We start from the raw sequence: 113,607 nt of genomic DNA on the forward strand, positions 1-113,607 counted from the left end.
GCGGGGGCGCGGCGGCGCGGCGCAGCTCGGCGCGCTGCTCGGGGCCGTGCCGTTCGGGGCGGGCGGGGAGGGAGCCGGGCGGGCAGGGCTCTATCTCGCTGCCGTCGACCGGATTGACGGTCAGGAGATAGTCACCGGAGACGAGCCGGACGACGCGCACCGGGCCCTGGCCGCCGGGCGCGGCATCGGCCTGCGCCGGCTCCCGGGGTGGGCGGCGCTTGCGCGGGACGCCCGCGGAAGACTGCTCGTCGTCGTGGAATGCCTCGGATCCCCGGTTCGTCGGGTCCATGGTTCTGAAGCCCCCAAGATGCGTGGCGTGCCGTCGTGCTCTCCGGCCTGTCCGCACTCCTTCGACCTTCGGCCCGGTGCCCGCCGAAGCCGGCGGGAAACCGAACAGACCTCGCCACAGTATCTATGACGCGGATGGTGCCGCGTCGTCGTGGGACGTCACAGTCTCATGAGGATCGGGGTACTCACACCCCAGGGGGGCTCGTCCGGCTCGTCCGGCGCCCCTGTCACCCGCCGCGCTGCGGGTGCTGACGGGTCACCGGGCGGGTCACCGGACGGGGCGTCGAGTGGGGCGCGGGGTGGGCGGCGCCGGCCGGGGCCGGCGCGTCGTCCTCGATGGCGAGGATGCGGTGGAGCCTCGTTGCGACCAGGACGCGCTGCATCCGGTCGGGCACCCCGCGCAGGACCAGCCGCCGGCCGGTGCGCCCGGCCCGGCGGTGGGCGCCCATGATGACGCCGAGCCCGGTCGCGTCCCAGGAGTCGAGCTCGGTGAGGTCCAGGACCAGGTCGCCACGCCCGGCGTCGAGGGCGGAGTGCAGGACCGTACGGGCGTCCGCCGCGCTGCGGACGTCGAGGCGTCCCCCGACGACCAGTTCGGCGTGGTCGCCCCTGATGTGCATATGCGCTCCCCGAGTGGTGCGTGGTGTGGGTGGGTCCTGGCTCTAAAGAACTGACTGCCTCTCACACGACAAAGTTGCCGTCTGTAAGCGAACCGATACTTATTTCACCCCACAGGGTGAAGAGAGCTGGCCGTACGGGCTCAGTACTGGTAGAAGCCCTGGCCGCTCTTACGGCCGAGGTCGCCGGCGTCGACCATGCGGCGCATCAGCTCGGGCGAGGCGAACTTCTCGTCCCGGCACTCGGTGTAGATGTTCTCGGTCGCGTGCATCAGGATGTCCACGCCCGTCAGGTCCGCCGTGGCCAGCGGGCCCATGGCGTGGCCGAAGCCCAGCTTGCAGGCGATGTCGATGTCCTCGGCGCTGGCCACACCCGACTCGTAGAGCTTCGTCGCCTCGACGACGAGGGCGGCGATGAGGCGGGTGGTGACGAAGCCGGCGACGTCGCGGTTGACGACGATGCAGGTCTTGCCGATGCCCTCGGCGAACTCCCGGGTCTTCGCCAGCGTCTCGTCGCTGGTCTTGTGACCGCGTACCAGCTCGCACAGCTGCATCATCGGCACCGGGGAGAAGAAGTGGGCTCCGACGACGCGCTCGGGGCGCTTCGTGGCGGCCGCGATCTTGGTGATCGGGATGGCGGAGGTGTTGGAGGCCAGCACGGTCTCGTCCCGCACCAGACCGTCCAGGGTGCGGAAGATGCCCTGCTTGGTCTCGATGTCCTCGAACACCGCCTCCACGACGATGTCGGCGTCGGCGGCCGCGTCCAGATCGGTGGTGGTGGTGATCCGGGCCAGCGCCTGCTCGGCGGCCGAGGCCTCCAGCTTGCCCTTGGAGACGAACTTGTCGTACGAGGCCTTGATGCCGTCCGTCCCGCGCTTCAGGGCCTCGTCGGTGACGTCCCGCAGCACGACGTCCCACCCCGCCTGGGCGGAGACCTGGGCGATTCCCGAGCCCATCAGTCCGGCACCGATGACGGCGAGCTTCTTGGCCACGGCTGTCCCCTTACTCCCTGTGCATGAATCTGTTCATTTACGGCTCTCCGCCCGGACCTTAGCGTTCATGGGCGCGCCGTTGGGCGGTAAGAGATGCGCGTCACGTCCCGGATGACGGACATCACACTGAGACGGCCACCGGCCGGGCCACACCCCGCAGTTGGGCCACTCGGGCCCCGGGAGCCCCTGGAGTCACAGGGCGAGGGCGAGTCAGACGGCGGGGCGGACGCCGTACTCCAGGAGACGGTCGCTCAGCATCCCCTCGATCTCGTCCAGCAGGACGAGCGCCGAGCGGGAGGTCTCGACGGCGGTGCGCCCCGCCACGAGCTCGCGCTGGATGTACTCGACGACATGCGCCTGGATCCAGCCCAGCTGACCGGCCACCAGCGCGGGCACCAGTCCTCCGGCGCCCTCGGCCTCCGCCGCCGCCTCCTCGGTGAGCACGTCGGTCAGCAGGTCGGTGGCGCGGCGCCGCATGTCGAAGACCCGGGAGCGGAGGGCCTGCGACTCCTCGATGACGCGCATGAACCGCTCGTACCCGTCGATGAGCCCCACCCTCGGCGAGACGGCCACCACCTCCGCGCGCAGGGCGCGGAGCACGGCCGTGGCCGGGGACTCCCCCGCCCGGCGGCCCCGGACGACGGAGGCGAGCCACTCGACGGCGTCGTCCTCGCGGTCGAGGAAGAGGTCTTCTTTCGACCCGAAGTAGTTGTAAACGGTGTTGACGGACACCTCGGCCGCCGAGGCGATGTCCGCGATCGTCACCGTGACGAAGCCGTGCTCCAGGAACAGACCGGTCGCAATGTCCGAGATGTGCTGCCTGGTCTGGCGCTTCTTCCGCTCCCTGAGCCCTTCTCCGGTCATGCCTTCATCGTAGCTTCGCTGCGTCCACTGAAAACTTGGATCCACAGAAAACTTGGAGGCATTGCAAACTTTCAGCGGCTCTGCTTTTCTTGGGGCATGGACAGCTCCGACAGCATCCGCACGTCCGGGCTCGCCCGGACCTACCCGAGCCCGCGCGGCCCCGTGGAGGCCGTGCGCGGCATCGACCTGACCGTCCGGCGCGGCGAGATCCTCGGCCTCCTCGGCCCCAACGGCGCGGGAAAGACCACGACCCTGCGCATGCTCACCACGCTCCTCGCCCCCACCGGCGGCACCGCGACCGTCGCCGGTCACGACCTCGCCCGCGACCCCGCTGGCGTGCGCCGCCGCATCGGCCACGTCGCCCAGTCCGGCGGCGTCGACCCTGCCGTCTCCGTCCACGAGGAGCTGGTCACCCAGGGCCGGCTCTACGGGCTGCGCAGGGCCCGGGCCGAGGAGCGCGCCGAGGAGCTGGCGTGGGAGCTCGGCCTGACCGAGCTCCTGGAGCGGCCGTGCGCCGCCCTCTCCGGCGGGCAGCGGCGCCGGCTCGACATCGCCATGGCCCTCACCCACCGGCCCGAGGTGCTCTTCCTCGACGAGCCCACCACCGGCCTCGACCCCGGCAGCCGCGCGGACCTCTGGGGCCTCGTGCGCCGCATCCGCGCCGAGTGGGGCACCACGGTCGTCCTCACCACCCACTACCTCGACGAGGCCGACGCGCTCGCCGACCGGCTGGTCGTCATCGACAAGGGCACGGTCGTCGCCGAGGGCACCCCCGCCGAGCTGAAGGCCCGCCACGCGGGCTCCCCCGACGCCACGCTGGAGGACGCCTTCCACGCCATCACCGGGCGCGGCCCGGCCGCCCGGGACACCACCCCCGTAGCCGTCTGACCCACGCCCAGCCCACCAGGAGCCAGACCCCGTGCGCACCCGTACCCGCACCCTCCTCTCCGACACCGCCCTGGTCTTCGGCCGGTACGCCCGCCAGACCCTGCGCTCGAAGGCCGCCATGACCTTCGGCGCGTTGATGCCCGCGCTCTACCTCGTCCTCTACGGCCCGCTGCTCACCGACATGCCGCTCGGCGGCGCGGGCTCCTCCTGGCAGGTGCTGGTCCCCGGCCTGCTGCTGCAACTCGCCCTGTTCGGCGCGTCCTTCGCCGGCATGGGCCTGATCATCGAAAAACAGCACGGCATCGTCGACCGGATGCGGGTGACGCCGGTCAGCCGGCTCGCCCTGCTGCTGGGGCGCGTCCTGCGGGACGCCGCGCTGCTCACCGCGCAGGCCGTCGTGATCGTCCTCGTCGCCGTGGCCATGGGGCTGCGGGCGCCACTGCCCGGCATCCTGCTGGGCTTCGCCTTCACGGCGGCGCTGGCCCTCTCGCTGGCGGCCCTGTCCTACACCCTGGCCATGAAGGCCGCGGCGCCCATGTCCTTCGCCCCGCTCGTCAACACGGCCACCATGCCGACGATGCTGCTCTCCGGCCTGCTGCTGCCCATGTCCCTCGCGCCCGGCTGGCTCGACGCCCTCTCCCATGTGATGCCGTTGCGCTATCTGGTCGACGCGGTCCGCGCTGCCTTCGTCGGCCACTACACCGACCCGGCGCTGGTCCGCGGCGCCCTGGCGGCCCTGATACTGATGGCCGTCTCGGTGACGGCCGGCACACGGTACTTCCGCAGGGCGGGGGCGTAGCTAGGCTCGTACCCATGGTCCATCTGACGCGCATCTACACCCGCACCGGCGACGACGGCACCACCGCCCTGGGCGATATGAGCCGCACCGTCAAGACCGACACCCGCATCGCGGCCTACGCCGACGCCAACGAGGCGAACGCCGCGATCGGGGTGGCCATCGCGCTCGGGCAGCTGCCCGAGGAGATCGTGAAGGTCCTCGTCCGGGTGCAGAACGACCTCTTCGACGTGGGCGCGGATCTGGCGACCCCCGTGGTGGAGAACCCCAAGTACCCGCCGCTGCGGGTCGAGCAGTCCTACATCGACCACCTGGAGGCGGACTGCGACCACTTCCTGGAGCCGCTGGAGAAGCTGCGCAGCTTCATCCTGCCCGGAGGCACCCCGGGCGCGGCGCTGCTGCACCAGGCGTGCACGGTGGCACGGCGGGCGGAGCGGTCGACGTGGGCGGCGCTGGAGATGCACGGCGACACGATGAACCACCTGACGGCGACCTATCTGAACCGCCTGTCGGACCTGCTCTTCATCCTGGCGCGATCGGCGAACCAGGAGGTCGGCGACATCCTGTGGGTGCCGGGCGAGAACCGTTGACGACCAGGGGGTTCCAGGGGGCGAAGCCCCCTGGAACCCCCGCCGCAGGCGCCGCTCAGCCCACTACCTCAGCCCACTACCTCAGCCCGCTATCCACGGCATTCATCAGCGTCCCGCTGTCCCCCGACATCTCCCAGATCATCACCCCACCCAGCTTCTTCCCCTTCAGCCACGCCGTCTTCTTCCCTATCGACCACGCGTCATCGAACGTCCACCACTGCCCACCGTCCCCGGTGTACCCGTACGTCGCCACCGACGCCTCGTCGTGGTAGACGGTCAGATTCGGCACGGACGCCAGCAGATTGTCGTAGCCGCGCGTCCCGGACTCCTCCGGGAACTGGCCCGGGGCCGCGCCGCCCGCCGCCTGCCACACACCGTGCGCGCCGCCGTCCGCGACCTGCTGCCAGCCACGGCCGTAGAAGGCCAGCCCCACGACGACCTTGCGGGGGTCGACGCCCGCGTCGAGATAGGTCTGGACGGTCTTGTCCACACTGAACTTAGTGCTGTACGGGTCCTTCGCGTCCACGTACAGATTCCCCTGGTGGCCCGTCCGGTTGGGCTCCCAGCTGTTGTCGCTGCCGGAGCCGTGGAAGTCGTAGCCCTGGACGTTGGCGAAGTCCATGTAGTCGAAGACGCTGGGCGTGCCGTCCTTGGTGGTGATGTCCCAGCCCGCGTCGATCTTCGCCGGGTCGGCCGGGGTGAAGGCGGTCAGCAGGTACTTCTTTCCCGTCGTCGTGCTCAGCGCGTCCAGCTGCTTGCGGAACTCCGCGAACAGCAGCAGGTTGTTGGCCTTGTCGTCCTTGGAGACGTGGTTGCCGGCGTGGCCGTCCGAGCCCGGCCACTCCCAGTCGATGTCGAAGCCGTCGAAGATCCCGGCCGCCGTGCCGGGGCCGCCACGGCCGTTCGACACGGGCAGATCGCCCTTGATGTACATGTCGACGCAGGACTTGACGAACTTCTGCCGCGACGCGTCCGTCTTCGCGACGTCCGAGAAGTACTTGCTGTACGTCCAGCCGCCGATCGAGATATTGATCTTCAGCTTGGGGTACTTGGCCTTGAGTTTCTTCAGCTGGTTGTAGTTGCCGGCCAGCTTCTGGTCCCAGGTGTCGCCCACGCCGTCGACGGACTCGCCCGCGCCGAAGCCCTTCTCGTAGTCGGCCCAGGAGTCACCCGCGCCGTCCCCCTGGTTGGGGTCCTGGGGGCCCGGGGTGGTGGCCTTGGTGACGCCGTTGAGACAGGTCAGATTGGTGGGGTCGATATTGGAGAAGGCGTAGTTGAGGTGGGTGAGCTTCGCGGCGGCGCCCGTGGCGTCCAGGGACTTCACCGTGTAGCCGCGCCCGTAGATCCCCCACTGCACGAAGTAGCCGACCTTGGCGTAGTCGCCGCCCGGCTGGGGGTCGCCGCCGCCTCCGCCCGTGGTCCGTACGGTCAGCGGGGCGCTGGCAGGGCCGGTCCGGTCGGCGGTGTCGCGGGCGACGACCGTATAGGTGTACTCGGTGCCCGCGCTCAGCCCGGAGTCGGTGTAGGCGAGTTTGGCGACCGTCGCGACCTTCGCCCCGGAGCGGTAGACGTCGTAGTTCTTGATGCCCTTGCCGCTCGTCGCGGCCGTCCACTTCAGCGCGACGCTGTTCGCGGTGACGGACGAGGCCGTCGGGGTGCCCGGCGCGCCCGGTGGTTCGTCGCCGGGTGAGGAGCCGTCGCAGCCGCCGCCGTTGACCTTGCAGCCGGTGGGGCTGCCGTCACCTGCGGCGACGAAGCCGAAGGTGACGCTCGCGCCGGGCGCGATCGTGCCGTTGTACTCGCGGTTCTTGCCGGTGAAGTGCGTTCCGGAGCTGCTGACCAGGGCGTCCCAGTAGGAGCCGACCGCCGTCGTGGCGGGGAAGTCCCACTCGACGGTCCAGGAGTCGATGGCGGTCGTGCCGGTGTTCTTGATGGTCCAGGCGCCCTGGAAGCCCGTCCCCCAGTCGGAGGTCTTGACGAATGTCGCCGTCGCGGAGGCGGCGGCGGCATGGGCGGGGGCGGCCAGGCCGACGATCAGGCCGATGGGCAGCAGCAGAGCGGTGAAGGCCGCCATGACGGCCCGTAAGCGGGTACATCTGAGAAGGGGGTGAAGGTTTGCGTGTCCCGGGATTCCTGTGTGCACGGCGTGCTCCTCGGGTGAGGGCCAGAAACAGGGTGGGGGTGCGCGTTGTGAGGGGAGCGTAAGAAGGTCCGTACCAATGGTCAAGAGGTCTGGACCAGACCCCATTCCCGGGCCAGCACCGCCGCCTGCACCCGGCTGCGCAGCTCCAGCTTCGCCAGCAGCCTGCTCACATGCGTCTTCACCGTCGCCTCGGCCATCCCCAGCCGCCCCGCGACCTCCGCGTTCGACAGCCCCTCCCCCAGGCACACCAGCACCTCCCGTTCCCGCCGGGTGAGGGTCTCCAGCACCGCCGGGCCCTCCCCGCCCCCGGGGCGTACGGGCGTGGAGTGCGCGAACTCGGCGATGAGGCGCCGGGTGACGGCCGGTGAGATCAGCCCCTCGCCCCGGGCCACCGTCCGTACGGCCGTCACCAGGTCCGCCGCCTCGCTGTCCTTCAGCAGGAAGCCGGCCGCGCCCGCCCGCAGCGCGCCGAAGACGTATTCGTCGAGGTCGAAGGTGGTCAGCACCAGCACATCGGCGATCCCCTCGGCCGTGAGCAGCCGGGTGGCGGACACCCCGTCCAGCCGGGGCATCTGAATGTCCATCAGCACCACATCGGGCCGCAGCTCCCGGGCCAGCCGCACGGCCTCCTCGCCGTCGGCCGCCTCCCCGACGACCTCGACGCCGGGCGCCGAGCGCAGGATGAGCACCAGCCCGGACCGCACCGCGGCCTGGTCCTCCGCGACGACGACCCGTACCGGCCGTACCGACCCCGTCATGACTTCTCCGCCCTCTCCTCGTCCACGGGCAGCACCGCCCGGATCGTCCATGTCCCGTCCACCGGCCCCGCCTCGAACTCCCCGTTCAGCAGCGCGACGCGCTCCCGCATGCCGACGAGCCCGGCGCCCGCCCCCGGCGCCCTCGGCCCCGGGCGGGCCACGCCCAGGGGGCTCGTCACCCGGACGGTCAGCGGACCGCCGCCGGCCACCCGCTCCAGCTCCACGCTCACCTCGCCGGACGCGGCGTGCTTCACCGCGTTCGTCAGCGACTCCTGGACGATCCGGTACGCCGCGAGCTCCACCGGCACGGGCAGCGCGCCCTTGCCCCGCCCGTCGCGCAGCACGAAGGAGAAACGGTCGTCCCGGACGCTGGTGCGGGCCCGCTCCAGCAGGGCGTCGAGGCCGTCGAGCCGGGGGGTGGGGGCGGGCTCGTCCGCGCCGGCCGTCTCCCTCAGCAGGCCGATCAGCCGGCGCATCTCCGCCAGGCCCTGGACGCTGTTCTCCCGGATCACCCCGAGCGCCTCCCGGGAAGCGCCCGGCTCGTCGATCGACAGCGCGGCCGAGGAGTGGATGGCGATGGCCGACAGATGGCCCGCGACCATGTCGTGCAGCTCCCGTGCCATCCGGGCCCGTTCGGCGGCCACGGCCTCGCGCCGGTCCAGCTCCACCAGGAGCGCGGTCCGCTCCGCCGTCAGCCGGGCGGCCTCGGCGGCGTCGCGGTGCACCCGTACGCCCACCCCGGTCCAGGCGGGGGCGACGGTCAGGACGGCCAGCGCGATGCCGACCAGCAGCGCGGCGGGCTCCCGCATCAGCGCGACGGCCAGCAGCGTGCCGAGCACGGTGAGCACCTCGGTGGCCCGGGGGATGAACCGGTAGGCGGCGGCCGGGCCGTAGAGCACGGCCGCGTAGACGAGGTCGGTGAACATCCCGACATTGGCGATGAGGCTGCCCGCGCACACGTCCAGCGCCAGGGCGGCCGTCCCGATGCCCAGCCCCACCAGCGGCGCCCTGCGCCGCAGCAGCTCCGCGCCGGCCATCACGACGAGGGCGAGCAGCGCGAACCGCTGCGGCACCCCCGGCAGGGCGGGGTGGCTGATCAGCCCCAGCGAGTACAGCAGAAGCCCGCCGAGCAGCCCGGCGACGGCGACGGCCGCGTCGACACGGTCGGGCGGACGGAACGGAAGGCTGCGGGGCATGGGTCCATCTCAGCACGTCGCCGACGGTGCGTCCGTCGGCTCCGGCGCCGGGCCGAGGGACGTGGAGTACATCGAAGGATGCAGTGCCATCTCCTCACACCGGGCGAAGAAACCGCAGGTGGCGACGGTCAGTCTGGAGGTGAGGGAAGGGAGAGAACCGTGATCGTCACGCTGATCGTCGCCTGTGAGATCGGCTTCTGGATCCTGCTGGCGGGCGGGCTCAGCCTCCGCTATCTGGCCCGCATGCCGCGCGCGGGGGTCGCGGTACTGCTGCTGGAGCCGGTGCTGGAGCTGGTACTGCTGATCGCCACCGCGATCGATCTGAAGAACGGCGCGACCGCCGACTGGAAGCACGGGCTGGCCGCCGTCTATCTGGGCTTCTCGGTGGGGCTCGGCCACTCCACCATCAAATGGGCCGACCAGCGCTTCGCCCACCGTTTCGCGGGCGGGCCGCCGCCGGTCAAGCCGCCGAAGTACGGCAAGGAACGCACCGCGCACGAGTGGAGGACCGCAGGCCGCTGGACCTTCGCGGCGAGCGTGGCGCTCGGCCTGCTGCAGTGCGCCATCTGGTACGTGGGCTCGGGCGACATCAGTTCGCTGCGCGACTGGCAGACCAAGATGCTGCTGGTGATCGGCATCAACCTGGCGATCGCGGCCAGCTACACGATCTGGCCCAAGCAGCCGGAGAAGTCGCAGAGCTAGGCGACATTGACTCTCTGCCCCGGAGGCGCCGCCTCCAGCCAGGCCAGGAAGCCCGTCAGCGCGTCCTCGCTCATGGCCAGTTCCAGCCGCGTCCCCCGGTGGAGACAGACGAGCACCACGGCATCCGAAAGGAGCGCCAGCTCCTCCTCGCCCTGGGGGGTGCGGCGCTCGACGACCTCGATGGAGTCCCGCTCCAGCATCCGGCGCGGCCGGGGGGCGTAGGAGAAGACGCGGAACCATTCGATGCGGTCGCCGTTGTAGCGCGCGACCCCGTAGACCCAGCCCTTGCCGGCGGGCTCGGGGTCCTGCTCCGGAACGTTCCAGCGCAGACTGCAGTCGAAGGTACCGCCGGAACGCTGGATCAGCCGTCTCCGCAGCCCGAAGACGAAGAGACCCAACAGCACCAGCAGGACGACGACGCCGCTCACGAGCAGAGCGAGGACCATCTCCACCGACCTCCTCGCATCATCTAGAGCAACCGCACCTGCGTTATTGCCTCAGCCGCGGACCGCCCTGGAGTTATTCCAGGCCGGCCCGCGGCTGAGGGTCGTACTCGAAGCGGATCGGGGCTAGTGAACGCCCGCGACCGCCTTCAGCCGGACATCGGCACGCCGCTCGGCGGCCGCGTCGGCCTCTGCCTTCGCCCGCTCGAGCGCCCGCTCGGCGCGCTCGATGTCGATCTCGTCGGCGAGCTCCGCGATCTCGGCGAGCAGCGAGAGCTTGTCGTCGGCGAAGGAGATGAAGCCACCGTGGACCGCGGCGACGACGACGCCGTCCTTGGTCTTGATGGTGACCGGGCCGGACTGCAGCACACCGAGCAGCGGCTGGTGGCCGGGCATGACGCCGATGTCACCCGACGGTGTACGCGCGATGACCAGAGTGGCCTCGCCGGACCAGACGCTTCGGTCCGCCGCGACCAGCTCGACGTGCAACTCAGCAGCCAACGTGGCTCCTCGGGTCTCCACCCGCCGGGTACGACGGGTGTTGGGTCAAAGAATAGGGGACGTACGGTCCGGGGGCGGGAGTGCCCCGCCCCCGGGCCGTCGATCGCAGGGCTCCCAAGGAGCCCCGGGATCAGGAGACGCCCAGCTCCTTGGCGTTCTTCTTGAGGTCCTCGAGACCACCGCACATGAAGAAGGCCTGCTCCGGGAAGTGGTCGAACTCACCGTCGCAGATCGCGTTGAACGCGGCGATGGACTCGTCCAGCGGAACGTCCGAACCGTCGACACCGGTGAACTGCTTCGCCGCGTGGGTGTTCTGCGACAGGAAGCGCTCGACGCGACGGGCGCGGTGGACGACCAGCTTGTCCTCTTCGCCCAGCTCGTCGATACCGAGGATCGCGATGATGTCCTGGAGGTCCTTGTACTTCTGGAGGATCCCCTTGACGCGGGAGGCCGCGGCGTAGTGGTCCGCCGAGATGTAGCGCGGGTCCAGGATGCGGGACGTCGAGTCCAGCGGGTCGACCGCCGGGTAGATGCCCTTCTCCGAGATCGGACGCGACAGAACGGTCGTGGCGTCCAGGTGGGCGAAGGTCGTCGCCGGGGCCGGGTCGGTCAGGTCGTCCGCGGGGACGTAGATCGCCTGCATGGAGGTGATCGAGTGACCACGGGTCGAGGTGATGCGCTCCTGGAGGAGGCCCATCTCGTCGGCGAGGTTCGGCTGGTAACCCACGGCGGACGGCATACGGCCGAGCAGCGTGGAGACCTCGGAACCGGCCTGGGTGAAGCGGAAGATGTTGTCGATGAAGAACAGCACGTCCTGCTTCTGCACATCGCGGAAGTACTCCGCCATGGTCAGACCGGCCAGGGCGACGCGCAGACGGGTGCCCGGGGGCTCGTCCATCTGGCCGAAGACCAGCGCGGTCTTGTCCAGAACGCCGGAGTCCGCCATCTCGTGGATGAGGTCGTTGCCCTCACGGGTGCGCTCACCCACGCCGGCGAAGACGGAAACACCCTCGTGCAGCTTCGCCACACGCATGATCATTTCCTGGATCAGAACGGTCTTGCCGACACCGGCACCACCGAACAGACCGATCTTGCCGCCCTTGACGTACGGGGTCAGCAGGTCGACGACCTTCAGGCCGGTCTCGAACATCTCGGTCTTCGACTCGAGCTGGTCGAACGCCGGGGCCTTGCGGTGGATGGACCAGCGCTCGGTGACCTCGGACTCGGCCTCGGGCTCGTTCAGGATCTTGCCGAGGGTGTTGAACACCCGGCCCTTGGTGACATCGCCGACGGGCACGGTGATGCCGTCGCCGGTGTCGGTCACCGGGGCCTGGCGGACCAGGCCGTCGGTGGGCTCCATGGCGATGGCGCGCACGACGCCCTCGCCCAGGTGCTGCGCGACCTCGAGCGTCAGGGTCTTCTTCTTGCCGGCCTCGGCCGGGTCGGAGACCTCGACGGTCAGGGCGTTGTAGATCTCCGGCATCGCGTCGACGGGGAACTCCACGTCGACGACCGGGCCGATGACCCGGGCGACGCGGCCCGTCGCGGCGGCCGTCTCAACAGTGGTGGTCATTTATCGGTCACTCCCCGCGGTCGCGTCGGCCAGAGCACTGGCGCCACCGACGATCTCGCTGATTTCCTGGGTGATTTCGGCCTGTCGGGCCGCGTTGGCAAGCCGCGAGAGCGACTTGATGAGCTCTTCGGCGTTGTCGGTCGCCGACTTCATCGCCCGGCGGCGGGCCGCGTGCTCGGAGGCGGCGGCCTGCAGCAGGGCGTTGAAGATCCGGGACTCGACGTACCGCGGCAGCAGTGCGTCGAGCACGGCCTCGTCCGAGGGCTCGAAGTCGAACAGCGGCAGGATCTTGTCCTTGGCCGTCTCCGACTCCTCCTCCGTGGCCTCGAGGCTCAGCGGCAGCAGCCGCTTGTCGACCGGCGTCTGCGTCATCATCGACACGAATTCCGTGAAGACGATGTGCAGCTCGTCCACGCCGCCCTCGGCCGTCTCGCGCTGGACCGCCTCGATCAGCGGACCGGCGACGCGCTTGGCGTCGGCGTAGGTCGGGCTGTCGGTGAAGCCCGTCCACGACTCGACGACCGGAAGCTCGCGGAAGCCGTAGTACGCGACGCCCTTGCGGCCGACGATGTACGTGACGACGTCCTTGCCCTCGGCCTTGAGGCGGTCGGTCAGCTGACCGGCAGCCTTGATCGCGTTGGACGAGTAGCCACCGGCCAGACCGCGGTCGCTCGTGACGAGCAGGACCGCGACCCGGACCGGGTTCTCGACCTCGGTGGTCAGGGCGTGCTTGGTGTTGGAGCCGGTGGCAACCGCGGTCACTGCCCGGGTGAGCTCACTGGCGTACGGAGTGGACGCGGCCACCTGGCGCTGTGCCTTGACGATGCGCGAGGCGGCGATCATCTCCATCGCCTTGGTGATCTTCTTGGTCGCAGTGACGGACTTGATCCGTCGCTTGTAGACCCGGAGCTGGGCACCCATGCTCAGCCCTCGCCCAGCAGCTTGCCGTCCGAGGTCTCGAACTGCTGCTTGAAGGACGCGATCGCGTCACCCACGGCCTGGAGGGTGTCGTCGGACATCTTGCCGCCCTCGCGGATCGAGGTCATCAGACCCTTGTTCTCGCGGTGGAGGAAGTCCAGCAGCTCACGCTCGAAGCGACGGATGTCCTCGACCGGGACGTCGTCCATCTTGCCGGTGGTGCCGGCCCAGATGGAGACGACCTGGTCCTCGGTGGCGTACGGGGCGTACTGGCCCTGCTTCAGCAGCTCGACCATGCGCTTGCCGCGCTCCAGGGCGGCCTTGGAGGCCGCGTCCAGGTCGGAACCGAAGGCGGCGAAGGCCTCCAGCTCACGGAACTGGGCGAGGTCCACACGGAGGCGGCCGGAGACCTGCTTCATGGCCTTGTGCTGGGCGGAGCCACCGACACGGGAGACCGAGATACCGACGTTCAGCGCGGGGCGCTGACCGGCGTTGAAGAGGTCCGACTCCAGGAAGCACTGGCCGTCGGTGATGGAGATGACGTTGGTCGGGATGAACGCCGACACGTCGTTCGCCTTGGTCTCGACGATCGGCAGACCGGTCATCGAACCGGCGCCCATGTCGTCGGAGAGCTTGGCGCAGCGCTCCAGCAGACGCGAGTGCAGGTAGAAGACGTCACCCGGGTAGGCCTCACGGCCCGGCGGGCGGCGCAGCAGCAGGGAGACGGCACGGTAGGCGTCGGCCTGCTTCGACAGGTCGTCGAAGACGATCAGGACGTGCTTGCCCTGGTACATCCAGTGCTGGCCGATGGCCGAGCCGGTGTACGGCGCGAGGTACTTGAAGCCGGCCGGGTCGGACGCCGGAGCCGCGACGATCGTCGTGTACTCCAGGGCGCCGGCCTCCTCCAGGGCGCCACGCACGGACGCGATGGTGGAGCCCTTCTGGCCGATGGCGACGTAGATGCAGCGGACCTGCTTCTTCGGGTCGCCCGAGCGCCAGTTGTCGCGCTGGTTGATGATCGTGTCGATGGCCAGCGCGGTCTTGCCGGTCTGGCGGTCACCGATGATCAGCTGACGCTGACCGCGGCCGACCGGGGTCATCGCGTCGACGGCCTTGTAGCCGGTCTCCATCGGCTCGTGGACCGACTTGCGGACCATGACGCCGGGGGCCTGCAGCTCGAGGGCGCGGCGGCCCTCGATGCCGGTGATCTCGCCGAGGCCGTCGATCGGGTTGCCCAGCGGGTCGACGACGCGGCCGAGGTATCCCTCGCCGACCGCGACGGAGAGCACCTCACCGGTGCGCTGCACCGGCTGGCCCTCCTCGATGCCGCTGAACTCGCCGAGGACGACCGCACCGATCTCGCGCTCCTCGAGGTTGAGGGCGAGACCGAGGGTGCCGTCCTCGAACCGCAGCAGCTCGTTCGCCATGGCCGAGGGAAGACCCTCGACCTTCGCGATGCCGTCGCCGGCAAGGCTGACCGTACCGACCTCCTCGCGCGAGGCCGCGTCCGGCTTGTACGCCTGGACAAAGTTCTCCAGTGCGTCCCGGATCTCCTCCGGCCGGATCGTGAGCTCCGCCATTTGGGTTCCCTGCTCTCCTTGTTGGGCCCGAAGTAATTCTGGGGGTCTGGGGACGTTCTCCCACAGCAGCCGCGCTGCTCTGGGCCCCCAGAGGACACCGTCGACCCAACTCGGGCCGTCAGTTTGCTCTTGAGTTGGTGGCTGGTCAGCCGGCCATACGGCGGCTCGCGTCGGCGAGCCGGTCCGCGATGGTGCCGTTGATGACCTCGTCGCCGATCCGCACCTGGACACCACCGAGGACCTCGGGGTCGATGTCCAGGTTGAGGTGGACGCGTCGCCCGTACAGCTTGGCGAGCGCGTCACCGAGGCGCTGCTTCTGCTGATCGCTCAGCGGCACCGCGGAGACGACCTCCGCGACCATCCGGTCACGGCGCTCGGCGGCCAGCTTGGAGAGGGCGTTGAGCCCGCCTTCCAGGCTACGGCCACGGGGCGCGGTCACCAGTCGGGCGACGAGGCGCTCGGTGACCGGGTTGGCCCGGCCGCCCAGCAGCTCGCCCACCAGGGTCGCCTTGGCGCCCTTGGCCGCGACCTTGTCGGTCAGCGCGGCGCGCAGCTCCGGGTTCGACGTGACGATCCGGCCGAAGCGGAACAGCTCGTCCTCGACGTCGTCCAGGTCGTCGGCGCGCTCGGCGGCGATGAGCTCGGCACCGCTGGCCAGCTCCTCGATCGCGTCCACCAGGTCGCGCGAACGCGACCAGCGGGAGCGGACCATGCCGGCAACCAGGTCGGCGCACTCGCCGCCCACCTGGCCGCCCAGCAGACGCCGGGCCAGCTCGGCCTTGGCCTCGCCGGTCTGCGCCGGGTCGGTGAGGACACGACGCAGCGAGACCTCGCGGTCGAGCAGCGCGGTGACGGCCGCGAGCTCATCGGCGAGCTTGGCGGCGTCCACGGCGGTGTTGTCCGCCAGCGCGTCGAGGCGTTCCCGTGCGGAGGCCAGGGCCTCCCGGCTCGCAAGGCTCATCGGCTCGCCTCGGCCTTCGTCTCGTCGGCCGCCTTGGTCTCGAGCGAGTCGAGGAAGCGGTCGATGGTCCGGCTCTGGCGCTCGGCCTCGGTGAGGGACTCGCCGACGATCTTTCCGGCCAGGTCGATGGCCAGCTGACCGACGTCCTGGCGCAGCGCGGCCGCGGCGGACTTGCGGTCGGCCTCGACCTGGGCGTGACCGGCGGCGATGATCTCCTCACGCTGCCGCTGACCCTCGGAGCGCATCTCGGCGATCAGCGCGACGCCCTGCTCCTGCGCCTCCTGGCGCAGACGCGCGGCCTCGTGGCGGGCGTCGGCGAGCTGGGCCCGGTAGTCCTCGAGAACCTGCTGAGCCTCGGCCTGTGCGGCCTCGGCCTTCTCCATGCCGCCCTCGATGGCCGCCCGGCGCTCCTCCAGAACCTTGTTGATGTTCGGGAGGAGCTTCTTGCCGAGGAACCCGAAGACGATGAGGAAGGCGATCAGGCCGATGATGAGCTCTGGCATCGGCGGGAGGAGAGGGTTCTCCATCTCCTCGGACGCCAGCTGCGTCAGGGCGTACACATCAGTGCCTTTCGTCGAAAAGGGGTTGTCGCGGGTCGGTTTACTTGAACACGAAGCCCATGACGATGCCGATCAGGGCGAGCGCCTCACAGAAGGCGAAACCCATGATCTGGTTGGTGCGGATCAGGCCGGCCGCCTCGGGCTGACGGGCCAGGGCCTGGGTGCCGTTACCGAAGATGATGCCGACGCCGACGCCCGGGCCGATGGCGGCCAGGCCGTAGCCGATCGCGCTGGCGCTGCCGGTGAAGGCGTCGGCGGAGGCGAGGGTCTGGAGAGCGGACATGCCGGTTCTTCCTTCTCTTTCACGGACCGGTGGGGGTTGGCCACCGGACGTCTGTGTGGATGGGGGGGCGGGAGCGGGCTGGCTCAGTGGTGCTCGGAGAGCGCGCCCTGGATGTAGCTGGTGGCCAGGAGGACGAAGATGTACGCCTGGACTGCCTGGATGAAGACCTCGAAGGCGGTCATCGCGACCGTCATCAGGAACGACGCGCCCGCGTAGGCGATGCCGATGCCGTTCAGCAGGTACCAGCTGGCGATCGTGAACATCACGATCAGCAGGTGCCCGGCGAACATGTTGGCGAAGAGCCGGACCGCGTGGGTGAAGGGCCGGATGATCAGGTTCGACAGGCCCTCGATCACCACGATCAGCGGGAGGACCCAGCCCAGCTCCTTGTTGTAGCCGGTGATGTTCTTCCAGCCGCCCGTGAAGCCGTGCTTCTTGAAGGTCAGGAAGACCCACATCACGTAGACGACCGCGGCCAGGCCGGCGGGGTAGGCAATGATCGACGTCACCGGGAACGAGGCCACCGGGATGATCGACCAGAGGTTCATGATCCAGACGAAGAAGAACAGCGAGACCATGAAGGGGACGTACTTGTCGCCCTGCTTCTTTCCGAGCGCCTCGTAGACGATTCCACGGCGAACGAAGTCGTAGCCCGTCTCACCGATCATCTGGAGCTTGCCCGGGACCACCTTGGCCTTGCCGAACGCCGCCCAGAAGAACCCCACGACGACGAGCGAGCCGAGGATGGCCAGCAGCATCGGCTTGTTGAACTCGATACCGCCGATCTTGAAAAGCGGCTCGAAGACGAACGAGTGGAGGCCCGGGGCCGGGAAGCCGCACCCTTCGAAGATGTGGCAATCGGTCTCGAAGGCGAGCAGCGTCTGGTCAGCACTCACCGCGAGCTCCTTCAGCGTGGCGCATAGGTACGGCAACCTCGTTGTGTCGGCGCGGCGCGCAGCCACGGAACGGCACTGGACTGGACTTACGGATAGGGGTGCGGCGGGCCGGCCGCAGGCCGGCGGTCATCGCAGGCGCCAGCTGCACCGGAAGCCGATTCGAACCCGTGAGACCCGGGGATTCGGCTGCCTGCGTCCGCTGCACCTCAGATGGCACCGGACGATAGCAGGTGAGCACACGAGCGTTTATCCCGGCCCTACCGGTCATGACGTGGACCCGGCCGGAGCGGACTTCTTGGCGTCTCCGGACTCGGGATCGACGTAAAGGATCTTCGCCTTCATGTAGGCGCGCGCCTGGGCCCCGATCCACACGAGGGTCGCGGCGAGCAGCGAGAAGGCAAAACTCTTGGTGTTGAAGAGCGTCGTGTCCTTGAACACCAGAAGGAAAATGGCCACGAGCAGGATCTGTGTCGTGTAGAGCAGCAGACCCATGGCCTGGAACAGGTGGGGCAGAAGTCGCGCGGTGCGATTCAGGATGATCAGCCCCGTCCCCATGACGGCACCGGTGAGGAGCACGCCGATGACAGCGCCGAGCCCACCCTTGCCGCCGGCGACCGCGGCGCTGACGGCGACGGCGACCACGCCGACAACGGCGGTGGGGACGGCGCACTGAAGAAGCGTTCGGGCGTCGTTGGACTGCATGAAGGGTTTCTCCGGCGAAGGGTTGGAAGCAACGATTCGTCGTGAACGAGCGTATCCCCGGGAATGAGACGCGCAGCGCGACTGAAGGGCCGTCGCACTACGGTCCTTCGGCTCTACCAAGGGTTTCGTGAACGGTATCACAAACTATTTGATGAGGTCTTTACCTACATCGTGTGCCGCATGTCACACGCAGGGGTCAAGCACCTGGTCATGGGGCTGACGAAGCCAATGGATCTCTGCTAATGCGACGGCTTCGGCGGTTCTTCAGTGGTTGCTGCCGATCTTCCGGGCGTGGGCGAAACGCGACCGGTCGCCGATCGCCGTCGCCCCGTGCAGCCCGGCGGGCACGGGCTCCTCCTCGTCCCGGTCCTCCGCCGTCGCGACGGGCGCGGGAACGGTGACCTTACGACGCCGGTAGCGCGGCGGAACGAACCGCTCCGCCCACCTCGGCGCCCGTGGCGTGAAGCGCGGCATCAGCAGCAGCACCAGGCCCATCGCGCTCAGGGCGACGATCAGCAGCAGGACCCAGACGCTCGCCGAGTTCACCGAGTAGGCCACCGTGCCGAAGCCGATCAGCGCCGACCAGAAGTACATGATGAACACGGCCCGGCTGTGCGAGTGGCCGAGCTCCAGCAGCCGGTGGTGGAGGTGCCCCCGGTCGGCGGCGAAGGGCGACTGCCCCTTCCAGGTGCGCCGCACGATCGCCAGCAGCAGGTCGGCCACCGGCACCGCGATCACCGTCAGCGGCAGCAGCAGGGGGATGTAGACCGGCACCATCGCCTGGATGGCGGCCCGCTCGGAGCCCGCCCACAGCTTGAGGGCGTCGGGGTCGACCTGGCCGGTGATGGAGATGGCCCCGGCGGCCATGACCAGGCCGATGAGCATCGAGCCGGAGTCGCCCATGAAGATCCGCGCGGGGTGCATGTTGTGCGGCAGGAAGCCCAGGCACATGCCCATCAGCACCGCGGCGAAGAGCGTCGCGGGGGCGGCGGCCTCCAAGCCGTGCCCGAACCACAGCCGGTAGGCGTACATGAAGAACGCGGCCGCGGCGATGCACACCATGCCCGAGGCCAGGCCGTCGAGGCCGTCGACGAAGTTCACGGCGTTGATGGTGATCACCACCAGCGCGACCGTCAGCAGCGTGCCCTGCATCGGGGTCAGCGAGACGGAGCCCACGCCGGGCACGGGGATCCACAGGATCGTCAGGCCCTGGAGCACCATCACGCCCGCGGCGATCATCTGACCGCCCAGCTTCACCAGGGCGTCCACGCCCCACTTGTCGTCCAGGACCCCGAGGATCCAGATCAGCCCGGCGCCCGAGAGCAGGGCCCGCGGCTCGTTGGAGAGCTCGAAGACGGACTTCAGATTGGACAGGTGGGCGGCCATCAGCAGGCCCGCGCACAGTCCGCCGAACATGGCGATACCGCCGAGGCGGGGCGTCGGTTCCCGGTGGACGTCGCGGGCGCGGATCTCCGGCATGGCGCCGGCCACGATCGCGAACTTCCGCACCGGTCCCGTCAGCAGGTAGGTGACCGCCGCGGTGACGCACAACGTCAGCAGGTATTCACGCACGGGCTGCCCCAGGGATAGCGCTGGACATCACAGCCTCACACCATATTCGGGTCCACCCCCGAACCGTGAACGGAGGGGAAGACGTAGGGTCCCCGGCCCCGGTTGCAAATGATCACAAGTGGGCACGTTGTGGATCACCTCCGGCGGGCCGGCGGCCTCACCCTCCCGTGCGATACGGCGGGAAACCCGCGACCAGCTCGGTCACCTCGACCCGCAGCCGGCCCTCGGGGCGGTCGCCGCGCAGGGCGGCCCCCAGGAGGGCCGCGACACGGCGCATCCCGTCCTCGCCCATGCCCTGGGTGGTGACGGCCGCCGTGCCCATCCGAAGGCCGCGTGCGGGCCCCGGAGGCAGTCCGCAGACGTCCAGGACCATCCCGGCCGCCGCGAGCCTCCTGCGGGCCGTGGCGGCCTCCAGGGCCAGCGGGGAGACGTCGGCGACGACCAGGTGGGTGTCGGTGCCCCCGGTGACCACGCGCGGGCCCTCGGCGGCCAGCGCCTCGGCCAGCACCCGGGCGTTGCCGACGACCCGGTGGGCGTAGTCGGTGAAGGCCGGCGTCATGGCCTCGCCGAAGGCGACGGCCTTCGCGGCGACGGTGTTCATCTGGGCCCCGCCCTGGCTGAAGGGGAAGACCGCCCGGTCCACCCGCTCCGCGAGCCGGGAGCCGCACAGGAGCAGCCCGCCGCGCGGTCCGCGCAGCACCTTGTGGGTGGTGCCGCAGACGATGTCGGCGTACGGGACGGGGCTGGGCGCCGCTCCCCCGGCGATCAGCCCCATGGGGTGCGCGGCGTCGACGATCAGATAGGCGCCCACCTCGTCGGCGATCTCGCGGAAGGCCGCGTAGTCGGGGTGGCGGGGGTAGGAGGTGGAGCCGCAGACGATGGCCCGGGGCCGCTTCTCGCGGGCCAGGGCGCGCACCTCCGCGTAGTCGATGAGACCGGTGTCCGGGTCGGTGCCGTAGCCGGTGAAGTCGAACCAGCGGCCGGAGAAGTTGGCGGGCGAGCCGTGGGTGAGGTGGCCGCCCTGCCGCAGCGCCATGGCCAGGACCGTGTCGCCGGGGCGCAACAGGGCCGCGTAGGCGGCCAGGACGGCGGCGGTGCCGGAGTGCGGCTGGACGTTGGCGTGCTCGGCGCCGAAGAGGGCCTTGGCGCGCTCGACGGCGGTGCGCTCGGCGAGGTCGACCAGTTCGCAGCCGCCGTGGTGGCGGGCGCCGGGGTAGCCCTCGGCGTACTTGTTGGTCAGCGGGGAGCCGAGGGCGGCGAGGACGGCCGGCGAGGTGAAGTTCTCGGCGGCGATGAGCTGGAGCCCGGTCGCCTGGCGCTCGGCCTCGGCGAGGAGGAGGCCGGCGAGCTCGGGATCGGTGCGGGTGAGCGCGTCGAAGCCGCGTCCCCAGGCGGGAAGGGCCGGGGGGCGTGCCCCGGTCGGGGTGGCACGGGGTGTGCCGATGTCCCTGGTGGGCGTGGGGCTGATGGGCATCGCTGGCTCCGGGCTGTGCGGCGCGACGGTCTCAGCACCAACTGTAGGCCCGCGATCGGCCGATTTGTCCGATTGCGAGCCGTCAGGCCCGGGTGGAGACTCCCGTGAGCGCGGTGACGACCGGGTCGAGCGCCTGGTTGATCTCGTCGCCGATGGAGCGGAAGAAGGTGATCGGGGCGCCGTAGGGGTCGTGGACCTCGTCGGCCTCCGCGTTGGGCGCCAGCAGCCAGCCGCGCAGGGCGGCGGCGGCCTGCACCAGGGCGCGGGCGCGCTCGACCACCCCGCCGGCCCGCTCGGGGTCCGGGAGGGTCGTGGGGTCTATGGCCCGGACCAGCCGGGTGAACTCCTTCAGGGTGAAGGTGCGCAGGCCCGCCGAGTGCCCCATGGAGATGACCTGGGCGCGGTGGTCGCGGGTGGCGGTGAGGACCAGGTCGGCGCGGATGACGTGCTCGTCGAGGAGCTCACGGCCGATGAAGCCGTGGGGGTCGGCGCCGAGGTCGGCCAGGACGGTGGCCGCGTGGGCCTCCATGGGCGCGCCCTCGTGGCCCCAGGTGCCCGCGCTCTCCACCACCAGGCCGCCCGCGTAGGGGTCGCCGAGCCGGCGGATGAGGGCATGGCGGGTCAGCCGCTCGGTGATGGGCGAGCGGCAGACGTTGCCGGTGCTGACGTGGAGGATGCGGAAGGTGTCGGTGGAGGTGTCCGGTCCCGCTATGCCACGCCCCTGCGGGGCGATCAATTGGCCACCTCGAGGTCGGGTACCACCTCGCGGAGCTGCTCGGCGCTGATGGCGCCGGCGCGCAGCAGGACGGGCACCTTGCCGGTGACGTCCACGATGGAGGACGGCACGTCGGCGGGGGTGGGGCCGCCGTCGAGGTAGACGGAGACGGAGTCGCCCAGCATCTCCTGCGCGGCGTCGCAGTTCTGCGGCGCGGGGTGGCCGGTGAGGTTGGCGCTGGAGACGGCCATGGGGCCGAACTCGGTGAGCAGCTCGATGGCCACGGGGTGCAGCGGCATCCGGACCGCGACGGTGCCGCGGGTCTCGCCGAGGTCCCAGGTCAGCGACGGCTGGTGCTTGGCGACGAGGGTGAGGGCGCCGGGCCAGAAGGCGTCGACGAGCTCCCACGCCTGCTCGGAGAAGTCGGTGACCAGGCCGTGGAGGGTGTTCGGGGAGCCGACGAGGACGGGCGAGGGCATGCCCCGGCCCCGGCCCTTGGCGTGCAGGAGGTCACCGACGGCCTCGCTGCTGAAGGCGTCCGCACCGATGCCGTAGACGGTGTCGGTGGGCAGCACGACCAGCTCGCCGCGGCGGACCGCGGCGGCCGCTTCGCGCAGACCGGTCTTGCGGTCGGTCGCGTCGCTGCAGTCGTATCGCCGTGCCATCTAACGGACCTCCTCGTACGGATTCTCTGTCTGGTGTCGTTCGCCGGTGACGGCCGCCGGGACCATCAGGGCATCGCTTTGCGGGCGGTCGCGAAACGCGGCCGGTTGTTGAGGTCGGGGTGATCGGCCGCGTCGGCCCAGCCCCGCTCCTCGGTGAAGATCCACGGCACCTGGCCGCCCTGGGTGTCGGCGTGCTCGATGACGACGACGCCGCCGGGGCGCAGTAGCCGGTGGGCGGTGCGCTCCAGGCCGCGGATGGTGTCCAGGCCGTCCTCGCCGGAGAACAGGGCGAGCTCGGGATCGTGGTCGCGGGCCTCCGGGGCGACGTACTCCCACTCGGTGAGCGGGATGTACGGCGGGTTGGAGATCACCAGGTCGACCTGGCCGTCCAGCTCGGGCAGGGCGCTCAGGGCGTCCCCGTGGTGGAGCTGGACGCGCGAGCCCTCGGTGTTCTTGCGGGCCCAGGAGTGGGCGGTCTCGTCCAGCTCCACGGCGTGGACGCGCGAGCGCGGCACCTCCTGGGCGAGGGCGAGCGCGATGGCGCCGGAGCCCGTGCACAGGTCGACGATCAGGGGCTCGACGACGTCCATGGCCCGTACGGCGTCTATGGCCCAGCCGACGACCGACTCGGTCTCCGGGCGGGGCACGAAGACGCCGGGGCCGACCTGGAGCTCCAGATAGCGGAAGAAGGCCCGCCCGGTGATGTGCTGGAGCGGCTCACGGGCCTCACGGCGCGCGATGGCCTCCCAGTAGCGGGCGTCGAAGTCGGCGTCCTTGACGTTGTGGAGCTCACCCCGCTTCACGCCGTGCACGAACGCGGCGAGTTCCTCCGCGTCGAAGCGGGGGGAAGGTACGCCGGCGTCGGCCAGCCGCTGGGTGGCCTGGGCCACCTCGGCGAGCAGCAGGTTCACTGGGCCTTCCTCACTTCTTGTCGGGCGCCGGGTCGGCGGGGGCGTGCGGTTCGGGGCGGAGGTTACTGGGCCTCGGCGAGCTTGGCCGCCGAGTCGGCGTCGACGCACGCCTGGATCACCGGATCCAGCTCGCCGTCGAGCACCTGGTCCAAGTTGTACGCCTTGAAACCGACGCGGTGATCCGAAATGCGGTTTTCCGGGAAGTTGTAGGTGCGGATCTTCTCGGAACGGTCGACGGTGCGCACCTGGCTGCGGCGCGCGTCCGCGGCCTCGGCCTCGGCCTTCTCCTGGGCGGCGGCCAGCAGCCGGGAGCGCAGGATGCGCAGGGCCTGCTCCTTGTTCTGGAGCTGGCTCTTCTCGTTCTGGCAGGAGGCGACCACACCGGTGGGCAGGTGGGTGATGCGCACGGCGGAGTCCGTGGTGTTCACGGACTGGCCGCCGGGGCCGGAGGAGCGGTAGACGTCGATACGGAGATCGTTCATGTTGATCTCGACGTCGACCTCCTCGGCCTCGGGCGTGACGAGCACACCGGCCGCGGAGGTGTGGATCCGGCCCTGGGACTCGGTGGCGGGCACGCGCTGGACGCGGTGGACGCCGCCCTCGTACTTCAGCCGGGCCCAGACGCCCTGGCCGGGCTCGGTGGCGCCGTTGCCGCCCTTGGTCTTGATCGCGACCTGGACGTCCTTGTAGCCGCCCAGCTCGGACTCGGTGGAGTCGATGATCTCGGTCTTCCAGCCGACGCGCTCGGCGTAGCGCAGGTACATCCGCAGCAGGTCGCCGGCGAAGAGCGCGGACTCGTCGCCGCCGGCGCCCGCCTTGACCTCGAGGATGACGTCCTTGTCGTCGCTGGGGTCGCGCGGGACGAGCAGCAGGCGCAGCTTCTCGGTGAGCTCCTCGCGGCCGCGCTCCAGCACCTTCACCTCGGCGGCGAAGTCCGGGTCCTCGGCGGCGAGCTCGCGGGCCGTCTCGATGTCCTCGCCGGCCTGCTTCCAGGCGCGGTAGGTCCCGACGATCGGGGTCAGCTCGGCGTAGCGCTTGTTGAGCTTGCGGGCGTTGGCCTGGTCCGCGAACACGGCGGGGTCGGCGAGCCGCTTCTCGAGGTCGGCGTGCTCGCCGATCAGTTCCTCGACTGCCTCGAACATCAAGTTTCCCTAGCTGCTGGAAGTGACGGGCCTGCTGGACGACAAAGCGCCGGTCCGGGCGCCCAGCGTGAACTGGGCGGCCGAAGACCGGCGCCTGCGGGTCGCTACTTCTTGGCCGCGGCCTGCTTGCCGAAGCGGGCCTCGAACCGCGCCACACGGCCACCGGTGTCGAGGATCTTCTGCTTGCCCGTGTAGAACGGGTGGCACTCGGAGCAGACCTCGGCGCGGATGTTGCCGGCGCCGATGGTGCTACGGGTGGTGAAGGAGGCGCCACAGGTGCAGCTGACCTGGGTCTCCACGTACTCCGGGTGGATGTCGCGCTTCAAGGGGTTCTCCTAGGTTCGGGAGGGCTCCGGGTCGCACAGGCGGGATTGCCGTACGTGAACCGGGGCCGACGTACCAGTCTGCCAGTACTGGCCGTATCCCCCAAAACGGGGGGTGGCCGCCGGATATTCCCGCAGCTCGGACGGGGGGCGCCGGGGCTACTTGACCACGCCGTCGGCCTGGGTCTTCGCTCCGTCGCCGTCCTTGGTCGCGGCCTCGGGGATGTCCTGGTCGTTCTTCAGCGCCTGCCAGAGCAGCTTCGACTGCTCCGTGAGCGGGACCACACGGTCCTGGTCACGGGGGTCGGGGCCCACGGGGAGGGTCACCATGTGCATGTTGTCGGAGCTGATGCCCTTGAGGCTGTTGGCGAAGCCGTAGAGCTTGTCGACGGAGGCCAGGTCCTTGTCGGTGGTGAGCGACTTGGTGGCGGCGTCGGCGATTCCGTAGAGCTTGGTGGGGCTGGTGAACAGGCCGACGGACTTGACCTGGTTGATCAGCGCCTTGATGAACGCCTGCTGGAGCTTGATCCGGCCGAGGTCGCTGCCGTCGCCCACGCCGTGGCGGGTGCGGACGAGACCGAGGGACTGCTCGCCGTTGAGCTTGTGGGTGCCCGCGTCGAGCTTGAGGTGGCTCCACTTGTCGTTGATGGGCTTGGTGGTGGTGACCTCCACGCCGCCCAGGTTGTCGATCAGCTTCTGGAAGCCGGCGAAGTCGACCTCCATGTAGTGATCCATCCGGACGTCGGTCATCGCCTCGACGGTCTTGACCGCGCAGACCGCGCCGCCGATCGAGTACGCCTCGTTGAACTGCTCGCGCTTGACCGCCGGGGCCGTCTTGCCGTTCGGGGTGACGCACTCGGGGCGGGAGACGATGGTGTCGCGCGGGATGGAGACGACGCTGGCCTTCTGGTGACCCGCGTAGACGTGGACGATCATCGCCGTGTCGGAACGGGAGCTGCCCTCGTCCCGGCCGTACTTGTTGTTGGCGCCGGCCCGGGAGTCGGAGCCGAGGACCAGGATGTCCATCGAGCCGTTGTCGATGTTCTGGGGCCGGTTCTTGCCCAGCGCGCCGTTGATGTCGACGCTGCTGAGGTTGCCGTTGAGCTTGAAGTAGAGGAACCCCGCTCCGGTGCCGCCGAGCAGCACCAGGGCGCCGGCGCTCCACGCGGCTATTCGGCGGCCCTTGCGGCGCACGGGAGGCTTGCGGCGGCGGCCACGCTTGCCCCCGGCACGGCGGCGGTGCGAACCCGCCCGCGTACCACTGCTGTCGTCGGCCATGCGCTCCTCAGTCCTTCGCTGTACGTTGCCCCCTGCTGGTTGACGGGGAAGTCTGCGACAGGGTTGCACAGCGGATTCTGAGGACCGTCTTAGAAAAGCCGTGGCGAAAGTGGACTGTGTGATCCCGTTCCGCCCACTGCCACCTGGGATTTCGGCCATTGCGGGGGCGGTGGTTCCGGCCATTTCGACGGCGGCCGGCTGTGGTGCATCTCTCAAAAGGTCACGGGAAGATCACAAAAAGGGAAACCTCCCCCGTCACCGAGGTGACGGGGGAGGTTTCGCGGGCCCCGGGGCCCTGCCGGCGCTCGCCGTGGATCAGTCGTTGCCGTTGCCCGCGGAGGGCGTGGTCTTCGCGATCTGCATCAGGAACTCGGCGTTGGACTTCGTCTGCTTCATCTTGTCGAGGAGCAGCTCGATGGCCTGCTGCGAGTCCAGCGCGTGGAGCACCCGGCGGAGCTTCCAGACGATGGCCAGCTCCTCGCCGCCCAGCAGGATCTCCTCCTTGCGGGTGCTGGAGGCGTCCACGTCCACGGCCGGGAAGATGCGCTTGTCCGAGAGCTTCCGGTCGAGCTTGAGCTCCATGTTGCCGGTGCCCTTGAACTCCTCGAAGATCACCTCGTCCATGCGCGAGCCGGTCTCGACCAGCGCGGTGGCCAGGATGGTCAGCGAGCCGCCGTCCTCGATGTTGCGCGCGGCACCGAAGAACTTCTTCGGCGGGTAGAGCGCGGTCGAGTCGACACCACCGGACAGGATGCGGCCCGAGGCCGGGGCGGCGAGGTTGTACGCGCGGCCCAGACGGGTGATCGAGTCCAGCAGGACCACCACGTCGTGACCCAGCTCCACGAGGCGCTTGGCGCGCTCGATGGCCAGCTCGGCGACCGTGGTGTGGTCCTCGGCGGGACGGTCGAAGGTCGAGGAGATGACCTCGCCCTTGACCGACCGCTGCATGTCGGTGACCTCTTCCGGACGCTCGTCGACCAGGACGACCATCAGGTGGCACTCGGGGTTGTTGGTGGTGATCGCGTTGGCGATCGCCTGCATGATCATGGTCTTGCCGGTCTTCGGCGGGGCCACGATCAGACCGCGCTGGCCCTTGCCGATGGGCGCGACCAGGTCGATGATGCGGGTCGTCAGCACGCCCGGGTCCGTCTCCAGCCGCATGCGGTCCTGCGGGTAGAGCGGGGTGAGCTTGCCGAACTCGGGACGGCCGCGGCCGGTCTCGGGCGCCATGCCGTTGACCGAGTCCAGACGGACGAGCGCGTTGAACTTCTCGCGCCGCTCGCCGTCCTTCGGCTGGCGGACCGCGCCGGTGACGTGGTCGCCCTTGCGCAGGCCGTTCTTACGGACCTGGGCCAGGGAGACGTAGACGTCGTTCGGGCCCGGCAGGTAGCCGGAGGTCCGGATGAAGGCGTAGTTGTCGAGGATGTCGAGGATGCCCGCGACGGGGATCAGCACATCGTCGTCGGCGAGCTGCGGCTCACCGGCGCCGAACTCCTCACGGCCACGACGGCCGCGACGGTCGCGGTAGCGGCCGCGACGGCCACGGCGGCCGCCCTCGAAGTCGTCCTCGTCCTGCGGGCCGCCCTGGGGGCCGCGGTCGCCGCGCTGCTGCTGACGGCCCGCGCCCTGCTGGCCGGCGTCGCCGTCGCGGTTGCCGCGGCGGTCGCGCTCACGGCGCTCGCCACGCTCACCGCGCTCGCCACGCTCCCGGCGCTCGCCCTTCTGGCCGCGCTCGGCGCGGTCCTGGCGCTCGCCCTTGGCGGCCTTGCCCTCGGCGGTGTCGACGGCGGCCTCGGCCTTGACCTCGGCGCGCTCCTCGACCCGGACCTCGGCCTTGACCTCGGTACGGGCCTCGGCGGCGGGCTGCTCGGGGCTGCCCGCGGGGGCGGTGGCACGCCGGCGGCGGCGCTCACCGGCCGGGGCCTCGTCCCCAGCCGGCTGGCCCGGGATCTCGATCTGCTGCTGGGCAGCCTTCTCGGCGGGCTTCTCGGCCGCGGCCTCGCCCGTACGGGCCCGGGAGGTCGCACGGCGCTTGGGCTTGGCCTCGGCGGCAGCGGCGGGCTCGGTCTTGGCCGGCGCGGCGGCGCCGCCACCGGCCTGCTTCTCCTTGATGACCTCGATCAGCTGGCCTTTGCGCATCCGCGCGGTGCCCTTGATGCCGAGGCCGGAAGCGAGCTGCTGGAGCTCGGCCAGGACCATGGCGTCGAGGCCGGTGCCCGAGCGGCGCCGCTTGGGGGCGGTGGCAGCACCGGTGGCGGACGCGGCGGGAGCGTCCGTGGCGGGCGCGGAGGCATTGCCGACGGAGCTGTCGGCGTTCACGCCCATCAGATCGGTGGTGTCGCTCACGAAGGGGTCCTTCCCTGGAGCGGGCGTCGGCCTGTCTGGCTCGGCGACCGGTTGTGCTGTCCGGCTGCGGTCCTTCGTCACGGACCGGGCCGGGGCGGTGGTCCGCCGGTTGTCACGGCGGAAGAATTCAGTGCATTGCGACCGGCGTGAAGAATGAGGGAAGGGCACGACATAACGCTTCACTCATGTCGCCCACGCCGATTCCGGAGCGTGCTCGAAACTGCTCAGGCAGGCTGCTCAGGCAGTTGGGGAGGCTCCCGGAAGAAAAGCGGTCCCTGATCGGGACACAGAGCACCGAGCCGATGTGGCTTCGGGTGCAGACTTGAGGTTAACACTACCGGATCCCACAAACATTCCCCCTCTCCAAGACCGGCAATCGTGTTTTTTTCCTGGCCCGGGGCACCCCTGGACACCCCGGGCGCCGCTGGTCAGGCGAGCGGCAGCACGCTCGTCCCCCCGGAGTCGAGGGCCAGGCGGTTCGCCGCCCATCCCTCGCCCGCCAGCCGTGCGACCTTGTCGGCCGCACCGTCCTCGACCAGCGCGAGCACCGTCGGGCCCGCGCCGGAGATGACCGCGGGGACGCCGTCCGCCCGCAGTCGGTTGACCAGGGCCACGCTCTCCGGCATCGCCGGAGCGCGGTAGTCCTGGTGGAGCCGGTCCTCGGTGGCCGGCAGCAGCAGCTCGGGACGCCTGGTCAGGGCCTCGACGAGGAGAGCGGCACGCCCGGCGTTGGCGGCCGCGTCCACATGGGGGACGCTGCGCGGCAGCAGGCCGCGCGCGGTCTCGGTGAGCACTGCGGCCGACGGCACGAAGACCACCGGAACGATGGAATCCGCCGGGTCCATCCGAATGGCCCGCGCCACCCCCGACTCCATCCAGGCGAGGGTGAACCCGCCCAGCAGACAGGCCGCGACGTTGTCGGGGTGGCCCTCGATCTCGGTGGCCAGCTCCAGCATGGCCGCGTCGTCGAGCTTCTCGGCCCCGCCTATGGTCACCGCGCGGGCGGCGACGATGCCCGCGCAGATGGCGGCGGAGGAGGAGCCGAGACCCCGGCCGTGCGGAATGCGGTTGGCGCAGACGACCTCCAGGCCGCGCGGCTGGCCGCCGAGCAGGTCGAAGGTGGTGCGCAAGGACCGTACGAGCAGGTGGCTCTCATCGCGCGGGAGGGTGTCGGCACCCTCGCCGGCGATGTCGATGTGCAGCCCCGATTCCGCCACCCGGACCACGACATCGTCGTAGAGACCCAGGGACAGGCCGAGGGCGTCGAAGCCGGGACCGAGATTGGCGCTGGTGGCGGGGGTGCGCACTCGGACGGCGGCGGCGCGGAAGGCGGGACCGGCCATCGCTCGATGACTCTCCTTGGTGTGGCCGTGGTTGATGACATGCGACATCCGCAAGGGCCGCGACGGCGATACCGCGTGGGGACGGCACGGTCAGCGACGGGGCGGAGTGAACACAGCCTATCGAAGGAAGGTTCAGTGGCGACATAGGGCGCACAGGAGGCGCACGATGCGTGTCGCACTGCTACCTGTGCATCTGTCGGCTTTGCACAGGGTGTGGGCAATCGTTCCGCACCCTGTTGTGGGCAATCGTCCCGCAGGGCGGGACGGGTGGGCACAACCGGACCACCGGCCCGCACCCACACCACCCGCCCCCACCGGGCAGCACCCGGAACGTCAGGCTCAGAGAAGCCCGAGCTCCCGCGCAGCGACCCCGGCATCCACCGGAACGGTAAGCGGCTGCGGAGCCCCCGCCACCGCCCAGTCGGGATCCTTGAGCCCGTTGCCCGTGACCGTACAGACAATCTTCTGCCCGGGGTCGACGAGCCCGAGCTCGGCGGCCTTCAGCAGCCCGGCCACGCTCGCCGCCGACGCAGGCTCGACGAAAACCCCTTCCTGCGAGGCCAACAGCCGGTACGCGGCGAGAATCTGTCGGTCGGTCACCTCGTCGATGAGGCCACCGGACTCGTCCCGCGCGGCCTCCGCGTACGCCCAGGACGCCGGGTTGCCGATCCGGATCGCGGTGGCGATGGTGTGGGGCTCCCGCACCGGCTCCCCCCGCACGATCGGCGCGGAACCGGAAGCCTGGAATCCCCACATCCGGGGATTGCGCGTGGACACCTTGTCGGCCGCGTACTCGCGGTACCCGCGCCAGTAGGCGGTGATGTTCCCCGCGTTGCCCACGGGAAGCACGTGAATGTCAGGCGCGTCGCCCAGCGCGTCCACGATCTCGAACGCCGCCGTCTTCTGCCCCTCGATACGCACCGGGTTGACCGAATTCACCAGCGCCACGGGGTAGTTCTCGGAGAGCCCGCGCGCGAGCGTCAGGCAGTCGTCGAAGTTGCCGTCGACCTGGAGGATGCGGGCGCCGTGCACGAGCGCCTGTCCCATCTTGCCCAGGGCGATCTTGCCCTGGGGCACCAGGACGGCGCAGACCATACCGGCGCGTACGGCGTAGGCGGCGGCCGAGGCGGAGGTGTTGCCCGTGGAGGCGCAGATGACCGCGCGCGCTCCCTCTTCCTTCGCCCGGGTGATGGCCATGGTCATGCCCCGGTCCTTGAAGGACCCGGTGGGGTTGGCGCCCTCGACCTTGAGGTGGACCTCGCAACCCGTGCGCTCGGAGAGCACCTGGGCGGGGACGAGCGGCGTACCGCCCTCGCGCAGGGTGACGACCGGGGTGTCGGCGGTGACCGGAAGACGGTCGCGGTATTCCTCGATGATGCCGCGCCACTGGTGGGTGCCGGAGGCGGCGGGACGGCTGATGTTGGCAGACATTGCTCTTGTTATCCCTTGTTCCTGCTTCGCCTGACGCCTTGCTCGCCCTACTCGCCCTCGACCCGCATGATGCTGGCCACGTCACGGACCGTGTCCAGCCTGCGGAGGGCTTCGACCGTGGCCGACAGGGCCGCGTCGGGGGCCCGGTGGGTGACGACGACGAGGGAGGCCTCGCCGTCCTTGCCCTGCTGGCGGACCGTGTCGATGGAGACGCCGTGCTCGGCGAAGACCGTGGCGACCTGGGCCAGCACACCCGGCTTGTCGGCCACGTCGAGGCTGATGTGGTAGCGGGTGACCACCTCGCCCATGGCGGACACCGGCAGACGGGTGTAGGCGGACTCGCCGGGGCCGGTGGCCTCGGCGACCTTGTTGCGGCAGACGGCGACGAGGTCGCCGAGGACGGCGGAGGCGGTCGGCGCGCCGCCCGCGCCCGGGCCGTAGAACATCAGCTGGCCGGCCGCGTCCGCCTCGATGAAGACGGCGTTGTAGGCCTCGCGCACCGACGCCAGCGGGTGGGTCAGCGGGATCATCGCCGGGTGGACGCGGGCGCTGACGGAGCGGCCGTCGGCGGCCCGCTCGCAGATGGCGAGGAGCTTGATGGTGCAGCCCATCCGCTTCGCGGAGGCGAAGTCCGCGGCGGTGACCTCCGTCATTCCCTCGCGATGGACGTCGTCCAGCCGCACCCGGGTGTGGAAGGCGATGCCGGCGAGGATCGCGGCCTTCGCGGCGGCGTCGAAGCCCTCGACGTCGGCGGTCGGATCGGCCTCGGCGTAGCCGAGCGCGGTGGCCTCGTCGAGCGCCTCGGAGTAGCCCGCGCCGCTCGAGTCCATCTTGTCGAGGATGAAGTTGGTGGTGCCGTTGACGATGCCGAGCACCCGGTTGACCCGGTCGCCGGCGAGGGACTCGCGCAGCGGCCGGACCAGCGGAATGGCGCCGGCCACGGCGGCCTCGTAGTAGAGGTCCACGCCGTGCTGCTCGGCGGCGGCGTGGAGGGCGGCGCCGTCCTGCGCGAGCAGCGCCTTGTTGGCGGAGACGACGCTGGCGCCGTGCTCGAAGGCGGTGGTGATCAGGGTCCGCGCGGGCTCGATGCCGCCGATGACCTCGATGACGACGTCGATGTCACCCCGTTTGACGAGGGCGGTGGCGTCGGTGGTGATCAGCTCCTGAGGTACGCCCTCGCGCACCCGGTCGGGGCGCCGCACGGCGATTCCGACGAGCTCGACGGGCGCCCCGATGCGCTGCGTGAGGTCGTCCGCGTGCGTCGTCATGATGCGCGTCACCTCAGAGCCGACGACTCCACAGCCCAGCAGCGCCACCTTCAGCGGACGCGTACGCATCATCCGACCTCGTTTCTCAGTACACCTTCGGTTGACTCACAGTCTCACCCACTGGACGGGGAATTCCTCCCCGTCCAGCATCCGAGACCGATCTCACCAAGGATTTTTTCTTCTGTTTCTGTTTTTTCCGTCAGCCGACGTCGAGACGGAGGAGGTCCTCCTCCGTCTCCCGCCGGACGATCACTCGCGCCGCGCCGTCCCGTACGGCGACGACCGGGGGGCGCAGCGCGTGGTTGTAGTTGCTCGCCATGGAGCGGCAGTAGGCGCCGGTGGCGGGCACGGCGAGCAGGTCACCGGGGGCCACGTCGGCGGGGAGGAAGGCGTCCCGTACGACGATGTCGCCGCTCTCGCAGTGCTTGCCGACGACGCGCGTGAGCATCGGTTCGGCGGTGGAGGCGCGGGAGACCAGGGCGACGGAGTAGTCGGCGTCGTAGAGCGCGGTGCGGATGTTGTCGGACATCCCGCCGTCGACGCTGACGTACGTCCGCAGTCCGGGCAGCTCCTTGGTGGTGCCCACCTCGTAGAGCGTGAAGGCGGTGGGGCCGACGATGGCGCGCCCGGGCTCGACGGAGATCCGCGGCACGGCGAGCCCGGCGGCGGCGCACTCGCGGGTGACGATCTCGCGCAGGGCGGTGGCGATCTGGTGGGGCTCGCTCGGGTCGTCGTCGGAGGTGTAGGCGATGCCGAGGCCGCCGCCGAGGTCGATCTCGGGCAGCTCGACGCCGTGCTCGTCGCGGATCTCCCGCAGCAGCCCGACGACCCGGTGGGCCGCGACCTCGAAGCCGGAGGTGTCGAAGATCTGCGAGCCGATGTGGGAGTGGATGCCGAGGAGCTCGAGCCCGTCGAGCTTGAGCGCCCTGCGCACGGCCTCGGCGGCCTGCCCGCCCGCCAGCGGGAGCCCGAACTTCTGGTCCTCGTGGGCGGTGGCGATGAACTCGTGGGTGTGCGCCTCGACGCCGACCGTCACCCGGATCAGTACGCGCTGGCGCTTGCCGAGCCGCTCGGCGATGTGCGCGACGCGCGCGATCTCCTGGAAGGAGTCGACGACGATCCGCCCCACGCCGGCCTCGACGGCGCGGGTGATCTCGTCGGTGGACTTGTTGTTGCCGTGGAGGGCGATGCGCTCGGCGGGCATTCCGGCGTCGAGGGCGGTGACGAGCTCGCCGGCGGAGCAGACGTCGAGGTTCAGGTCCTCCTCGTGCAGCCAGCGGACGACGGCGCGGGAGAGGAATGCCTTCCCCGCGTAGAAGACGTCGGCGTCGGTCCCGAAGGCGTCCCGCCAGGCGCGGCACCGCGCCCGGAAGTCGTCCTCGTCGAGGACGTAGGCGGGCGTGCCGAACTCCTCGGCGAGCCGCTTGACGTCCATCCCGCCGACGGCGACGACGCCGTCGTCGCCGCGGGCGACGGTCCGGGACCAGACGCGGGGGTCGAGCTCGTTGAGATCGGCGGGCGGGGCGACGTAGTGCCCCTCGGGAAGGACGTCGGCGTAGCGGGGCCCGGCGGGGTGGGCGGAACGACTCATGACTGGCGATCCCCTTGTTACAGGTGTGCGGGTGCGGTGATGCCGAGCTGGGTCAGGCCGTTGGCCAGCACCTTGCCCGTGGCCTCGGCGAGGGCCAGGCGGGCGCGGTGAACGGCCAAGGGTTTCTCGTCACTGCGGGGCAGGACGGAGCAGCCGGCCTGCCATCTCAGGAAGGCGTCGGCGGTCCGCTCCAGGTGCCGGGCGAGCCGTTCGGGGGCGCGGGCGGCGGTGATGCGCGCGTGGTCGGCGAGGGCGCCGAGGAGGGTGTCGGCGGTGCGGTCGAGGGGACCGACGGACGGTCCGAACCCGAGGTCGTGCGCATTGCGCTGCAAGGCCCGGCTCCGGGAGTGGGCGTAGCGGACCCGGAACAGCGGATTGCTGTCCTTCTGCACGAGCAGCAGCGACCGGTCGAGGCCGGGGGGAGAGAGCAGACTCCACCGAGCGGCGTCGGAACCGAGCCGCGCGACCTCTTCTGCGCCCAGGGGCCTCAACGCCAACGCCTCCCCCGAGAACTCGGTCTCCAGCACCTCCCGGACGATCTCCTCACCGGAGGCCGCGTCGAGGGTGATGTTGAGGAAGCCGGGCCCGGCGATGTCGACGCGGGCGATGCCGGGCCGGGCGACAAGCCGGCGCCGCAACACCTCAGCGATCTCCAGTGCGGGACGGTCACCGCCCTTGGCGAGCTGCAGGGCCACGTTGGTGGCGTAGTCCCCGCAGCCGGGGCGGGGGGGCACCCGCACGCTGACCCGCTCCGGCACGGGCGCGCGCAGCTCGTCGTCCTCGACGGCGCGGCGCACGGTGTGCAACACGGTGCGGGAGAGATCGGCGGGGGTCACAAGGCAAGCCTAGGGGAGAAGGTGCGGCACTCCGCGAACCGGTTTCACCCTGCGGGACGGACGACGGGCTCGGCGTCCCCCGCCGCCCCCTCCCCCTCCGGCCGTCCCACCAGCCTCCGCACCAGCCGGACCATCTCCGCCGGCTCGAACGGCTTGGGCAGGAACGCGTCCGCCCCGGCGGACCAGCCGCTCTCGATCTCATAGGGGGTGCAGGCGCTGATGATCGCGATCGGGATGTCCCGCGTCCGCGCGTCGGCACGCAGCCGGGCGGCCGTGTTCAGCCCGTCGAGCCGGGGCATCACGACATCCAGGGTCACCGCATCGGGACGCACCCGGTGCACGATCTCCAGACACTCGGCACCATCGGCCGCGGTCACGACCTCAAAGCCCTCCAGCTCGAGGTTGACCCTGATCAACTGCCGGATGACCTTGTTGTCGTCCACAACAAGGACCCGGCCGGACAAGCCAGGCACACCCCGAGAGTAGGCGCGCCCCCGACCCCGCGTCCGGCTTTTCCCCACTTCCACCCCTCCCGAGCGACCCCCGGCCCCCTCTCCCCACCTCTTTTCGATCAAGGTTGCAGGGCACCCTCCCGGAGCTGGTAGTGTTCTACCCGTCGCCGCGAGCGAGACCGCGAACCGGCCGACACGCCCCCGTAGCTCAGGGGATAGAGCAACGGCCTCCGGAGCCGTGTGCGCAGGTTCGAATCCTGCCGGGGGCACTGGCCTGTCACATCCAAAAAGTCGATGCGAGACCAGGCGAGTGCCTTGATCGAAAGCCCGATACACTGTCTTAGTGTGTCGGGCTTTCGAGTTTTTGACGCCGATAGCGAGAGAGCTTCCCGTAGTCAGCCCTAGTTGTTCAGGTCTCTCTCGGGGCTTCCAGACGGCCCACGCATCGGCGATAGCGCCTGTGGACCACTTCGGGCGAGTTATCGACACGCCGGACGACCCCTGCTACGGGCATCCTGGCGTTCAACCAGCGAGCACCTGACGTCGCGCCGAAACATGTGGGGCTATGACCGCTCTCGCACAACTTGGACCGTGGGGCTCCGACGCGTGCGGCGTCACAGCGCATGAACCAAGCATCGAATCAGCGATCAAGCCCCCCCGGTCGGCACATACAATGTGAGGCAAGACACACGATCGGGAGGGGGCCCTGGTGCCAGCGGACGAGAAGCAGCAGGAAGAGTCCGAGTTCGAGGCCGAGGTCTTGCGCATATCCCGCGCGCTCTTCGCTCCGGAGAACGAGTTTCAGGGCTCCACCTACATCGGCACCGCCGAACGCGACGGCGTCTTCGTAGGGCCGGACTCGGTCACCATAGTCGAGTGCACGGTCTCCCGTCGCAAGGACAAGGCAGAGAAAGACGGCAAGAAGCTCCGTGAGGCGTGTATGGCTATGGCACGCCAGCACCCGTTCAAGTCCATCAAGGGTTTCTTTGTCACGCGCGACGAACCCACCGCTGACCAACGCACAGTCATCAAGAGTTTCGGGCCTCCACTCATCGCGTGCAGCTTCGCCCAGCTTCGAGGCCAGCTCGTCGACTCTTTGCGATACCTGGAGCTGCGTGCGTCCTACCCCTTCGGCAGCGCGCGCGAGCCGAGCAGTGGCGACTACAGCGACCTTAAGCCTTACGTAGCGGTCGACCCTGTAGAAAGCGGAACCAGTGAACCGTTCACGGTCGATCGTGTGGCTCAGCAGCTCAAAGACGGCAGATCCATCCTCCTGTATGGAGACTACGGTGCCGGCAAGAGCATGTTCCTCCGCGAGCTATATCAGCGCTTGGCCAAGGCTCATAGCAAGAACCTGATCCGGCCCTTCCCCATCCTGCTCAACCTGCGCGATCACCAGGGCCAAATCCTGCCCGTCGAGGCCCTGGAGCGCCACGCCCGCGCCATCGGGTTCCCCACGCCCTCCCAGCTGGTCCGCGCATGGCGCTCGGGCGAGGTGACCCTCATCCTGGACGGCTTCGACGAGATCGCGACGCCTGGATGGATCGGAAAAACATCGGCGATGCGCGACATTCGCCGCCGGTCTGTAGAACTTGTGCGCCGGTTCTGCGACGAGTCCCGCTCCTCAACCTCCATCGTTCTAGCCGGACGAGCTCATTTCTTCGACAGCGAGCAGGAGATGCGCAGCGCGCTCGGCGCCCGCAAGAACTCTCTCTTTCTGATGGCGGGCGAGCCTACGGAAGAGCAGGCGAAGGAGATCCTCAATGCCTACGGATGGCACGACGCCCTACCGGACTGGCTGCCCTCGCGCCCTCTCCTCCTGAGCTACCTGGGCTCGTCGAGCGCGCTCCACGGATCCATCGAGGGGACGTTCGGCCGCTCCGCAGGTGAAGGCTGGCACATGATGCTGGACCGCATCGCCGAACGGGAAGCCAGCATGGAGATGGGGGTTGATGGGTTCACTGTCCGGAAGGTGCTGGAGCGGCTCGCTACACAGGCTCGACGCTCCACCGACGGCCTGGGGCCCATATCGCAAAACGAGCTAACGTCCGTCTTCCAGTCGGTGTGCGGCTACGCCCCAGACGAGGGGTCCTACCAACTCTTGCAACGGCTTCCCGGGCTCGGCGCCATGGACAGCGTCGACGGTTCACGGCGCTTCGTCGACATCTCGCTCGCCGACGCCGCCCGGGCCGGCGATGTCGTGGCATGCATCCTCGATCCAAACACGGCAAACCCGCTATTGGAGCTAACGAGCAGCGTCGCCTGCTTGGACGAGGTCGGCCTTGATGTCGCCGCAGTACGGCTTGGAGAGGAGGGAGCCGTGAGTTCGGGGGGTTCGTACTCATCCGCCACTGCTTTCCAACGCCAGGGAGTCTCGGACGCCGTCATCGCGGATATCGTCCGAGTTGCCGCGCGGCTCTGGCCCGAGGATGAGCCCCGCACGTCCATCTCCCTGCACGAGATCGAGCTTCGCAGCTTCTCACTGACCGCCGATGCCAAGAGCTACGACTGGCTGAGCTTCCAGGATTGTGTGATCCAGGAGTTGGACCTCACTGACTACAGCGGATACACACTCCCGCACTTTCAGAACTGTCTCATTGGGCAAATGACAGGAGTAGCCGGATGGTCGGCACTCCAGGCAGATCGCTTCATCGACTGCGAAGTGGCCCAGTTCGATGCCCAGATGTCGACGGCCAAGGGCATCCTCGCCCTGAAGACGACACCAATGAACAAGGTCCTGCTCACGATATTGAAGAAGATATATGCCCAGCGCGGCACGGGGCGGAAAGAGTCTGCGCTCTTCCGTGGCTTGGACGCCAAGCACCGGGAACTCGTCCCGGAGGCTGTTCAAAGGCTGACCGGGGCGGGACTCATCGCCACCGCCCGGTCCAGCGGCACCCGTATTTACCTCCCGGTTCGGGGCATGGCAAGCCGGGTACGGCGGATCCTCCAGGCCCCTCAGTCGAGCACCGACAGCATCCTCGACTAGGCGAGCGGAGACGCTCCTCCGCTGAGGGGCTGTAACACTCAGGTGTTACAGCCCCGGCCAAAGCGTCAAGGGATGTTCGCGCTGCCTGCTCCAGCAAGGTGACTGGAGCTCCTACAGCCGCGAGCAGTGGCAAGGCGCCGAGCACGCGCCCGAACATCGCTCGGCGAACACCAGGCATGGCTCATTGCCGCACAACCCACAGAGGATTTACGCTGGCTTCCTGCCTGCTCGGAGGCAGCGCTCTTGACCCCCGTGGGATTCCGGCATCTCCCCGGGCGAGCCAGAGGACTCTCACGAGGCCGCCGTGCCACCTACAGTCATTTGCAGGACGTAGCGACCTGCCTCTGATCGCTGAGCCGGACAGCGCGGAGGACGTCATATGTCCAACACCAGCAACAGGGAACGGGCTGCCAAGGCGTGCGCCGGAGCCACTGGGGTGCCGCTCGGTCGTTGCAGGAAGTGGGCTCGTGAAGGTCTCATCTCCCCACATCAGCCTGTGCCCGATGCCTCGTCGGCGCCTCAGCGCCAACTCGAGGCGTTCGCGGCCAACACACTCGCCAACACTTTCCGTGACCATCAGCTCGATGGCTCCGTTCTCGGAGTCGTAAAGGCCGAGCCCTCATCGGATTCACTCGACCTTCAACTGCATCCGGTCATGGCCAACCACGTCATCGCTGCTCTACTGCCCCGTGTGGACTGGGAATACGGTGGTCTCGAGGGGGTGCCCGGCCTCCGGCCCCGGGACCGGGCAGGACAGCTGGTTCTCGAAGACGTCTCCGGAAGGGCGGCTCTGCGCATCACACAGCCTGCGGGCGAGCGCCTCCGCTTGCCCCAAGGTCGGCGCGGCGAACTGGCCATGTGGCGCAAGTCCCCACGTCGGCTCCATGGCTCGGAAGAGCCCGATCTTTCCTCGTGGCAGAGCGGATCACGACAGCGCGAGAGGAGTTTCGCTCGCGACTACCTGCTCAGCAGAATGCTGCGGCGCCCGCGGCTTCTCAACCGGGCCGCCAAGGCTCACGGCTTCGCGAACTCCTACACCCACGGCTACAGCGACCTGGTCGTCGAATGGTGCTGTGCCGCGAGTGTCGAGGAGATGGCATCGCTCCTCCGGCGCAGTGGCCTCACCGCTCAGCCAGCCAGCTTGGTGTGCGCTACGACGGAAAGCTTCCTCGGCAATCTGGACCTGGGGCCGAGCAGGGTGGTGATCCGCAGGCTCCCACGATGCACCATCCCTTACGACGTAATCAGCGAGGAGCAGCTCACAGCCACGCACCGCGAGGAGTACCTCCGATGAGCGCCGAAGCAGCGTTCGCGCTGGTCGCGGCCTCGTATGCGCTTCTCGGTCTGGCGAGGGCAGTACGGGACATCGTCGTTATACGGCATCTACGGGCGCTCATGACCGATTGCGACGCCGAACAGCGCTCTCGGGTGTGTGGTCAGCTCACCGCTGCTCTTCGCAACGCCTCCCCGCCCGTGTCACCACCTGATACCGGGACAGCCCGTTGACGATGACCCGAACCTGGCCAGCCGTACGTCCGGGTCCGCATCGTCCGTTTAGAGGCCGCACAGATAGGTGCGGCCTCTGAGCCGGCGTGGACCTGGCGTGCCGCTCTCACACCTTCGGGAACCCGAACCCGTAGCCCTCGCCCTTCAGCCAGTCGATGCAGCGGGCCAGGGCCTCGACGCTCTGGCTGCGGTCTCCGCCGCCGTCGTGGAAGAGGATGATGGGGCCGTTGGGGAGTTCGCGTTTGATGTTTTCCATGATGCGGTCCACGCCCGGGCGTTGCCAGTCGCGGGTGTCGACGTCCCAGCCGAGGGGGCGCATGCCGCTGTCGGCGGCCAGGTGGCGGCTGTACGGGGTGAAGGCGCCGCCGGGGGCGCGGTAGTAGCGGATCGTTCCGGCAGGGCCGCCGCCGGCCGCGTCCTCGATCATCTTCTTGGCGTCGAGGATCTGCTGCTTCTGGTAGTCCTCGGAGCGTTTGTCCATGGCGGTGTTGTGGTCGACGGAGTGGTCGCAGAGGCGGTGGCCGTCGGCGAGGACCTGTTTGACGAGGTCGGGGCGGGCCTTGGCCTGGGGGCCGATCATGCAGAAGGTGGCCTTGATGCCGGACCTCTTCAGCAGTTCCAGGGTCTTCGGGGTCCACTTGGGGTCGGGGCCGTCGTCGATGGTGAGGGCCACGGTCTTTCCGCCGGTCTCCGTCTCGTGGACGATCTCCGGGGAGACCGGGCCGGTCGGGGACGCGTTCGGGGTGGACGTGGCGGGTGTGGCCGGCGTGCCCGGTGTGGTCGGCGGGGGCGGGGTGGCGCCCTTGCCGTCCGGGGTCGGCGTCGGGCCCTGGGCGATCGTTTCCTCACCCCGGGAGTTCCCCGAGCCCTCGGTGGCCACGGCCACGGTGCCCGATATCACCCCCGCGAGGGCGATCAGCCCTCCCGCCACAATCACCAGATGCCGCCTACGGGCCGTCAATCGCGTCATGACTTCCCACACCCCCTCGCGCAGCTGAGTCCATTCCTGCCCGCGTAGGACGGCGATGTACCGCAAAACGTTCCGTAACACGGCATCGCTCACAGAATTCAGACAGGACAGGCACGACTCCTCTGTAAAGTTCCCGGTAGCCCCACTACCGTTACCCTTCCGCGATCGTCCGGGTGACCTCTTCCGTGCGGGCCGCTTCCTCCGCCGCGAAACGGCGGGCGTCGAGTTGTTCGGCGATCTCCTCGTCCTGGGACATGAGTTGGTCGAGGCTGGCGTCGCCCATCTCGAACACCCCCATGTCCGCGTAGGCACGCTGGAGCCTCTCGCCCCACAGGCCGATGTCCTTCACACACGGCACAATGCGGCTGAACAGCAACTTCCGGAAGATCTGGAGGAATTCGGAGCGCTCGCTCAGCTCCACCGCGTCCGCCGCCGGCACACCGAAGTCGGCGAGGACCTCCTCGCCGCGCAGCCGGTCGCGCATCAGATAGCAGCCCTCGATGACGAATTCCTCGCGATCGCGCAATTCGGCATCGGACAACTGTTTGTAGTACTCGCGCAGCGCCATACGACCGAAGGCCACATGCCGGGCCTCGTCCTGCATGACGTAGGCGAGGATCTGTTTCGGCAGCGGTTTCTCCGTCGAGTCGCGCAGCATTCCGAAGGCCGCGAGGGCGAGTCCTTCGATCAGTACCTGCATCCCCAGCGAGGGCATGTCCCAGCGGGAGTCCCGCAGGGTGTCCTCCAGCAGCGAGCGGAGGCTGGGGTTGACCGGGTAGACCATGCCGATCTTCTCCTGGAGGAACCGGCCGTAGACCTCCACGTGCCGGGCCTCGTCCATCGCCTGGGTGGCGGCGTAGAACTTCGCGTCCAGGTCGGGGACGGCCTCCACGATGCGGGTCGCGCACACCAGCGCCCCCTGTTCGCCGTGGAGGAACTGGCTGAAGTTCCAGGATGCGTAATGGCGGCGCAGATCACGCCTGTTGTGCTCGCTCATCTTGTCCCAGTAGGGCGTGCCGAAGACGACGAGGTTCTCGTCGGGCACGCCGAGCGGGTCGTACGGGTCGACCTCCAGGTCCCAGTCGATGCGCTTGGTGCCGTCCCACTGTTTGTCCTTGCCCTTCTGGTAGAGGGCCAGGAGCCGTTCACGGCCCTCGTCGTAGTCCCAGCTGAAGCGTGCCGCCCCCGTCGCGGGGACCTCCCAGACGGACGGGCCGGGGTCGTGGCGGTAGAGGTCGCGCGTCATCGTGGACGCCTCCTGTCCCTCGCTCATCGGCTTCATCAGCACTGTGTCATCAGCACTGTCGGGCAGGTCATATGACTCTTTTGATGACTCCTCTGAAGGCTCACACGGGGTTACCGCCGGGTCAATGAGCCGTTCGAGGGGTCCCTTCGAAGGGGCGGCGGGAGCGTTTCCGCAACCCTTGACGGGCTTGCTGACAAGTAGTCTCATAAGGGCGTACCGCCGGTAGTCCGAAGAATCAAGAGACCTTCAGAGACGTTCAGAGACCTGAGGTGGCTTCCGTCATGGCGACCGTCCCCGATACCAGCGGTGTCCCCGGCGCCCGCGACGCGCTCGGCCCGCTCAAGGACCGTGAGCTGGTCGCCCAGCGGCTGCTCGAGTCCTCCGCCCGGCACTCCTTCGACCCCGACACCGACCTCGACTGGGCCGCTCCCCTGGAGCCCGGCAAGTGGTACTGCCCGCCGGAGCTGGTCTCCCTCTACGGCACCCCGCTGTGGCGGCGGATGCCGGAGGAGCAGCGGATGGACCTCTCCCGGCACGAGATAGCCTCGCTCGCCTCCCTCGGCATCTGGTTCGAGGTCATCCTGATGCAGCTGCTGGTCCGGCACATCTACGACAAGCCCGTGACCAGCTCCCACGTCAACTACGCGCTGACCGAGATCGCCGATGAGTGCCGGCACTCGAAGATGTTCGCCCGGATGATCGACAAGGTCGGCGCCCCCGCCTACCCCGTCGCCCGCCGCCACCACAACCTCGCCCGGGTCCTCAAGACCGTCTCCACCACACCGGGTTCCTTCGCCTGCACCCTGCTGGGCGAGGAGATCCTCGACCACATGCAGCGGCTGACCTTCCCCGACGAGCGCGTCCAGACGCTCGTCCGCGGCGTCACCCGCATCCACGTCGTCGAGGAGGCCCGCCACGTCCGCTACGCGCGGGAGGAGCTGCGGCGGCAGATGACCTCGTGCCCGCGCTGGGAGGCGGAGCTGACGCGCGTGAGCACGGGCGAGGCGGCCCGCGTCTTCACGGCCGCGTTCATCAACCCGCTGGTCTATACGAACGTGGGGCTGGACCGCCGCGAGGCCGTGGCCCAGGTCCGGGCCAGCGGCCACCGCCGCGAGGTGATGCGGGCCGGCGCCGAGCGCCTGACGGGCTTCCTGGACGAGATCGGCCTGCTGCGCGGGGCGGGGCGGCGGCTGTGGCGCAGCTCCGGGCTGCTGGCCTGACTCCCGACTCCCCCGACGCCCCCTACGCCCCTCGGCGCCCCCCCGGCCCCGACGCCCTCTGCCGCCGGAGTCCGGCCCGTTACGCTGCGATCCATGACCGGCAGCGGAACCACCTCCTACCGCAGGCTCGGCGTCGCCGAGCGCCGCGCCCAGCTGATCGCCACCGCTCTCCGCCTGTTCGCCCACCGCGTGCCCGAGGACGTCTCGCTCGACGACGTCGCGGCCGCCGCCAAGGTCTCCCGCCCGCTGGTCTACCGCTACTTCCCCGGCGGCAAGCAGCAGTTGTACGAGGCGGCCCTGCGCAGCGCGGCCGACGAGCTCGAACAGTGCTTCGCCGAGCCCGAGACCGGCCCGCTCACGGGCCGGCTCTCCGCGGCCCTCGACCGCTACCTCGCCTTCGTCGACGAGCACGACGCGGGCTTCGCCGCCCTGCTCCAGGGCGGCAGCGTCGCGGAGACCTCGCGGACGGGCGCCATCGTCGACGAGGTGCGCCGGGCCGCCGTCGCGCAGATCCTCAAGCACCTGTCCGTGCCCGAGCCGGGGGTGCGGCTGCGCACCATGGTGCGGACATGGATCACGGCGGTCGAGGCCGCCTCGCTGATCTGGCTGGACGAGGGGAAGCGGCCCCCGCTGGGCGAGCTGCGCGACTGGCTGGTCGACCATTTCGTGGCCCTGCTCGTGACGACGGGCGCGAGCGACCCCCAGGCCGCCTCGGTGGCGCGCTCGGCGCTGTCCCGGGAGCCGGCCGACGGGCCGGCGGGGGATCTGGCCCGCCGGGTGCTCCCGCTGCTGGAGGACGCCGGTCACCTGCTCTGACCTGCGCCGACGTCCGGGATCCGGCCGTTGTCAGACCCCGCCCCTACGCTCGTACGCATGCTCGTGAACCGCGCTTACGTACCGCCCGAGCTCGTCGGTGACGACGAGGCGGACGCCTGGCCCTGGTCGGTGCCCTGTGTGAAGGAGCTGCTGGCCGGCGGGATCGTCTTCGACGCGCCCGTCACCTTCCTCGTCGGGGAGAACGGCTCCGGGAAGTCGACGATCGTCGAGGCGATAGCCGAGGGGTTCGGGCTGGACGCGCGCGGCGGCCGGGCCGGGCGGAAGTACGGCAACGACCGCCCGAAGACGGTCCTCGGCGAGCGTGTCCACCTCGACCTCACCGCGCGCGGCGCCCGCATGATGAGCGGCCCGCGCACGAGGAAGAAGGGGTACTTCCTCCGGTCGGAGACGGCGTTCGGCCTGATGGAGACCGTGTGGGGCCTGCCCGGGTACTGGGAGGAGAACACCTCCGAGATGAGCCACGGCGAGGGCTTCCTCGCGGTCTTCGAGGCGATGTTCCGGCAGCCGGGCCTGTATGTGATGGACGAGCCGGAGGCCGCGCTGTCCTTCGCGTCCTGTCTGCGGCTGGTCTCCCTGATGCACCGGCTGGGGCGCTCCGGCGCCCAGGTCGTCTGCGCCACCCACTCGCCCGTCCTCGCGTCCACTCCCGGCGCCAGGATCCTGGAGGTGGGCGAGCACGGCGTCCAGCCCGTGGAGTGGCGGGATCTGCTGCTGGTCGACCACTGGCGGCGCTATCTGAGCGACCCGGAGGCCTATCTGCGGCACCTCATACCGGCCGACGAGCGCGGCTGACGGGGACTGACGGAGACTGGGGGCGTGAGAAGCGAGAAGACGCCCTTCGAGGGCGGGCCGCTGGACGGCCGCGTGCTGGACGTCCTGCTCGGGCTCAACGGGCTGCCGCCCAAGAAGTACGAGGTGCCGGTCCCGGCCGAGGAGCCCGGCGCGGCCCCCACCGTGTACGTCTACCGGCGGGAGCCGGCGGCCGTGACGCGGCGCCTCGGGCTCCCCAAGGGCTGGAAGTACGCGTACGACCCGGAGGGCAGGCCGGGCATGGAGCTGAAGTGGCCCTGGTCCCGGCCGTCCCAGATGCCCAGGCCGCCCCAGACACCCCCGGGGGACTCAGAAACCTCATAAGGCCTGCCCACCCCACCCGCCCCGCATGGACCGATCGCCGCGCCGGATCAACGTACGGGTGACCCCGATGACGCCCATTGGGCGGTTTCGTCCACGTCGTTCCTACTAGTCATATCGTCCATGGCAGGATCACTTTCCGGGCGTGATCACGCCCCTCCCCGGAGGTGAGCCTGTGTCAGGACGGTTCGTGGGCGTCGTCCGTGTCGTGCGCGTCATCCGTGTCGTCCGCGCGTCGTCGGCGCTGGCCGTGAGCACCGCGACGGCCGTGCTCGCCCTGACCGCCGCCCCCGCGCCCAAGGCGTTCGCGACCCCCGCCGATCCGCCCGGACAGCCGGTCAGCGCCCTGCTCACCCGGCTCCGGGCGCTCTACCGGCAGGCCGAGGAGGCCACCGAGGCCTATGACGCGACCGACGACAAGCTGAAGAAGCAGCGCGCCCGGACCGACAGGCTCAACGAGGAACTGGCCGACGCCCGGATCGCGCTCACCGCCGGCCGCGACGAGGCGGGCCGGATCGCCCGCGAGCAGTACCGGGGCAGCCGGGGCCTCTCCCCCTATGTCCAGTTCCTGCTCAGCGACGACCCCCGGCAGGCCATGGCCCGCGGCCATGAGATCAGACGCGCCGCCGGCCGCCGGGCCGACGCCGTGGAACGCCTCACGGACGGCGAACGGCGCGCCGCCGCCCTCGCCCGCGAGGCCCGCGAGGCGCTCAACGCACAGCAGACCCTGGCCGCCGAGCAGAAGCGGCAGCGCGACGCGGTCCAGGAACGGCTGGGCGAGGTGGAGCGGCTGCTGGCCTCGCTCGACGGCGAGGAGCTGGCCGCGCTGCGCCGCGCGGAGGCCGACGGCGTCGGCGACGCCCAGCGCGCGCTGCTCGCCTCCGGCGCGCTCAGCGGCGCCCAGGCGCCGTCGGAGGACGGCATCAGGGCCCTCGACTTCGCCTTCCGGCAGGTCGGCAAGCCCTATGTCTGGGGCGCGGAGGGCCCGGACGCCTTCGACTGCTCCGGGCTCACCTCCCAGGCCTGGGCCCACGCCGGGGACGTCATCCCCCGCACCAGCCAGGAGCAGTGGAAGACGCTGCCCAAGGTGCCGCTGAACCAGCTGCGCCCCGGTGACCTCGTCCTCTACTTCGAGGGCGCCACGCACGTCGCCCTCTACCTCGGCCACGGCCAGGTCGTGCAGGCCCCGCGCCCCGGCGACGTCGTCAAGGTCTCCCCCATCGCCGCGAACCCGCTGCTGGGGGCCGTGCGCCCGGACGCCGGCAAGCCGCCCATGCCCGGCTACGCCCCGCCCGCCGCCAGCGCCCTCGTCTCCGCCACATAGGTCTCCGCCGACGCCGCGTCGTAGAAGTAGTCGTCGAAGTCCGAGGGGTCGTCGAAGCCGTTGGCGATGCGGTCGGCGACGGGCTGGAGCCCCGCCGCCGCGTCGATGAGGGCGCGGATGTGCGGGGACCGGGGGCCGAGCATGGTGTTGGTCCAGCGGGTGACATGACGTGCCGAGGCCCAGTACCGCTCGAACGCCGTCCGCATCCACTCCGCGTCGAAGGGCTCGTCGCCCCGCTCCACGATCGAGGCGAGGTAGGAGGCGGCGCACTTGGCGGCCGAGTTGGCGCCCTGCCCGGTGAGCGGGTCGTTGACGACGACCGCGTCGCCGACGCCCAGCACCAGCCCGCCGGACGGCAGCCGGCCGACCGGGTCGCGGACGGCGGGGACGTAGCGCCCGGCCAGCGTGGCGCCCCGGTCGGTCAGCTCCACGGCGGTGGCCCGCCCGTACTCCCACGGAACGAACCACTCCAGCAGCTCCAGCGTCCGCGTCAGGTGCTCGCCCGGGCCCTCGACGTCCTGGAAGACGTCGAGGGGCCCGCCCGGCAGGCCCTCCCAGAAGAGGATGTCGGCCCGGCCGGAGGTGGTGAGCGTGGGGATGACCCACAGCTCACCGACGCCGGGGACGACGCTGCAGCGCGCCGCGTCGTACTCCGGGTGCTCGGCGCGCGGGCCCAGACCGTGGACGTAGGCGAGCGCGAGGCAGCGCTGCGGCGTGGTGTACGGGGAGCGCGCGGGGTCGCGGCGGAAGAGCGAGACCAGCTCGCCCTTGCCCGCGGCGACCAGCACCAGGTCGTGGCGGGAGGCAAGGAAGTCCAGGTCGGAGACGGCCGCCGCGTGGACGACGAGCCGGCCGCCGCGCTCGGCGAAGGCGTCCAGCCAGCCGGCCATCTTCACCCGCTGGTCGACGGACTGGGCGTAGCCGTCCAGCCGGCCGATCCAGTCGACGGACCGCTGGACGCCCGGCACGCCGGGGACCGTCCCGGCGACCGAGAAGCCCACGCCCAGGGCGCGCGGGGCCAGGCCCTCCCAGAAGTTGAGGCCGAGCTCGCGCTCGTAGCGCAGCGCGGTGCGGAACATCATCTGGGTGGACATGACCCGGCCGGAGCGGATCTCCTCCGGGGTGCGGTTCGACATGACGGTCACGTCGTACCCCTTGGCCTGGAGTCCCAGGGCCAGCTGGAGCCCGGACTGGCCGGCTCCGACTATGAGGATCCGTCGCAACGCCCGCCTCGGCTCGGCTCGGGTGCGGCGCTCGGCGCGGCACGGTGAACGGCCCGGGAGACGGCTCCCGGGGTGGTCTCCAGGGCCCGGCCCACCAGCGTCAGCAGCGTCTCCACGACGGTGATCCGGCGCCGGGCGTCCATGGCGATCACGGGGACGTCCGGCTCCAGCGACAGGGCCTCGCGCACCGCCTCGGGAGAGTGACGCGCGGTGCCCTCGAAGTGGTTGACGGCGACGACATAGGGCAGCCGGCAGCTCTCGAAGTAGTCGAGCGCCGCGAAGGAGTCGGCCAGCCGCCGGGTGTCGACGAGCACGACCGCGCCGATGGCGCCGCGCACCACGTCGTCCCACATGAACCAGAAGCGCTGCTGGCCGGGGGTGCCGAACAGGTACAGCACGAGGTCCGCGTCGAGGGTGATGCGGCCGAAGTCCATGGCGACGGTGGTCGTCGTCTTGGCGGGGACGGCGGTGTGGTCGTCCACGTCCTCCCCGGCGGTCGTCATGACCGCCTCCGTACGCAGTGGGGTGATCTCGGAGACGGAGCCGACGAAGGTGGTCTTCCCGACCCCGAAGCCCCCCGCGATCACGATCTTGGTGGCGGCGGGGGCGCGGGACAGGTCGGTCTGCCAGCCCGGGGCCGGTCCCGAGCCCGGTCCCGGGGCCGCCCCAGGGGCCGGTCCCGGGTCGTGGGGGGCCGTCGCGTCAGAGCCTGCGTAGTCCACTCAGCACCCTTTCGAGCAGCGCGCGGTCGGGTCGTCCGGTGAGGTGGCCGGTGCCGTAGACGCGGATCCTTCCCTGGTCGGCCAGGTCGCCGAGGAGGACGCGGACCACGCCCAGCGGCATCCTCAGCAGGGCGGAGACCTCGGCGACGGAGCGCAGCCGCCGGCACAGCCCGAGGACGGCGCGCACTTCCGGCAGCAGCCAGGAGGCGAGCGCCCCGCCGGGCCCGGCGAGGGCGCCGGGGCCGCAGGCGTCGCCCCGGCCGTCCTCGGCACCGGCCCGGCCGTCGTCGGTGTCGGCCAGGGCCGCGACGAAGGTCTCCATGAGCAGCACATGGCCGCAGCGGCCACGCCCGCCGGTGAGCGAGTACGGGCGTACGCGCGCGGTGCGCCGGTCCGGTACGGGCCCGGCGGGGGCGCGCAGCACGGGGGCGGCGGTGCTCATCCGGCGGCCTCCACCGACTGCCGCAGCTCCCTGCGGAGTTCGGGGGTCAGGACGTGTCCGGCCCGGCCCACGAAGAGGGCCATGTGGTAGGCGACCACGCCCATGTCGCAGTCGGGCGCGGTGTGGACGCCCAGCAGCGAGCCGTCGCTGATGGTCATGACGAACAGGCCGCCCCCGGCCATCGCGACCATCGTCTGCTTGACGGGCCCGCCGTCCATCAGCGACGCGGCGCCCGAGGTCAGGCTGCCGAGCCCGGCGACGATGGTGGCGAGGTCGGCGGTGGAGCCGCGCGGCCCCTCCGCCGCCCCGCCCGCCCCGCCCGCGCCGCGCACGCCCGGCCGGCCGGGGGCGGAGTCGGGGGCGGAGTCGGGGGCGGAAGAGAGCAGCAGCAGTCCGTCGGAGGAGACGACCGCGACGGAGCGCACGCCCGGCACCTCCTCCACCAGATCGGTGAGCAGCCAGTGGAGGCTCCGGGCCTCCTCGCTCAGTCCGTAGGCGGTGACGCCCGTGGTGCGGGTGGGGGTTACGGGCGTCGCCCCCTGGGAAAATGCAGTCAACCGCGTGCCTCCTCGACAGTGCCGCCCTCGTCCGGCGCCCCCGTTCGGTTCCGATCTGTACCACGATCACGCGCGCCGTGATCACGTCCCGTCAACCCCGTCGTATGCGTCAACTCCGCTTCCACGTCCCGGCGTCCGTCGCGCGCGCCCTGCTGGAAGCCGGCCAGCTTGCGGCGGAGCGCCTCCGCGTCGACGCCCTGGCGGACGCTGAGCGGCACGGGCTTGCGGGCCACGACCCGGGGGGTGCGCTTGGGCAGGCCGTTGCCGGTCATGCCGGGTACGTCCGTGGCGCCGTAGCCCGGTGGGGGCGGTGCCATCGCCGGGCCGGCCGGTGCCGCGCCGGCCGCCGTCGAGGGCCCCGAGGGCCCCGCCTCCGGCCCCACGGCCCCGTGGGCGGGCGCGGGTCGGGCGGACCACTGCCAGCGGGGCTCCGGGACGGGGGCCGGAGCCGGGGCCGGGGCCGGGGCCGCAGGCGAAGCCGGGGCGGCGGGCGGGGGCGTGGCGCTCCGGGAGTGCCGTCCGGCCGAGTGGGGTGACGCCGAGTGGGGTGACGCCGGGTACGGAGCCGCCGGATACGGCGTGGCGGAGTGGGGTGGCGCCGGATGCGACGTGGGCGAGTGTGGTGGCGCCGGGCGTGGTTCGTCCGGTGCGGGTGCGGGCCTGCGCACGGTGGTGAGCTGGATGGTGTGCTCGTCCTGCTGGGCCCAGGGGCCCGAGCGCCGGGGTCCGGGCACCACGGGCGGGGGCGGGCCCTGGGGGTGGGAGCGGCCGTGCAGCGTATGGGAGTTGACCTCGGCGACCACGCCGGGCAGGTCGGTGTGGGGCGCTGTCCGTACGGCGCCCGGGAGCCGGTTCCCGGCGGGGTCGGTCGCGGCGGCCGGTGGCTCGGCGGGCAGCAGGTGGCCGGGCAGGACGACGACGGCGGTGATGCCGCCGGGGCGCTGTTCGCGCAGCTTGACGCGGACGCCGTGGCGGGCGGCGAGCCGGGCGACGACGTACAGGCCGAGGCCCATGACGGGGTCGCCCTGTTCCCCGAATCCGGTGCCGCGCGGGTCCGGATCGGCTTCGGCGAGGAGGGCATTGAGCTCGTCGAGCCGCTCGGGCGGCATGCCGATGCCCTCGTCCTGGATGGAGAGCATGACCTCGCCGTTCTCCAGGAGCCAGCCGGAGACCTGGACCTGGACGTCCGGGGGCGAGAACGTCGTGGCGTTCTCCAGCAGTTCGGCGACGAGGTGGCTGACGTCGTCGGCGGCGAACCCGGCGAGCTGGGCGCGGGCGGGCAGGGAGTGGATCCGGACGCGCTCGTACCGCTCGATCTCGCTGACGGCCGCCCGCAGGATGTCCAGCAGGGGCACGGGGCCGGAGTGGGTGCTGTGGTGGTCGGCGCCGGCGAGGGTGAGGAGGTTCTCGTTGTGGCGGCGCATCCGGGTGGCGAGGTGGTCGAGCTTGAAGAGCACCTCCAGCCGGTCCGGGTCGGCCTCGTGGGCCTCCATGGACTCGATGACGGTCAGCTGCCGCTCGACCAGGCCGAGGGTGCGGCGGGAGAGGCTGACGAAGGTGGCGTGGACCCGGCCGGAGAGCCCGCTCATCCGGTCGTCGATCTCCTGGCAGCGGGCGCGCAGCGCGTCGCGCTCGTCGGCGAGGTCCTGGCGGGCCACGTCGAGGCGGTTGCGCTCGCCCTCCAGCAGGGCGACGCGCTCGCGCAGCCGGACGATCGTGCCGTGCAGGACGTTGACGGAGCGGGCGACCTCGGCGAACTCGTCGTCGCGGCCCCGGAAGGCGACCGGTTCCTTGTCCACCGGGTCGGCGCAGACGCGGCGCGCCCCGAGGCGGAGCGCGGCGAGCGGCCGGGTCACCGAGCGGGCGGACTGCACTCCGGTGCCGAGGATGACGAGGAAGGCGAGCGCGGCGAGCGCGCCGCGCACCTCCAGCGCGGTGGTGTCGTGTTCCCGCAGGCCGGCGAGGCGGGCCATCTCCTCGGTGCCGAGGCCGGATTCGAGCTCCCGCATCTGGTCGACGCGGGCGGTGAGCTGCCCCCGTACCGTCCCGGGCCGCTCCGGCTCGGCGGCGACGGCCTGGGGCCGGGCGGCCAGCCGGGTCAGCCGGGCCTCGGCGGCGGTGGTCTGGGGGCCGGCGACGGTACGGGCGTATTCGGCGCGCAGCCCGGCGGGGGCCAGCTGGCGGAAGTCGTCGAGGGCGGCCTCCTCCTTCAGGCGCCGCTGCTGGGCGGCGGCCAGGAGCGGCGTCTGGGCGGCGCCGCGGGCCGCCAGGGCGGCGAGGAACAGCCCGCGGGTGGCGGAGGCCTCCTCGACGGCCCGGCCGAGGGCGGGCAGCGCGACGGCCTCACCGGGCCGGGCCCGGCCGGGCAGCCGCTGGACGAGCCCGGTCTCCACGGCGTGGAGGGCCTGGACGGTGGCGGTGTAGGCGGTGAAGACGGCGAGGGCGTCGTCGGGCCCGGCCAGGGCGCGGCGGCGCAGCTCGGGCAGGGCGGCGAGGCGGCGGCGCAGGGATTCGGGGGCGCTCGCGCGGAACTCGTCGATCTGCCGGTCCACTCCGGCCCGTTGCTCCTCCGAGGCCGCGCCCGCCCCGCCCGCGTCGGTACGGCCGCCGGCCACGTACTCGGTCATGGTGTCGCGCTCGTCGGCGAGGGCGTGGGCGAGGGCGACGGCGCCGCTCGCGGTGGTGGCCTGCCCGGCCAGGCGGCGGGAGTCGGTGAGGTCCCGTATGGCGTCGGCGATGCCGAAGGCGCCCGCGCCGAGGGCTCCGAGCGAGACGACGGCGACGGAGGCGATGAGCCTGTTGCGTACGCGGGCGGTGCGCTCCGGCACTCCTGTGGTCTGCTGTTCGCGCGTGCCGCCGCGAAGCCGCTTCTTGCGCACCGGTGCTCGCATTCTGCTCTGGTCTTCCGCTCCACCCGCCGGCGACATCCCGCTGGTGGCCCCTTCCGGGTGTCACCCGCCGCGTTTCCCCCCGGCAAGTGCCCCACCACATCAACCGCCGAGCACGCCGGAAGGATGCGCGTCAACGGGCAAGGAAATTCGGGCATCCGGCACACTGGTCGCATGCGCATCGAACTCTCCACCCAGCCAGGGGATCCGGGCCGTCCGAACGAGGATTTCGCGTCCGTCGCCCTGCCCGCCGGCGGGCAGGGCGGGGCCCTGGTGCTGCTGGACGGGGTGACGCCGCCGCCGGCCGGGGAGTCGGGGTGCGCGCACGGGGTGCCGTGGTTCACGGCGCGGCTGGGCGGGGCGCTGCTGGAACTCGCCGCCTCGCGGCGCGAGATGACCCTGGCGGACTGCCTGTCGGCCGCCATCTCCCGTACGGCGGACGCCCATCGGGAGACCTGCGACCTGACGCGCCGGCTCACTCCGCAGGCGACGGTGGTGGTGGCGCGCTGGGACGCGGAGTCGGTGGAGCACCTGGTGCTGTCCGACTCGGCGCTGCTGATCGAGGGGGCGGACGGCACGGTGTCGGCCGTCCTGGACGACCGCATCGCCCGGCTGGCCGCCGCCGGGCGGGTGACGGACGCCCAGCGCAATACGGAGGGCGGTTTCTTCACGGCCGCGGCCGATCCGGCGGTGAGCGCCCGCGCGGTCACGGGCACGACGGCGCGCGGGGACGTCCGCGCGCTGGCTGCGCTCACGGACGGCGCGGCGCGCTGGGTTGAGGTCTTCCGGCAGGGGCGCTGGGCGGACTGTTTCGCGCTCCTGGCGAAGGAGGGCCCGCAGGCGCTGATCGACCGCGTCCGGGAGGCGGAGCTGGCCGACCCGGACGGCCGCGCGTTCCGCCGGGGCAAGCCGCATGACGACGCGGCGGCGCTCTACGCGGAGCTGTGAGGCGGGGCGGGCCCTGTAAGGAGCGCGCCCCGAAGGGGCGCGGGGCCGTGTCGATATGCGGCTACCGCCGCGTGGGCGCGACCAGCCCCCACCGGCCCGCAGCGGCCGGACCACGCTCCCGGCCCAGCCGCCACTGGGAGGTGCCCCCACAGTCGTTACGACTCCGCGCGCTCGTTCAGCTGGTGGAGCAGGCGGGCCAGCTCGGCGATCTCGACGCGGTTCCAGTCCGCGAACTTGCGGATGTACTGCGCACGACGGGCGTCCCGCACACGGGTGAATCGTTCCCGCCCCTCCCCCGTGATCCGGATCAGCGCGGCACGGCCGTCGGCGGGGTCCGGGTCCCGGGCGATGAGCCCCAGGTCGCCGAGGGCGCGCAACTGACGGCTCATCGTCGCCTTGCCGACACCGAAGTACGCGGCGAGGTCCGTGGCGCGCTGCGGGCCGCCCTCCTCCAGCCGTACGAGCAGCCCGTACGCGGCGGGCTCCAGGTCGGGGTGGACCTCGCGGGCCATCTCGCCGGAGGACGCGCGGGCGCGGCGCAGGAAGACCGCGAGCTCACGCTCCAGGGCGAGGTAGGCCGGGTCGACGGCGGGACCCTCACACGGGTCCGCGCCGGCGTCGGCGCCCCGGCCCGGGAGGTCTTCCTCCGGGAGCGGGGCAGTGGTCTCGTGGGTCTCCTGCACGTGAGGCCCTTTCCTGCTTTCAGCCGCTGAAAAATCATTTCGGCCGCGTCGTGTCGCCGCAGCTCCGTCAGTATTTCGCAGGATTAGTCCAACGGCAGCACCCCGGGTCCCCATCGCGGTGTGCGACACCGCCCCCCACCCGATTAATGACATGGTCATACCAATTCGATAGCCGTTGAATTCTCCCCCGCTCTCCCCCCACCCTGGCTTTCGGAGGCACCATATGCCCGCACATCGCTCAGGGCCGGGCCGCCCGGTCCCCTACAGACCCGCGGCCCGACCCGCCCCCTTGGCCCCCCTCGTCCCCCTGCTCTCCCTGCTGGCCCTGCTCCTCACCCTGATCGCCCTGCCCGGCACCGCCACCGCGGCCACGGCCGGCTCCCGGCAACGCCCCTTCCACCCCGAGCGCGACTGGATGGGCTCGACCGTCCCCGCCCACGAGGCGGGCAGGCCCCCGACCGGGGGCGCCGAGGCGATCGCCACGGTGGAGGGCGTGGACGTCAGCAGCCACAACGGCAACGTCCCCTGGTCGACGCTCTGGAACAAGGGCGCCCGCTTCGCCTACGTCAAGGCCACCGAAGGCACCAGCTACCGCAATCCGTCCTTCTCCCAGCAGTACAACGGCTCCTACGACACCGGCATGATCCGCGGCGCGTACCACTTCGCCCTGCCGAGCAATTCCGGTGGCGCCGACCAGGCCGACTACTTCGTCGACCACGGCGGCGGCTGGTCGGACGACGGCAGAACCCTGCCCGGCGTGCTCGACATGGAGTACAACCCCTACGGCAGCACCTGCTACGGCATGAGCGCCGACGCGCTGCTCGACTGGGTCGCCGACTTCCTCTCCGTCTACCGCCACCGCACCGGGCGCGACGCGGTCATCTACACGACCACCGCCTGGTGGAAGAAGTGCACCGGCAACTACGGCCGCTTCGGCTCGGACCACCCGCTGTGGGTGCCGCGCTACGGCTCCTCGGCCGGGGAGCTGCCGAACGGGTGGGACTTCCACACCTTCTGGCAGTACACCGAGACCGGCTCGACGGTCGGTGACCACAACCTCTTCAACGGCTCGCTGAGCAGGCTCAAGGCGCTGGCGTACGGGTGACGACAGTCCGTCGTCCCCACCGTGTCCCCCGGAAGCACGAGGACCGGGCCCCGGCGTGTCGGCGCCGGGGCCCGGTCGTGAAAGGGGTCGTAAAAGCCGTACGAGGGGTGGACCGGCGGCTCCACGAGCCGCCGGTCCCGGGGGTCAGCCGCAGTTGCCCGCCGGGCGGGTGCGGGTGACCAGGTCGGTGTAGCCGGTGGTGCCGTCGATCCACACCACCTGCTTGCCGCCGGCGGCCGCCGCGGAGAGCTGCTCACCGCGGTTGCAGGAGACGCGGGCGCGGTCGGTGCCGTTCGCCCCGCCGAACTGCCACAGCTTGGACATGGTCTCGTTGTGGTACTTGGGGTCGGGCAGCGACGCGGTCACGGTCAGCGCCTCGTCGGAGGCGGTGAGGCCCTGGGCGAACAGGGCGCCCTCGCCCTTCTCCTTGCTGAGGTCCACGGTCCCGGTGCCGTCGAGGTTCGACCGGCGCACGGCCACCTGGCCGTCGTCGACGACCTCGTCCGCCAGCCAGAAGACGTACTTGCCGTTGATCGCGGTCTCGCCGATGCTCTCGGGCCGGCCGAGCTGGTTCATCAGCTTCCGCTCACCGCTCTTGAGGTCCAGCACCTCGACACCCATGCGGTAGTCGGCACCGTCGGCGTAGGCCTTGGCGTACGCGAGCCGGCCGCCGGCGAGCGAGGGGAACGCCGAGCCGGTGTCGGCCTTGCCGCCGTCGGCCCAGGTCGCCTCCTTGTCACCCGTACGCATGAAACCCACGTGCCGGGCGCCGAAGGCGTCCATCTTCTCGAAGGCCACCACACCGCCCTCGACCCGGACGTCCTGGATGCTGTCGGAGGTGCTGTACAGCTTCCTGATCGGTCCGCCCGCGAGCGGCCGCGACAGCACCTCCATGCCGGCCGCGCTGTACGCCGCCCACGCCACGGTCTTGCCGTCGGTCGCCGGGTTGACGTGGAAACGCCCGTCATTGGGGCTGATCAGCTTGGGCTCGCCCTTGCCGTCCGTGCGCCCGGCCCACACCGAGAAGGCCTCGGTGCCGTCGTCGTTCGACTTGGACGTGGCCCACCAGCCGCCGCCGGCCCCGACCTTGGTGGCGGCGACGTTGAGCTTGCCGAGCAGCAGGTCGGAGTCCACGCCCATGGCCTGCTCCCAGTTGGGGACGATGCCGTGGGCGTTGAAGGAGCGCTTGACGACGTTCAGGTCCTTGGTGGAGACCTTGAGCGCCTTGGCGGCGGCGATCACCGCGTCACGGCCCTCGGTGAACCCGTCGAGCGGGGTCATGTACTCGGTGAGCGCCTTGTAGGCGATCTTGTCGGCGAGGGTGCGGCCCAGGTCCTCGCGGATGTCCCAGAGGGCGCCCGAGAAGATGGTGGAGTTGAGGTGCACCCCGCCGTTGTCGGTGGCGAAGGAGACGCCCAGGAAGTTCTTGGACGTCGTCGCCCCGTCGTTGAGGTCGCGGAAGGCGCACTGGCGGGGGGTCTTGGTGCGGCAGAGGTTGCCGCCCAGCAGGCCCGCGTCCGGGTCGTCCATGGACATGCCGGCCGCGTCCACGGCGATGGCGTTGCCGAAGTAGTCGGCGATCGCCTCGTTGAGCGCGCCGGACTGGCCCGCGTAGACGAGGTTGGCGCTGTTCTCGACGACGCCGTGGGTCATCTCGTGACCGACCACGTCGAGGTCGGCGGAGAGCGTCTTGAACTCCTCGTCGCCCCCGCCGTACACCATCTTGGTGCCGTCCCAGAAGGCGTTGACGTACGGCATCCCGAAGTTCGTCACGCCCACGAGGGAGTTGATCGCCATGCCCCGGCCGTCGAGGCTGTCCCGGCCGTGCACCTTCTTGTAGTAGTCGTACACCTTGCCCGCGGCCCAGTGCGCGTCGACCGCGCCCGCTTCCGTGGCGTCCTTGCCGAACTGCGGGGACTTCGAGCCGAACTCCTTGACCCCGTCGGGCCAGCGGCCGCTCACCTCCGAGACGTCCTTGCCGCGCGCGTCCCAGGTGGAGATCACGTTCTTGCTCGTGTCCCACATGCGGGAGTGGTCGTTCATGACGTACTCGCCGCGGGCCGTGTCGAAGAACAGGCCGAGCTCGACGGTGGTGCCGTCGTACTTCACGCCCGAACCGGCGACGCCCGGGTGCTTGGCCGGTCCCCCGGCGCCCTCGCCCTCGCCGCCGCCCGCCTTCGCCTCACCTGTGGTGGCGGCCTTCGGCGCCCCGAAGGTCTTGATCCCGCTGTACTGGAGGACGGGGTAGCCGGACTTGGCGTCGACGTACACCTCGTGCAGCACGGGCTGACCGGTGGCGGGGTCGGTGCCCCGGACGGTGACGTGCTGGGTCAGCACACCGGCGCCCTTGGGCAGGACGACGAGGCCGCGCGCGGTGCCCTTGAGCGAGGCGGCCGCCTTGGGCTTGGCCGTGAGCTTCTTCCCGCCGACCTGCGCGAGCGTCGCCCCGACCGCGCGCCGGACGGCCAGCTCCTCGCCGACCTCGGGCGTGATGCCGGTGGTGAGGCCCGTGAAGTACTTGCCGGAGGTGCCGGTGACGACGCGCTTGCCGTCCTTCTTCTCCATCCGGACGACGTACTGGCCGCCGAGGACATCGACGCCCTTGTGCTTCTGCTGAAGCCTTACGGTCTCGTTCGACCCGGTGGCGACCGACTGGACGGCCTTCAGGTCCCGCGCCGGATCGGCGATGCGATAGCGGCTCTTCTTGTCGGCGAGGTGCCCACGGGCGGCGTCGGCCGCGCTCCCGGTCGCCTTAACGCCCTCCCGGATGCCGTCGACCAGGGAGGGGGTGGAGGTTCCCTTCCCCGGAATGACATCCGCCGGGTCGCCGGCGGCCGGCGCGGCGAACGCCTGCGCGGGCATGGCGGAGACGACAAGGGCGGCAGCGCCCATCAGCGCCGCCGCCCCTGCTATGCCGCTCTTCGCGACCTGTCTTCCTGAACGTGCTCTGGACTTACGCAAGGTTCCCCCTCCGTACGTACGGAACGCCGGAACATCTGTGGTCGGGGCATATGCAACAGGCGGGGCGGGGGCTGATCAATGGTTCGCGCGTGGAGGGGGGTTACTTTCGGCCTAGGTGGGTTGGGTGGGGCGGGGAGGCAACCGATGGGCCCCCTTTCACCTCCGCTTTCACCTCCGCGCCGGCCCCACCGGGCCCTTGCGGTTCCGGGCTTCCCGACCCAGGACCTCGACGAGGCGGGAGATCCCGTCGGCGCCGTACCCCTCCTCGACGGCCCGCCGGGCGACCGCGTGGGCGGCGGCCATCACCCCGGTGTCGAGGCCATGCGCCCCGGCGGCGTGGATGACATGCGCCATGCCGGCGGCCGCCGTGGTGAGACCGGCCTCGTCGCCGGGGTGGCGGCCCTCGTCCGCCGCCTCGGCGAAGCGCGGAATGATCCGGGACATCAGACCGGTGATCCCCAGGGCGTACGGGGCGAGTTCCTTCCCACTGACGTTCTCCGCCCGCGCCAGGGCGAGGGCGTGCACGTAACCGCTGACGGTGGTCCAGAACAGGTCGAGCAGCGCCACGTCGTACGCCGAAGCCCGCCCGGGATCGGCGCCGAGGTGGTCGGCGGTGCCGCCCAGACTCGCGAGCGCGGTGCGATGCGCGGTCCAGACGTCCTCGGGGCCGCTGTAGAGGACGAGGGCCTGGTCGGTGCCGATGGTGACGGTCGGCGTCATGATCGACCCGTCGAGGTAGTCGATGCCGCGTCCGGCGGCCCACGCCGCCATGGCACGGGCCCGGTCCGGGGTGTCGGCGGTCAGATTGACGAGCGCGCGTCCGCGGAGGGCGTCGGTGGCAGGGGCGAGGACCTCCCGCACGGCGTCGTAGTCCAGCACACAGACGATGACGAGCGGACTGGCGGCCACGGCGTCGGCGATGTCCTTCGCCTCCACCGCGCCGCGCGCGGTCAACTCGTCCGCCTTTCCGGGAGAACGGTTCCATACGGTCGTGGGGTGCCCCTGGGCGAGGAACGCGGAGGCGAGAGCGCGGCCCATGGGGCCCAGGCCGAGAACAGTGACGGGAATCGATGTCATGCGGAGGAAGCTAAAGCTTCACGTCGGCGTGAGAGTCAACGTCCTGTGGTGGAGGACACATTGCGCATCGGAGAACTGTCCCGGCGTACGGGCGTCAGCGAACGAGCCCTTCGCTATTACGAGGAACAGGGCTTACTACGGCCCTCGCGCCGCCCGAGCGGCTATCGCGAGTACGCGGAGGACGACGTGCGGACGGTGGGCCACATCCGCCGCTTCCTCGCCGCCGGCCTGGGCACGGCCACCATCGCCGAGCTGCTGCCGTGCGCCGTCGACGACGGCGAGTTCCTGACGCCGGGCTGCCCGGAACTGGTGGCCGGGCTGGTGAAGGAACGGGAGCGGATTCATGACGGCATCGAGGAATTACGGGATGTGCTGCGTCTGTTGGACGGAATCATCGTGCGCTGGGGCGGGGAGCCGGCACGCGCCAGGTCTGTCGCCAGCGGAAACCACTAGTGATTTCGGCCTGCCATACAGATTTCAGCTGTCGCACCTGCCCGCCGACGCCGCGATATTCCGTGGCACGACCGGCACCCCGTGATGAGAATCGCGGCATGCGCCCCCTCCTGGAGACCGACCGCCTCGTCCTGCGCCCGTTCACCGAGGCCGACACCGACCACCTGCTCGCGCTGGACAACGACGCGGAGGTCATGCGCTTCATCAACGGCGGCCGCCCCACGACCCCCGAGGCGATCCGGACACGCACCTTGCCGCGTCTGCTCCACGACCACGCGTGCTTCGGGACGCGGTTCGGGACGCGGGGCTTCTGGGCGGCGGAGGAGCGCGGCACCGGGACATTCCTGGGCTGGTTCGAATTCCGCCCCCTGGAGGACCACAGCCCGGCCGTGGTCGAACTCGGCTACCGGCTGAACCGCGCGGCGTGGGGCAGGGGCTACGCCACGGAGGGCTCGAAGGCCCTGATCCACAAGGGATTCACGGAACTGGGCGTCGAGCGGGTGACCGCGAACACGATGGCCGTCAACACCCGCTCCCGGCGCGTGATGGAGAAGGCGGGCCTGTTGTTCCTGCGGAACTTCACCGGGGACTGGCCGGAGGCGATCGAGGGCTCCGAACACGGGGAGGTGGAGTATGAGCTCACCCGGGCGGGGTGGAGCGACGGTGAGGCCGATCGGGTCCTCGAAACGGGTGAGTGCAGGTTCAGCACCCGCGAGGAGCTGGACGGCCTGATGGCCCGGGGATTCCTCTGGCCGGATCCTCCGATGCCGCCCGAGTTCCACCAGCCCGCCGAGCGAGCCCGCGCCTTCCTGGCCGAAGAGGCGGAGCGTACCGGATTGCCCCTCGCCCTCAACGAGCGGAACTACGAGTTGGTGAACGGGGATTTCATCTTCGACGCCCAGTCCCCTGCCTACATCGAGAGCGGCAAGAATTCAGACATGCTCATCGGCATCGGGTACGTCTGTGTGGACGGCGAGACGGGCGAATGCCGGATGCTCGGTGCCGAGAAGTCGGCCGAGCTGGAGCTTTTCGGCTACTGACAGCGAGTCGGCACCACGCCGGCCATACCCCACCCTCCCCCTCACCGAACGGGTGACTCGAACACCACCACCCGCACGACGGAAGCTGGGCCTCCGACAGCGGTGAGCAGCGTTGTACGGCCTGTGGGATGCGGCGTTTCACGGACTACCGGGGCGTACGGCCGCCGCGACGGCGCTCCGCGCCGCCTTCTGAACATCAGTCCCGGGGGAACCTGTCGGTGGAGAGCGTCACGCCGAGCGCCGTACCCGTGAGGTCGACCGGTACGCCGAAGTCGGTGGTGACGGACTCCCGGTACTTCCCGTCCTCGGGCAGCGTGTACAAGTGACACTGCCCGGTGTACGAGTCCGCGATCAGGTAGACGGGGATCCCGCCGGCCGCGTAGGCATCCTTCTTCTTGCCGTAGTCATTGTCGGCGGTCGCCCGGGAGATCACTTCCAGGACGAACTCGGCGTCCCCGTAGCGCCAGTTCCCCTTCCGGTCCATCTTGGCGCCGTCCGACAACTTGTAGAGGTCGGGACAGAAGGCATTGCCATAGCCGGGAAGGTCGAGGCGTACGTCCAGCTCGATCAGGCTCTCCTCGCCGAAGCGAGCCTCCAACTGACGCAGCACCGCCCTGATGATGGCCGAGTGCGTATGCCTTTGCGGCGACATCTGGATGGCCCCCCCGACGATCTCGGCCTTGTACCCTTCGGGGACGATCTCGTACAGGAGCTCGAACATCTCGTCCAAGCTCGGCTCGCCGCTGTCAGCCATCAGAGTCCTGTCGATCTGTGCGATGGTCACCGTGGCGCTCCTCCCCACTGCCACTGTTGTCAGCAGCCGCGCAGTACAACGATACGCACGGCGCCCCGGACACGCCCGGAGCCGTTCGCCCGCCGCCCAGCCTCGCGAACGTCCGCTCCAGCAGCGCCGCTGACTGCTCGCGTTCAGGCGTCGTACCGAAGCGCCGCCCGCGTGGTCCCCCACCCCCGTCGGGGGACCACCGGCGGCGGGCCTTGGGGTGTTACGCGTCGACCGGCTCCCAGACCGCCGGGCCCCCGGCGGCGTCCTGGTGGGTGCGGCCGAAGGGCACGTCGGCGAAGTGGATGCCGAAGCCGATCGTGCCGGGCTCGGACAGCTCCTCGACCAGGCGGCGGCGGTGGATCGCCGAGCGCTCCGCGTCGTGGTCGACGGCGGCGGACCATTCCGGGTGGCTGACCTGGACCGGCGTGTGCATGGTGTCGCCGAAGGCGATCAGGCGGCGGCCGCCGCCGGAGATGACGTACGACGCGTGGCCCGCCGTGTGGCCCTGCGAGAGCGCGACGCGGACGCCCGGGAAGATCTCCTCGCCGTCGGCGACGGTGCGGATCCGGGGCTCCAGGATCGCGGTGATCTCCTTGGAGATGCCGTGCACCTCAAGGAAATGGCGCTGCGTCCACTCCTCTTCGCTGACCAGGTAGTTGACATGGTCGAACGGAGGCCGCTCGGCGTCCGGGGCCGACTGCCAGAGCCAGCCGATGTGGTCGACGTGGAGGTGGGTGACGGCCACGGCCTCTATATCGGCCGGGGTCCGGCCGATCTCGGCGAGGCTGTCGAGCAGACCGCCGCCGGAGATCACCCCGATGGGGCCGCCGTCCCCGGCCGGGAAGGACTGGGGGCCGAAGCCCGCGTCGATCAGCAGGGCGCGGTCGCCGTGCTCCACCAGGAGGCCACCCATGCTCGCCACGAAATGGCCGGAGTCGTCCAGATACTCGGAGTGGGCGGCCCACTCCTCCTCCGTACTGGCCGACAGCCAGCCGCGCGGCGAGAGCCGGGCCACGCCGTCCGGGACGTACGTGACCTTGATGTCGCCGAGCCGGAGGCTGCGGATCCCCGACGGGCGACGCAGTCGAACGCCCAGGCCCGGCTGGGAGTTGGTCGTCATGCGCCCACAATAATCTTCCAGCTTGAATGATTCAAGCTCTAAAGATGTCTGCTTGATGCAGTTGACTTAAGATGGCTCCATGAGCAGCCCAGAACCGCAGACCCTCGCCGAGCGACAGCTCTGCGGCCTGGTGAACGGCCTCGCCCGCCAGATCTCCGACCACGTGCGCGTGGCCGCGACCCGCCTCGGCCTCACCGCGCCGCAGGCCACGGCCCTGCGCGAGCTCAACGGCCCGATGACGATGCGGGAGCTCGCCGACCGGATGAGCTGCGAGCCGTCCAACGCGACCTTCGTCATCGACAAGCTGGAGTGCCAGGGGCTCCTGGAGCGCCACCCCCACCCCACGGACCGCCGCGCCAAGCAGCTGATCCTCACCGCCGAGGGCAGGACCCTGCGCGAGCGCCTCATCGCCGCCCTCTCCGAGGACTCCCCCCTGCGCGCCCTCACCCACGACGAGAAGGTCACCCTCCACGCCCTCCTCGACCGGGCGGTCAGCCAACATCCCTGATACGACAAAAGGCCCCCGGGTGGGGGCCTTTGTCATTCGTCACCGCTCATGCCGCCAGCGGCACCTGCTCACCCGAGACCGTCGCCGGCGTCAGCGCCAGCTCCAGCACCCTCCTGACATCCGACACCGGATGGACCTCCAGCTTCTCCAGCACCTCGGCCGGCACATCGTCCAGATCCGGCTCGTTCCGCTTCGGGATGATCACCGTGGTGATGCCCGCCCGGTGCGCGGCCAGCAGCTTCTGCTTGACGCCTCCGATGGGCAGGACGCGGCCGGTCAGGGAGACCTCGCCCGTCATCGCCACGTCCGGGCGGACCTGGCGGCCGGAGAGCAGGGAGGCCAGCGCCGTCGTCATCGTGACGCCCGCGCTCGGGCCGTCCTTGGGCACCGCGCCCGCGGGGACGTGCAGATGGACGCCGCGCTCCTTGAAGTCGCCGACGGGAAGCTCCAGCTCGGCGCCGTGCGAGCGGAGGAAGGAGAGCGCGATCTGCGCCGACTCCTTCATGACGTCCCCGAGCTGGCCGGTGAGGGTCAGGCCCGCGCCGCCGGTCTCCGGGTCGGCCAGGGACGCCTCGACGAACAACACGTCGCCGCCCGCGCCCGTGACCGCCAGGCCCGTGGCCACACCCGGGACCGCCGTGCGCCGCTCGGCCGGGTCCTGGGCGGACTCGGGCGTGTGGTGCGGGCGTCCGATCAGCGGGCGCAGCTGCTCGGTGCCGATGGTGAAGGGCAGTTCCCGCTCGCCCAGTTCGTGCTCGGCCGCGACCTTGCGGAGCAGCCGGGCGATGGCGCGCTCCAGGTTCCGCACGCCCGCCTCGCGGGTGTACTCGCCGGCGAGCTTGCGCAGGGCGTCGTCCTCCAGCACGACCTCGTCGGGCTCCAGGCCGGCGCGCTCCAGCTGGCGGCGGAGCAGGTGGTCGCGGGCGATGACGACCTTCTCGTCCTCGGTGTAGCCGTCGAGGCGGACGAGCTCCATGCGGTCGAGGAGGGCCTCGGGGATGGCCTCCAGGACGTTGGCGGTCGCCAGGAAGACGACGTCGGAGAGGTCGAGCTCGACCTCCAGGTAGTGGTCGCGGAAGGTGTGGTTCTGGGCGGGGTCGAGGACCTCCAGGAGGGCGGCGGCCGGGTCGCCGCGGAAGTCGGAGCCGACCTTGTCGATCTCGTCGAGGAGGACGACCGGGTTCATGGAGCCGGCCTCCTTGATCGCCCGGACGATCCGGCCGGGCAGCGCGCCCACGTACGTCCGCCGGTGGCCGCGGACCTCGGCCTCGTCGCGGACGCCGCCGAGGGCGACGCGGACGAACTTGCGGCCCATGGCCCGGGCGACGGACTCGCCCAGCGAGGTCTTGCCGACGCCGGGCGGGCCGACGAGCGCGAGCACCGCGCCCCCGCGCCGCCCGCCGACCACGCCCAGCCCCCGGTCGGCGCGTCGTTTGCGCACCGCCAGGTACTCGGTGATCCGTTCCTTGACGTCCTCCAGGCCCGCGTGGTCGGCGTCGAGCACGGCCTTGGCGCCGGGGATGTCGTAGGCGTCCTCGGTGCGCTCGTTCCACGGCATCTCCAGGACCGTGTCGAGCCAGGTGCGGATCCAGCCGCTCTCGGGGCTCTGGTCGGAGGCGCGCTCCAGCTTGCCGACCTCCTTGAGGGCGGCTTCGCGGACGTGCCCGGGCAGGTCGGCGGCCTCGACACGGGCGCGGTAGTCCTCGGACTCGTTCTCCGGGTCGCCGTTGAGCTCGGAGAGCTCCTTGCGGACGGCCTCCAGCTGGCGGCGGAGCAGGAACTCGCGCTGCTGTTTGTCGACGCCTTCCTGGACGTCCTTGGCGATGGACTCGGCCACGTCCTGCTCGGCGAGGTGGTCGCCGAGCCACTTCACGGCGAGCTTCAGCCGGGCCACCGGGTCGGTGGTCTCCAGCAGCTCGACGCGCTGGGCGACGGTGAGGAAGGGCGAGTAGCCGGAGTTGTCGGCGAGCAGGCCGGGGTCCTCGATCTGCTGGACGCGGTCGACGACCTGCCAGGCGCCGCGCTTGCGGAGCCAGCTGGTGGCGAGGGCCTTGTACTCCTTCATCAGCTCGGTCACCGCACCGGGCAGCGGGTCCGGAGTGAGCTCCTCCATCGGGGTGCCCTCGACCCACAGGGCGGCGCCGGGGCCGGTGGTGCCCGCGCCGATGCGCACGCGGCGGTCGCCGCGGATGAGCGCGCCGGGGTCGCCGTCCGACAGCCGGCCCACCTGCTCGACCGTGCCCAGGGTGCCGACGCCGGCGTACGTGCCGTCGACGCGTGGGACGAGCAGCACGCGTGGCTTGCCGCCGGTGCCCTTCGCCGCGGCCTGGGCGGCCTCGACGGCCGCCCGGACCTCCGCGTCCGACAGGTCGAGCGGCACCACCATGCCGGGCAGCACCACCTCGTCGTCGAGCGGCAGCACGGGCAGGGTGAGCGGTGTGGACGTCGAAGCCATGATCTCCCCTTCGGCAGGCAAGTTGAGCTATGCCGACTCAATGCACGGGGCAGGGTGATTGTTCCCAGGGATTTGTTCGCTCTGAGCGATCGCCATGGAGAGGTGCGGGTGTAGCCCGTCGGAGTGAATCGGGTGCCGGCCCTCAGCGGTCGGCCAAGCCCTCAGCGGCCGCGGAGCGCGGTGTCCGCCGCGGGGCGCGGATCGTCATCCCCCGCGCGCGGCCGCGAGGGCGCCGGGACGGCGGGCCCGGCGAAGCGCTCGTGGAGCGCCTCGGCGTCGACGGCCGCCGGGGCGGGCGGCACCGCGTCCGCCGCCACCGTCTCCGCCCGCTCGCGCGGCCGGACCGGGCCCGGCAGCCCGTCGCGGATCAGCGACCGGCAGGCGATTCCCGTGAGCAGCGCGATGGGGTGCCCGGCGCTGGCCAGCGGATCGATCAGCTCGATCAGGTCCTGGGCGCACATGGCGCCCGCCACGCCCAGCATGATCCACCGCGCCGGGCGCGACACCAGCCCGGAGAGCGCGCCGATGCAGGCCATGAGGCCGAAGCTGATGCCGTAGTCGAGCCGGTGCAGCGAGGATTCCGGCAACTGCCCGGCCGCGACGGCGCCGGCCACCGGGAGCTCCGTGGCGAGCGTGGCGAGGACGTGTCCGACGAGGAAGACCCCGGCCGTCCGGGCGCCGCCCACGCGCCGTTCCAGCGCGGTGAGGACGAGCGCGAAGGCCACGCCGTAGGCGGAGTAGAGCCCGCCGGCCACCCACAGGGCGCTGGCGATCAGGACGATCAGCGGCTGTTCGGTCAGGTGGGCGGCGTCGGTGCTGGAGTCGCGGAGCAGTTGGCTGACGGTGGCCTGGTCGCCGAAGTCGGCGTAGACGGCCGTGCCCAGCAGGATCAGGCCGTAGCAGAAGGTGAAGGGCGTGCCGGTGGGCGTGGGCAGCAGCCGGCCGAGGCGGCGGAGCACCGTGCGGAGGCGGCCGGGGGCGGCGGCCGCCTCGTGGGCGTTCCCGTCGGCGTCAACCGCAGTCACTCGGCCAGCCCCTTTCCGCGCATTTCTCCGGGCCTCCTTGAACATTAAGGTCCACGGTCGGGCACCGGATCAACCTCCGGCCGTGACTCCGGTCACCTTTGTCAACCTCTTGACGTGTACCGGCGTCGGCCGATTCGTCGACAGTCACCGAACGGTCAACAGGAGGCAGCAGCACATGCACCACATGAAGCACAGCGACTCCCCCACCACCGTCGTCGACCGCCGCGACGGCCCCCACGGGGAGGTCGTGCTCAGACGGCGGGGCGAGCACTTCGAGATCATCGCCAACGGCTGTTTCCTGATGGACACCTCGGACGGGCGCTCCGAGCGGCTGCTCGTCGACGCCGCCCTGGCCGCCCTTCCCTCGGACCGCCGGGATCCGGCCGTCCTGATCGGTGGCCTCGGGGTGGGCTTCTCGCTCGCCCGGGCCGCGGCGGAGCCCCGCTGGGGGCGGATCGCCGTCGTCGAACGGGAGGCGGCCGTCGTGGACTGGCACCGCTCGGGCCCGCTGGGCGCGTACTCGGCGGCGGCACTCGCCGATCCCCGCGCCGAGATCGTCCACGCCGACCTCGTGTCGTACCTCCGGGCGCCGGGGCACCGTTTCGACGTGCTCTGCCTGGACATCGACAACGGCCCCGACTGGACCGTCACCGAGGACAACGGCAGCCTCTACTCCCCCACCGGGCTCGCCGCGTGCCGGGACCGGCTGACGCCCGGCGGGGTGCTCGCGGTGTGGTCCGCGCAGCCCTCCCCGGCGTTCGAACAGGCCCTCCGTAATGCCGGGTTCGCCGGGGTAACGACGGAAGAGATCACCGTTGCCCGAGGCGTCCCGGACGTCGTTCACCTCGGCATCCGTGCCGCGTAGCCGAGTCCCGCCGGGTGCCCGTACCCTGCCTTGCACAGGTGCAGGACCCGTAGTCACTTCGCTACGGGAACACGCTTAGGGGCGGGGCGCATGGAGCACACACACATCGGCCCGAGCGGCGTCGTGGCCTCCACCGGGGCACAGCGTCGGGTACTGATCGTCGAGGACGACCGGACGATCACCGACGCCATCGCGGCCCGGCTGCGGGCCGAGGGATTTCAGGTACGCACCGCGGGCGACGGGCCCGCCGCCGTCGACACCGCCGAGGCATGGCAGCCGGACCTTCTGGTCCTGGACGTGATGCTGCCCGGTTTCGACGGCCTGGAGGTCTGCCGCCGGGTTCAGGCGCAGCGGCCCGTGCCCGTCCTCATGCTGACCGCGCGCGACGACGAGACGGACATGCTGGTCGGTCTCGGCGTCGGGGCGGACGACTACATGACCAAGCCGTTCTCGATGCGCGAGCTCGCCGCCCGGGTGCACGTGCTGCTGCGCCGGGTGGAGCGGGCCACGCTGGCCGCGCACACCCCGCGCAGCGGCATCCTGCGGCTGGGCGAGCTGGAGATCGACCACGCGCAGCGCCGGGTGCGGGTGCGCGGCGGGGACGTCCATCTGACGCCCACCGAGTTCGACCTGCTCGTCTGCCTGGCCAACACCCCGCGCGCGGTCCTCTCCCGCGAGCAGCTGCTCGCGGAGGTGTGGGACTGGGCGGACGCCTCCGGCACCCGGACCGTGGACAGCCACATCAAGGCGCTGCGCCGCAAGATCGGGGCGGAGCGGATCCGTACGGTGCACGGGGTCGGGTACGCGCTGGAGACCCCGGCGGCATGACGGCACCCATGGCCCGGGGCGGACGGCATGACTCGTTACGGTGATCCCGGTGTCCGGTGAGCGCCGGCCGCCGCAGGGTCTGTGGAGCACGCTCTGGGAGGCGCTGCGCCCCCTGGATCCCTACCGGTCGGTCAAGGCGGCGCTGGGCGCGCTGGTGATCGGCTCGGTGGTGATCACCACGTTCCTGGTGTTCGTCGCCATCCACTCGGCGACCGAGCTCCGGGTGATCACCGTCTTCTCGATCATCGCCTCCCTGCTGATCACCCAGTTCGTGGCGCACGGCCTGACCGCGCCGCTGGACGAGATGACCGAGGTCACCCGGTCGATGGCACAGGGTGACTACACCCGCCGGGTGCGGGCCGGGCGGCGGGACGAGTTCGGGGACCTGGCCGAGGCCTTCAACCGGATGGCGGCCGACCTGGAGGCGGTGGACACCCATCGCAAGGAGCTCGTCGCCAATGTCTCGCACGAGCTGCGCACCCCCATCGCGGGGCTGCGGGCGGTGCTGGAGAACGTGGTGGACGGGGTCTCGGCCCCCGACCCCGAGACGATGCGCACCGCGCTGCGGCAGACCGAGCGGCTGGGCCGGCTGGTGGAGCAGCTGCTGGACCTGTCCCGGCTGGACAACGGGGTGGTGCCGCTGCACGCCCGGCGCTTCGAGGTCTGGCCCTATCTGGCGGGGGTGCTCAAGGAGGCGAGCATGGCCTGCGGCAGCGGCTCCTCGCCGCGTGCCCGCAAGGACGTCCATCTCCACCTGGACGTCTCTCCCCCGGAGCTCACGGCGCACGCGGACGCCGAACGGCTGCACCAGGTGGTGGCCAATCTGGTGGACAACGCCGTCAAGCACTCTCCCCCGCACGGCCGGGTCACCGTCCGCGCCCGCCGGGGCGAGGGGACCCAGTCGCTGGCCCTGGAGGTGGTGGACGAGGGGCCGGGCATCCCCGAGGCCGAGCGGCACCGCGTCTTCGAGCGCTTCAACCGGGGCACCGGCGCCTCTCAGGGGCCGGGCGCCGACGGCGGTACGGGCCTGGGCCTGGCCATCGCCCGCTGGGCGGTCGATCTCCACGGCGGGAGCATCGGGGTGGCCGAGTCCCCGCGTGGGTGCCGCATCAAGGTCACGCTTCCGGGAGGTCCTCGTGAGCCGAGTTGACGTAGGGTCGGTGGTGGGAGCACACACCCGACCGGATGTGGGGCAGGGTTCGGCGAACCCAGGAGAGCCCGGGGTCAAGCGGAACCTCCGGGTTTTCCCAGCTCTCCGTGCCCTGAAACCCTGGGTCGAGTGTGACTTAGGCGACGACTGGCCCGGGTGGCCTGCATTAAGGGTCCCGACAGGCGTAGCCTTTATTCCCGCTGTCCACCACCTTAGGAAGCGGAAGAGGGCGGTTGCCGCCGTGTCGCCACAGTCCCCCAACACCTCGAGCATCTCGACCGACCAAGCAGGGCAGGGCAAGAGTCCTGCTGATGTGTTCGGTCCCAATGAGTGGCTCGTCGACGAGATCTACCAGCAGTACCTCCAGGACCCGAACTCGGTCGACCGAGCCTGGTGGGACTTCTTCGCCGACTACAAGCCGGGCACTGCGGCGGCCACGCCGCCGCAGGCGGTGACCGGGGGTACCCCGGGCGCCCCGGCCCCGGCCGCAGGCGCTGCCGCGCCGGCCCAGGCTCCCGCAGCTCCGGCTGCCGCGAAGCCCGCCGCCGCCCCGGCGGCCCAGGCCCCGGCCGCGCCCGCCGCTGCTCCGGCAGCACCGGCCGCCGCCCCCGCCGCCGCGAAGCCCGCGGCCGCCGCGCCGGCCAAGCCCGCCGCCGCCCGCCCGGCGGCTGCTGCCAAGGCAGCCGAGCCGGCCGTCGGTCCCGAGTTCGTGACGCTGCGCGGCCCGTCCGCCGCGGTCGCCAAGAACATGAACGCCTCCCTGGAGCTGCCGACGGCCACGTCCGTCCGCGCGGTCCCGGTGAAGCTGCTGTTCGACCAGCGCATCGTCATCAACAACCACCTCCAGCGCGCCCGCGGTGGCAAGGTCTCCTTCACGCACCTCATCGGCTACGCCATGGTGCAGGCGCTGAAGCTGATGCCGTCGATGAACTACTCCTTCATGGAGAAGGACGGCAAGCCCACCCTCGTCAAGCCCGAGCACGTCAACCTCGGTCTGGCCATCGACCTGGTGAAGCCGAACGGCGACCGCCAGCTCGTCGTCGCGGCCATCAAGAAGGCCGAGACCCTGAACTTCTTCGAGTTCTGGCAGGCCTACGAGGACATCGTCAAGCGCGCCCGCGTCGGCAAGCTGACGATGGACGACTTCACCGGCGTCACCGCGTCGCTGACCAACCCCGGCGGCATCGGCACCGTCCACTCCGTGCCGCGTCTGATGCCCGGCCAGGGCCTCATCATCGGCGTGGGCGCCATGGACTACCCCGCCGAGTTCCAGGGCACCTCGCAGGACGCCCTGAACAAGATGGGCATCTCCAAGGTCATGACCCTGACCTCGACGTACGACCACCGGGTCATCCAGGGCGCCGCCTCCGGCGAGTTCCTGCGGATCATGCACCAGCTGCTGCTCGGCGAGAACAACTTCTACGACGACATCTTCGAGGCGCTGCGCATCCCCTACGAGCCGGTCCGCTGGCTCAAGGACATCGACGCCTCGCACGACGACGACGTCACCAAGGCCGCCCGCGTCTTCGAGCTGATCCACTCCTACCGGGTCCGCGGCCACGTCATGGCCGACACCGACCCGCTGGAGTACCGCCAGCGCAAGCACCCCGACCTCGACATCACCGAGCACGGCCTCACCCTGTGGGACCTGGAGCGCGAGTTCGCGGTCGGCGGCTTCGCCGCCAAGTCGATGATGAAGCTGCGCGACATCCTGGGCGTGCTGCGCGACTCGTACTGCCGCACCACCGGCATCGAGTACATGCACATCCAGGACCCGAAGCAGCGCCGCTGGATCCAGGACCGCGTCGAGCGCCCGCACCACAAGCCGGAGCGCGAGGAGCAGCTGCGCATCCTGCGCCGCCTGAACGCCGCGGAGGCCTTCGAGACCTTCCTGCAGACGAAGTACGTCGGCCAGAAGCGCTTCTCGCTGGAGGGCGGCGAGTCCGTCATCCCGCTGCTGGACGCGGTGCTGGACGCGGCCGCCGAGGCCCGTCTGGACGAGGCCGTCATCGGCATGGCCCACCGTGGGCGGCTGAACGTCCTCGCCAACATCGTCGGCAAGTCCTACGCGCAGATCTTCCGCGAGTTCGAGGGCAACCTCGACCCGAAGTCGATGCACGGCTCCGGCGACGTGAAGTACCACCTGGGTGCCCAGGGCGTCTTCACCGGCCTGGACGGCGAGCAGATCAACGTCTCGCTGGCCGCCAACCCCTCCCACCTGGAGACGGTCGACCCGGTCGTCGAGGGCATCGCCCGCGCCAAGCAGGACATCATCGGCAAGGCCGGCACGGACTTCACCGTCCTGCCGATCCAGCTGCACGGCGACGCGGCCTTCGCGGGCCAGGGCGTCGTGGCCGAGACCCTGAACATGTCGCAGCTGCGCGGCTACCGCACCGGCGGCACCGTGCACATCGTCATCAACAACCAGGTCGGCTTCACCGCGCCGCCGGAGTCCTCGCGCTCGTCGATGTACTGCACCGACGTCGCCCGGATGATCGAGGCGCCGATCTTCCATGTGAACGGTGACGACCCGGAGGCCGTGGTCCGCGTCGCGCGGCTCGCCTTCGAGTTCCGCCAGGCGTTCAACAAGGACGTCGTCATCGACCTGATCTGCTACCGCCGTCGCGGCCACAACGAGTCCGACAACCCGGGCTTCACGCAGCCGCTGATGTACGACCTGATCGACAAGAAGCGCTCGGTGCGCAAGCTCTACACCGAGTCCCTGATCGGCCGTGGCGACATCACCCTGGAAGAGGCCGAGCAGGCCCTGCAGGACTACCAGGGCCAGCTGGAGAAGGTCTTCGTCGAGGTCCGCGAGGCCGACACGGCCCCCGCCGAGGCCCCGGCCCCGGCCCCGCTGGACGGCTTCCCGATCGCGGTGGACACCGGGATCTCCCAGGAGGTCGTCAAGCGGATCGCCGAGTCGCAGGTCAACCTCCCCGACGGCGTCACGGTGCACCCGCGTCTGCTGCCGCAGCTCCAGCGCCGCGCCTCCAGCGTCGAGGACGGCACCATCGACTGGGGCATGGGCGAGACCCTGGCCTTCGGCTCCCTGCTGATGGAGGGCACCCCGGTCCGGCTCGCCGGCCAGGACTCCCGCCGCGGCACCTTCGGCCAGCGCCACGCGGTGCTGGTGGACCGGGAGACCGGCGAGGACCACACCCCGCTGCTCTACCTCTCCGAGGACCAGGCCCGCTTCAACGTCTACGACTCGCTCCTCAGCGAGTACGCGGCGATGGGCTTCGAGTACGGCTACTCGCTGGCCCGCCCGGACGCGCTGGTGCTGTGGGAGGCCCAGTTCGGTGACTTCGTCAACGGCGCCCAGAGCGTCGTCGACGAGTTCATCTCCTCCTCCGAGCAGAAGTGGGGCCAGACCTCCGGCGTCACCCTGCTGCTGCCCCACGGCTACGAGGGCCAGGGCCCGGACCACTCCTCGGCCCGTGTCGAGCGGTTCCTCCAGCTCTGCGCGCAGAACAACATGACGGTCGCCATGCCGACGCTGCCGTCGAACTACTTCCACCTGCTGCGCTGGCAGGTCCACAACCCGCACCACAAGCCGCTCATCGTCTTCACCCCGAAGTCGATGCTGCGTCTGAAGGCCGCGGCGTCGAAGGTGGAGGAGTTCACCACCGGTCGCTTCCGTCCGGTGATCGGCGACGAGAGCGTCCAGGCCGAGGCCGTCCGCAAGGTCGTCTTCTGCTCCGGCAAGGTCTACTACGACCTGGAGGCCGAGCGGCAGAAGCGCGGCCTCACGGACACCGCCATCATCCGTCTCGAGCGCCTCTACCCGCTGCCGGGTGAGGAGCTCCAGGCCGAGATCGCCAAGTTCAAGAACGCCGAGAAGTACATCTGGGCGCAGGAGGAGCCGGCGAACCAGGGTGCGTGGCCGTTCATCGCGCTCAACCTGATCGACCACCTGGACCTGGCCGTCGGCGCCGACGTCCCGGCCCGCGAGCGACTGCGCCGGATCTCCCGTCCGCACTCCTCGTCCCCGGCGGTCGGCTCGGCCAAGCGCCACCAGGCCGAGCAGGCGGCGCTGATCGCCGAGGTCTTCGACGCCTGAGCGACCGCCTAACGGCAACAGCGGCACATGAAAGGCGGGTTCCCCCTCACGGGGGAGCCCGCCTTTTCGCCGTATCGACCCGCCGTATCGACCGCGAGTCCAGCCGCCCTTGAGGCGGGAACGGCCACAGTGGGCCATGACGACGAGGACAACCAGGACCACATACGAGGACCTGTACATCGCGGGCTGCGCGGCATGGCTGCCGCCTGCGGTCCCCGTGCCGGAGGCGATCGCCCGGCGCACGGGCGCCGTGTCCGTGACCGTCGCGGGGGCGGAGGACTCGGGGCCCGGGATGGCCGCCCGCGCCGCCCGGACCGCGCTGCGGCGCGCCGGGCACGGGCCGGAGGACATCGGGCTGCTGCTCCACGCGGCGCTCTACGACCAGGGGCACGAGCTGTGGGGGTCGGCCTCCTACGTCCAGTCGCTGGCGCTGCCGGGCGCCCGGCCCGCCTGTCCGGCGCTGGAGGTGCGGCAGGTCTCCAACGGCGGGATGGCCGCGCTGGAGCTGGCGGCCGCGTACCTCCGGGCGGGCACCGACCGGCCAGCGGCGCTGCTGACGGCCGGTGACGCCTACCGCCCGCCCGGCTTCGACCGCTGGCACAGCGATCCGGGCACGGTCTACGCGGACGGCGGGGCCGCGCTCGTGCTCTCCCGCACCGGTGGTTTCGCGCGGCTGCGGTCGCTGGTGACGTGCTCGGAGCCCCGGCTGGAGGGCATGCACCGGGGCGACCGCCCCTTCGGGCGGGTGGGGACCGTCGACCTCGACGCGTGCAAGCGGCAGTTCCTGCGGCGGGTGGGCCGGCCGGCGGCGGTGGCCTGGGTGGCGGGCGGGCAGCGCCGGGCGCTGACGGGGGCGGTGGAGGCGGCGGGCACCGGTCTGGGAGAGGTGGACCGGTTCGTCCTTCCGCACCTGGGCAGGCGGCGGCTGGACGCGGCCTACTTCCTTCCGTTCGGGATCGATCCCGAACGGACGACGTGGGGCTGGAGCCGGGGCGTGGGGCATCTGGGGGCGGGCGACCAGTTCGCGGGGCTGGCGCGGCTGGTGGAGACGAAGGAGGTGGCGCCCGGGGAGCTGGTGCTGCTGGTGGGGGTGGGGGCCGGGTTCACCTGGTCGGCGGCGGTGGTGGAGATCGTGGAGGTGCCCCGCTGGGTGGACTGACCGGCCGGCCCCGGATACGGCATCGGTACGGACGACCGATCGGCCTGGATGACCGACCGGCACGGATGACGGATCAGCCCAGATACGGCTCGAAGTCCCAGTAGGGGCGGACGCGCTGGCGGGCGGCGAGGGTGTGGGGGTGCTGGGCGCCCAGGGAGCGGGTGAGCCGCTGGAGGGCGTCCGCCTCGATCTTGCCCGCCTCCTCGTGCTCCCGGAGCCCCCGCAGGTCCATGGCGAGGGCCACTTCGCAGGAGAGGGTGAAGGGGTGGTCCTCCCCCAGCGTGTGCCGGGCCCGCCGCAGGGTGTCGCGGCTGAGCTCCAGGGCGCCCTCGATCCGCCCGGTGAAGTTCCGGCCGCCCGCGGCGTTGAGGGCGCAGCCCAGGACCCAGGGGTGGTCCGGGCCCAGGGTGGCGGTGAGCCCGGCGAGGGCGGCCTCGAACATGGTGAGGGCCTCGGAGCGCTCCCCGGTGGCCTGGAGGATCAGGCCCGTGTTGGAGAGCATGCCGGTGCTGATGGGGTGGGCGGGGCCCAGCAGTTCGCGGAAGCCGGCCTCGCCCTCGGCGATGAGGTCCTTGGCCTGCTCCAGGTCGCCGTGTTCCCGGGCGTAGTTGCCGTGGTCGACGACGACGCCGAGGGTGGCGTAGTGGCGGCGGCCGTGGACCTGCTCGGTCTGTTCGAGGAGGCTGGCCAGGGCGCCGCCCATGTCCGCCAGGCCGCCGGCGCGCCGCTCGCACAGCAGCAGGTTGTGCCGGGCGCGCAGGGTCTGGGGGTGCTGGGGGCCGAGGACCTGGACGTGGAGGCGCATGCCGAGCTCCTGGCGGGCCAGCGCGTCCCTGTAGCGGCCCATCAGCCGCAGGTCGCGGGCGCAGGCCATGGCGGAGACAAGGGTCGAGGCGTGCCGGGCGCGCAGCAGGGTCTCGCGTTTGCGGAGGGTCTCCAGGTCGATCTCGTACGCCTCGGTGTAGCGGCCGAGGAGGCGCAGTCCGACGCCGAGGTTGTGCTGGGCGAGGAGGGTCAGGTAGTCGTCGGGGCCGAGGAGTTCGAGGGCGGTCTCCAGCACCTCGCGCTGGGCCGTCAGGGCTTCGTCGTACTGGCCGAGGTAGCGCTGGTCGGCGGCGAGACAGCTGGTGGCGGTCATCAGCCGGGTGCCCCCGTGGCCGGAGGTGGCGCGGAGGTGTTCCAGCAGGGTGCGGTCGAGTTCGTAGGCGGGGCGGAAGTGGCCGTAGGCGCGGAGGATGTTGCCCTGCTGGGTGGTGAGCTCGACCATCCTGGGGTGCTCCGGGGGGTGGAACTCCGACCAGTGCTCGCGGACCTGTTCGGCGAGGGCCGTTCCGGTGCGGAACTCGCCGCTGCGGAAGCAGTAGCGCAGCAGGTTGAGGACGGTCTCCTGGACGCGGGCGTCCTGGCTCGCGAGGGCGCCGGAGGGTTCGAGGTGGGGCAGGAGCTCGGCGTAGCGGGGCCAGAGCCGGGAGTCCTGGGGGTTGCCGGGGTCGGCCGCGGCGAGCATGCGGCGGACGACGCCACGGTGGGTCTCGCGGTCCTCGGGCGAGGTGAGGCGGCCCACGATGTCGTGGACGATCCGGTGCATGTGCACGGATTCCTGCTCGGGGCCAGGTTCCTCGCCGGCGAGGGCGGAGCGGGTGTCGCGGGTGACGACCGAGTAGTTGACGAGGGTGTCGAGGGCGCGGGTCCAGGCGGCGAGGTCGGTGGCGAGCCAGCCGAGGCCTTCGGGGAGCTCGGCGGCGGGCAGGTGGCGGACGAGGCCGATGGGGATGCGGCCGGGGGCGAAGGCGGCGCACAGGGAGAGCAGCTCCACGGCGTGGGGCTGGTCCTCGCGAAGGCGGTTGATCAGTATCGACCAGGAGGTGAGGGAGGAGCGGGGGACGCCGTCGAAGCCGCTCTGGTCCGCCAGTTCGGAGAGCTCGCCGTCGCGGACCATGCGGAGGTAGTCGGCGACCTCCATGTCGGACTCGCCGAGCCAGGCGGCGGCCTGGACGAGCGCGAGGGGGATGTCGGCGAGCTCGGCGGCGACCTCGTCGGCCTGCTCGGGGGTCAGCCGGGGGGCGCGGCGCAGCAGATAGCCGGTGCTCTCGTGGCGGTCGAAGCCGGGGATCTCGACCAGGGTCGTCCGGCTGTCGCTCCAGCTGCGGTTGCGGGAGGTGATCAGGACGTGGCCGGGGCCCTCGGGGAGGATATCCTCGGCGCTCTCGATGTCGTCCCAGCCGTCGAAGATCAGCAGCCAGCGGCCGTAGGGGTCGCCGCGGCGCAGTGCCTCGTGGAGGGCGCGGATGCGCTCGCCGGGCTCGGAGCCGCTGACCAGGCCCAGCTCGGGGGCGAGTTCGCCGAGGCGTTCGCGCAGGGTGCCGCGCGTATCGGAGTTGATCCACCAGATGACGTCGTAGTCGGAGCTGAAGCGGTGGGCGTACTCGGCGGCCATCTGGGTCTTGCCGATGCCGGACATGCCGAGGAGGGTGACGACGGCGGTGCCCTGCTCGGCGTCCATCAGGTGCTGCTGGAGGCTGTTGAGGAGCTCGTCGCGGCCGGTGAAGCGGACGTTGCGGCGGGGGACCTCGCCCCAGACGGCCGGGGGGTCGTTGGGGTAGCGGGAGCCGGGGCCGGCGGGCAGCGGGCGGCGGGCGCCGCCGGTGGGCAGTCCGAGCCGGGTCAGGAGCCGGCGCTCGGCCTCCTGGGCGCCGACGCTCCACAGGTCGACGGGCTCCAGGACGGCGGTGGCCGGGAGCAGCGCGCGGTTGGTGAGGTTGACGGCGGCGAAGCGCTCGGCGTGGGTGGCGACGATGCCGCGCAGGGCGGCGCTCCACTCGCCCTCGCGGCGCGGGCCGAGCTGGAAGAACCAGTCGCTGAGCACCAGCAGTATCCGGCCGGAGGCGAGCAGCAGGTCGTCGATGGAGCTCTCCAGGGGCACCTCGCGGCGCGGGTCCCAGCGGTGGAGGGTGACCCGGTGTCCGTGGGACTCCAGCCGGTGGGCGATCCAAGTGGCCCAGGGCCGGTGGAACCCGGCGAAGACCACGACGAAATGCTCGCTGTCCCGCCCTTGCGCGCCGGTGCCGGCCGCTTGCCGCTGCGTGGCCATCCGCACGTCTCCCTCGCTGTTCCGCGCCGTGTCGGCCGGGGCCGACCCTGGACACGAGATTACCGTACGTCACCGACAGGTGACGCTGTGCCGATCGTCACGTCGGGTCCGCCGGGCCGCGTCAGCCCCGCGAGGTGCCGTTCCATGGCGATCACGAACTCCCGGCCGGCGGGAGTCAGTTCAGCCGATTCAAGCAGGACGTCCAGGGCTCGCGCGACCTGTCGGAGGCAGGAATCACGGCGGGTGCGGGCCTCGTGCCGGGCCGTGGGCGCGAGGCCCGGGAGCAGTGCCGCCCGGGTCCGGAGGTCGGCGAGGGCGAGGTGGGCGTAGGCGCCCTGGAGGACGCCGCCGACGGGCCGGGGGTCGGGGCGCCAGGCCACCCGGTGGAGGGCGGGCCGGCCGTGCGGCGGCGGGGCGTACAGGGGGACGAGGTCGTGGAGCACGGCGAGTTTGCCGTGCTGGGTCTCGTGGACGAGGACCTCGGCGAGCTCCCTCGGGGAGTCCGGCGGGGTGGTGAGGACGGCGCCGGGCGCCACCCGGTACGTCGCGCTGGCCTTGGCCCCGGGCCGGCCGGCGGGGGCGAGCGGCACCAGGCAGCGCAGCAGGGCCGTCACCTCGGCGGCGCGCGCCGGGTCGGTCGCGCGCAGCAGGGCCAGGGCGGCGCGCCAGTGCCGGGGCCAGGGCACGGCGTCGGTCCGGGGCCCGCCGGCGGTCCGGGGCGCGGCGGGGAGCGCGGAGCGGCCCGCGCCGCCGGGCGGGGCGCGGTACGGGTCCAGGTCGTCCAGGCGGACCGGGCCGCCCGCGAGCCGGCGCAGCCCCTGCCAGCCGGGACCGTGGCCGGTGACGCGGCCGGCCGCGCGCAGCAGCAGGGCGCCGCCGTGCCCGCCGGGTGCGGCCAGGCGGGCGGCGGGGCCGTGGGCGGTCAGCCGTACCGGGGAGTCCGTGACGCGCAGCAGACCGGTGCCGGGGAGGGCGAGCCGTCCGCCGGGGGCCGGGAGGTCCAGGGCGAAGTCGGCGCCGGCGCGCAGGGCGGCGGTGGCGGCGACGGCGCCGAAGTGGCCGAGGCGCAGGGCGAGCGTCTCCCCGTCGGGGGCGGCGAGGGTGTGGGCGAGCCAGGTGCCGACGGAGGGGTAGTCGAGGGTCTCGGCGACCCGGGCGGGGTGGTGCGCCTCGGCGTGTTCGAGCAGTTGCCAGTGCTCCTCGAAGCGCGCGCGGGCGGGGCCGGGGACGGCGGGGGGCCGCTCCAGCCGGGTCAGCAGGGACTTCAGCAGCAGGAGCCGTCCGCTGTGCAGGCCGTCGAGGAGGAGGGCGACGTCGCCGGGGGCGGTCCGGGTCCGGGCGAGGCGGGCCAGGGCCTGGGGGGTGACGCGGCCGGGTCCTTCCAAGCCGCCGGGTGCTTCCGGGCGGCCGTCCGGGGTGCCGTCCGCCGGCCGGGGGCCGCTCACCGGCCGGGGCGCGCCCCGGTGACCCCGCCCTCGCCGCCCGAGTCCCATGCCTCCGCGAGCCGTCCGGGGCCGCGCAGGACGCCCTCCACGGCGTCCGCCAGGGCGGGGTCCCGGGAGGCTCGCAGGGCGCGCAATCCGGTGCGGGCGAGGTCGGGCAGGGGCGACGGGCCGGGCACGCCGTCCGCGCGACCGGTCACCAGGGCGTTCTCCAGCTGGTTCACGCTCTTCTCCTCCCTGCCGCCGTCCACCGGAAGCGGGCCCGCGGCTGCACAGTTCTTCCCAACGCCCCCGGCCCGGAAACCCGTTCGACGGGTCAGTCGGTGAGTCGCGCCACCGCCTCCCGCGTCGCCTGGACCTCGGCCCAGGGCACCTCGGCCAGCCGGCCCGTGAGGTCGCGCCATTCGCGCTGCGCGTCGCGGTAGGCGGCCAGGGCCGCGCGGCGCAGCCCCATGCGTTCCAGGGCGTCGCCGTAGCGGTGGAGGGCGCGGGCGGTGGTGACCGAGCCCGGGCCGTCGGGGGCGGGCAGCCGCCGGGCCTCCTTGGCGGCGGTGTCGAAGGCCGCGGCGGCGTCGGCCACCGGCAGGGCTCCCGGCCGCTCGCTGAGCAGCAGCCGTGCGGTGCCCAGTTCCAGCCACGCCTCGGCGCGGGTGGCGCCGTCCGGGGCCCGGCGCGCGGCCTGTTCGAGCAGGTGGCAGCTTTCGTAGAGGTCGGGCAGGAACCCCTGGCGGCCGAAGCGCAGCACCAGCGCGCGGCCGAGCGCCAGCTGGGCGCGGGTCCGCAGGGGCGACCGGCCGGGGCTGACGGCGTACGCCTCGCGCAGCACGGACTCGGCGCGGGTGACGGGATCGGTGACGGGACCGGTGGCGTCCCCGGCGGAGGTCTCGGTGTCCCCGCCCGGGGGCCCGGCGGCCGGTGCCCGGCCGAGCAGCGATTCACCCCATTCCACGAGGAGTTCGCAGCGCCGGAGGCTGTCGCGGGCGGTGAGGCCGACGGCCGCCGCGTACGCGTCGTCGGCTTCGGGCCACTGGTCCGCCGCCGCGTGGGCGCGGGCCTGTTCGGTGTGGCAGCGCAGCCGTTGGGCGTCGTCGGTGGCGGTCTCCGCGGCGACGTCCAGGACGGCGAGGAGTTCGGCGCCGGAGGAACCGGCCGCCCGGAGCGCGGCGGCGAGGTCGAGGAAGGCGGCGCAGCGCTGGATGTCGGGAGCCTGCTCGTCTACCAGCAGGCGGCAGGCGGTGCGGAGTTCGGCGGCGGCCTCCTCGGCGTGCGGGCCGGGCGCTCCGCCGGTGCCGGTCAGCGCCAGCAGGGTCCGGCCCAGGCGGAGGTGGCGGGCGGAGGTGCCGGGGGGCAGCGCCCGCAGGACGCGGGCGGCGGCGACGAGGTGGTCGCGGTCGCCGTCGTCCTGCCACAGCGCGTAGGAGGCGTCGGCCAGGCGGAGCGCGGCGGTGGCGTGGGTGTCGCCGTCGGGCGGGGCGTGGGTGAAGGCGTCCCGGAGGTGGTCCGCGGCCTCCTCCAGGAGGGCGTGCCGGGACGTGGCGTCGTTCCGTACGGACTCCGTGCCGACGAGGGCCTGGAGCACGCCGCCGAGGACGAGCCGGGCCCGCAGCCCCTCGGCCGGTGCCGCTCCGGGGAGCGGGGCGGTCGCGGCGGGACCGGCCAGGGCGCGAGCCTGGTGGAGCAACGAGGGGTCGCCCTGGACCTGCCAGAGCCGCAGCAGCCGTTCCGCCTCGGCGACGGGGCCGCTCTCGACGGGCGCGGGCCGGTACCAGCGGACCACCCGGGCGGGGACCTCGGCGAAGAGCTCCGGTTCGGCGGCGTCCCGGCGCTCCTCGGCGGGCTCCTCGGGCGGGCCGGGGGGCCCGGGGGCGATGAGCTCCTCGCCGGCGAGCTGGGCGGCCGCGCGGGCGGAGAAGTTGCGGGCGCCCTTGCCGAAGTGGCGCTCGACGTAGTCCGAGCAGTGCTTGAGGACCAGGGCCGCCGCGCCGCGGTCGAGGGAGTGCAGCAGCATCTCGCGGACGCCGTCGGCGAATTCGTACCAGGGGCCGGTGCCGGTGTCCGGGTCCATGTCGGGCAGCCGCCACAGCAGTCCGCTCAGCAGCACCTCGGCGAGCTCCATGGGCCCGGTGTCGGGCAGCATCGCGCGCTGGACCAGCTGCATCACGGGGAGGGTGAGCGGGACGGCCGCCAGGTGGACGGCGAGCCGGAGGGCGCCCGGCGAGGCGCCGGCCCGGAAGGCGCGCAGGAGTTCGTCGGCGCTCCGGGTGCCGGGGGCGCCGGGGGCCGGCGCGGGGCGGGGCGGGTGGCCGGGCAGCAGCCATCCGGCGGCGCCGCGCACCGTCGTACGGCCGGGGCCGGACAGCAGCCGGGCCCAGACGCCGAGCGCCTCGGCGGTCGGCAGCAGGACCGGCACGGGCAGGGCGCCCGGGCCGGGGCCGGGCCCGTAGCCGTCGGGGGTGAAGCGGGTGCTGCCGCCGGTGGCGGGGTCGCGGCGGAGCAGCCCCGGTTCGGCGGGCAGCGCGGTGCGGGGCCACAGGCGGGGCGGCAGGGGCTGGACGACGGCCAGCGGGGCGGTGCGCGCCCAGTGGTGGAGCATGCTCTGGGCGCGCCCCTCCTGCCACAGGGGGCCCACACAGTCGCTGACGACAAGGGTGAGCCGGCGCCCGGTGGGGTCGCGGAACTGGTCGGCGGGGCGCGGGTGAAGATGCCGCGCGCCCCCGGAACCGCTCGTGCCGGAACCGCTCGTGCCGACGAGGGGCGTGCCGTCGGGGGCCCGGTGGAGATAGCGCACCTGGACGTCGCGGAAGACCCCGAGCTGGGCGCAGGTCTGCCGCAGTTCCTCCAGCATCCGCTCCCACACCACCATGGACGGGGAGGTGTCCATCACCAGCTGCACGGCCGCCGGCCGGCGCTCGCCGGGCCGGTGGACGGGCTCCAGCAGCCCGGTGCGGGCGGCGGAGTCGGCGGTGGCGTCCTCGTCGAGGGGGCCCGGGAGGGGCGCGGCGAGCGTGCGGTAGCCGCGCAGGGGCCGCAGCGCGCGCTGGAGGCCCAGGAGTCCGGGCAGGGACGAGGCCATGGGGACGCGTATGGGAAAGGTGTCCACGGCGCCCGGGGGCTCCTGCCCGCGCGCGTACAGGGACACCCGTTCCCGGCGCCGCGCCCGGGGCGGGGAGCCGTCGGCGGCGCCGGGACGGTCCGTACGGCCGCCGGGGGCGGGGTCCGCGGCGCGGGAGGCCGTGGCCTCATCCGCCGCGCCCGCCATGGCCGTCGGGCCCGTCGCACCCGCCGTGCCCGGCCGGACGGCGCCGCCCGGCCCGTCCGGCGGTTCCCCGGCGGCGCCCGGGCCGACCCACTGGGCCAGCCACAGGGCGTCGGCGATCTCTTCCGCCGTGAGGTCCCAGTCCGCGGCCCGCAGCCTGCCGACCAGTTGCCCCAACCGCCGGTCGGGGGGCGCCGTCATCTCTCATCACCTCGGGCGGTCGAGGGGCTGCATGAGCATGTCCGCGAGCCGGTCGCGGGTGACGCGCTCGGTGCGCGGGGCGTGCTGGGTGAGGAAGAGGGCGTTGAGCAGCTGGTCGGCGGCGATGACCTCACCGGGCTCCCGGTCCAGGAAGCGCTGGATGAGCTCGTCGCCGTCGGTCACGGCGTCGTCGCCGAGGTGGGCCCGGACCATCGCGGTCAGCTGCTCCTCGCCCGGCGCCTCCAGCTCCAGCTGGACGCAGCGGCGCAACAGGGCGGCCGGGAAGTCGCGTTCGCCGTTGGAGGTGAGGACGATCAGCGGGAAGGTGGTGCAGCGTACCCGGCCGCCCTGGATCACGGCCCGGCCGCCGTCGTCGGTGAGCACCTCGACCTCGGGTTCGAGATCGGCGATCCGCTCCAGCTCCGGAAGTCTGAACTCCCCTTCCTCCAGGGCGTTCAGCAGGTCGTTCGGCAGGTCGAGATCGCCCTTGTCCAGCTCGTCGACGAGCAGCACCCGGGGCTGGGCGACCGGCAGCAGGGCCGTGCCGAGCGGGCCCAGCCGGACGTACGAGCCGATGGAGCGGCGGGCGGCGCCGGTGCCCTCGCCGCCGGCCCGCTCCAGCTGGACGTCCTGGAGGCGGGCGATGGCGTCGTAGTGGTAGAGGCCGTCGCGCAGGGTGGAGCGGCTGACGATGGGCCACCGCAGCACCCGGCCGAGGCCCAGCTCATGGGCGACGGCGTGGGCGAGCGTGGACTTACCCGTTCCGGGGTTGCCGGTGACGAGGAGCGGGCGGCGCAGGTACAGGGCGGCGTTGACCGCCTCGACCTCCTCGGGGCGCGGGTGGTGGTTCTCCACCAGGCGGCGCAGCACGCCGAGGCGGCGGGCGGCGCTCGGGTCCGCTTCGGCGCCGGTGTCGGGGCCCGAGGAGGCGAAGTCCCGCCAGGGCGGGGGCGGCGGCAGCCGCCGGATTCCGTCGTGCGGCAGCCCGGCTCCCCGGTAGATCCGCCAATCGTTCACACTGGGCTCCTCGTAGCTGGTGGGTGACCGTGAGGCCGACGGTGCCGCCCGGGGCCCCGACACGGCCCGCCCCCGCCCGACGGTACCGTCCGGGGGCCGCCCTGCCGACCCCTCTTCACCCGCCTCCGTACGCGCAATTGACGCGCCGTCACGCCGCGCCCCCGGGTCTGGGCAGCGGGGCGCACAGCGGCTCGCCGGGCGACGGCGGATGGAGCGGCGAGTCGTAGAGCAGGGCTATCGAGCGCGCCCATTCCGCCTCCGGGTCGGGGGCCTCCGGGTCGGCGCAGGCGATCCGGAGGCTGCGTATCAGCTGGGGCAGTCCCCCGGCGGTACGGGCCTCGTCCACCAGCAGGGAGACGCGGCGGTGGAATTCGGCGCAATCCGTGTGCCCCGTGGCGCATCGTCGCCAGATCACGACCGCGTGCCCGGCAGCCAGTGCCGCTTCCATGGCCGTGGCGCCCGCGCCGGCTGCCGCCTCGCCGCAGTAGACCGGAACGGCGGAGTCCGCCGCGAACGACAGCCTGCCGTACGCCGCGTGCCCGCCCTCCCGGCCGGGCCCGCCGTGGCCCTTGAGGGGCGCCTCGCGACGCAGCGGCACGGCCGTCAGCGGGCCCCGGGAGATGCCGTCCCAGCGCTGGTGCCACTCCGGGGTCGGGGGCTCGTCGCGACGGCGGCGGTCCCGGACGACGACCACCCGGCGCTGTCCCAGCGGCAGCGTGTGCGGGTCGATGCCGCCGCCGTCGGCGCCGGGCGGCGACAGCCGCCAGGCGTCCACCGGTTCGTCGAACAGCTCACGCGGCAGCATCACGTGCAGCTCCGCCAGATGACCGCCGGCGTCACCCTGCCGCAGCGCCCGCGCGATGGGCTCGCGGAGCGTCTCGCGCAGCCGCGCGCGGGGGACGCCGGTCTCGTCGCCGACGAGCGGGTTGACCACGCCACCGTCCAGCAGCAGCTTCACACGCCACGGGTAGCGGTCGCCGTAGACGAGCGAGTCGACCTGGACGAGCACGTCGGCCCGGGCCCCGGAGGGCGCCGCCACGCCCGGCTCCACGTCCCGACGCTCGGGCTTGCGCAGCTCGACCGTGCCGGGCGGCGAGGGGGCGCGCGGGCCGTCGGGATCGTCCGAGCCCCCGTGCAGGATCTGGTGGATCTCCACCCTGATGACGTCCGGCAGCGGCTCGGCCTGGGTCGCGATCCAGGTGGACAGCTCGCGCAGCGGCTCGGTGTCGTCCGGGGCCCCGAACCGGCTGACGGCGGCCGCGACCCGCGCCGCGTACAGCAGCACCGCCTCCAGCTCCAGATCGCGGTCCGGGCCGGCTTCCGTGCCGCCGTGACCGCCGTGGCCGCCGTCGCGCAGGTCGTAGAGCAGGCCCACGCCCTCCCGCCAGCTGCGCGGGTCGTGCTCGACGCCCGGCTGGTACGGCTCCTGGATGACGCGGCGTTTGACGGTCTCCACCAACGCCATGACCTCGCCCGGGGTGGCGGGCGGCGACAACTCCGCGAGCCGGGCGAACAGGTGGGTGCGCAGGACGGGCGTGAAACCGTCCGCGGGGCCCGGCCGCAGCGCCTGCTGCATGCCGGTCCAGCCGGCGCCGGTGCCCACGGCGCGGTAGCGGGCGTAGTGGTGGCGGTCGTGGGCGCGGATGACGGCGTGCAGCCGGTCGCGGCCGGGGAGGTCGTCGGCGAGCCGGCGCAGCGCGGTGATGGGCACGGCCAGCCCGGCGGTGTCCTTGCCGCGCCCCTTGCACACGCCTATGACCGCGCCGCGCGCGGTGTCGACGACGGGCCCGCCGGAGCAGCCGGCGACGGGTATCTCCCCGCGCAGCAGCATGGCCGAGCCGTCGGCGCCGTCCCCGCCGGTGGCGGTGCCCACGCCGAAGCGCGGGCCGAGCTCGCCCATGTCCATCGACCAGCCGTGGAGGCTGATCGGGGCGGGCACGACCGCCGAACGGTCGCTCAGCCAGAGGCACTCGGCGCCCTCCGCGCCCTCGACCTCCAGCAGCGCGAGGTCCGGCAGCCGCCAGGGCCTGGGGGGCACGTCGGGGTCGGCCGGCATCGGCAGGGCGAAGGCCACCCGGCCGGGGGCGGTGCGGCCCTGCCAGTCGGTGACGTCGACGGCCGTGGCTCCGCGCAGCACGTCGCCACCCCCGTTCCCCACGACATGGGCGCACGTCAGGGCCCAGCCCGGGGCGATGAAGAAACCACTCCCCCAGAACCGGGCACCGCTCGCGTCATACCCGCCGCCGGGCGCGGAGATGCGTACGACGGCACGGCGCGCGGTGCCCTCCAGGGCGCTCAAGGCGCGCCGGGGGTCGTGGGCGCCGGCCCGGCGGCCGGCCGGTCCTCCCGGCGGCCGTCCCACCGCAGCGTCACCGTGATCGAGGCCTTGGACTCGCCGTCGGCTATCAGGCTGATGACCTGGCCCGCCTTGGCGGACAGCTCGATGCCGAACTCCACGGACACCTCGTCGGGCCGCGCCGCCACGAGTCCCATCCGCACGGACTCCGCGACGCCCCGGACGGTGTCGGCGAGCCCGCCCGCCATATTGGCGACGCGGCGGGCCGCGCCGGAGTCCGTGTAGGAGGAGTCGGTGTACGAGGAGTCTTCGTACGAGGAGTCCGCGTACGGGGCGTCCTCGTGTCCTCCGGGCCCGGTGTTCTTGGGCCCGTCCAGTTCCTGCGCCTCGGTGACCCGTGCCCAGACGACCGTGCCGTCGTCGAGCCGGACCTGCCGGGCCTGAGTGATCCCGTCGGCCATGTGCCCGTCCACCCCCGTCGACCGCGTGTGATGCGGCAGGCACAGCAGGCTAGTGCCCGGGCGGGACGGACGCGAGAGGCCGTGGCCAAAGGCGGTCGGCCCGCGCGTCCTATCCTGGGCGGGACCGATTGGCTCATCCCCTGACGGAGATCACGTTGTACTTCACCGACCGCGGCATCGAGGAGCTGGAGAACCGGCGGGGCGAGGAGGAGGTCTCCCTCGGCTGGGTGGCCGAGCAGCTCCGTACGTTCGTCGACCTCAACCCCGACTTCGAGGTCCCGGTCGAGCGCCTGGCGACGTGGCTGGCGCGGCTGGACGACGAGGACGACGAGTAGGACGCCCGAACGCCGGACGGGCTGACTTTGTCAGCCCGTCCGGCGTTCGAGGACCGGGGTCCGGGGCGGAGCCCCGGGAAACGGTGGAAGGGCGGGACCGGGGACCCCTCACGCCTTGCGCGACCGCCACACGTCGTACGCCAAGGTGAGCGCCCCGTCCACGACGAGCACCGCACCGGCGGTCTTCAGCCCCCGGCGGCCATCGCCCCGCCGCCCGAGCGCCCAGAGCGACACTCCCGCCGCGATCTCCGCCGCGCCGAGCGCCCGCGCCCGCGGCCCCCGTATCCACCGGCCCAGCGGCCCCCGCTCCGACGCGTCGAGGCCGTCGCGCACCACCGTGCGCCAGCCCGGCCACTCGACGGGCTCCGCCTCCGGGGCCGCTTCCGCCGCCGCGCGCAGCTCAGCGGCGCCGGCACCCGGGGCCAGGCCGGGCGGCAGGTGGAGGCCGGCCCGGGCCAGGACGGCGACGAGCCCGAGCACCCGCGCGGCCGCGTCGGCGTCGGAGTCCGGCAGGGTGAGCCGGTCGAACGCCTCCGCGTCCAGCACCGGGTCCAGGCCCAGCCGGGCCCGCAGCGCCGTCATGGCGCTCTCCTCCCCGAGCGGGGAGCCGTCCGCCAGCCAGGTGTAGCCGACCGTGCGGCGGAAGCCCGCCGCGACGACGAAGCCGGCTCCTTCCGCGTCCCACCACAGGCCCACGGCCGGCCAGGGTTCGGCGACGGTCAGGGCGTGCGCCCACTCGGCCGTCAGGGCGGCCGGGGTCGCGTCCTCCGCGTGCCAGGCCTCCTCCCCCGGGACCAGCACGGTCCACTCCTCCCCCGCCGGGGCGAGGAGCAGCGGCTCGCGCAGGAGCTGGGCGGACGGACGGACACGGTCGGGCTCGGCCCGGCAGAGCAGCAGAACCCCCGCTGCCGGGCTGTGATCAGTAGCGGACATGCGTCAACGCTATGCCAATCGGAAGCCCCTTGACTTCCCGGGGCCACGATATATCGTGTTCTACGGAAGACGCGATATGTTGTGTCGCGAGTATCCGCGAGCACGCCCAACGGAGGAGGCCCGGAATGCCGGACCGGTCGCAGTGGTCACTGGCCGCACCCCAGAAGCTCACCTTCGACGAGCCCGTCACGGCGCTCGCGGTGCGCATCGTGGGCGGCACCGTCAATGTCGTGGGCACGGACAGCGGCCCGGCGGGGCTGGAGCTGTCCGCGATCGAGGGAGCCCCGCTCGTCGCCACCTTGCGGGACGGCACCCTCACGGTCGCCTATGAGGACCTGCCCTGGAAGAACATCCTCAAGTGGTTCGACCGCAGCGAGTGGAAGCGTTCGGCCACGATCACGCTGACCGTACCCACGGCCACCCGCGTCGAGACCGGCGTCGTCGGCGCGAGCGCCGTCGTCTCCGGCATCGCGGGCCCCACCGAGGTCAAGGGCGTCACCGGGGACATCACCCTCGTCGGGGTCAGCGGGGACGTCCGCGCGGAGTCCGTCTCCGGGCGGCTGGAGGCCCAGTCCCTCGGCGGCGACCTGCGCTTCAACTCCGTCTCCGGCGACCTGACCCTGATCGAGGGCACCGGCGGCCGGGTCAAGGCGGAGTCCGTCAACGGCGACATGACCATCGACCTCGCCGGCGCCGCCCGCACCCCCGACCTCGCGCTGACCACCGTCTCCGGCGAGGTCGCCATCCGGCTGCCGCAGCAGGTCGACGCCGATGTCGAGGCCAACACCACCAGCGGCCCGGTCTCCTGCGCCTTCGAGGACCTGCGGGTGGGTGGCCAGTGGGGCGCCAAGCGGATCACCGGCACGCTGGGCTCGGGCGGCGGCAAGCTCAAGATCACCACCGTCTCCGGCGCGGTCGCGCTGCTGCGCCGTCCGCCGTCCCCCGATGACGACGCCCCCGCGTCGGGAAAGGTCCTCTGATGCCCCCCGTCTTCGGCCACGGCCGACTCCGCCTGTACCTGCTGCGCCTCCTCGACGAGGCCCCGCGCCACGGCTACGAGGTCATCCGCCTGCTGGAGGAGCGTTTCCAGGGGCTCTACGCCCCCTCCGCCGGCACCGTCTACCCGCGCCTCGCCAAGCTGGAGGCGGAGGGCCTGGTCACCCACACCACCGAGGGCGGCCGCAAGGTCTATTCGATCACCGACGCCGGCCGCGCCGAACTCGCCGACCGGCGGGGCGAGCTGGCCGAACTGGAGCTGGAGATCCGGGAGTCCGTCGCCGCGCTGGCCGCCGACATCCGCGAGGACGTGCGCGGGGCCGCAGGCGATCTGCGCCGCGAGATGCGCGAGGCCGCGTTGAAGGCCCGTACGGGCTCCACGGCCGGCGGCTCCGGGGAATCCGGAGGGGATTACTTCGCCGGGGCGAAGGAGGAGTTCCGCAAGGCCAAGGAGGAGTGGAAGGAGCAGGCTCGCCGGGCGAAGGAGGAGAGCCGCCGCGCCCGCCAGGACGCCCAGACGGCCCGCCAGCAGGCCCGGCAGGCCCAGGAGCAGGCGCGCCAGGAGGTGCGGCGCATCACCGAGCGCGTCCAGGAGCAGGTCCGTGAGCACGCCCGGCACGGCGACTGGCCGGCGGGCATCACCGAGGGCGTCAGCGCGCTGGCCAAGGAGCTCGGCACGCTGGCGGGGCAGATGCGCGCCGGACGGCCTTCGGGGCACTCCGCCGACGAGCCGGAGCAGGTGATCGTCGTGGAGCGGGCGGAGGACGAGCCGCTGCGCGCCTCGTATCCGCTGCCCGAGTGGGCGGTCGCCGATGACGCCCTCTCCAAGGAGCCGGCCCGCGACCTGGACCGGCTGCTGGACCGCTTCCGCGACGACGTGCGGGACGCTGCGCGTGATCACGGGGTGACACCGGAGCAACTCCTGGCGGCCCGGAAGCATTTGGCGGCGACCGCCGCACAGATAGAGGCACTGCTGCGGGGCGCCCCATAGGGGCGCGGGGAACTGCGCGAGCAACCACAGACGGCCCGCGGCCGCCCGTCCGCGCACCAGGCCCGCCCGGTCAGGCGCTCCCGCCGGAAGCCGGGAAACTGCGGGCCACCCGTGGCTGGTCGCGCCCACGCGGCGGAGCCGCATGACGACACTGCCCCGCGCCCCTACGGGCGTCGCCCCTACGGGGCGTCCGCCGCATCCCGAGGGCAGTCGTACGCGTCCCCCGGCCCCCACGTCGTCTTCTCGTCCCCGCTGTCGCGGACCCCGCACTCCAGCGCCACCTCGGGGCCCTGCCGGGTGTCGTGGAGGATCAGCAGCCGCTTGTCCCGGGGCACCTTCCGGCCCTGGTCGTAGACCAGGGTCCCGGTGGCCCCGCGCACCCCGTCGCCGCCCCCGGCACCCCCCGACGCCAGCACGGTCTGCACCGTGTCGCGCGAGAAGGAACCGGTGCCGGAGGCCTGCCGGGCGGTGTTCACGGCGGTGGCCAGCAGCCGCAGCGCGTCCCAGGCGACGGGGGCACGGCCGTCGTTGCCCCACAGGTCGTCCTTGCCGTACGCGTCGAGGTACTGCGTACGGAAGGCCCGGCCCACCTCGTTGGGCCAGTAACTCTTGGGCACGGCGTGCGCCGCGTAGTAGAGCCGTACGCCCGAGTGGCGGCTGCTGGGCTGCTGGGCGTCCACGACGGCGCTGGTCAGATCGTTGCCCCCGAGGGCCGTCACATGACCCCGGCAGGAGGTGCCATTGTCGAACTCGTCGAGGAACGCGGAGAATTCGGTGCCCCGGCCCGCCCAGTACACCACCGTGCGGGGCTCGGCCCGGATCCGCCGGCAGACGGAGGCCGCCATGTCCGCCAGGGTGCGGGCCCGTTCGGTCCGGTCGTCCTGCGGTGGGTCGAAGGGGGCTTCCGGGTCCGCCGAGTAGAGGATCGTGCGGGTGTCCTTGAACTCCTGGACGAACCGGCGGCGCAGATTGTCGCTGTACCGGTCGGTCGGGTCCGCGACGACCACCGCCTCCCGGGCGGGCGCGCACACCCCGGGCGAGGTCTCCACGATATTGCCGTGGCGGGCGAACTCGGCGGCGACACGTGCCTCACGCCGGTTGTCCGGCGCCACCTGCCGGTACATATGGTGCTGCTGCATCTCCTCCGCGGTCGTCACCGTGCCGATCACGGGCAGCCCGGCGGCGCCGAGGATGTCCCGGGCCTTCAGGGTGGCCGCCCGGCTCTGCCCCAGCCCGACCACGCCCATGATCTGCTGGCTTCCGCCGCTCTTCCGTTCCTCCTCGGCCTCCTTGGCGATCCGCTCGGCCGCCTCGGGCGCCTTCGCGAACTGCTGGCCGCCGTCCTCGACCCGGACCCGCAGCCACACCTTGCGGGCCACGTCCCGGGACGCCTCGCGGTTGAGCGCCTCCTGGGCGAGGGCGATGCCGCGCAGTTCGGGGATGGAGCCGCTGTACATGCCCTCCTTCCAGGTCTCGGCGACGGCGGGCACCCCGAGGTAGACGACGGTGCGGACGGCCGTGTTGGGGCGTTTCGCCGCCGCGTCGGCCTCCGCGTTCTGCGTCCGGATGGAGGCCAGCGCCTGCTCGTACAGCTCCTTCGGGGAGATCTCGGAGACCTTGCCCGGAGCGGCCGACTCCGGCATGGCGACGCTCGCGCCGACGCACTCGGTGCTGGTCTCCGCGCCGATCCGGGCCACCGCGAACTGGGCGACGAGCGACAGCGCCGCGACCGTCGCCACCGCCATGACGGCGGCCTCCACACGCGGCGCGGTGTCGGAGTACACCTTGCGGGGCTGGATCTCCGGGTAGCCGCGCAGCCTGCTCTCGGCCTCCTCGTCGGGGCGGCCGTCGTAGGGCCCCGTCCCCACGGTCACCGTCCGGCCCCGGCCCCGGCCCTGGCTGCGGGTCCAGGAGTCGATGGTGGTCGTGGCCGCCGCGAGGGTCTGGGCGGGGTCCCGGCCGTCCCGGCCGACGGCCAGCAGCACCACCGCCGTGCTGCCCGTGCGCTCGACCGCCGTGGGGAAGTCCCGCACCACGCTCTCGGTGACCGAGCCGGGCGCCCCCGCCCGGGGCAGCACGAGGACGAACCGGCTCCTGCGCCGCCGGGTCCACGGCGACAGCGCCCGCCTGCGCTGGACGGCATCCTCCAGATCGCTGAGCAGCGCGCACAGCAACGCGTCGTTCCGGCCGACGACGACCGCCTCGTGGTGGGCGAAGAAGTCGCCGCGCCCGGAGGGGATCCCCGCCCAGCTCCGGAACCAGCCGTTCTTGCCCATCATCCGGCGCTGCTGCCGCCGCCCGTACAGCCAGCGCGGCAGCACGCCGAAGAGCGGCCGGCGCGCCCAGTGCCACAGCCAGCCCGGGACGCTCGCGGGCGGCTGGTCGTCGCCGCTGATCGCGTAGAGGGCCTTGAGGAAGAGGGAGGTCTTGCACCGTTCCGCGTAGCACTTGTCGCGCAATTCTTTTGCCCGTACCGGCGCTTGGGTCTCCCGGGTGCGCGCGTCGGCGAAGGCGCGCACGAGTTCGTAGCGCGGCAGCCGCAACCGGCCGAACCCGGCGGGCCGGTTGCCGTGCAGGGCCATCTCCATCTGTTCGAAGACGTCGTGGGTGTGCGAGGTGACGCCGACGCGCCGCGTCGTCTCCTGGACCCGGGCGAACGGGACGAGCGCCCGCCCCCGGACCCGCAGCCGCTGGCACTCGCCGTCGGCTATCCGCTCCGCCTCGACCCCGCCCGGCGGCGACACGAGGAGCACCAGGGCGGAGGGGCCACGACGGCCCGGCGGCACCAGGACGAACTCCTCGAAGGCCGTGACGAAGTCCCCCACGGACGGCAATGGTGGTACAGGCGTGGACACGCTTCACCCCCCGAACGGCCCGGAGCCGGGCCGGCAAGCCCCTTCCACGACAGCACGACAGGCGGCCATGGCAAGGGACACGGGGATACGCCCCCGTGCGCCCATCATCCTCAGCAGTCCCGGGGTGCGCTACCCACTCCGGCGCACTCCGTTACGCGCCGGGCGCGGCCACGACGGTGACCACGCCGACCACTCGCCCCGTCGCGTGGACGAGGACCGTGCCGCGCCGCCCCGGCCGTACGGTCCCGGTGCCGGCCCGCGCCGGTCCCGTCACCGCGACGCGCCAGCCGTGGGGAGCCGACGGCAGGGACAGCTCGGTGGTTCCCCCCGGGGAGGCCCGGTAGGTGAGCCGGTAGGAACGCGCACCAGGGTCGTACGCCTCGGCGCCGGGAGTACCGGCCACGGCGGGGGCGTACGGGCGGGCCGTGCGCTCCTTGTTGGGGCGGAAGCGCCCTTGCCGGTCCATGGCGCAGTACGTCTCCCCGTAGCACCACTGCCAGCTCGCCCACCCGGACGCGTAGCGCCCGATGGAGGCGACGGCGTCCTCGTAGAACCGGCCCATGTGGGGCAGCGAGCTGTCGAGCGGCCCCCACTCCCCCACCACGACGGGCACGCGGTGCTCGCGCGGGTAGCGGACGACGGCCGCCTCATAGGCCTCCAGCCAGCCGGACGCGGGGTCGTAGTCGCGGCCCGCCTCCATCGCGGCGTTGTAGAAGTGCGGCGCGTAGACGATCTTGGGGTCGGCCACCCGGCCCAGCCCGGTGGGCTTGCCCTCACCCGCCGCCGGGGTGGGCTCGATGAAGATCCAGTGCTTCCGGTCGACAGCGCGGATCGCCTTCGCGATGCGCCGGTACATGGGAGTCACCTGGGTGGCCTCGATCCGGCGGGCTGCCGTGAACATGTCCTCGCCGGGGCGCAGCCGGCCCATGGGCTCGTTGATCGGGTCGTAGCCCAGGACGGCCGGGTGTCCGGCGAGCCGGCCGGCCAGCACCTGCCACATCCGCGCCTGGGCGAGCCGCAGGTCGGCGTCCTCGTAGAGGTGCTCGAAGGCGGCCTGGACGGCGGGTTCGAAGTACTCGGCGAACCAGTCGTCGGGGTGCTGCCGGTAGGGCAGCCCGTCGGTGCGGGTGGCCCATGCGGGGATGCCCCGGTGGTCGCCGAAGGCCGGTCCGTAGACGTCCTGGTGGGCGTCGACCAGCACGCGGACCCGGTACTTCGCCGCCCAGTCCAGGACGCGTTCGATCTTTCGCAGATAGGTTTCGCTGTACTCGCCGCGCCGGGGTTCGAGGTCGTCCCAGAAGACCGCCAGCCGGGCGAAGTCGAACCCTCGCCCGGCCATGTCGCGCAGCGAGCGCTCGGTGATGTCCTCCAGGGCTCGTTCGCCCCGGTGCTCCTTGTCCGCGAGGTTCCAGCCCCGCAGGGTGAGCGCCCGGCCGTGCTCGTCGGTCAGACGGGGGATGCCGGGGGCGCCCGAGGCTTGAGCCCCAGCGGCCTCGGGGGCGAAAAGGGTCAGGACACAGCTGATCGCGGCGAGGAACGCCGCCGTGCGCGAGCGTCTCTTCGGCATCCGTCGTTCATACCGTCAGCACGACCTTCCCGAACAGATCGCCGCTGTGCATCTTTTCGAAGCCCTCACGGGCCCGGTCCAGGGGCAGCACCGTGTCGATCACCGGCCGGACGCCCGTGGCCGCGCAGAAGGCGAGCAGGTCGGCCAGTTCGTCCTTGGTGCCCATCGTCACGCCCGCGACATGGAGTTCATGGAAGAAGATCCGTGTCAGCTCGGCCGCCGGGGGCCGGTCGCCGCTGGTCGCGCCGGAGATCACCAGAGTGCCGCCGGGCCTGAGCGACTTGACCGAGTGCGACCAGGTGGCGGCGCCCACCGTCTCGACGACCACGTCCACGCGGTGCGGCAGCCGGGCCCCCGGCTCGTACGCCGCCTCGGCGCCCAGTTCCACGGCGCGCTCGCGCTTGGCCGCGTCGCGGCTGGTCGCGAAGACCCGCAGCCCGGCCGCCGCGCCCAGCGCGATCGCCGCCGTGGCCACCCCACCGCCGGCGCCCTGCACCAGCACGCTCTGCCCGGGCCGCGCGCCCGCCTTGGTGAAGAGCATCCGGTAGGCGGTCAGCCAGGCCGTGGGCAGACAGGTGGCCTCCTCGAAGGACAGTTCCTTCGGTTTGGGCAGCACGTTCCAGACGGGCACGGCGACGCGCTCGGCGAAGGTGCCCTGGTAGCGCTCGGTCAGGATCGAGCGCGGCTCGCCGGGCGCCACGCCGTGGCCGGTCTCGCCGACGACGGAGTGGAGGACGACCTCGTTGCCGTGCTCGTCGACGCCCGCGGCGTCACAGCCGAGGATCATCGGCAGCGCGTCCTCGCCGATCCCCACGCCGCGCAGCGTCCACAGGTCGTGGTGGTTGAGCGAGGCGGCCTTGACGTTGACGACCGTCCACCCGGGGCGTGCCACGGGCTCGGGGCGTTCCCCCAGATCGAGGCCGTTCAGCGGCTGGTCGCGGTCGATGCGTGCGGCGTAGGCGGCGAACATGAGCCGAACCTAGTGGCGGGGCGCGGCGGAGGAAACCACATGACGCTGTGACACGCGCCGCGTCGCGTCACGCCGCGTCACGATGTGTTCCGCGTCCACGTGTTCACTCCGGCAACGGCCGTATCCGGAGCGGAGGCGGCCTCGCTTCTCATTGACCGGCGATCCACCGGACTGTTGGCTTCCTCCGCGTACTCCACGCGCATATGCACGCAACGCCAGAGGGGGAACAACCAATGCGTTACTTCAGACGTGTCGCCGTGGTGGCGACGGCATGGGGGAGCCTGGCGACGGCGCTGCCCCTCGCCACGGCCGTGGCCGCCGAGGCGCGGCCCCAGCCGCGCACCGAGCGGGTCAACACCGCCTCCGACGGCACCCAGGCGAACGCCGAGACCCTCGGTGCGAAGGTCAGCGCCGACGGGCGGTTCGTCACCTTCGAGTCCCGCGCCACCACCCTCGTACCCGGCACGGCCAAGGAGAGCCGTCGCGTCTACGTCAAGGACCTGCGCACCGGCAGGACCGAGCTGGCCAGCGTCGCGAGCGACGGCACTCCGGCCGACGACCAGTCCTGGACCACGGCGATCAGCGGGGACGGCCGGTACGTCGTCTTCGACTCCCAGGCGAAGAACCTCGCCCCGAACCGCAATCCGGGCGACAACTACGACGTCTTCGTCCGCGACCGGGCGACGGGCCGCACCGAGGTGCTCGTCGAGAACAAGGGCACGAAACCCGCGCACAGTTCGTCCCCCTCCATCAGCGCCGACGGCCGCTACGTCGCCTTCTCGTCCAGCCGGGACGACCTGGTGCCCGGGGACACCAACGGCCAGACGGACGTCTTCGTCCGCGACCGCTGGCAGGGCACCACCGAGCGGGTGAGCGTCATGAGCGACGGCACCCAGGCCGAGGGCTTCTCCCTCTACCCGGTGATCAGCGCGGACGGCAGCAGGGTCGCCTTCCTGAGCATGTCCGACCTGGTCGCACCGGCCGGCGGGCAGAAGGCGCTCCAGCGGCCGCGCGCCCGCGCCCTCTACGTGCACGACCTGCGCACCGGCCGCACCGAGCGCGGCGCCCAGTCCCTCGACGGCGGACCCGTGGCGGTCACGGGCGGCTTCGGGCTGAGCCCGGACGGCCGCTACGCGCTCTTCTCGTCCGCTTCCGCCTCCGTGGTGGAGAACGACACCAACGGCAAGGACGACGCCTTCGCCAAGGACCTGGTCACCGGGGTCACCCGGCGCCTGAGCCTCGCGGCCGACGGCTCGCAGGCCGATCAGGACTCCTACGGCGGCATCGTCATGAGCGCCGACAACCGGCGGGTGTTCTTCACGTCCCTGGCGTCCAACCTCGTCCCCGGCGACACCAACGGCGTCGAGGACGTCTTCGCCAAGGACCTCGTGACCGGCGCCGTCGAACGCGTCAGCGTCGCGGCCGACGGCGCCCAGGCCGACGGCCACTCCGGCGAACCCGACGTCGACCTGGCCGGGCGCACGCTGGTGTTCGGCAGTGCCGCGGACAACCTCGTGCCCGGCGACACCAACAAGTACTACGACACCTTCGTCCGCCGGATCCGGTGACGGCACGCGCCCATGACGAGATGGCGAAGGGCCGGCCCGGACCCCACGGTCCGGACCGGCCCCCTCAATCAAGGTGGGGCGTCAGCGTCGCGCGACGCCGTCCGCCCGTGCCGCCGCGGCCACGGCGGCGGTGACCGCCGGGGCGACCCGCTCGTCGAACGGCGAGGGGATCACCTTGTCCGCGCTCAGCTCGTCCGCCACCACGGCGGCCAGCGCCTCGGCCGCCGCGATCTTCATGCCCTCCGTGATCCGCGAGGCCCGCACCTGAAGGGCGCCCGCGAAGATGCCGGGGAAGGCGAGGACGTTGTTGATCTGGTTGGGGAAGTCGCTGCGCCCGGTGGCGACGACGGCCGCGTACTTGTGGGCGACGTCCGGGTGGATCTCCGGGTTCGGGTTGGCCATCGCGAAGATCAGGCAGTTCTTGGCCATCTTCGCGACCGCCGGCTCCGGGACCGTACCGCCGGAGACTCCGATGAAGACGTCCGCACCGTCCAGCGCCGTCTCCAACGGCCCCGACAGACCGGCCTTGTTGGTGAAGCCCGCCAGCTCGCGCTTGACGTCCGTCAGGTCGGTGCGGTCGCCGGAGACGATGCCCTTGCGGTCGCACACGGCGACGTCGCCGATGCCCGCCTCCACCAGGATCCGGGCGATGGCCACACCGGCCGCGCCCGCGCCCGAGATCACCGCGCGCAGCTCGCCGAGCGTACGGCCCGTCAGCCGCGCGGCGTTGCGCAGCGCGGCGAGGGTGACGACGGCGGTGCCGTGCTGGTCGTCGTGGAAGACGGGGATGTCCACGCGCTCCTGGAGCCTGCGCTCGATCTCGAAGCAGCGCGGCGCGGAGATGTCCTCCAGGTTGATGCCGCCGAAGGAGGGCGCCATGCGCGCCACGGTGTCGATGAGCTCGTCGACGTCACGGCAGTCGAGGGCGATCGGGACCGCGTCCACGCCGCCGAACTGCTTGAAGAGGATGGCCTTGCCCTCCATCACGGGCAGGGACGCCTCGGGGCCGATGTCCCCCAGGCCGAGCACCGCGCTGCCGTCCGTCACGACCGCGACGACCTGGGACTTCCAGGTGTAGTCGTACACCAGCTCCGGCTGTTCGGCGATGGCGCTGCACACCTTGGCGACTCCCGGCGTGTAGGCGAGGGACAGGTCGTCCTTCCCCCGGAGGGGAACGGTCGCCTGAACCGCCATCTTGCCGCCTCGGTGCAGCGCGAAGGCCGGATCGAAGAACTCTGCGCGAGCCCCTTCGTCCGTGCCGCTGTCGCTGCGAGGATTCACGATCTCCGCTGCCACTTTTCTTGACCCCTTTGTCGTAAGTGCAGATCGAGGGTAACCGCCTCTGGGTGTGGGAGGCGGGTCGGGCACATGTCCGAACCATGTCCGGCCCCCGGACGGCGGATGACTTCCGTGCGACGGGGCGGTACGGACAAAGCGGGCGCGCCGCACATGCGCGCCCTGAGCCCCGGGTGAGGGGTGTAACTGGTCTTTCTACCGGAAGACCACTACGGCCGACGAGTGAGTTCCGGGCCCCGGTGGCGCGAACCCGACACGCGATCACGGCGGAAACGTGTCAACTGGCCCTGGACGCGACAAGGTGTCCACGAAGTGAGACAGGTGGTGCGTGACCTGCGTCTCGCGCCAGGAAGTCGATCAGAACAGTCACAGCGGCACAAGGGGTGTGAACCGCCCGGTAACGAATGGGGATCACCCGTTATCCGATTTTGACATGGCTGGCCCCCCGAATGGGGCAGTCCGGATGGCAAGATGCGCAGACCGCGCGAGGTCGCGTCGCACGAGGAAGTGTGCTGTGACTTCTGCCGTGTTTTCGCGTGATTGCCGAATTACCTGTCGTATACCCCCTCAACCGCAGGAGGAACGAGCAATGACCGCAAGCACCACCCCCCGCCCGGCTGCCGCCTGGAATCGTTTGGCCGCCGTCGGCGCGATCGCGGTCGCCGGCACCCTGCTGCTGACCGGTTGCGGCGACCAGAGGAACAAGACCGGCAACGAGGCCGGACCGTCCGCCCAGGGCTCCTCGGCACCGCTCTTCGCCAAGCTGCCCAAGAGCATCCAGGGCACCAAGGTGATCAAGGTGGGCTCCGATATCGCCTACCCGCCCGTCGAGTTCAAGAAGGACGGCAAGACGGTCGGCATCGACCCCGACATCGCCGCCGCGCTGGGCAAGCAGCTCGGAGTCAAGGTCGAGTTCAACAACGGCACCTTCGACGCCCTGCTGACCGGACTGCGATCCAAGCGTTACGACATCGCGATGTCCGCGATGACGGACACCAAGGACCGGCAGGAGGGTCTCGACTCCAAGACCCACAAGAAGGTGGGCGAGGGCGTCGACTTCGTCGACTACTTCAACGCCGGCGTCTCGCTCTACACCAAGAAGGGCGAGACCAAGGGAATCGGCGGCTGGGACGACCTCTGCGGCAAGAAGATCGCGGTCCAGCGCGGCACCGTCTCCGAGGACCTGTCCAAGTCCCAGTCGGACAAGTGCGAGAAGGACGGCAAGGACAAGATCAGCATGGAGGCCTTCGACAACGATCTGGAGGCCCAGACCCGGCTGAAGGCCGGCGGCGTCGACGCCGTCTCCAGCGACTTCCCGGTCGCGGCCTACGCGGTGAAGACCTCGGGCGGCGGCAAGGACTTCGAGATCGTCGGCGACCAGGTGCAGGCCGCGCCGTACGGCATCGCCGTCTCGAAGGACAACGCCCAGCTGCGTGACGCCCTCAAGGAGGCGCTCGACGCGATCATCAAGAACGGCGAGTACGAGAAGGTCATCAAGACCTGGGGCGTCGATGCGGGCGCCATCAAGGAAGCGAAGATCAACGGCGGTTCCTGACCTCCGTCTGTCCCTTCGTTCGTCCTGGCTGTCCCCCTCCTCGTACGGCAGACGCTGAAAGGCACCCCTGTGACTGCTTCCCCCGACAAGCCCGACAAGGCGTCCGAGCCCGACAAGGGGCCGGCGCCCGACAAGGCGGCGAAGCCCGCCGAGACGCCCGAGCCCGGCAAGGCCGAAAAGGCCGACAAGGCCGCCGACAAGGCGCCCGAGCCCGCGCCCGAGAAGGAGACCTCGGCCGAGAAGAAGGTCTCCACGGAGAAGGGCCCCACCGGGAAGGCCCCTGCCGAGAAGGCCCCCGCCTCGGAGAAGGCGTCCGCGGACAAGGACCCGGTGGACCCGGACCCGGCCGATCCCCCGGCCGACCCGCCGGCCGACCCCCCGGCCGCCGCCAAGGCGACCGTCGAGCCCGAGGCGATCAAGGCCATCCCGGTCCGCCACTACGGCCGCTGGATCTCCGCCGTCCTCGTCCTGGCCCTCCTCGGCCTGCTGGTGAACGCCTTCGCCTCCGCGAACGTCCACTACAGCGCCATCCCGGACTACATCTTCGACTCCTCCGTCATCTCGGGCCTCGGCAAGACCGTCCTGATCTCGCTGCTCGCGATGCTGCTGGGCCTGGTCCTCGGCATCGTCCTGGCCGTGATGCGGCTGTCGAAGAACCCCGTGACCTCATCGGTCTCCTGGCTCTACATCTGGTTCTTCCGGGGCACCCCGGTCTACGTCCAGCTGCTGCTGTGGTTCAACCTGGCGCTGATCTTCCCCTACATCAACCTCGGCCCGATCTACCGGGACGAGATGAGCGACTTCATGACCCCCTTCATGGCCGCGCTGCTCGGCCTGGGGCTCAATGAGGCCGCCTATATGTCCGAGATCGTGCGGGCCGGCATCCAGTCCGTCGACGAGGGCCAGACCGAGGCCGCCCACGCGCTCGGCATGAGCCAGGGCAGGACGCTGCGCCGGATCGTGCTGCCGCAGGCGATGCGGGTGATCGTGCCGCCGACGGGCAACGAGTTCATCAACATGCTCAAGACCTCGTCGCTGGCCGCGGCGGCGGCCCAGTACCTGGAGCTGCTGCGCTCCACGTCCGACATCGGGCAGACGACCGGTGCGACAGTGGAGATGCTGTTCCTCGCCGCCACCTGGTACCTCATCCTGACCAGCGTCTTCAGCGTCGGCCAGTTCTACCTTGAGCGGCGCTTCGCCCGTGGCGCGCTGCGCAGCCTGCCGCTCACCCCGTGGCAGAAGGTCAGGGCCAACCTGGCTGCCTTCGGCAACCGTTCCAAGGAAGGCGTCAGCGCATGAACGCGATGGTGAAGGCGCAGGGCGTCCACAAGTCCTACGGCGCCGTGCAGGTCCTCAAGGGCATCGACCTGGAGGTCGCCCCGCGCGAGGTGTTCTGTCTCATCGGCCCCTCCGGTTCGGGCAAGTCCACCTTCCTGCGGTGCATCAACCACCTGGAGAAGGTCAACGCCGGCCGGCTCTACGTCGACGGCCAGCTCGTCGGCTACCGCCAGAAGGGCGACAAGCTCTACGAGCTCAAGGACAGCGAGGTCGCCCAGAACCGCCGTGACATCGGCATGGTCTTCCAGCGCTTCAACCTCTTCCCGCACATGACGGCGCTGGCCAACATCATGGAGGCGCCGGTCCAGGTCAAGGGCGAGACGAAGGCCGTGGCCCGGGAGCGCGCCCTCAAGCTCCTCGATCGCGTCGGCCTCGCCGACAAGGCCGGCAACTACCCCTCCCAGCTCTCCGGCGGCCAGCAGCAGCGCGTGGCCATCGCCCGGGCGCTGGCGATGGAGCCGAAGCTGATGCTCTTCGACGAGCCGACGTCGGCGCTGGACCCGGAGCTGGTCGGCGACGTCCTGGACGTCATGCGGGGCCTGGCCGAGGACGGCATGACGATGATCGTGGTCACCCATGAGATGGGCTTCGCCCGCGAGGTCGGCGACTCGGTCGTCTTCATGGACCAGGGCGTCGTCGTCGAGTCGGGCCGCCCGAGGGATGTGCTGACCAACCCCCAGCACGACCGGACGAAGTCGTTCCTGTCCAAGGTGCTGTAGCCGCGGGGTGGGTACGGCGAGGGGCGGTACGGCCGGGCAGGCCGTACCGCCCCTCCCTCACGAGCGACTCACTTCAGGTCCCTCACGAGCGGCTCACTTCAGGGCGAGCACCATGGCGTCCATAGGGGAGCTCCACACAGCGCGCGCCTCGGCGAAGCCCGCCTCGCGCAGGGTGCGGGCGTGCCAGTCGAGCGGGGGCGTGTCGCCGTCGGCGTGCTCACCGTAGATCACGAAACGCTCGGCGGTCGGGCCGGCGAGGACCGGGTCGGCGGCGGCCAGCCGCCACCAGTCGGCCCAGTCGAGGGCGCCCTCGGCCTTCGCCCGCTCCTGCCGGGCGTGGCGCAGCGCCCGTTCGGCCTGGTTGATGCGCGGGGTGGCGGGGTCCGGCATGTGGTCGGCGTTCATAAAGACGCCTCCGTCGCGGACCAGCCCGGCGAGCTGCCCGTAGAGGGTGCGGAGGGGGTCGCTGTGCAGCCAGTGGAGGGCGGTGGCCGTGAGGACGGCGTCGTAGGTGTCATACGGAAGCCCGGTGGTCCAGCGCGGATCCTTGAGATCCGCGCTGACGAACGTGACCCGCTCGTCACCGTCGAAGGTGCCCCGGGCGATGGCCAGCAGGGCCGGGTCGAGATCGACGCCTACGGAGGTCGCCTTGGGGAATCGTTCCAGTAGACGGGCGGTGATGGAGCCCGTGCCACAGGCGAGGTCCAGCACCCGGGGCTTCGGCCCCGCGAAGGCCTCCACCATGTCGAGCATGACCCGGAACCGCTCCTCGCGGTCGGGCAGATACCACTCCTGCTGGCGGTCCCAGCTGGTCTGCCAGGCGTTCCAATCCATGGCGGTGACGCTCTCGGTCATCCCGTCGCCCTCTCTCCGCAGCGCCTTGTAATACCCTCTAAGCAGAATCGGCCATTACTGGTCGACGACAGCGACCCTAGCCCGGCTGCGTAAGGACTACAAGTGGAACTGGCCTATTACTCGGACTTCGCCGTGCGGCTGGTCAACACCGAGCAGCCCGCGCGCGGCACCGACACCCTCACCTCGCTCGACGTGGCCCGCGAGCTCTTCGGCGCCGCCTCGCAGGCGGCCCGCCGGCTCGTCGACGGCGACCTCACCCGGATGCGCTCGGCACGGGCCCGGCTGCGCGCGGTCTTCGAGGCCGCGTCGGAGGGCGACGAGGTAAGGGCCGTGGACCTGCTCAACGCCCTGCTGATGGAGTTCCCCGTCAGCCCCCAGATCTCGGGCCACGAGCACCGGGACGAGGACGGCCGCCCCAAGTGGCACATGCACATCGCCGACCACGCGGCCAACGCGGGCGCGGTCTACACCGCCACGGCGAGCATGGGCCTGGCAGTCCATCTGACCGAATACGGCGTCGACCGCCTCGGCATCTGCCAGGCCGCGCCCTGCCGCAACGCCTACCTCGACACCTCGACCAACCGCTCCCGCCGCTACTGTTCCGACCGCTGCGCCACCCGCGCCAACGTCGCCGCCTACCGCGCCCGCAAGCGCCTGGAGAACGCCCGCCCCGCCGAGCCGGCGGAGCGCATCGGCCGTACGGCGGCCGCCGCCCAGGACAGCAGCGCCCCCGCCGAGCGCTGACCGGCCCCGGGCGGCGGCCGCAGCCGCAGCCACGCCCGGGCCACCACGAACTCCTCCGGCACCGTGCCGAACTCCCGGCTGTCGTTCTCCACCAGCGGGTTGTCCCCCATCACCCACCAGCCGCCGTCGCGCCGCTCCACCGCGCGCTTGACGATCAGCAGGTCCTGGCGGAACGGATGCCGCAGCACCACCACGTCCCCCGGCCGCACCGGGGCCCCGTACCGCACGACCAGCTGGTCGCCGGGGTTGAGCGTGGGGACCATCGAGGGGTTGTACACCTCGGCCAGCCCGACCCGCAGCAGCCCGCGGCGCTCCCGCTCCAGCTCGTGGCCGCGCTCGTCCAGCTGGTCCTGCATCACGGCAACCTCCGCGTCCGTCTCTCCGCCAGTCCCAGACTGACACCGGTCTTTTGTCCTAAGCCCCCCGGGGCGCCCGAGAAAAGCCTTCCCGCACCGAGTAATCTCGCACCTGAGAAGACGATCACGAGGAAGGACAGCACAATGCTCTCCCGCCTGTTCGCCCCCAAGGTGAAGGTCAGCGCCCACTGCGACCTCCCCTGCGGTGTGTACGACCCGGCCCAGGCCCGCATCGAGGCCGAGTCGGTCAAGGCCGTCCAGGAGAAGTACCAGGCCAACGAGGACGCGCACTTCCGCGCTCGCGCCACCATCATCAAGGAGCAGCGCGCCGAGCTGGCCAAGCACCACATTTCGGTTCTGTGGAGCGACTACTTCAAGGCCCCGCACTTCGAGAAGTACCCCCAGCTGCACCAGCTGGTCAACGACACCCTCAAGGCGCTGAGCGCCGCGAAGGCGTCGACGGACCCGAAGACGGGTGAGAAGGCGCTCGAGCTCATCGCCGAGATCGACCGCATCTTCTGGGAGACGAAGAAGGCCTGACGCCTTCCTCTTCCGCTAGACGCGCGCCGAGGGGCGCCACCGGTTTTGGCCGGGGGCGCCCCTTCGGTGTGTCCGGGGCCGTCCGGTGACGCCGCAGGCGTCCGGCGGGTTCTGGGGCGGCGTCACCGGTTCCGGTGCTGGCGGCGGATCACCAGCAGGGCCGCGTCGTCCTGCAGTGTGCCGCCGGCGTGGGCCAGCAGATCCGCGACGAGGTGGTCGGCCAGGGCGTCCGGGGAGCTCTCCGGCATCCGGGACAGCCGGCTCTCCAGCGGGTAGAAATCACCGTTCGCGTTCCGTGCCTCGGTCACGCCGTCCGTGTAGAGCACCAGCAGGTCGTCCTTTCCGAAGGCGAACCGTTCGATGTCGTACGGGCCGTCGGCCAGGTACCGCAGGGCCAGCGGTGGGGCGCTGTCGGAGCTCTGTGTCCGGAGCGGGGTGACCTCTTCGCCTCGTTTGCGCAGGGGCGGCGGGTGCCCGCAGTTCACCAGTTCCACCGGTGCTTCCGTCTGCGCGATGCCCAGCAGGGCGGCGGTCACGAACTCCTCGCCGCCCCCGCGTTGCCGCACCGCCGCGTCGAGCCGCCGTGCCACCGTGCCGAGGTCGGCCTCGACCTGGGCGGCCTCCCGGAACGAACCAAGCACGTCGGCCGCGGTCTCGACGGCCGACAGGCCTTTGCCCCGCACGTCGCCGATGATCAGCCGGATTCCGCAGGGGGTCTCCAGGACCTCGTACAGGTCTCCGCCCACCCGGGCGTCGGCGGCCGCCGCCAGGTACCGCACCGCCACCCGCAGACCGCCGACGCGTTCGGGCACCGGCCGCAGCAGGGCCAGCTGGGCGGCCTCGGCCACCGAGCGCGAGCGCACCAGCTCCCGCTCGCGCGTGGCCACCAGGACGACGTTGGCGGCACTGATGCAGGTGGTGGCCAGGACCGCGAAGCCCGAGGTCAGATGGTCCAGCAGCGGAACGGAGCGGTCATGCGCCCCCAGCAGCGCGACCAGCACCAGCGCGGCCAGCCCCACCGTCAGCGGGATCCGGGCCCGCCGGGTGCCGACACCGGCCAGCACGGGCGCCGCGGCGAGCACGGGGGAAGCGGTCCAGTGCGGGCCACTGCTCAGGTCGAACCCGATGGCCGTGACCAGCACCGCGTAGGCCGTGACGGCGAGCCGCCGCGCATGGCGAGGAATCCCGAACACCGCAGCCACAGCGTGACACCCCTCGTCAGACCGGCCGTGGGCCGAAGTACTTGACGTACGGGTCCGGGCCGGGGCCATACGGGTGCCAGTCGGCGAGGCCGTCGCCGTTGGGGGATCCGGTGGTGACGAAGGCGGCGAGCGCGCCCGCGAAGGCGCGGGCCAGGTCGTGGTCGTGGCCGTCGACCGTGCCGAGCATGGGTGCGTCGGGGAAGGTGTCGAAGGTGCCGAAGAGGAAGGGCAGCTCGGCGCAGTGGGTGGCGCCGAGGCCGTGGTCGTCGGGCTCGGGGCGGCGGGTGAAGCGGTAGACGTAGACGGGCAGGCCGTGGCCGGCGCGGTGGGCGGCGACCTGGAGGCTGCCGTCGCGGAAGACGCGGTCGCCGGCCAGGTCGGTGTAGACGTGGGCGGGTGTGGCGCCGGGGCGCCGGGCCTCGTAGCGCTCGTAGGCCAGCGGGGCGTCCGCGCCGAGCCGGCCGGGGAGGGCGCCCAGCAGATCGAGGGCGGCCTCGCGAGTGAGGGAGCGCAGACGGGGGTCGGTCGTGAGGAAGGCCGTCATCTCGTCGGAGACCGTGCCGATCAGCACGTCCGTCCCGTCCAGCGCGCCCTCGGCCACGGCCTCCTGCCAGGCGCGGGGCTGGCCGGGGCCGCCGAGGACGGACCACATGGGCGGCGCGATGTCGCCCGGCCGGTGATCGAGGCTGTCGGCCAGTTCCTGGTAGGCGCGCTGGAGCCGCTGCCAGGGCAGTGCGCGCAGGGCCCGGCCGGTGTCGGCCGCCTGGCCGAGGCCGAGGAGGCGCAGGTAGGCGGCGGTGGTCGCGGTGGCGTCGGCGGGGTCCTGGGGCGGCAGGCCCAGGGGGCCGCTCTGGACGATGACCCGGCGGACCATCCGGCCGGTGGCGGGGTCGGTCGCCAGCGACATCGTCGAGTACGCGCCCGCCGACTGGCCGCCGACCGTGACGAGGGCGGGGTCGCCGCCGAAGGCAGCGATGTTCTCGGTGACCCAGCGCAGGACGGCGGCCTGGTCCTGGGGGCCGAGGTTCTCGGCGCCGATGGCGGGCAGGTGGAGGAAGCCGAGGGGGCCGATGCGGTAGTTGGCGGTGACCACGGTGATGTCGCCGAGCGCGGCGAGACGTCCGCCGTCGTACCAGTCCCAGCCGCCGGAGCCGCTGGACCAGCCGCCCCCGTGGAACCACACCAGCACCGGTCGTGGCGCCGACCCGTCGGCGAGTGCCTCGGCCGGGGTCCATACGTTCAGGTTGAGGCAGCCGTCCTCGTCCCAGTCCGGGACGCGCGGTCCCATCACCCCCTCCAGCCGCGAGTGCTCCTGGGGCACCGCCGGCCCGGGGCGGGCGGCGTCCCGTACCTCGCCCCAGCCCGGATGGGCCCGGGGCGGGGCGAAGCGCAGCTCGCCCACCGGCGAGGCCGCGTACGGGACGCCCCGGAAGGCCGCCACCGGCCCCTCCACGACCCCACGCACACGGCCGGTCCGCGTGGCCACCACCGGTCGCCGGTCCTCCATCACCGTGACCATCCTTCTTCCTTCGCCCGTCGCGCACGGCCAACACCGATGACACCGATGACACCGGTCTACGGCCATAAGCACCGGGCGGCCACTTATCGGCGTCCGGGCGCCGCCGGTTCTGTCGCCGGGGGCGAGCCGACGGGACGGCGCCACCACCACCTCGCCCGTCGGGCCCTCGCCAGGCCGAGCGCGGCCGCGCGGTCGGCGGCGCGGGGATCCCGGGGCGCCGGGGCGATCGCGGCGGCCAGCCCCGGGGGCCGCAGCGCGCCGTAGCCGCTGAAGCGTCGCACGCCGCACGAGTGGCAGCGGGATTCGCCTCCGGCGTGGGTCCAGCCTGAAGGGTTGTGCTGGCAACGGCCCCCGGCCAGGGGCGCCGCGCTCATCGCCGGGTCCAGTACGGCAGCACGTGCGCGTCACGGAAGTGCGTCCGCACGGCGACCATCGCGTCCACGACTTTCTCCTCGTCCCCGCTCACCCCGGCCTCCCGCCGCGCCGCCACCAGCGCGGCGCACTCCGTGCATCCGACGGGGGACGCGCTTGCGGGCAGGCCCGCCGCCTCGCGCTCCTCGCGCGTGGCCAGGCGGAGGTCCGCGACGGGCACCTCCCACTGGAGGCCGCCGCCGGGGCGTTGCACCTGGACGTGGGCGTCGGTGCTTCCGATCACTTGCGCGAGTCTGTTCTCGCGGGTGTCCATGACGTAGGCACCGTTCCGGTAGGTCATGGCGCTATCGCCTCCCCAATTCGGCTCATCGAGTCGGCCCTCACGATGCCCGGATCCGCCACCCATAGAGCTTCGCATTGCGGAAATTAACTCCTGTGGGTGACCATCTCCCCACCCTCCGGAAGGATCCGCACACCTGCACCACACTGGGCCGCAAAACGAGCCAGGGGAGGAAGACGTGGGACAACCCGCTCGCCGTACGGCACGTCGCCGCAGGCTGGGAGCCGAGCTCAAAGCGCTCCGGGAGGCTGCCAAGGTCACCACCGAGGAGGCGGCGAGAGCGATCCACGGCGACAAGTCGAAGATCAGTCGACAGGAGACCGGACGCCACCGCGTCCTGCGACTGGAGCTCGACGTGCTGCTCGACCTCTACGGGGTCGAGGACGAGAAACTACGCGAGTGGCTGATCGCCCTCGCGGCGGAGGGCGGAAAGCGCAGCTGGTGGCGCCAGCACAGCGAGATGATTCCGCCGGGATTCAAGGAGTTGCTCACACTCGAGTCCGATGCCGCGCGAATCGCCACATTCCGGTCTCAGATCATCCCAGGGCTCCTCCAAACCCAGGACTACGCCACTGCGGTCATCAACGGCTCATCGGCACAACTGACTGCCGACAAACTCGAGTTTTATGTGGATCTCCGTATGGAGCGGCAGAAAATCTTTCTCCGAGGAGACCCGCCGCAATACCTCGCCATCATCCAGGAGGGCGCCCTTCGTCAGGAGATCGGCGGCCCCGAGGTACTGGCCGAACAGCTTCGCCACCTGGTGGCCGTGAGCCAGCCACCAGAGGTGACGATCCAGGTCATCCCCTTCTCTCAGGGTGTCTTCACAGAAACTCGTGGCTCCTTCGTCCTTTATTCCTACCCGGATCCGCTGGATTTGGACGTCGTGCAAGTCGAATACCTCGACGGCGCCTTGTACCTGGAGGAGGATGAGCCGGTGGCAAGGTATAGGCGGGCGCTCGACGGGCTGCGAGCCTCGGCTCTGTCGTCGCGGCAGTCCATTGAGCTGATCTCGTCCATCGCGGATGAACTTGAACACAGGTGAGGTTCAGCACGTGCTACGTCATGATCTGCCCGAGCGAAAATGGCGCAAGTCGTCCCACAGCGGGGACGAGGGCCATACCTGCGTCGAAGTCGCCGCACTCGACGCAATGGCCTTACGCGACTCGAAACGGCCGGACGGCCCCATAATCCGCGTCGGCGCGGGCGGGTTCAGCGCCTTCACGCGAGCCGTCAAGGACGGACGGCTGTAAGCGGGACGCGCCGACGCGCTGACAAAAGTCACGGCCGCTTCAGGACGCTTCGCTCTGCTGCCGAGGTGGGCCCTCCCGGGAGTCTGTACGTGTCCCCGACGGGGACCGGACGACGACACGGAGGGGCCCGCCCATGCAGACGCTCACCACCACCCCCGCACCCGCCGGGGAGCGCCGGGCCCTGGCGCAGAGCCTGACGCCGCTGGTCGTGGACGCGCTCGTGCCCATGGCCGCGTACTACGTCCTGACCGACGGATTCGGCATGGGCACCGTCGCCGCGCTCGCGTGGACGAGCGTCCTCCCGGCGGCGCGCTCGATCTGGTCGCTCCTCAAGGACCGTCGTCTCAACGCGCTTGCCAGCCTGATGCTCGTCGTCAACGCCGTCGGACTGGCGATGAGCGCTGTCACCGGTGACGCCCGGCTGATGCTCGCCAAAGACAGCGCCGGCAGTGGGGTCATCGGCGCGTCCGTGCTGATTTCCGTGGTCGCAGGGCGGCCGATGATGACCGCAGGGCTCAAGCCCTGGATCACCAAGGGCGGCGACCTCGCCAAGACCGCCGCGTGGGAGCGGCTCCAGCGTGAATCCGCCCGCTTCCGCCGCGCCGAGCTCCGCTTCTCCCTCGTGTGGGGCCTGGCCCTGCTGACCGAATCGGTCTCCCGGGTGGTCGCGGCGTACACCCTGCCCGCGCACACGGTGGTGTGGCTGAGCAACGTCCTCGCGGGTGCGGCGGTGATCGTCGCGATCGTCGTCACGGGACCGGTCGCGGTGGACCCGATGGAGAAGATGGTGGCGGCGGCGGAGGCGGAAGAGGGGCACACGGTTCCCTAGGACGCCCTGGGCTTAATCGATGGCCTGGACCATTCCCGGACCGATTGGATGAGCGAAAACATCCAGTCGACGAGGGATTCATGCGCGACGTGTTCTTCCTGGCTCTGCCGGGGTTATTGGCCGCCGGGGGCATCGCCGGAATGGTGTGGGCCGTGGTGCGGATGCGGCGGCTGAATGCCGCATGGCGCAGCGGGGTCACGGCCGAGGGAGTGTGCGTCAGCGCGTACGTGGTCACCACCAGCCACGGACCCGGGCACGGTGGTGGGCCGAGCCACAGCACGTGGCATCACGTCTACGAATTCACCACCCCGGAAGGGGAGGTGCGGCGGTTCGAGGAGGCCGGGGGGCCGCGCACGGTGGTGGGCGGGGACCGGGTCGTCGTCCGTTATCCGGAGGGGCGGCCCGACCGGGCCACGGCCATTCCGCCCGGCAAGCGGACCGAGAACCTCTTCGCCACGGGTTGTCTGCTCGCCTTCCTGACGGTCTTCGTCTTGATGGCGCTCTCGTTCATCGGCTTCTATCTGGCCGTCCTCCGGCCGGCGGCGGGCGTGGTGGAGGAGAAGATCAAGGACACGGGCCGCCAGGTCCGCGAGAGCCAGCGGCCCGGCCCGCCCGGCGGATTCCCCACCGGATTCCCCACCGGATTCCCCACCGGCGTCCCCGACGGTTGGCCGAGCGACATGCCGACTCCCCCGCCCTTGCCCGGGCCTCCCGGAGGCGGGCCCCGCTAAGGCATGTCCGATGGGTCGGTCTAGGCTTGCCCGGTTTCGAACCGGCTGACCTTTCCGTCCTCCACCGTGAAGCGCCAGGACGTGCGCATCTCGCCCCAGGTGTCATGGCGACCCCGGGCGTGAGGGCGGCGGCGAAAGCCTGGCGGTCACCGGCGTTGAGCGCGCCCACGAAGGCGCGCACGGCCGGGTCGTTCAGCTTGTTGAGGGCGATGGTCACGGTCTCTCCAGAGGCACAGGGACAGGCCGGAAGCGCTTTCCCCTTGTCAGCACACCGCACGCCATGGGGTCCCACCACCGCTGAGCCGCCGAATGGCCCAGGGCTGCGGCGCTTCATGACCGCCCCCCTGACACGATTCGCCGGACACGGCCTAAGCGGCCGCCGTCGGCATGGGGCCAACGGTGCATCCCCGCGTCGTGCGCCGTTCAGGTCCGCGTCGCCGACGCGCCACCGCGCGTCGTGAGCATGCCACGCATGAGCGAAACGATCACGGCCCGCCGCGCCGCCGCGACCGTCGCGGCCGCCACCGTGCTGGCCCTCGCGGGCGCGGCCACCGCCCCCGCCGAGGCGGCGACTCCCACCCCCGCCGCGCGGACGTCCGGCACCGCCGGTCTCAAGGGTGTCGACCACGACGCGTGGCTGAAGGACGTCCAGGCGGTCGTCGACCGGGCCAAGCCCTACGTCGTCGAGCGCACCGCCCACGCGGAGGGGCGCAAGCAGGCCGTCGTCCTCGACATCGACAACACCTCGCTGGAGACGGACTTCCACTGGGCGACCGTCCCCACGCCCGCCGTCGCGCCCGTCCTGGAGCTCGCGCGCCTCGCGCACGAGCGCGGCGCGGACGTCTTCTTCGTCACCGCGCGCCCCGGCGTCCTCACCCCGGCCACGGAGTGGAACCTGCGCAAGGTCGGCTACCCCGTCAGCGGTCTGTACGTGCGGCACCTCCCGGACCTCTTCCAGGACGTGAGCACGTACAAGACCGCCAAGCGGGCGGAGATCGAGGCCAAGGGCTACACGATCATCGCCAACATCGGGAACAACACCACCGACCTGGTGGGCGGGCACGCGGAGCGGACGTTCAAGCTGCCGGACTACGACGGCAAGCTCAGCTGACCGCCCTCGGGCGCACAGGCGCCCTCAGCGCCGCTTCCGGCGGTCGTACCAGGCGATGCCCAGGGCAGCCAGGGCGATCTGGACCAGCCAGACGAGCCAGGTGATGCCCTTGGTGTCGTAGAGACCGAGCGGATGAGAGATGAGGGCGCCCACGAAGGCCGCCACGATGCCGATGACGACCGTCATCACGACGCCCACGTGCTGACGCCCCGGGACGACCAGCCGGCCCAGAACGCCGATGAACGCGCCGATCACGATCGCGCTGACGATTCCCGAGATTTCCATGACCTCCCCCTTGTGACCGATTCCTGTCGATACACCCTGCCCAGCGCACGGTGGGTGCATGTCGGACCGCCCGACCGGCACGATGCCTAGACTGGGGCCTTCCGGGCGTGCGGACCGCCGGGAGATCCACGGGGATGGGAGAGCGACAGTGACGGCACGCGTCGGGAGCTTCGGGAGTCTCGAAGGGCCCCTCGACGGCACATGCGACCCGTCGGCCGAGGTACTGGCCGAGGCGGCCGCCGCCTTCGGTCTGCTCGCCTCCTCCGCCCGGCTCCACCTGGTCTGGGCGCTGGCCCAGGGCGAGAGCGACGTCAGCGGGCTGGCCGAGCGGGTCGGCGGCGCGCTGCCCGCCATCAGCCAGCACCTGGCCAAGCTGAAGCTCGCCGGCCTGGTGCGCTCGCGGCGCGAGGGCCGCCGGGTGGTCTACCTGGTGGACGATCCCGACGTGGTGACCATCGTCCGGCTCATGGTCGGCCAGCTCGCCGACCGCAAGGGCGACCGCAGGGCCGACACCGCCGACACCGGGGTGAACGCCGGCGCCGGACGCCTCCGTGGCCTGGGCGCCTGAGGCCCGTACGGCCCCCGGCCGGGACACGGGCGGCACCTCGCTGGAGGTGCTGCGCGCCCTGGAGAGCGGGCCGCGCGGACTGACCGAGGCGGAGGCGGAGGACCGCCTGGCGCGGCACGGCGAGAACGTCTTCCCCGGCCGCCGCCCGACTCCCTGGCCGCGCCGCTTCGCGCGCAGCCTCCGCGACCCCTTCACCGCCGTCCTGATCGGCCTCGGCCTGGTCTCCGCGGTCATGGCCTCCTGGGGCACGGCCTGTGTCATCGCCGTCCTGGTCACGGTCAGCTGTGTGCTGCGGGCGACCGGCGAGCACCGCGCCGACCGCTCGGCGGCCGCCCTCCGCGAACTGGTCGCCACCACCGCCACCGTCCGCCGCCGGGCGACCGACTCCGCTCCCCCGGCCACCCGCGAGCTCCCCGTCGAACAGCTCGTCCCCGGCGACCTCGTGCTCCTCGGCCCCGGCGACCTCGTCCCCGCCGACCTGCGCCTGCTGCGCGCCACGGGACTGACCGTCCACGAGGGGGCGCTGACGGGCGAGTCGGCGCCGGCCGACAAGGCCGCCCCGGCCCCGACCACCGCGACCGCGCCCGGCCACCTGTGCCTCCAGGGCAGCAGCGTCGTGTCCGGCACCGGCAGCGGCGTCGTCGTCGCCACCGGGCGCGACACCGTCCTCTCGGGTGCCCTCCCTGCCGATAGTCAGGACGCCGGTCCCGGCAAGGGCAAGCGGCTCCTCCGCCCCTTCGACCGGTCGGTCAACGGCATCGCCTGGACCCTCATCCGGTTCATGCTGCTCACCGCGCCCCTCGTCCTGCTCGCCGACGCCCTCGTACGCGGCCGGGGGCTCGCGACCCTGCCGTTCGCCGTCGCCGTCGCCGTCGGGCTGACGCCCGAGATGCTGCCGGTGATCGTCACCTCCGCGCTGGCGCGCGGCGCCGCGCTGCTCGCCCGCGACGGCGAGGTGATCGTCCGCCGGCTGCCCGCCCTCCACGACCTGGGCGCGGTCGACGTGCTGTGCGTCGACAAGACCGGCACCCTCACCGAGGACCGGCCCGTCCTCGCCCTCGCCGAGGACCCCGACGGCCACGCCGACCAGGACGTCCTGCGCTGGGCCGCCGTCAACGCCCTGTGGACCCTCCACCTG

Annotated in this window: 101 protein-coding genes, 1 tRNA gene and 3 pseudogenes (2 of these 105 only partly in view); 39 read left to right on the top strand and 66 right to left on the bottom strand. The window is 71.6% G+C overall.

The window, feature by feature from the left end:
- The 4 genes from ACFYZR_RS11105 to ACFYZR_RS11120 all read right to left on the bottom strand — a co-directional run.
- Positions 1-289: the 5' end (the start) of an ATP-binding protein gene (locus tag ACFYZR_RS11105; protein ID WP_391908179.1), read on the bottom strand. The gene continues 2,378 nt to the left of window position 1, outside the view; only the first 289 of its 2,667 coding nucleotides appear in the window; the start codon lies at positions 287-289; the stop codon falls past the left edge of the window.
- A 226-nt stretch (positions 290-515) separates the two neighbouring features.
- On the bottom strand, positions 516-908 hold the full coding sequence (locus ACFYZR_RS11110; RefSeq protein ID WP_391908182.1) for an STAS domain-containing protein: 393 nt from the start codon (positions 906-908) through the stop codon (positions 516-518).
- Positions 909-1,048: 140 nt separating this feature from the next.
- Positions 1,049-1,897: a 3-hydroxyacyl-CoA dehydrogenase family protein gene (locus tag ACFYZR_RS11115; RefSeq protein WP_391908185.1), complete on the bottom strand. Its 849-nt coding sequence runs from the start codon at positions 1,895-1,897 to the stop codon at positions 1,049-1,051.
- Between the two features lie 210 nt (positions 1,898-2,107).
- Positions 2,108-2,761, bottom strand: coding sequence for a TetR/AcrR family transcriptional regulator (locus ACFYZR_RS11120; protein ID WP_391908188.1), 654 nt, complete (start codon positions 2,759-2,761; stop codon positions 2,108-2,110).
- Positions 2,762-2,857: 96 nt separating this feature from the next.
- Between ACFYZR_RS11120 and ACFYZR_RS11125 the strand changes: the two genes are divergently transcribed.
- From ACFYZR_RS11125 to ACFYZR_RS11135, 3 genes are read left to right on the top strand one after another with little or no spacing between them, the layout of a single operon-like run.
- Positions 2,858-3,649, top strand: a complete 792-nt coding sequence (locus tag ACFYZR_RS11125; RefSeq protein WP_391908191.1) for an ABC transporter ATP-binding protein — start codon at positions 2,858-2,860, stop codon at positions 3,647-3,649.
- 31 nt (positions 3,650-3,680) lie between these two features.
- Complete coding sequence (locus tag ACFYZR_RS11130; protein ID WP_391908194.1) at positions 3,681-4,448, top strand: ABC transporter permease; 768 nt, start codon at positions 3,681-3,683, stop codon at positions 4,446-4,448.
- Positions 4,449-4,462: 14 nt separating this feature from the next.
- Complete coding sequence (locus tag ACFYZR_RS11135) at positions 4,463-5,035, top strand: cob(I)yrinic acid a,c-diamide adenosyltransferase (RefSeq protein ID WP_391908196.1); 573 nt, start codon at positions 4,463-4,465, stop codon at positions 5,033-5,035.
- A gap of 76 nt (positions 5,036-5,111) precedes the next feature.
- Here the strand turns inward: ACFYZR_RS11135 and ACFYZR_RS11140 are convergent, their stop codons facing one another.
- From ACFYZR_RS11140 to ACFYZR_RS11150, 3 genes are all read right to left on the bottom strand, one after another.
- Positions 5,112-7,109, bottom strand: a complete 1,998-nt coding sequence (locus ACFYZR_RS11140) for a glycosyl hydrolase family 18 protein (protein WP_391908199.1) — start codon at positions 7,107-7,109, stop codon at positions 5,112-5,114.
- Positions 7,110-7,258: 149 nt separating this feature from the next.
- Positions 7,259-7,936 (bottom strand): response regulator, encoded by a 678-nt coding sequence (locus ACFYZR_RS11145; protein WP_391908202.1) that lies wholly within the window; start codon positions 7,934-7,936, stop codon positions 7,259-7,261.
- A complete protein-coding gene (locus tag ACFYZR_RS11150; protein WP_391908205.1) occupies positions 7,933-9,132 on the bottom strand; it encodes a sensor histidine kinase in 1,200 nt (399 codons plus the stop codon). Before ACFYZR_RS11150 ends, ACFYZR_RS11145 begins: the two co-directional genes overlap by 4 nt.
- A 159-nt stretch (positions 9,133-9,291) precedes the next feature.
- Here ACFYZR_RS11150 and ACFYZR_RS11155 point away from each other — a divergent pair, with 159 nt between their 5' ends.
- Positions 9,292-9,834, top strand: coding sequence for a hypothetical protein (locus ACFYZR_RS11155; protein ID WP_391908208.1), 543 nt, complete (start codon positions 9,292-9,294; stop codon positions 9,832-9,834).
- Here ACFYZR_RS11155 and ACFYZR_RS11160 read toward each other — a convergent pair.
- From ACFYZR_RS11160 to ACFYZR_RS11280, 25 genes are all read right to left on the bottom strand, one after another.
- The gene (locus ACFYZR_RS11160) at positions 9,831-10,280 is read right to left on the bottom strand and encodes a DUF2550 domain-containing protein (RefSeq protein ID WP_391908211.1); all 450 of its coding nucleotides are present in this window, start codon (positions 10,278-10,280) and stop codon (positions 9,831-9,833) included. The two genes, ACFYZR_RS11155 and ACFYZR_RS11160, sit on opposite strands and share 4 nt — an antisense overlap.
- Positions 10,281-10,403: 123 nt before the next feature.
- Entirely contained in the window at positions 10,404-10,778 is a 375-nt protein-coding gene (locus tag ACFYZR_RS11165; RefSeq protein WP_391908213.1) for a F0F1 ATP synthase subunit epsilon, read from the bottom strand.
- Positions 10,779-10,908: 130 nt separating this feature from the next.
- A complete protein-coding gene (gene atpD, locus ACFYZR_RS11170) occupies positions 10,909-12,351 on the bottom strand; it encodes a F0F1 ATP synthase subunit beta (protein ID WP_391908216.1) in 1,443 nt (480 codons plus the stop codon).
- Positions 12,352-13,272 carry a F0F1 ATP synthase subunit gamma gene (locus tag ACFYZR_RS11175; RefSeq protein ID WP_391908217.1) on the bottom strand — a complete coding sequence of 307 codons (921 nt, stop codon included), beginning with the start codon at positions 13,270-13,272 and terminating at the stop codon, positions 12,352-12,354.
- Positions 13,273-13,274: 2 nt separating this feature from the next.
- Entirely contained in the window at positions 13,275-14,849 is a 1,575-nt protein-coding gene (atpA, locus tag ACFYZR_RS11180) for a F0F1 ATP synthase subunit alpha (RefSeq protein WP_391908220.1), read from the bottom strand.
- A 145-nt stretch (positions 14,850-14,994) separates the two neighbouring features.
- Positions 14,995-15,810, bottom strand: coding sequence for a F0F1 ATP synthase subunit delta (locus ACFYZR_RS11185; protein ID WP_391908223.1), 816 nt, complete (start codon positions 15,808-15,810; stop codon positions 14,995-14,997).
- Positions 15,807-16,370 carry a F0F1 ATP synthase subunit B gene (locus tag ACFYZR_RS11190; protein ID WP_391908226.1) on the bottom strand — a complete coding sequence of 188 codons (564 nt, stop codon included), beginning with the start codon at positions 16,368-16,370 and terminating at the stop codon, positions 15,807-15,809. The genes ACFYZR_RS11185 and ACFYZR_RS11190 overlap by 4 nt, the downstream gene beginning before the upstream one ends.
- 40 nt (positions 16,371-16,410) lie before the next feature.
- Positions 16,411-16,653 carry an ATP synthase F0 subunit C gene (gene atpE / locus ACFYZR_RS11195; protein WP_030280712.1) on the bottom strand — a complete coding sequence of 81 codons (243 nt, stop codon included), beginning with the start codon at positions 16,651-16,653 and terminating at the stop codon, positions 16,411-16,413.
- A gap of 83 nt (positions 16,654-16,736) precedes the next feature.
- Positions 16,737-17,549, bottom strand: a complete 813-nt coding sequence (gene atpB / locus ACFYZR_RS11200; protein WP_391908229.1) for a F0F1 ATP synthase subunit A — start codon at positions 17,547-17,549, stop codon at positions 16,737-16,739.
- Between the two features lie 264 nt (positions 17,550-17,813).
- Entirely contained in the window at positions 17,814-18,251 is a 438-nt protein-coding gene (locus tag ACFYZR_RS11205) for a hypothetical protein (RefSeq protein WP_391908232.1), read from the bottom strand.
- Positions 18,252-18,515: 264 nt separating this feature from the next.
- On the bottom strand, positions 18,516-19,823 hold the full coding sequence (locus ACFYZR_RS11210) for an MraY family glycosyltransferase (protein WP_391908234.1): 1,308 nt from the start codon (positions 19,821-19,823) through the stop codon (positions 18,516-18,518).
- Between the two features lie 157 nt (positions 19,824-19,980).
- Complete coding sequence (gene glyA / locus ACFYZR_RS11215; protein WP_391908237.1) at positions 19,981-21,297, bottom strand: serine hydroxymethyltransferase; 1,317 nt, start codon at positions 21,295-21,297, stop codon at positions 19,981-19,983.
- A gap of 82 nt (positions 21,298-21,379) precedes the next feature.
- Positions 21,380-22,033 carry a protein-tyrosine-phosphatase gene (locus ACFYZR_RS11220; protein WP_391908240.1) on the bottom strand — a complete coding sequence of 218 codons (654 nt, stop codon included), beginning with the start codon at positions 22,031-22,033 and terminating at the stop codon, positions 21,380-21,382.
- On the bottom strand, positions 22,030-22,677 hold the full coding sequence (locus tag ACFYZR_RS11225; RefSeq protein ID WP_391908244.1) for an L-threonylcarbamoyladenylate synthase: 648 nt from the start codon (positions 22,675-22,677) through the stop codon (positions 22,030-22,032). The genes ACFYZR_RS11220 and ACFYZR_RS11225 overlap by 4 nt, the downstream gene beginning before the upstream one ends.
- 65 nt (positions 22,678-22,742) lie before the next feature.
- Positions 22,743-23,588, bottom strand: a complete 846-nt coding sequence (gene prmC, locus ACFYZR_RS11230; RefSeq protein ID WP_391908247.1) for a peptide chain release factor N(5)-glutamine methyltransferase — start codon at positions 23,586-23,588, stop codon at positions 22,743-22,745.
- 62 nt (positions 23,589-23,650) lie between these two features.
- Positions 23,651-24,730 carry a peptide chain release factor 1 gene (prfA, locus tag ACFYZR_RS11235; RefSeq protein WP_391908248.1) on the bottom strand — a complete coding sequence of 360 codons (1,080 nt, stop codon included), beginning with the start codon at positions 24,728-24,730 and terminating at the stop codon, positions 23,651-23,653.
- 104 nt (positions 24,731-24,834) lie between these two features.
- The gene (rpmE, locus tag ACFYZR_RS11240) at positions 24,835-25,056 is read right to left on the bottom strand and encodes a 50S ribosomal protein L31 (RefSeq protein ID WP_391908250.1); all 222 of its coding nucleotides are present in this window, start codon (positions 25,054-25,056) and stop codon (positions 24,835-24,837) included.
- A 156-nt stretch (positions 25,057-25,212) separates the two neighbouring features.
- On the bottom strand, positions 25,213-26,331 hold the full coding sequence (locus ACFYZR_RS11245; RefSeq protein ID WP_391908253.1) for an LCP family protein: 1,119 nt from the start codon (positions 26,329-26,331) through the stop codon (positions 25,213-25,215).
- A 315-nt stretch (positions 26,332-26,646) separates the two neighbouring features.
- Positions 26,647-28,677 carry a transcription termination factor Rho gene (gene rho, locus ACFYZR_RS11250; protein ID WP_391908256.1) on the bottom strand — a complete coding sequence of 677 codons (2,031 nt, stop codon included), beginning with the start codon at positions 28,675-28,677 and terminating at the stop codon, positions 26,647-26,649.
- A 428-nt stretch (positions 28,678-29,105) separates the two neighbouring features.
- Positions 29,106-30,020: a homoserine kinase gene (gene thrB / locus ACFYZR_RS11255; protein WP_391908259.1), complete on the bottom strand. Its 915-nt coding sequence runs from the start codon at positions 30,018-30,020 to the stop codon at positions 29,106-29,108.
- A 339-nt stretch (positions 30,021-30,359) separates the two neighbouring features.
- A complete protein-coding gene (gene thrC / locus ACFYZR_RS11260; RefSeq protein ID WP_391908262.1) occupies positions 30,360-31,451 on the bottom strand; it encodes a threonine synthase in 1,092 nt (363 codons plus the stop codon).
- Positions 31,452-31,498: 47 nt separating this feature from the next.
- Positions 31,499-32,791 carry a homoserine dehydrogenase gene (locus ACFYZR_RS11265; protein WP_391908264.1) on the bottom strand — a complete coding sequence of 431 codons (1,293 nt, stop codon included), beginning with the start codon at positions 32,789-32,791 and terminating at the stop codon, positions 31,499-31,501.
- 127 nt (positions 32,792-32,918) lie between these two features.
- Entirely contained in the window at positions 32,919-34,310 is a 1,392-nt protein-coding gene (gene lysA, locus ACFYZR_RS11270) for a diaminopimelate decarboxylase (RefSeq protein WP_391908267.1), read from the bottom strand.
- Positions 34,311-34,327: 17 nt separating this feature from the next.
- Positions 34,328-35,146, bottom strand: coding sequence for an ArgS-related anticodon-binding protein NrtL (gene nrtL / locus ACFYZR_RS11275; protein WP_391908269.1), 819 nt, complete (start codon positions 35,144-35,146; stop codon positions 34,328-34,330).
- A gap of 44 nt (positions 35,147-35,190) precedes the next feature.
- Complete coding sequence (locus ACFYZR_RS11280; protein ID WP_391908272.1) at positions 35,191-35,667, bottom strand: PleD family two-component system response regulator; 477 nt, start codon at positions 35,665-35,667, stop codon at positions 35,191-35,193.
- Positions 35,668-35,795: 128 nt separating this feature from the next.
- On the opposite strand from ACFYZR_RS11280, the gene ACFYZR_RS11285 reads away from it, so the two are divergent.
- From ACFYZR_RS11285 to ACFYZR_RS11295, 3 genes are all read left to right on the top strand, one after another.
- Positions 35,796-35,867 (top strand) — tRNA-Arg (locus ACFYZR_RS11285).
- 440 nt (positions 35,868-36,307) lie between these two features.
- Complete coding sequence (locus tag ACFYZR_RS11290; RefSeq protein ID WP_391908275.1) at positions 36,308-38,587, top strand: NACHT domain-containing protein; 2,280 nt, start codon at positions 36,308-36,310, stop codon at positions 38,585-38,587.
- 379 nt (positions 38,588-38,966) lie between these two features.
- Positions 38,967-39,881 carry a hypothetical protein gene (locus tag ACFYZR_RS11295; RefSeq protein ID WP_391908278.1) on the top strand — a complete coding sequence of 305 codons (915 nt, stop codon included), beginning with the start codon at positions 38,967-38,969 and terminating at the stop codon, positions 39,879-39,881.
- A 318-nt stretch (positions 39,882-40,199) separates the two neighbouring features.
- On the opposite strand, the gene ACFYZR_RS11300 is transcribed toward ACFYZR_RS11295, so the two are convergent.
- On the bottom strand, positions 40,200-41,063 hold the full coding sequence (locus ACFYZR_RS11300) for a polysaccharide deacetylase family protein (protein WP_391908280.1): 864 nt from the start codon (positions 41,061-41,063) through the stop codon (positions 40,200-40,202).
- A gap of 151 nt (positions 41,064-41,214) precedes the next feature.
- Positions 41,215-42,336 carry a diiron oxygenase gene (locus tag ACFYZR_RS11305; RefSeq protein ID WP_391908282.1) on the bottom strand — a complete coding sequence of 374 codons (1,122 nt, stop codon included), beginning with the start codon at positions 42,334-42,336 and terminating at the stop codon, positions 41,215-41,217.
- 254 nt (positions 42,337-42,590) lie between these two features.
- Between ACFYZR_RS11305 and ACFYZR_RS11310 the strand changes: the two genes are divergently transcribed.
- The 5 genes from ACFYZR_RS11310 (at position 42,591) to ACFYZR_RS11330 (ending at position 46,821) form a co-directional block, all read left to right on the top strand.
- The gene (locus ACFYZR_RS11310) at positions 42,591-43,529 is read left to right on the top strand and encodes a diiron oxygenase (RefSeq protein ID WP_391908285.1); all 939 of its coding nucleotides are present in this window, start codon (positions 42,591-42,593) and stop codon (positions 43,527-43,529) included.
- A 93-nt stretch (positions 43,530-43,622) separates the two neighbouring features.
- Positions 43,623-44,345: a TetR/AcrR family transcriptional regulator gene (locus ACFYZR_RS11315; protein ID WP_391908287.1), complete on the top strand. Its 723-nt coding sequence runs from the start codon at positions 43,623-43,625 to the stop codon at positions 44,343-44,345.
- Positions 44,346-44,402: 57 nt separating this feature from the next.
- Complete coding sequence (locus ACFYZR_RS11320) at positions 44,403-45,158, top strand: AAA family ATPase (protein WP_391908290.1); 756 nt, start codon at positions 44,403-44,405, stop codon at positions 45,156-45,158.
- Between the two features lie 24 nt (positions 45,159-45,182).
- On the top strand, positions 45,183-45,500 hold the full coding sequence (locus tag ACFYZR_RS11325; RefSeq protein ID WP_391908293.1) for a hypothetical protein: 318 nt from the start codon (positions 45,183-45,185) through the stop codon (positions 45,498-45,500).
- Between the two features lie 172 nt (positions 45,501-45,672).
- Positions 45,673-46,821, top strand: coding sequence for an NlpC/P60 family protein (locus tag ACFYZR_RS11330; RefSeq protein WP_391908296.1), 1,149 nt, complete (start codon positions 45,673-45,675; stop codon positions 46,819-46,821).
- On the opposite strand, the gene ACFYZR_RS11335 is transcribed toward ACFYZR_RS11330, so the two are convergent.
- From ACFYZR_RS11335 to ACFYZR_RS11355, 5 genes are read right to left on the bottom strand one after another with little or no spacing between them, the layout of a single operon-like run.
- On the bottom strand, positions 46,779-48,044 hold the full coding sequence (locus ACFYZR_RS11335) for a styrene monooxygenase/indole monooxygenase family protein (RefSeq protein WP_391908298.1): 1,266 nt from the start codon (positions 48,042-48,044) through the stop codon (positions 46,779-46,781). The two genes, ACFYZR_RS11330 and ACFYZR_RS11335, sit on opposite strands and share 43 nt — an antisense overlap.
- Positions 48,026-48,766, bottom strand: a complete 741-nt coding sequence (locus tag ACFYZR_RS11340) for an ATP/GTP-binding protein (protein ID WP_391908301.1) — start codon at positions 48,764-48,766, stop codon at positions 48,026-48,028. The genes ACFYZR_RS11335 and ACFYZR_RS11340 overlap by 19 nt, the downstream gene beginning before the upstream one ends.
- Positions 48,747-49,208 carry a DUF742 domain-containing protein gene (locus tag ACFYZR_RS11345; RefSeq protein WP_391908304.1) on the bottom strand — a complete coding sequence of 154 codons (462 nt, stop codon included), beginning with the start codon at positions 49,206-49,208 and terminating at the stop codon, positions 48,747-48,749. The genes ACFYZR_RS11340 and ACFYZR_RS11345 overlap by 20 nt, the downstream gene beginning before the upstream one ends.
- On the bottom strand, positions 49,205-49,765 hold the full coding sequence (locus ACFYZR_RS11350) for a roadblock/LC7 domain-containing protein (protein ID WP_391908307.1): 561 nt from the start codon (positions 49,763-49,765) through the stop codon (positions 49,205-49,207). Before ACFYZR_RS11350 ends, ACFYZR_RS11345 begins: the two co-directional genes overlap by 4 nt.
- Positions 49,762-52,656 carry a nitrate- and nitrite sensing domain-containing protein gene (locus tag ACFYZR_RS11355; protein WP_391908309.1) on the bottom strand — a complete coding sequence of 965 codons (2,895 nt, stop codon included), beginning with the start codon at positions 52,654-52,656 and terminating at the stop codon, positions 49,762-49,764. Before ACFYZR_RS11355 ends, ACFYZR_RS11350 begins: the two co-directional genes overlap by 4 nt.
- Before the next feature lie 171 nt (positions 52,657-52,827).
- On the opposite strand from ACFYZR_RS11355, the gene ACFYZR_RS11360 reads away from it, so the two are divergent.
- Complete coding sequence (locus ACFYZR_RS11360; protein ID WP_391908312.1) at positions 52,828-53,601, top strand: protein phosphatase 2C domain-containing protein; 774 nt, start codon at positions 52,828-52,830, stop codon at positions 53,599-53,601.
- A 155-nt stretch (positions 53,602-53,756) separates the two neighbouring features.
- Here the strand turns inward: ACFYZR_RS11360 and ACFYZR_RS11365 are convergent, their stop codons facing one another.
- Positions 53,757-54,284, bottom strand: coding sequence for a MarR family winged helix-turn-helix transcriptional regulator (locus tag ACFYZR_RS11365; protein ID WP_391908316.1), 528 nt, complete (start codon positions 54,282-54,284; stop codon positions 53,757-53,759).
- Between the two features lie 223 nt (positions 54,285-54,507).
- Here ACFYZR_RS11365 and ACFYZR_RS11370 point away from each other — a divergent pair, with 223 nt between their 5' ends.
- Positions 54,508-55,389 carry a lysozyme gene (locus tag ACFYZR_RS11370; RefSeq protein WP_391908318.1) on the top strand — a complete coding sequence of 294 codons (882 nt, stop codon included), beginning with the start codon at positions 54,508-54,510 and terminating at the stop codon, positions 55,387-55,389.
- Positions 55,390-55,533: 144 nt separating this feature from the next.
- Here ACFYZR_RS11370 and ACFYZR_RS11375 read toward each other — a convergent pair whose 3' ends face one another.
- Both ACFYZR_RS11375 and ACFYZR_RS11380 read right to left on the bottom strand, forming a co-directional pair.
- Positions 55,534-58,281 carry a M4 family metallopeptidase gene (locus tag ACFYZR_RS11375; RefSeq protein WP_391908320.1) on the bottom strand — a complete coding sequence of 916 codons (2,748 nt, stop codon included), beginning with the start codon at positions 58,279-58,281 and terminating at the stop codon, positions 55,534-55,536.
- 237 nt (positions 58,282-58,518) lie between these two features.
- Positions 58,519-59,427 carry an NAD(P)-dependent oxidoreductase gene (locus ACFYZR_RS11380; protein ID WP_391908323.1) on the bottom strand — a complete coding sequence of 303 codons (909 nt, stop codon included), beginning with the start codon at positions 59,425-59,427 and terminating at the stop codon, positions 58,519-58,521.
- 60 nt (positions 59,428-59,487) lie between these two features.
- On the opposite strand from ACFYZR_RS11380, the gene ACFYZR_RS11385 reads away from it, so the two are divergent.
- The 3 genes and pseudogenes from ACFYZR_RS11385 to ACFYZR_RS11395 all read left to right on the top strand — a co-directional run.
- Positions 59,488-59,880, top strand: coding sequence for a MerR family transcriptional regulator (locus ACFYZR_RS11385; protein ID WP_391908325.1), 393 nt, complete (start codon positions 59,488-59,490; stop codon positions 59,878-59,880).
- A gap of 98 nt (positions 59,881-59,978) precedes the next feature.
- Positions 59,979-60,536, top strand: a pseudogene (locus ACFYZR_RS11390) (GNAT family N-acetyltransferase); the annotation flags it as partial.
- 461 nt (positions 60,537-60,997) lie between these two features.
- Positions 60,998-61,078: pseudogene (locus ACFYZR_RS11395) on the top strand (DUF6255 family natural product biosynthesis protein); the annotation flags it as partial.
- Between the two features lie 38 nt (positions 61,079-61,116).
- Here the strand turns inward: ACFYZR_RS11395 and ACFYZR_RS11400 are convergent.
- Both ACFYZR_RS11400 and ACFYZR_RS11405 read right to left on the bottom strand, forming a co-directional pair.
- Positions 61,117-61,704, bottom strand: coding sequence for a Uma2 family endonuclease (locus ACFYZR_RS11400; RefSeq protein WP_391908328.1), 588 nt, complete (start codon positions 61,702-61,704; stop codon positions 61,117-61,119).
- A 220-nt stretch (positions 61,705-61,924) separates the two neighbouring features.
- Positions 61,925-62,824: an MBL fold metallo-hydrolase gene (locus ACFYZR_RS11405; RefSeq protein ID WP_391908330.1), complete on the bottom strand. Its 900-nt coding sequence runs from the start codon at positions 62,822-62,824 to the stop codon at positions 61,925-61,927.
- 79 nt (positions 62,825-62,903) lie between these two features.
- Between ACFYZR_RS11405 and ACFYZR_RS11410 the strand changes: the two genes are divergently transcribed.
- A complete protein-coding gene (locus tag ACFYZR_RS11410) occupies positions 62,904-63,332 on the top strand; it encodes a MarR family winged helix-turn-helix transcriptional regulator (protein ID WP_391908333.1) in 429 nt (142 codons plus the stop codon).
- A 46-nt stretch (positions 63,333-63,378) separates the two neighbouring features.
- Here ACFYZR_RS11410 and lon read toward each other — a convergent pair whose 3' ends face one another.
- A complete protein-coding gene (gene lon / locus ACFYZR_RS11415) occupies positions 63,379-65,787 on the bottom strand; it encodes an endopeptidase La (RefSeq protein WP_391908336.1) in 2,409 nt (802 codons plus the stop codon).
- Between the two features lie 161 nt (positions 65,788-65,948).
- Positions 65,949-66,812, bottom strand: a complete 864-nt coding sequence (locus ACFYZR_RS11420; protein ID WP_391908338.1) for a rhomboid-like protein — start codon at positions 66,810-66,812, stop codon at positions 65,949-65,951.
- A gap of 184 nt (positions 66,813-66,996) precedes the next feature.
- Here ACFYZR_RS11420 and ACFYZR_RS11425 point away from each other — a divergent pair, with 184 nt between their 5' ends.
- From ACFYZR_RS11425 to ACFYZR_RS11445, 5 genes are all read left to right on the top strand, one after another.
- Positions 66,997-67,677 (top strand): spermidine synthase, encoded by a 681-nt coding sequence (locus tag ACFYZR_RS11425; protein ID WP_391908563.1) that lies wholly within the window; start codon positions 66,997-66,999, stop codon positions 67,675-67,677.
- A 90-nt stretch (positions 67,678-67,767) separates the two neighbouring features.
- Positions 67,768-68,505 (top strand): response regulator transcription factor, encoded by a 738-nt coding sequence (locus ACFYZR_RS11430; RefSeq protein ID WP_126916018.1) that lies wholly within the window; start codon positions 67,768-67,770, stop codon positions 68,503-68,505.
- Between the two features lie 49 nt (positions 68,506-68,554).
- Entirely contained in the window at positions 68,555-69,655 is a 1,101-nt protein-coding gene (locus ACFYZR_RS11435) for a sensor histidine kinase (RefSeq protein ID WP_391908340.1), read from the top strand.
- 241 nt (positions 69,656-69,896) lie between these two features.
- Positions 69,897-73,718, top strand: a complete 3,822-nt coding sequence (locus ACFYZR_RS11440) for a multifunctional oxoglutarate decarboxylase/oxoglutarate dehydrogenase thiamine pyrophosphate-binding subunit/dihydrolipoyllysine-residue succinyltransferase subunit (RefSeq protein WP_391908343.1) — start codon at positions 69,897-69,899, stop codon at positions 73,716-73,718.
- Between the two features lie 136 nt (positions 73,719-73,854).
- Positions 73,855-74,877 carry a ketoacyl-ACP synthase III family protein gene (locus ACFYZR_RS11445; RefSeq protein ID WP_391908346.1) on the top strand — a complete coding sequence of 341 codons (1,023 nt, stop codon included), beginning with the start codon at positions 73,855-73,857 and terminating at the stop codon, positions 74,875-74,877.
- Between the two features lie 73 nt (positions 74,878-74,950).
- On the opposite strand, the gene fxsT is transcribed toward ACFYZR_RS11445, so the two are convergent.
- The 7 genes from fxsT to ACFYZR_RS11480 all read right to left on the bottom strand — a co-directional run bounded on the left by fxsT (position 74,951) and on the right by ACFYZR_RS11480 (position 86,641).
- The gene (gene fxsT, locus ACFYZR_RS11450; RefSeq protein ID WP_391908349.1) at positions 74,951-77,968 is read right to left on the bottom strand and encodes an FxSxx-COOH system tetratricopeptide repeat protein; all 3,018 of its coding nucleotides are present in this window, start codon (positions 77,966-77,968) and stop codon (positions 74,951-74,953) included.
- A 59-nt stretch (positions 77,969-78,027) separates the two neighbouring features.
- Entirely contained in the window at positions 78,028-79,413 is a 1,386-nt protein-coding gene (locus ACFYZR_RS11455; RefSeq protein ID WP_391908352.1) for an aKG-HExxH-type peptide beta-hydroxylase, read from the bottom strand.
- Positions 79,410-79,634: a hypothetical protein gene (locus ACFYZR_RS11460; protein WP_391908355.1), complete on the bottom strand. Its 225-nt coding sequence runs from the start codon at positions 79,632-79,634 to the stop codon at positions 79,410-79,412. Before ACFYZR_RS11460 ends, ACFYZR_RS11455 begins: the two co-directional genes overlap by 4 nt.
- A 92-nt stretch (positions 79,635-79,726) precedes the next feature.
- Positions 79,727-82,867 (bottom strand): SAV_2336 N-terminal domain-related protein, encoded by a 3,141-nt coding sequence (locus ACFYZR_RS11465; protein ID WP_391908357.1) that lies wholly within the window; start codon positions 82,865-82,867, stop codon positions 79,727-79,729.
- Positions 82,868-82,873: 6 nt separating this feature from the next.
- On the bottom strand, positions 82,874-83,884 hold the full coding sequence (locus ACFYZR_RS11470; protein WP_391908360.1) for an AAA family ATPase: 1,011 nt from the start codon (positions 83,882-83,884) through the stop codon (positions 82,874-82,876).
- A gap of 148 nt (positions 83,885-84,032) precedes the next feature.
- Complete coding sequence (locus ACFYZR_RS11475) at positions 84,033-86,183, bottom strand: trypsin-like peptidase domain-containing protein (RefSeq protein WP_391908363.1); 2,151 nt, start codon at positions 86,181-86,183, stop codon at positions 84,033-84,035.
- Positions 86,180-86,641 (bottom strand): CU044_2847 family protein, encoded by a 462-nt coding sequence (locus ACFYZR_RS11480; RefSeq protein ID WP_391908366.1) that lies wholly within the window; start codon positions 86,639-86,641, stop codon positions 86,180-86,182. The genes ACFYZR_RS11475 and ACFYZR_RS11480 overlap by 4 nt, the downstream gene beginning before the upstream one ends.
- Positions 86,642-86,796: 155 nt before the next feature.
- On the opposite strand from ACFYZR_RS11480, the gene ACFYZR_RS11485 reads away from it, so the two are divergent.
- Positions 86,797-86,976 (top strand): DUF6104 family protein, encoded by a 180-nt coding sequence (locus ACFYZR_RS11485; RefSeq protein WP_126916014.1) that lies wholly within the window; start codon positions 86,797-86,799, stop codon positions 86,974-86,976.
- Between the two features lie 108 nt (positions 86,977-87,084).
- Here the strand turns inward: ACFYZR_RS11485 and ACFYZR_RS11490 are convergent, their stop codons facing one another.
- Complete coding sequence (locus ACFYZR_RS11490; RefSeq protein WP_391908368.1) at positions 87,085-87,909, bottom strand: hypothetical protein; 825 nt, start codon at positions 87,907-87,909, stop codon at positions 87,085-87,087.
- 125 nt (positions 87,910-88,034) lie between these two features.
- Here ACFYZR_RS11490 and ACFYZR_RS11495 point away from each other — a divergent pair, with 125 nt between their 5' ends.
- Together ACFYZR_RS11495 and ACFYZR_RS11500 are read left to right on the top strand one after the other, a co-directional pair.
- Positions 88,035-88,889 (top strand): DUF4097 domain-containing protein, encoded by an 855-nt coding sequence (locus ACFYZR_RS11495; RefSeq protein ID WP_391908370.1) that lies wholly within the window; start codon positions 88,035-88,037, stop codon positions 88,887-88,889.
- Complete coding sequence (locus tag ACFYZR_RS11500; RefSeq protein WP_391908372.1) at positions 88,889-89,896, top strand: PadR family transcriptional regulator; 1,008 nt, start codon at positions 88,889-88,891, stop codon at positions 89,894-89,896. Before ACFYZR_RS11495 ends, ACFYZR_RS11500 begins: the two co-directional genes overlap by 1 nt.
- Before the next feature lie 179 nt (positions 89,897-90,075).
- Here the strand turns inward: ACFYZR_RS11500 and ACFYZR_RS11505 are convergent, their stop codons facing one another.
- The 3 genes from ACFYZR_RS11505 to ACFYZR_RS11515 all read right to left on the bottom strand — a co-directional run bounded on the left by ACFYZR_RS11505 (position 90,076) and on the right by ACFYZR_RS11515 (position 95,288).
- Positions 90,076-92,721, bottom strand: a complete 2,646-nt coding sequence (locus tag ACFYZR_RS11505; protein WP_391908375.1) for an ABC transporter substrate-binding protein — start codon at positions 92,719-92,721, stop codon at positions 90,076-90,078.
- Between the two features lie 181 nt (positions 92,722-92,902).
- Positions 92,903-94,318 carry a cellulase family glycosylhydrolase gene (locus ACFYZR_RS11510; protein ID WP_391908378.1) on the bottom strand — a complete coding sequence of 472 codons (1,416 nt, stop codon included), beginning with the start codon at positions 94,316-94,318 and terminating at the stop codon, positions 92,903-92,905.
- Between the two features lie 7 nt (positions 94,319-94,325).
- Positions 94,326-95,288: a zinc-binding dehydrogenase gene (locus ACFYZR_RS11515; protein WP_391908380.1), complete on the bottom strand. Its 963-nt coding sequence runs from the start codon at positions 95,286-95,288 to the stop codon at positions 94,326-94,328.
- Positions 95,289-95,521: 233 nt separating this feature from the next.
- Between ACFYZR_RS11515 and ACFYZR_RS11520 the strand changes: the two genes are divergently transcribed.
- Complete coding sequence (locus ACFYZR_RS11520; RefSeq protein WP_391908382.1) at positions 95,522-96,856, top strand: TolB family protein; 1,335 nt, start codon at positions 95,522-95,524, stop codon at positions 96,854-96,856.
- Positions 96,857-96,937: 81 nt separating this feature from the next.
- Here the strand turns inward: ACFYZR_RS11520 and ACFYZR_RS11525 are convergent, their stop codons facing one another.
- Positions 96,938-98,152 carry an NADP-dependent malic enzyme gene (locus ACFYZR_RS11525; protein ID WP_391908384.1) on the bottom strand — a complete coding sequence of 405 codons (1,215 nt, stop codon included), beginning with the start codon at positions 98,150-98,152 and terminating at the stop codon, positions 96,938-96,940.
- A 589-nt stretch (positions 98,153-98,741) separates the two neighbouring features.
- Between ACFYZR_RS11525 and ACFYZR_RS11530 the strand changes: the two genes are divergently transcribed.
- From ACFYZR_RS11530 to ACFYZR_RS11540, 3 genes are all read left to right on the top strand, one after another.
- Positions 98,742-99,707 carry an ABC transporter substrate-binding protein gene (locus ACFYZR_RS11530; RefSeq protein WP_391908386.1) on the top strand — a complete coding sequence of 322 codons (966 nt, stop codon included), beginning with the start codon at positions 98,742-98,744 and terminating at the stop codon, positions 99,705-99,707.
- 330 nt (positions 99,708-100,037) lie between these two features.
- Positions 100,038-101,006, top strand: coding sequence for an amino acid ABC transporter permease (locus ACFYZR_RS11535; protein WP_391908567.1), 969 nt, complete (start codon positions 100,038-100,040; stop codon positions 101,004-101,006).
- On the top strand, positions 101,003-101,764 hold the full coding sequence (locus tag ACFYZR_RS11540; protein ID WP_391908388.1) for an amino acid ABC transporter ATP-binding protein: 762 nt from the start codon (positions 101,003-101,005) through the stop codon (positions 101,762-101,764). The genes ACFYZR_RS11535 and ACFYZR_RS11540 overlap by 4 nt, the downstream gene beginning before the upstream one ends.
- Positions 101,765-101,857: 93 nt before the next feature.
- Here ACFYZR_RS11540 and ACFYZR_RS11545 read toward each other — a convergent pair whose 3' ends face one another.
- Positions 101,858-102,619 carry a class I SAM-dependent methyltransferase gene (locus ACFYZR_RS11545; protein WP_391908391.1) on the bottom strand — a complete coding sequence of 254 codons (762 nt, stop codon included), beginning with the start codon at positions 102,617-102,619 and terminating at the stop codon, positions 101,858-101,860.
- Between the two features lie 102 nt (positions 102,620-102,721).
- On the opposite strand from ACFYZR_RS11545, the gene ACFYZR_RS11550 reads away from it, so the two are divergent.
- Positions 102,722-103,363, top strand: a complete 642-nt coding sequence (locus tag ACFYZR_RS11550; RefSeq protein ID WP_391908392.1) for a CGNR zinc finger domain-containing protein — start codon at positions 102,722-102,724, stop codon at positions 103,361-103,363.
- On the opposite strand, the gene sodX is transcribed toward ACFYZR_RS11550, so the two are convergent.
- Positions 103,255-103,719, bottom strand: coding sequence for a nickel-type superoxide dismutase maturation protease (sodX, locus tag ACFYZR_RS11555; RefSeq protein ID WP_391908569.1), 465 nt, complete (start codon positions 103,717-103,719; stop codon positions 103,255-103,257). The genes ACFYZR_RS11550 and sodX overlap by 109 nt on opposite strands.
- 144 nt (positions 103,720-103,863) lie before the next feature.
- Here sodX and sodN point away from each other — a divergent pair, with 144 nt between their 5' ends.
- On the top strand, positions 103,864-104,259 hold the full coding sequence (gene sodN / locus ACFYZR_RS11560; protein WP_391908394.1) for a superoxide dismutase, Ni: 396 nt from the start codon (positions 103,864-103,866) through the stop codon (positions 104,257-104,259).
- 122 nt (positions 104,260-104,381) lie between these two features.
- Here the strand turns inward: sodN and ACFYZR_RS11565 are convergent, their stop codons facing one another.
- The 4 genes from ACFYZR_RS11565 to ACFYZR_RS11580 all read right to left on the bottom strand — a co-directional run bounded on the left by ACFYZR_RS11565 (position 104,382) and on the right by ACFYZR_RS11580 (position 107,692).
- Positions 104,382-105,461, bottom strand: coding sequence for a PP2C family protein-serine/threonine phosphatase (locus tag ACFYZR_RS11565; protein ID WP_391908396.1), 1,080 nt, complete (start codon positions 105,459-105,461; stop codon positions 104,382-104,384).
- Positions 105,462-105,477: 16 nt separating this feature from the next.
- Positions 105,478-106,980 carry a carboxylesterase/lipase family protein gene (locus ACFYZR_RS11570; RefSeq protein WP_391908399.1) on the bottom strand — a complete coding sequence of 501 codons (1,503 nt, stop codon included), beginning with the start codon at positions 106,978-106,980 and terminating at the stop codon, positions 105,478-105,480.
- An 83-nt stretch (positions 106,981-107,063) separates the two neighbouring features.
- Complete coding sequence (locus ACFYZR_RS11575; protein WP_391908402.1) at positions 107,064-107,354, bottom strand: DUF6255 family natural product biosynthesis protein; 291 nt, start codon at positions 107,352-107,354, stop codon at positions 107,064-107,066.
- Positions 107,351-107,692, bottom strand: a complete 342-nt coding sequence (locus tag ACFYZR_RS11580; protein WP_391908404.1) for a hypothetical protein — start codon at positions 107,690-107,692, stop codon at positions 107,351-107,353. Before ACFYZR_RS11580 ends, ACFYZR_RS11575 begins: the two co-directional genes overlap by 4 nt.
- A gap of 178 nt (positions 107,693-107,870) precedes the next feature.
- On the opposite strand from ACFYZR_RS11580, the gene ACFYZR_RS11585 reads away from it, so the two are divergent.
- The 4 genes from ACFYZR_RS11585 to ACFYZR_RS11600 all read left to right on the top strand — a co-directional run bounded on the left by ACFYZR_RS11585 (position 107,871) and on the right by ACFYZR_RS11600 (position 110,505).
- Positions 107,871-108,737 (top strand): helix-turn-helix domain-containing protein, encoded by an 867-nt coding sequence (locus tag ACFYZR_RS11585; RefSeq protein ID WP_391908407.1) that lies wholly within the window; start codon positions 107,871-107,873, stop codon positions 108,735-108,737.
- Positions 108,718-108,945, top strand: coding sequence for a DUF397 domain-containing protein (locus ACFYZR_RS11590; RefSeq protein ID WP_391908410.1), 228 nt, complete (start codon positions 108,718-108,720; stop codon positions 108,943-108,945). Before ACFYZR_RS11585 ends, ACFYZR_RS11590 begins: the two co-directional genes overlap by 20 nt.
- Before the next feature lie 133 nt (positions 108,946-109,078).
- Positions 109,079-109,774, top strand: coding sequence for a VC0807 family protein (locus ACFYZR_RS11595; protein WP_391908413.1), 696 nt, complete (start codon positions 109,079-109,081; stop codon positions 109,772-109,774).
- Positions 109,775-109,854: 80 nt separating this feature from the next.
- Positions 109,855-110,505, top strand: coding sequence for a DUF3592 domain-containing protein (locus ACFYZR_RS11600; protein ID WP_391908416.1), 651 nt, complete (start codon positions 109,855-109,857; stop codon positions 110,503-110,505).
- Between the two features lie 20 nt (positions 110,506-110,525).
- Here the strand turns inward: ACFYZR_RS11600 and ACFYZR_RS11605 are convergent.
- Positions 110,526-110,722: pseudogene (locus ACFYZR_RS11605) on the bottom strand (hypothetical protein).
- 255 nt (positions 110,723-110,977) lie between these two features.
- On the opposite strand from ACFYZR_RS11605, the gene ACFYZR_RS11610 reads away from it, so the two are divergent.
- Positions 110,978-111,616 carry an HAD family acid phosphatase gene (locus tag ACFYZR_RS11610; RefSeq protein ID WP_391908419.1) on the top strand — a complete coding sequence of 213 codons (639 nt, stop codon included), beginning with the start codon at positions 110,978-110,980 and terminating at the stop codon, positions 111,614-111,616.
- Positions 111,617-111,640: 24 nt separating this feature from the next.
- On the opposite strand, the gene ACFYZR_RS11615 is transcribed toward ACFYZR_RS11610, so the two are convergent.
- Entirely contained in the window at positions 111,641-111,901 is a 261-nt protein-coding gene (locus tag ACFYZR_RS11615; RefSeq protein ID WP_391908422.1) for a GlsB/YeaQ/YmgE family stress response membrane protein, read from the bottom strand.
- Positions 111,902-112,049: 148 nt separating this feature from the next.
- On the opposite strand from ACFYZR_RS11615, the gene ACFYZR_RS11620 reads away from it, so the two are divergent.
- Together ACFYZR_RS11620 and mgtA are read left to right on the top strand one after the other, a co-directional pair.
- On the top strand, positions 112,050-112,469 hold the full coding sequence (locus tag ACFYZR_RS11620) for an ArsR/SmtB family transcription factor (protein WP_391908426.1): 420 nt from the start codon (positions 112,050-112,052) through the stop codon (positions 112,467-112,469).
- Positions 112,453-113,607, top strand: the 5' end (the start) of a protein-coding gene (gene mgtA / locus ACFYZR_RS11625) for a magnesium-translocating P-type ATPase (protein WP_391908428.1). Its footprint extends 1,467 nt past the window's final position; only the first 1,155 of its 2,622 coding nucleotides appear in the window; the start codon lies at positions 112,453-112,455; its stop codon lies beyond the right edge, outside the window. The genes ACFYZR_RS11620 and mgtA overlap by 17 nt, the downstream gene beginning before the upstream one ends.

Origin of the sequence: Streptomyces sp. NPDC001678 (assembly GCF_042892945.1) — a bacterium.
Taxonomy (GTDB): Bacteria; Actinomycetota; Actinomycetes; order Streptomycetales; family Streptomycetaceae; genus Streptomyces.

Bases quoted from the DNA above. Each gene is read 5' to 3' on its own strand.
- ACFYZR_RS11110 (WP_391908182.1), bottom strand. From the start codon at position 908: ATGCACATCAGGGGCGACCACGCCGAACTGGTCGTCGGGGGACGCCTC.
- ACFYZR_RS11120 (WP_391908188.1), bottom strand. From the start codon at position 2,761: ATGACCGGAGAAGGGCTCAGGGAGCGGAAGAAGCGCCAGACCAGGCAG.
- ACFYZR_RS11125 (WP_391908191.1), top strand. From the start codon at position 2,858: ATGGACAGCTCCGACAGCATCCGCACGTCCGGGCTCGCCCGGACCTAC.
- ACFYZR_RS11135 (WP_391908196.1), top strand. From the start codon at position 4,463: ATGGTCCATCTGACGCGCATCTACACCCGCACCGGCGACGACGGCACC.
- ACFYZR_RS11140 (WP_391908199.1), bottom strand. From the start codon at position 7,109: ATGGCGGCCTTCACCGCTCTGCTGCTGCCCATCGGCCTGATCGTCGGC.
- ACFYZR_RS11145 (WP_391908202.1), bottom strand. From the start codon at position 7,936: ATGACGGGGTCGGTACGGCCGGTACGGGTCGTCGTCGCGGAGGACCAG.
- ACFYZR_RS11150 (WP_391908205.1), bottom strand. From the start codon at position 9,132: ATGCCCCGCAGCCTTCCGTTCCGTCCGCCCGACCGTGTCGACGCGGCC.
- ACFYZR_RS11160 (WP_391908211.1), bottom strand. From the start codon at position 10,280: ATGGTCCTCGCTCTGCTCGTGAGCGGCGTCGTCGTCCTGCTGGTGCTG.
- atpD (WP_391908216.1), bottom strand. From the start codon at position 12,351: ATGACCACCACTGTTGAGACGGCCGCCGCGACGGGCCGCGTCGCCCGG.
- ACFYZR_RS11175 (WP_391908217.1), bottom strand. From the start codon at position 13,272: ATGGGTGCCCAGCTCCGGGTCTACAAGCGACGGATCAAGTCCGTCACT.
- atpA (WP_391908220.1), bottom strand. From the start codon at position 14,849: ATGGCGGAGCTCACGATCCGGCCGGAGGAGATCCGGGACGCACTGGAG.
- ACFYZR_RS11185 (WP_391908223.1), bottom strand. From the start codon at position 15,810: ATGAGCCTTGCGAGCCGGGAGGCCCTGGCCTCCGCACGGGAACGCCTC.
- atpE (WP_030280712.1), bottom strand. From the start codon at position 16,653: ATGTCCGCTCTCCAGACCCTCGCCTCCGCCGACGCCTTCACCGGCAGC.
- ACFYZR_RS11205 (WP_391908232.1), bottom strand. From the start codon at position 18,251: ATGCAGTCCAACGACGCCCGAACGCTTCTTCAGTGCGCCGTCCCCACC.
- glyA (WP_391908237.1), bottom strand. From the start codon at position 21,297: ATGCCCATCAGCCCCACGCCCACCAGGGACATCGGCACACCCCGTGCC.
- ACFYZR_RS11225 (WP_391908244.1), bottom strand. From the start codon at position 22,677: ATGGCACGGCGATACGACTGCAGCGACGCGACCGACCGCAAGACCGGT.
- prfA (WP_391908248.1), bottom strand. From the start codon at position 24,730: ATGTTCGAGGCAGTCGAGGAACTGATCGGCGAGCACGCCGACCTCGAG.
- ACFYZR_RS11245 (WP_391908253.1), bottom strand. From the start codon at position 26,331: ATGGCCGACGACAGCAGTGGTACGCGGGCGGGTTCGCACCGCCGCCGT.
- thrB (WP_391908259.1), bottom strand. From the start codon at position 30,020: ATGGCCGGTCCCGCCTTCCGCGCCGCCGCCGTCCGAGTGCGCACCCCC.
- thrC (WP_391908262.1), bottom strand. From the start codon at position 31,451: ATGTCTGCCAACATCAGCCGTCCCGCCGCCTCCGGCACCCACCAGTGG.
- ACFYZR_RS11265 (WP_391908264.1), bottom strand. From the start codon at position 32,791: ATGATGCGTACGCGTCCGCTGAAGGTGGCGCTGCTGGGCTGTGGAGTC.
- lysA (WP_391908267.1), bottom strand. From the start codon at position 34,310: ATGAGTCGTTCCGCCCACCCCGCCGGGCCCCGCTACGCCGACGTCCTT.
- ACFYZR_RS11295 (WP_391908278.1), top strand. From the start codon at position 38,967: ATGTCCAACACCAGCAACAGGGAACGGGCTGCCAAGGCGTGCGCCGGA.
- ACFYZR_RS11300 (WP_391908280.1), bottom strand. From the start codon at position 41,063: ATGACGCGATTGACGGCCCGTAGGCGGCATCTGGTGATTGTGGCGGGA.
- ACFYZR_RS11305 (WP_391908282.1), bottom strand. From the start codon at position 42,336: ATGAGCGAGGGACAGGAGGCGTCCACGATGACGCGCGACCTCTACCGC.
- ACFYZR_RS11310 (WP_391908285.1), top strand. From the start codon at position 42,591: ATGGCGACCGTCCCCGATACCAGCGGTGTCCCCGGCGCCCGCGACGCG.
- ACFYZR_RS11315 (WP_391908287.1), top strand. From the start codon at position 43,623: ATGACCGGCAGCGGAACCACCTCCTACCGCAGGCTCGGCGTCGCCGAG.
- ACFYZR_RS11320 (WP_391908290.1), top strand. From the start codon at position 44,403: ATGCTCGTGAACCGCGCTTACGTACCGCCCGAGCTCGTCGGTGACGAC.
- ACFYZR_RS11345 (WP_391908304.1), bottom strand. From the start codon at position 49,208: ATGAGCACCGCCGCCCCCGTGCTGCGCGCCCCCGCCGGGCCCGTACCG.
- ACFYZR_RS11355 (WP_391908309.1), bottom strand. From the start codon at position 52,656: ATGCGAGCACCGGTGCGCAAGAAGCGGCTTCGCGGCGGCACGCGCGAA.
- ACFYZR_RS11360 (WP_391908312.1), top strand. From the start codon at position 52,828: ATGCGCATCGAACTCTCCACCCAGCCAGGGGATCCGGGCCGTCCGAAC.
- ACFYZR_RS11370 (WP_391908318.1), top strand. From the start codon at position 54,508: ATGCCCGCACATCGCTCAGGGCCGGGCCGCCCGGTCCCCTACAGACCC.
- ACFYZR_RS11375 (WP_391908320.1), bottom strand. From the start codon at position 58,281: ATGGGCGCTGCCGCCCTTGTCGTCTCCGCCATGCCCGCGCAGGCGTTC.
- ACFYZR_RS11380 (WP_391908323.1), bottom strand. From the start codon at position 59,427: ATGACATCGATTCCCGTCACTGTTCTCGGCCTGGGCCCCATGGGCCGC.
- ACFYZR_RS11405 (WP_391908330.1), bottom strand. From the start codon at position 62,824: ATGACGACCAACTCCCAGCCGGGCCTGGGCGTTCGACTGCGTCGCCCG.
- ACFYZR_RS11410 (WP_391908333.1), top strand. From the start codon at position 62,904: ATGAGCAGCCCAGAACCGCAGACCCTCGCCGAGCGACAGCTCTGCGGC.
- lon (WP_391908336.1), bottom strand. From the start codon at position 65,787: ATGGCTTCGACGTCCACACCGCTCACCCTGCCCGTGCTGCCGCTCGAC.
- ACFYZR_RS11425 (WP_391908563.1), top strand. From the start codon at position 66,997: ATGAAGCACAGCGACTCCCCCACCACCGTCGTCGACCGCCGCGACGGC.
- ACFYZR_RS11430 (WP_126916018.1), top strand. From the start codon at position 67,768: ATGGAGCACACACACATCGGCCCGAGCGGCGTCGTGGCCTCCACCGGG.
- ACFYZR_RS11445 (WP_391908346.1), top strand. From the start codon at position 73,855: ATGACGACGAGGACAACCAGGACCACATACGAGGACCTGTACATCGCG.
- fxsT (WP_391908349.1), bottom strand. From the start codon at position 77,968: ATGGCCACGCAGCGGCAAGCGGCCGGCACCGGCGCGCAAGGGCGGGAC.
- ACFYZR_RS11465 (WP_391908357.1), bottom strand. From the start codon at position 82,867: ATGACGGCGCCCCCCGACCGGCGGTTGGGGCAACTGGTCGGCAGGCTG.
- ACFYZR_RS11480 (WP_391908366.1), bottom strand. From the start codon at position 86,641: ATGGCCGACGGGATCACTCAGGCCCGGCAGGTCCGGCTCGACGACGGC.
- ACFYZR_RS11490 (WP_391908368.1), bottom strand. From the start codon at position 87,909: ATGTCCGCTACTGATCACAGCCCGGCAGCGGGGGTTCTGCTGCTCTGC.
- ACFYZR_RS11495 (WP_391908370.1), top strand. From the start codon at position 88,035: ATGCCGGACCGGTCGCAGTGGTCACTGGCCGCACCCCAGAAGCTCACC.
- ACFYZR_RS11500 (WP_391908372.1), top strand. From the start codon at position 88,889: ATGCCCCCCGTCTTCGGCCACGGCCGACTCCGCCTGTACCTGCTGCGC.
- ACFYZR_RS11510 (WP_391908378.1), bottom strand. From the start codon at position 94,318: ATGCCGAAGAGACGCTCGCGCACGGCGGCGTTCCTCGCCGCGATCAGC.
- ACFYZR_RS11515 (WP_391908380.1), bottom strand. From the start codon at position 95,288: ATGTTCGCCGCCTACGCCGCACGCATCGACCGCGACCAGCCGCTGAAC.
- ACFYZR_RS11520 (WP_391908382.1), top strand. From the start codon at position 95,522: ATGCGTTACTTCAGACGTGTCGCCGTGGTGGCGACGGCATGGGGGAGC.
- ACFYZR_RS11530 (WP_391908386.1), top strand. From the start codon at position 98,742: ATGACCGCAAGCACCACCCCCCGCCCGGCTGCCGCCTGGAATCGTTTG.
- ACFYZR_RS11540 (WP_391908388.1), top strand. From the start codon at position 101,003: ATGAACGCGATGGTGAAGGCGCAGGGCGTCCACAAGTCCTACGGCGCC.
- ACFYZR_RS11545 (WP_391908391.1), bottom strand. From the start codon at position 102,619: ATGACCGAGAGCGTCACCGCCATGGATTGGAACGCCTGGCAGACCAGC.
- sodX (WP_391908569.1), bottom strand. From the start codon at position 103,719: ATGCAGGACCAGCTGGACGAGCGCGGCCACGAGCTGGAGCGGGAGCGC.
- sodN (WP_391908394.1), top strand. From the start codon at position 103,864: ATGCTCTCCCGCCTGTTCGCCCCCAAGGTGAAGGTCAGCGCCCACTGC.
- ACFYZR_RS11570 (WP_391908399.1), bottom strand. From the start codon at position 106,980: ATGGTCACGGTGATGGAGGACCGGCGACCGGTGGTGGCCACGCGGACC.
- ACFYZR_RS11575 (WP_391908402.1), bottom strand. From the start codon at position 107,354: ATGAGCGCGGCGCCCCTGGCCGGGGGCCGTTGCCAGCACAACCCTTCA.
- ACFYZR_RS11580 (WP_391908404.1), bottom strand. From the start codon at position 107,692: ATGACCTACCGGAACGGTGCCTACGTCATGGACACCCGCGAGAACAGA.
- ACFYZR_RS11590 (WP_391908410.1), top strand. From the start codon at position 108,718: ATGAACTTGAACACAGGTGAGGTTCAGCACGTGCTACGTCATGATCTG.
- ACFYZR_RS11595 (WP_391908413.1), top strand. From the start codon at position 109,079: ATGCAGACGCTCACCACCACCCCCGCACCCGCCGGGGAGCGCCGGGCC.
- ACFYZR_RS11600 (WP_391908416.1), top strand. From the start codon at position 109,855: ATGCGCGACGTGTTCTTCCTGGCTCTGCCGGGGTTATTGGCCGCCGGG.
- ACFYZR_RS11610 (WP_391908419.1), top strand. From the start codon at position 110,978: ATGAGCGAAACGATCACGGCCCGCCGCGCCGCCGCGACCGTCGCGGCC.
- ACFYZR_RS11615 (WP_391908422.1), bottom strand. From the start codon at position 111,901: ATGGAAATCTCGGGAATCGTCAGCGCGATCGTGATCGGCGCGTTCATC.